Source organism: Massilia sp. 01N410 (assembly GCF_056399665.1).
Genome location: NZ_JBFTRV010000001.1, coordinates 1 through 113,413 on the forward strand (window position 1 = coordinate 1; position 113,413 = coordinate 113,413).

Here is a 113,413-nt window from a genome sequence, read left to right on the forward strand (position 1 = left end):
TACCCGGCATTCGCGCGGGAGGTCGGGATTTCGCATGAAGCCATCAACGCGAGCGCCGGCGAACGAAAGCGCGGTGCGCTGCACATCCAGAACGTGAACGCCTATCACAGCCGGATGCGCACCTGGCTGCTGCCTTTCCGCGGCGTCGCCAGCCGTTACCTGGACCACTACTTCGGCTGGCGCTGGGCGCTGGATGGCCAGCGCATTGCCAGTCCAGACGCCTTTTTGAGAGCGGCGCTCGGCAGATTCAACACTTAGCGCGAACAGCGCCTTCTAATTCGCCAGTTCCTTGCCCAGGCGCTTGCCCAGCGCCAGCAGGGTGAGCGTCGGCGGCAGGCCCCAGGGCTCGGGGATCACCGAAGCGTCGCAGACGTAGAGGCCGGGCGTGGCGGTCCGCAGCCCGGCATCGACCCGCTCGCCGATGCGCAGGCTGCCGCCCGGGTGGGCGGCGAAGTGGTGGCTGGCGAACACGTGATGGGCGCCGGCCTGTTCCAGGATGCCGCGCGCGATGGCCACGCCCTTGTCGAATTTCTCGCGATCGGCCGGCTGCAGGGTCTTGTCGACCCAGCGCCGGCCGATCCTGCCGCCGACCTGGTCGCGGATCTTGACCATGATGCCGAGGGTGCGGCGATGCGCCAGCAGGCGGTCGAGGCGTCCGGCCTGCAGGGCAAAAGCCTGGTACATGGCTTGCGGCAGGGTCAGGTCGGCCAGCGCGATGCCGTCTTCGGGCCAGCTGGCGCCGGCGGCCATCGGCACTTCGGCGCCACCGTCGATATCGTCGACGCTGCTCATCACGGCGATCACCGGGTCGCTGAAGAAGGCGGCCGGTTTCTCCAGCAAGCCTGAGGCGCGCAGCAGGCGCGGGCTGCCGATGCCGCCGGCGGCCAGCACCACGAGGCCGGCGCGCAGCTGCTGTCTTTCGCCGGCGATCGTGGCTTCCACGCCCACCGCGCGTCCATCCTCGACCAGCACCCTTTCCACCCGCGCGCGCTCGCGCAGCATGGCGCCGTGACGCCGGGCCTCGTCGACGAAATCGCGGGCCGTCCACTTGGCGCCGTAGGGGCAGCCGGTCACGCAGCGCCAGCAGCCGGTGCGGCAGGCTTGCGGGCGGATCAGCTTGTCGAGCTTGTGCCAGGGCAGGCCACGCTCCCGCGCCGCCGTCATGATGCGCGCCGCCATCGGGCCGACCAGGCTGTCGGGCAGGGGCGCCATCGGCAGCTCGGCGCGCAGCTCCGCGAGCGCCGGCGCCAGGTCGATGCCGTGGGCCGCGAACATGGCCGCAGGCGGTGGGGCCGCGGTGGCGAAATTGATGGCCGAGGTACCGCCCAGGGTGATCGCACGCACCAGCAGCGAGGCATCGCGGTGGATGAAGGCGCCCTTGCCCGGCACCGCGGCCATGGCCGCCATCTGCCCGAGCGTACCCTCGAGCGGCTCGGCGCCGCCCTGTTCCAGCATCAGTACCGAAGCCCCGTTGGCGGCGAGTTCGCGCGCCACGCTGGCGCCACCCGGACCGGTGCCGACGACGATCGCATCGAATGAAGAGCGGGGAAGGGGAGGCATGTGTCGGCTGGATGAGGGCTGGGGGCTGGGCCGGAACGGCAGACCGGCATGCTAGCACCTCTTTATACGGACGTGCACGGGGAAAGCTCGCCTGTTGTAAATACTGTAATTATATTTGGTAACATCTACTTACAATTAAGCTGATTGTTTTACATTCCCGCGCTCGCGTGGCGGGTATAGCCGTTCTAAGCTGGGAGGAGTTAACAAACATTCTCCTATGCAACCTTCTCTCACCTTCCGCCCCCTGAGCGCTCCGCTGCCCGACAAGGTCTTGCTGGCATTCCGCAAAGACGCAGGCTGGAGCAACCGCGACACTTCCGCTTCCGCCAATGCCGGCGGAATGGGCGGCCTGGTCCAGTGGGTCACGGTCGAGTCGGGAAAGAAGAGGGTTGCCATTGCCCGCCTCGAGCTGGCGCCACCGCAATTCTGTTTCGTGTCCGACCTGATCGTCCTGAACGCCCACCGCGGCCGCGGCATCGGCGAATGGCTCATGAAGCAGATCGAACAGCACTGCCTGGGTCTGGGCATTCCGCGCGTGCTGCTGCAGCCGATGGACCACAACCGCGCCTTTTACGAGAAGCTCGACTTCGTCGCCGATCCGCTGATCGCCGGTTTCCTGAAGAAGGAAATCCGGCCGCAGCGCAGGGTGCTGCCCTTCTGATTCAGCGCGACGCTACGGCAGCCTGCTTGGCCCTGGTGAAGACCGGGCCCCACAGCGGGTGGCCGTGTTCGCCGGGCGCCAGGTCGAAGGAAGGATCCAGGCGCAGCGCCCGGTCGAAGGCCTGGCGGCACAGCGAGGGCCGCGAGGTCACGCAATAGCTGAAGGCCAGGTATTTCAGCGCCGTCAGCCGCGCCGGCAACGGGCCGTTGTTGACGTCGCGCGCCGACAGGCGCCGGATCGCCCCATTGAAATCTCCCTCGTTGTACAAACGGATGCCTTCGCGCAGGCCGTTCGCTTCCTTCGGTGCGTCGGGGATGCCGTCACCGTCGCGGTCGCGCATGCGGCCGGCGCTGTCGCGCGCCGGCGGCAGTGTATCGCTGCGCTCGCGCTCCACTGTGGCCGGGGCCTTGGGCGCGGCGGCTTTCGGATGCGAAGGCGTGCGGGCCTGTTTCTGGTCGAAGATCGGGAACTCGGCGCAGCCGCCGAGCAGCATGGCGCCGGCGGTGGCGAGGACGAGGAGGTGGAGTCGCTGCTTGGTCATGGATGGATGTCTGCTCACCGGGGAGCGTCGCTGAAATCGACGGCGATCTGGCCGCTGCCGGCGCCGGTATCGACTTCGAGCACGCGGTCGTGGAAATTCGGGTTAGCGACGCGGATCGTGTGCTTGCCAGGCGTGAGCGTCAGGCGCTTGACCGGCGGGCTGACGCCGCGGTCGACGCCGTCCACGTAGACCACGCCCCAGGGCTTGATCGCCAGCTTGTAAGTGGCGGAAGCGGCAGGTCCCGCCTGCGGCTGTGCCGGTGCGGCAAGGACGCCGGGGGCGGCGGGCGCCGGCGTGAATGCGGCTGGCGGCATGGCTGCGGGCGCCGGCTCCGCGGCTTCGGCCGGCGCCGGTGCCGATGCCGTCGCATCGGAAGCCGGCGCATGCGGCTCGGCCTGCGCCAGCGGTGGCGGCGCCGAGGCCGCGTCCCGATGCGCCTGTTCGCCGGTCTGCGGCAGGGTCAGCACGATATGGTCGTAGGAGCCGGAGTCGCGCAGTTCCGCGAAGAGGGCCAGCGCGACGGCGACCAGGAAGGCGCCGCCGCCGCCGGCGAGGGCCCAGCGCTGCCAGCGCGACAGCCCGCCGAGGCGCGTAGCGCCGCCCTCGCGCATGAAGGAGGGCGGGCTGTCGTCCGGCACGGGGATGGCCGGCAGGGGCTTGCGGGCGGCCGCCGGCACATCGGCGTCGGGCTGCAAGGGCGTGATGGGCCGGAAGGGCATCGTCGCGGGCGCCGGCGCGACGGCCGGCGCGGCCGGCATCGCCGGGCCGAGCGACACGATGCCAAGGATGTGGCGCAGCTCGTCGATGCTGCGCGGGCGTTCGGCAGGATCGCTCGACATGCAGCGGTCGACCGCGGTGATCAGGGAATCGCTGTAGCCTTCCGGCGCGCGGCCTTGCAGCGGACCGGTGGGCGCCAGCTCGCGCGTGATCGCGAAGTGCACCACCCGCGCCAGCGCGGTCAGGTCGGCCGCTTCGTCCTGGACGTCGTCGAGTTCGGTGGGAATCAGCAAGGGCTCGCCGTTGTCGTGGAAGACAACGGTGTCGGGAGTGATCGCCCGGTGCGGCATGCGCATCGCGTACTGCAGTTCGAGCGACTGCAGCAGCTGGCGGAAGATCTTGCGGCACCAGACCTCGTTGACCTGCGCGGGATCGTGCTCGACGATGTCCCTGACGGTGCGGCCTTCGAGGCGCTGCTGCTCGGGTCCGATGATGAGTGTTCTGGTCATTTTGCTAACCCATATTTGTAGCAAATCATGCCAGATTTACGCGGACGATGCCCCGCGCTGCCCTCAACCGTGCGCGCCTGTTACGCCCGGTTACAACTCAGCAGTATCGGACTTCACGCATCACACTTCGCGCATTACACTTCGATAAAGCGCATCTTGAAGCTGCGGCCCTTGACAGTGCCGAACTCCGGGCCGAGCGGATTGCCGCCATTCAGGCGCGCGAAAGCGTCCTCGGCGATCCTGCGGTCCAGCGCCACGTAGCTGAAGAATTCGCCGATCTGGATCTTGCCGACCTGGTCCTTGTGGAGGCCGGCGTCGCCGGTGAGGGCGCCCAGCAGGTCGCCGGGACGCAGCTTGTCCTTCTTGCCGCCGGCAATGGCGAGCGTCATCATCGGCGCCGGACCGTCGGGGTAGGTGTCGTCGCCGAGTTCGGCCAGCGGATGCCATTCGGCATCGAGCTGCTGGTATTCCTCGATCAGCTTGACCCATTTCCTTTCGTTCGGCGCGGCGAGGGTCAGGGCTTCGCCCGATTCGCCCGCGCGTCCGGTGCGGCCGATCCGGTGCACGTGCACTTCCGGATCCTTCGAGACGTCGACGTTGATCACGGCTTCCAGGCCGGCGACGTCGATGCCGCGCGCGGCGACATCGGTGGCGCACAGCACCGCGCAGCTGCGGTTGGCGAACAGGGCCAGGGTCTCGTCGCGGTCGCGCTGCTCCATCTCGCCGTACAGCGCGCGCGCCGACCAGCCCTGCTCGCGCAGGTAGTCGGCCAGCTCGCGGCAGCGCGCCTTGGTATTGCAGAACAGGATGGCCGACGCCGGGCGGAAGTGGGCCAGCAGGCGCGCCGCCGCTTCCAGGCGGCCGTCGAAGCCGATCTCATAGAAACGCTGGGCGATGCGGACGGGTTCGTGGCGGCTCTCGACCAGCACTTCTTCCGGCTGGTTCAGGAAGCGCGCGGTGGCTTCGCGGATATCGTCCGGATAGGTGGCCGAGAACAGCAGGGTCTGGCGATGCGAGGGACAGGCGCGCACGATGGCCGCGATGTCGTCGTAGAAACCCATGTCGGTCATCCGGTCGGCTTCGTCCAGCACCAGGGTGCGCAGGCGCGCCAGGTCGAGGGTGCCCTTGCCCAGGTGATCGAGGATGCGGCCCGGGGTGCCGACCACGATGTGGGCGCCGAATTCCAGGGTCGCGATCTGCGGCCGCATCGGCACGCCGCCGGTGAGCACCACGACCTTCACGTTGCCGATCCCGCGCGCCAGCCGGCGCAGCTCGTTCGCCACCTGGTCGGCCAGCTCGCGCGTCGGGCACATCACCAGGCCCTGCACCGCGAACAGCGCCGGATTCAGCCTGAGCAGCATGCCGATGCCGAAGGCGGCGGTCTTGCCGCTGCCGGTCTTCGCCTGCGCGATCAGGTCGCGCCCGGCCAGCGCCAGCGGCAGGGTCGCGGCCTGGACCGGGGTCATGTCGTGGTAGCCGAGCTGGGTCAGGTTGGCGAGGAAGGGGGCGGCTAGCTGGAGGGAGGCGAAGGAGGTGTCGGACATAAGACCGTGGCGTGATGAGGACGAAAATTAGAACGGCAAAGTATGCACCGTCATTCCGGGCACTGCCCGAAATGGCTTCCCGCTTTCGCGGGAGCGACGTGCCAGCGTGTGCAGCTTACGCCGCCGGCTTCCAAACCGGCAAACCGGTCAGATCCAGATCCGGATCGGACTTCCAGACCGGCAGGCCGGTGGCGTCCACCTCGCCCAGGTCCATCAGCGGAATCTGTTCCTGCTTGAGCGCGGTGCGGCGGCTGCGTGGGACGGGGCGCTTGGGTTCGGGAGCAAGGGCCTCGCCCGGGCCGGCCGGCTCGAAGCCCGGCAAGTCGAAGGTGGCGTTGTCTTTCTTGTCTCTCATGCGCTGCGCTGGCCCAGAAAACAAAAGCCCGGCTCAAGAGTCGGGCTTCTGTCGTACAGTATTTGGTTGCGGGGACAGGATTTGAACCTGTGACCTTCGGGTTATGAGCCCGACGAGCTGCCAGACTGCTCCACCCCGCGTCTGAGAATGCTATTGTATCGCTTCCGGGCCAGAAGTGCAAATCCGCCACAGTGAGGTCACTTCGCGCATGCGGGCGGCCGCCAGCGGGTCGTCCGGATCGCTGGCCTTCGGATGCACGGGGCGGATGTCGTGGCGGCCCGCGACCGCCAGGCCGGCGTCCGCGATCCAGCCCAGCAGCTGCTCGCGCGAACGCAGGCCCAGGTGCTCGGCCAGGTCGGACAGGATCAGCCAGCCTTCGCCGCCTTCGAGCAGGTGCTCCTTCAGGCCCGCCAGGAAGCCGCGCAGCATGCGGCTGTCCGGATCGTAGACCGCGTACTCGATCGAGGAACTCGGCTTGCCCGGCAGCCAGGGCGGATTGCACACCACCAGCTTGGCGCGGCCCTGCGGAAACAGGTCGGCCTTCACCACCTCGACCTGGCCCTGCAGGCCCAGGCGCTCGACGTTGGCGCGCGCGCAGCCGAGCGCGCGCTCGTCCATGTCGGTCGCGATCACGCCCTGCAGGCCGCGATGCGCCAGCACCGCCGACAGCACGCCGGTACCGGCGCCGATGTCGAAGGCCAGCGTCGCACCCGCCGGCAGGGGCGCCTGCGCGACCAGCTCGACGTATTCGCCGCGCACCGGCGAGAACACGCCGTACCAGGGATGGATGCGCTCGTCGAGGGCCGGGATGAACACGCCCTTCCTGCGCCATTCGTGGGCGCCGATCACGCCCAGCAGTTCGCGCAGCGAGGCGACGAAGGCTTCACTGCCGGCGCCATAAGCTTCAAGGCAGGCCTCGACCACATCGGGCGCGCGGCGCAGCGGGATCGAATAATCGGCCTCGAAGGGAATCAGCAGCATCGCCAGGGTGCGGGCGCGCTGCAGCTGGGCCAGGCGGTGGCGGTGGAACTGTTCGGTGAGCGTCGCCGGCTTGGCGGCGGCCTTGGCGCGCGCTTTGGAGCTCTTGTTGCGGCTGCCCTTGTGCTCGATGCGGCGCACCAGCGCCTGCAGCAGCTGGCGCGCATTCTGGAAGTCGCCGCGCCACAGCAGGCCGGTGCCTTCGAGCGCCAGGCGGTAGGCGGTGTCGGCGTTCATGGTGTCGTCGGCCAGCACGACCTTCTTCGGCGCCGGCCAGCCGCTCTCCGAGCGCCACGCTGCCTGCCGCTCTTCGCCGTTTTCGATCCAGTGGATGCGTTCGTTGTTCAAGGGCGGCCGATCAGTGGTGATGGTGCCAGTGGAGTTCGTTCGACTCGACGTAGGACTTCACGGCATCCGGATTGCCGGTGGCGTGGCGCTTGATCTCGCCGCATTCGCAGATGCCCTGGTAGGGCTGGATATGCGAGCAGGCCGAGACTTTCTGCAGGGTGACCTTGACCGGCTTGGCGCATTTGGCGCACTTGAAGGTCAGGAAGCGGGCGGGTTTGGACATGATGGATTAAGGACTCGATTGTTAGCTTTGAGCACGTCGTTCCCGCCTTCGCGGGAACGACGTGCTCAGGAAAGTGGCGCATTTTAGCACCGCTCATTGCACACCTCATTGCACGGTGACTGCGCTGCTACCCCCGCCAGCCGGCCGCACCAGCACCTTGGTCGAAATCCGCTCCGTCATCTCCTGCACGTGCGAGATCACGCCCACCTTGCGGCCCTGCGATTGCAGGGTGTCCAGCGCATCCATGGCCACGCCGAGCGTATCGCTGTCCAGGCTGCCGAAGCCTTCGTCGATGAACAGCGATTCCACCTTCACCCGGTTCGACGACAGCGAGGCCAGGCCCAGCGCCAGGGCCAGCGAGACCAGGAAGGATTCGCCGCCGGACAGCGAGTTCACCGAGCGGATCTCGCCGCCCATGTCCTGGTCGCGCACCATCAGCGCCAGCGAGGGGCCGGCCTGGCTGGCGACGCGCTCCAGGCGGTAGCGGCGCGCCAGCTGGGACAGGTGGATGTTGGCGTAGCCGAGCAGGACGTCGAGCGTGAACTGCTGGGCGTAGTTGCGGAATTTCTTGCCGTCGGCCGAGCCGATCAGCTCCGCCATCCTGGCCCAGCGTTCCTCGATGGCGCGCTGGCGTTCGATCTCGGCCATCATCGACTGCGCGCGTGCGCGGCGCTGCTCGTCCTCGCGGATGCGCACCGCCAGGCCGGCGGCCGTTTCGTGGACGGCGCGGCGCTCGGCCTGCACGCCGTCGAGCAGGCGCGCCAGCGCCTCGGCATCCGGCGGGGCTTCGGCCGCATCGGGCATGGCCGCCGCGGGCAGGGCGGCCCGCTGGCCCTGGTGCTGCTCGCGCTGGCTGCGCCGCTCGGCCAGCACCGCGGCTGCCTGGCGCGCGCGGCTGTCCAGTTCGAGCAGGGCGGCGCGCTCCTGGGCGATGCGGGCGCTGCCCACCGCCAGCAGGGCGGCCAGCTGCTGTTCGTTCTCCACCGGCTCCAGTTCGGGGCTGCTGCCGGCGAAGTCCTCGATCCACTGCGCCAGGCGGGTGGCGGCATCGCTTGAAGCGCCCTGCAGGTCGGCGATGCGGCCCAAGGCCTGGGTCTGGGTGGCGCGCACCCGCGCCTCGAGCTGGGCCGCCTGCAGGCTGGCCGCCTGGCAGGCCGCCAGCGACTGGCGCGCCGCCGTCACCGCGGCGGCCAGGGACTGCTCGACATCGAGCGCCTTGCGGCCGTCGAAGAGCAGGGCGCGTTCCTGGCGGCGTTCGCGCAGTGCGGCGTCGATGCGTTCGAATTCCTGGCGCGTGGCGTCGCGCTGGCGCAGGGCTTGCGCCGCGCGTTCCTCCAGTCCCGCCTGTCCGGCGGCGAGGGTCTCGATGCCGGCGGTGAGCCGCGAGCGATGGTTCGAGCGCTCCAGCCATTCCCCGGCCTGGGCCGCACGCGCCTTGCGCCAGCCAGCCGGATCGCGGCGCCACTGGTCCTGCCAGCCGTCGCCGCAGGCCTCGCTGAATACCGGATCGAGTTCCGCCAGCAGGGCGGACAAGCTGCCGGCCGCGGCTTCGCGCCGCGCGGCCAGGCCGGCGATGTCGGCATCCAGCTTCGCCAGCTGGCCCTGGGCCTGCTGCGCCGCCGCGAGTTGCCGGGCATGCTCGGCATTGGTCTGGTCCCAGGCCTGCTGGGCGGCGTCGCGCGCCAGCCGCGCCCGGCCGAGCGCCTGGTCGCGTGCTTCCAGCACCTGGAAATCGGCGCGCAGCCGGGTCGACTGCTCGGCAAACCAGGCGCTGCGGACCGTTTCCGGCGCCTCCGCGGCCAATGCGCTGTCGCGCCATTCTTCTTCCAGCTGGGCGACGCTGGCGGCGAGGCCTTCGCGTTCGCGGCCGAGCTGCGCGATCCTGTCGCCGGCGGCCTCGAAGGCGGCGCGCTGTTCGGCCTGCAGGTTCAGGTTGTCGCGCTGCTCGCGGCGGCGCACGGCGAGTTCCTCGGACAGGTTCGCCAGCACCGCGTGCAGGCGCTCGTCCTGGTGGCGGTAGGGGTGGTCCTCGGCGCCGCAGACCGGGCAGGGATCGCCGTCGACCAGGGTCGCGCGCAGGCTCTCGACGCCGTCGGCGCAGGCCAGCTGGGCGCCCTTCAGCAGGCGCTCGGCCTGGCCCACCTGGGCGTCGAGGGCGATGCCGGATGCGCGCGCGGCGTCCAGCGCTTCCCGGGCGGCGGCGCGGGCCTGATTGGCCTGCTGCGAGCCGGCATCGAGTTCGGTCAGGCGCTGGCGGGCGCTGCCCAGCGCATTCCAGGTCTGTTCCAGCGATGCCAGGCGCTCGCGGCGCGCGTCCAGGCGGCGGCGTTCGTCGCGCAGGGCATCGGCGTTGATCGCGGCCAGTTCCTCGGCGGCCGTGCGGCGCGCGGCGTCGCGGGTGGCCAGCAGCGCGGTCGCGGCCTCGAGCGCGACGGCGGTGCGCTGGGCGGCGCCGGCGGCCTGTTCGGCACCGGCCCTGGCTTCCTGCAGCGCGGTCGCGGATTGCGCATCGAGGCGCGCGGCATCCTCGGCCTGGGCAAGGCGCTGTTCCCAGCGCGTCCACTGGCCGGCCAGGCCTTCCAGCCGGTGCTGGGCTTCGAGCCAGGCGGAGGTGTCCTGCAGGGTCTGGCGGGCGGCGGCCAGTTCCTGGGTCTTGGCCTGGCGCGCCGCTTCGGCCTTCTGCGCTTCGGCGACCGCTTCCTCATGCGCCGAGCGCGCCTTGGCGTGGGCCGGCACCAGGGTGTCCAGGGTCGCGTCCAGGGCCTTGGCGCGGTCCAGTTGCGGCGCGGCGGCGCGCTGGGCATCCTCGGCCGCTTCCAGCTTGCGTTCGGCTTCCATCTGGCCGCGCAAGGCTTCCTGCTGGGCCGTCAGCGCACGCGCCAGTTCCTGTTCGCCGGCCGCCAGCTGGGACTGGGCCTGGCGCTGCTCGTCGGCCAGGCGCGCCAGGTCGGCCATCAGCGGGCGCGCCGGCTGCACCGCGTCCAGCGTGGCCAGGCGCCGGCGCCGCTCGCCCGCCGCATCCAGCTCGGCGTTTGCGGCGGCGAGCAGGCCGTCGGCGGCGGTCTCCGCGGCTTTCAGGCGCGCCAGCTCCTGGTGCCAGCGCAGGTGTTCTTCCAGTGCGGCGCGGCGCATGTCGACGTCGGCCAGTTGCTGGCTGGCCTGGGCATGCTGCTCTTCGAGGGCTTCGCGCTCCGCGGGCGCCAGCGGGGCCTGGTCCTGCAGGCGCGAGCTCAGCCGGCGCATCGCTTCCTGTTCCTGGCGCCAGCGTTCGAAGGCGCGGCGCGAGATCTCGCCGTAGACCGTGCTGCCGGTCAGGGTCTCGAGCAGTTCGCCGCGCTCGTTCTCGTCGGTGCGCAGGAATGCCGAGAACTCGTTCTGGGCCAGCAGCACCGAGCGCGTGAACTGTTCGAAGGAGAGGCCGATGCGGCGCTCGATCTCGCCCAGCACCTCGGTCTTGGTGCCGCCGACCGGCTGCAGGTCCGGCAGGCGCTGCAGGCTCATGGCGACGGGCTGCAGGGCGCCGGCGGCGCGGTTGCGCGAACGGCGCACGCTCCAGCGCGCGCGGTAGCGGCCCTCGTCGTTGCCGACGAAGTCGACTTCGGCATAGGCTTCGGCGGTGCCGCGGCGAAGGAGTGTCCGGCGGTCCTGCACCGACAGCACGTCATCGCCGACGTCGGGCAGGAAGTTGCCGGCGCGCGGGCCCTTGATCAGGCGCGGCGTGGCGTCGTACAGGGCCAGGCAGAGGGCGTCCAGCAGGGTGCTCTTGCCGGCGCCGGTCGGGCCGCTGATCGCGAACAGGCCGCTCGATGCCAGCGGTTCCCTGTCGAAGTCGACCTCGAATTCGCCGGCCAGCGAGGCCAGGTTCTTGCCGCCGATGCGCAGGATCTTCATGCGCCCTCCAGGCCGTCGGCACCGAGCAGTTCGGCGAAGGCGGCCAGCTGGTCGGCCGGCGCATCGTCGCCGAAGCGCTGCTGCCATAGCCGCCTGAAGATGTCGTCCGGCTGCAGCTGGGCCAGCTGGTCGAGGCTGAGGGCGGCGTCGATGCCGGCGGCGGTGACGACCTTGCGGGTCGGCTCGATCTTCGCCAGGCGCACCGGCTTGCCTTCCAGTGCCGCCTCGACCTGGGCGCGCAGGCTGGGTTCGGGACCGTCCAGCAGCACGCGGACTTCCAGGTAGGGCTGTTCGTGCAGCGGAAGCTCGGGCAGGTCGAGGCCGACCAGTTCCGCGATCACCTGTTTCAGGGGCGCCGGCTGGGCCGGCACGCGCAGCAGTTCGACCGCGCGCGGCACCGGCAGCGGCACGATGTCCTTGGCCTTGCCGCCGTCGAGGTCGATGCGCAGCACCTGGTGCTGGTAGCCGATTTCGGCGAAGGAGAGCGGCAGCGGGCTGCCGCAGTAGCGCAGGTGGTCCTGCTTGCCGACCTTCTGCGCCAGGTGCAGGTGGCCCAGGGCGGCGTAGGCGATGCTGGGGTCGAACATGGACGCGGGCAGGGCTTCGGTGCCGCCGATCAGGATGCGGCGCTCGGAATCCGGCGAGGAATCGCCGCCGGTCATGTGGCAGTGGCCCATCGCCAGGATGGCCTCGCCGTTCGAACAGCGGCTGCGCGCCAGCTCATAGGCCCGCTGGTAGAGCAGGGCGATGCCGGACAGGTAGGCGTCGACGGCAGGATTGTCGCCTTCGCGCTCGGCGGCCTCGATGCGCGGCACGTCGCCCGGACGCAGGAAGGGGATCGCCACGCACCAGGCCTTGACCGCGCCATCGCGGCCGGTCAGCGGCACCACTATGCGCTCGACGTCGATGCTGCCTTCGGCATCGCGCAGCACGTGGCCGACCACCCTGGTGCCATGGGCCTCGAGCAGGGGACCGGGCGCTTCCAGGCGGCCCGGCGAATCGTGGTTGCCGGCGATGATGACGATGTCGAGCTGCGGCGACTTGGCGCGCGCCTGCTGCAGGAAGCGGTAGAGCTGGCGCTGCGAGGCGGCCGACGGGTTCGAGTTGTCGAAGATGTCGCCCGCGATCAGCAAGGCATCCACCTGCTCGGCGACGATGGTGTCGAGCAGCCAGTCGAGGAAGCGCTGGTGTTCGTAGGTCCGGTCGAAGTTGTGCAGGGTCTGGCCGAGGTGCCAGTCGGAAGTGTGCAGCAGCCGCATGGATGTCTTACAGGAAGGTGGGTGAGCCAGGGCGCTCACTATAGCGCAGACAGTGTGGCGCTGACAAAAGTTCTACGACGGATGAGCAACATGGCAATAGCTCAAATAAAATGGGCGAATGAGCGAACTTACTCTTGGCATCGGCGCCGCGCGCGCCCTACACCTCGCGGCCCAGGCCATGCTGCAGCCCCGCCGCGCCCGCGCCACCAGGGACGACGTGCTGGCCGCCATCCGCCGCATGGGCGTGCTGCAGATCGACACCATCAGCGTGGTCGCGCGCAGCCCCTATCTGGTGCTGTGGAGCCGCCTGGGCGACTACGATCCGGTCTGGCTCGAAACCTTGCTGGCCGAAGGCAAACTGTTCGAATACTGGGCCCACGAAGCCTGCTTCGTTCCGATCGAGGATTATGGCCTGTACCGCCACCGGATGCTCGACCCGCATTCGATGGGCTGGAAGTCCGGCGCGTCCTGGATGAAGGGGCATGCCGAGCAGGTCGACAGGGTACTCGAGCACATCCGCCTCAATGGCGCGACGCGGGCGGCCGACTTCGAGCGCACGGACGGCAAGAGCGGCGGCTGGTGGGAGTGGAAGCCCGAGAAGCGATCGCTGGAAGCCCTGTTCACAGCCGGCAAGGTGATGGTGGCGCGGCGCCAGAATTTCCATCGCGTCTACGACCTGGCCGAGCGCGTGCTGCCCGGCTGGGACGACAGCCGCGCGCCCGCCATCGAAGAAGTCAGGCGCGAATTCGTGCTGCGCGCGGTGAAGGCGCTGGGGCTGGCCAGGGCGGCCTGGGTCCCGGATTACCACCGCACCCGCGCGCCGCACGTGGCGCCGCAGGCGCTGGCGGACGAGGGCCTGCTGCTGCGCGCCCGCGTCGATGGCTGGAAGGATCCGGTGTTCGTGCATCCCGACCATGCGGCGCTGCTGGAGGAGGCTGCGGCGGGGCGCCTGAATCCGACCGTGACCACCTTGCTGTCGCCCTTCGACCCCATCGTCTGGGACCGCCGCCGCGCGCTGGAACTGTTCGGCTTCGACTACCGTCTCGAGTGCTACACCCCGGCGGAGAAGCGGCAGTACGGCTATTTCACGCTGCCGGTGCTGCGCCGCGGCCAGCTCATCGGGCGCATCGACGCCAAGGCGCACCGCGCGGCCGGCGTGTTCGAACTGAAATCGGTGGCGCTGGAGCCCGGCGTGCGGCCGAGCGAGCGCCTGCTGCGCGACCTGGCTGCCGCGGTGGCGCGCTGCGCACGCTGGCATGGCTGTCCGGCGGTCGAGGTGGGGCGCAGCGATCCCGACGAGGTGGCGGCGCAGCTGCGCGCGATATTTTTCTTGCCCGAGAGTATCGCTGCCTGAAGTCTTCCTGCCGTGCTGTTCAGAGGCGGGTGCCGTTTGAGCCAGATCAAACCCGCCTCCAAAACCCGTCCGTACACTAGGTGCTCTTTCAGGCCGATGAACAACGATACGGGACACCCCTTCCTGCAGGCCTGTTCAAAACATACGCCTCCCATCGAAGCTTCCTGCTCGACCTTGCCGGTCAGGCTGAGCTTTGTGTCGGCGAAAAACTGAGCGGAGACCGAATGCTGACGTCAACTTACACCCTCGTTGCCTTGTCCGTGGAGCAGACCACCGTTCGCTCGGCGCTGCAGTCGCTTGCGCGCGAGCTGCATTCCCTGCCGGACGATGACGGCATCCTCATACCCTCCCAGACGGCCCGGTTGTGCGCCGGGCTGCGCCAGGTGGTGGACGATTGCCACTGGCGCAAGCTGGACAAGTTCCTGGTGCCGGCCCTGCGCCGCGCCACCGAGGCCGCCGACGGCCTGCTGCTCGACCTCGAACAGCTCAGCCAGGCCGCCATCGACTCGCTGGCGGCGGCCGAAGGCTGCGTCGACGCCGGCGCGCGCGGTGTCGACCGCGGCGGCTTTTGCGAAGCCGTCGAGCGCTGCATCGCGGCCCTGCGCTGCCGCCTCGAGCGCGAGGAACACGAACTGTTCCCGCTGGCGCGCAGCCTGGTGCGCGGCGAGGCCTGGTTCGCGATCGCCAACCAGATGCTGGCCCACGACGCCGTCGCCCGCGAGCGTCGCGGGGAGGTCAGGCACGGACGCGGACGCGGACGGCCGGAGGCGGTGGAAGCCCGCCATCCCCTGTACGAGCCGCACGGGCATGGACACGACGGGCCGGGGCCGGAATTCGGGCGGCGCCACGCCATGCTGTCGCTGCTGCACTGAAGCCTGGCCGGGCGGCGGACCGCACGCGCCAGTCCGGTGGCGCGAGGCCATCAGGGTTTTGTTATGATGGCGATTTTGGAAGTGCGATTTCATCATGTTCGAGTTCCTATTCAAGCGGCCGGGCGACAACAAGCCCGGCGACAAGCCGGCTGGACAGGGGGCGCAACCGGAACAGGCGGCCTCCTCGGGGTCGGGCTCCAATGCGGCCCCGCAGCGCGCGCTGCAGGCCGAAAAGCTGAGCCGGATCCAGGGCGACGAGGCCGCCGCGGTGGAATTCATCCTCCAATGCGAATTTTCCGAGCTGCGCCTGGCCGCGGCCGAATTCGTCCATGGCCCCGAGTTGCTGGAGCGCGTCCATACGGCGATGCGCAATACCGACCGCCGGGTTGCCAAGCTGATGCAATCGCGCCTGGATGCCCACCGGCATCGCGAGTCGGAACGGCGGCGCGGCGAAGCGACGCTGGAGCAGGCGCGCGGACTGCTCAAGGACGAGTTGCTGACACCCAACCATGTTGCCGACCTCGACCGCAAATGGACGGTCATCGCCGCCCCGGAGCTGCAGGAAGAATTTGCCGGCGTGCGCGCCGCGCTGGCCCAGCGCCTGGAAGCCCAGGTGCAGTTGCAGCGCGCCATGATCGACCGCCTGGCCGCGCTGCGCCGGCTGCCGGGCGAGCCGCTGTCGTCGGACGAACTGGCCGCCCGCCTGGAAGCCCTGACCCGGGAGCAGGCCGAAGCCCTGCAGGCAGCCGAACATCCCTCGCTGCCGCGCAGCCTGGTGGCCGAATTCGGCCTCGAGGCCCAGAAGCTGCAGGCCAGCCTGCATGAAATCGAAGCCGGCCGGGCCGCGCTGGCGGCGCGTGAAACCTTCATTACCGAGCAGCAGGCCAGGCCGGTGACCGAACTGAACGCCGACGCGCTGCGCAAGGAATGGCATCGCCTGCCTCAACTGGCGCAGCCGGCCCACCGCGAGGCCGCGGCCGCGCTGCAGCAGCGCTTCGACGCCCTGCTGGCGAGCCTGCCGCAGCCGGAAGCGCGCAAGCCGCGCGAGCCCAAGGAATCTCCCAAACCGAAAGAAGCGAAAGAGCCGGGCCGCAGTCGTGGCGCCGATCAGCATTTCCTCGACATCATGGATGCGATGGAGGCAGCCCTGCAGCAGGGTTCGCTGGGCACGGCGGCCGAGCTCGACAAGTCGCTGAAGGAAGCGCGTGAGAAGGGCATGCGCTTGACGCCGGCCCAGTCCGACCGCCTGGCCCATGTGCGGGCCGAACTCAAGCGCTTGTCCGACTGGGCGCGCTGGGGCGGCAATGTGTCGCGCGAAGAACTGATCAAGACCGTGGAAGCCTTGCCGACGCAAAACCTGGCGATGAGCGAACTGGCGAAGAAGGTCGGCAGCATGCGCGAGCGCTGGAAAGCCCTCGACAGCCTGTCCGGCGCCGCCCCGAAAAGCCTGTGGGAGCGCTTCGACGCCGCCTGCACCGCGGCTTATGCGCCGGCGGCGGCCCACTTCCGCCACCTCGCCGACGAGCGTCACGCCAACGCCGCGCGCGGCCAGGCCCTGATCGACGAGGCGAATGCCGAGATCGGACGCCTGCAGTCCGGCGAGGCCGAGTGGAAACACGTGGCCGGCACCGTGCAGCGCCTGCGCATGGCCTGGAGCCACCTGGGCGCCATCGACCGCAAGGACAAGAAACGCCTCGACGCCCTGTTCACCGATGCCCTGAATACCCTGCAGGGACCGCTTGAAGAGCAGCGCAAGGGCGAGATGGCGACCCGCGAGGCGATCATCGAGGAAGCCGCCGCGATCGACCCGCACGACCGCCACGCGATCGACATCATGCGCGCCCTGCAGCAGCGCTGGCAGGAGCATGCGCGCACCTTGCCGCTCGAACGCAAGAGCGAGCAGGCGCTGTGGCAGCGCTTCCGCTCCGTCTGCGACGAAGTGTTCCGGCGCCGCAAGGACAGCATGCACGAGGCGGACATCGAACGCCGTGCCCACGAGGCGGCCAAGGAAGCGATCAGCGTGCGCCTGGAAGCGGCCGCCGCCGACGTCACGCCGGCCACCGCCGGCAAGCTGCTGCGCGATGCCGCGGCCGAATGGCAGGCGATCGGCCCGGTGCCGCGCGCCCATGAGGCGCGGGTCGAGAAGCGCTACCACGCGGCAGTGGCGCAGGTGCAGCAGAAGCTCGAAGCCGCCCGCCGCGCCGCCGGTGTAGCCCAGGCAGGCCAGCTGCGCGACAGGCTGCGCCTGGTGCAGGAGCTGGAACATGCCGTGGCAGGTGCGGGTGCGGCGGAGAGCGACTGGGAAGCGCGCTGGAACGCCTTGCCGCCGCTCGACGCCGATATGGAGCGCACGCTGCGCAGCCGCTTCGACGCCGCCTTGCGCGCGATGCATGAGGGGCGCGAAACCTACGGCCAGTTGCTGGAACGCAACCGCGACAAGCTGCTGCACGACCTGCTGCGCGCCGAGATCCGCGCCGGCATCGACAGCGGTGCCGAGTTCGCCCGCGAACGCCTCAAACTGCAGGTCGAGGTGCTGCAGTCCTCGCTGAAGTCCGGCCACAAGGGCGGGCAGAAAGACAGCGGCGCAGGCAGCCAGCTGCGCGAACTGGCCGCGCTGCCGGCCCTGCTCGACGCCCGCACCGCGTCGCGCATCGAACAACTGCTCCTGCGCCTGGCCCGGGAGGGCAAATGACGGCGGCGTTGTTCAACGAAGTCAGGGTACAGCGTGAAGATTTCGACCTCGGCGCGGAGGTGGCCCGCCTGCGCGCGGCCGATCCGCGCATCGGCGCCGTGGTGACTTTTGTGGGCACCGTGCGTGACCTGAACGACGGCGCCCGGGTGGCCGAGCTGGAGCTCGAACACTATCCGGAGATGACCGAACGCGCGCTGCAGGAGATCGTCGCGCAGGCGCGGGCGCGCTGGCCCCTGTACGGCGCGCTGGTCGTGCACCGCGTCGGCCCGATGCTGCCGCTGGAGCAAATCGTGCTGGTGGCGGTCAGCAGCGCCCACCGCGGCGAAGCGTTTGCCGCCTGCGAATTCATCATGGATTACCTGAAGACCGAAGCGCCGTTCTGGAAGAAGGAACAGACGCCGGAGGGTGCGCGCTGGGTCGATGCGCGCGTCAGCGACGACGCCGCCAAAGCGAAGTGGGCTGACCGATGAGCTGGGTGGCGGTTGGTCTTGGCGCCGCACTGGGCGCCTGGTTGCGGTGGGGGCTGACTATTTTCCTGGGGCAATTGCACTCACACATACAGCTTGGCACCCTGGCCGCCAACCTGTTCGGCGGCTACCTGATCGGCCTGCTGCTGGGCTTCTTCGGCAGCTATCCGGGGCTGTCGCCGGAGTGGCGGCTGTTCGCGATTACCGGCTTCCTTGGCGGCCTGACCACCTTTTCCAGCTTTTCCGGCGAGGCGATGGTGCTACTCCAGCGCGGCTACTACGGCTGGGCGCTGGCGCACTCGGCTGTGCACTTGCTGGGTTCGATTGGCTGCTGTATCGCGGGATTTGCTACCTGGCGTGCCATCGCCTGATACCGCGCGCGCAGTGCTTGCGCTCAATGTGCCTGTATTGCAATCTGGCAAAGTTAATACTTTCTTTGACCGGAGGACATCATGCACCAGCCATTACCTGCACGTCCGAGCAATACTTTCGTCGGCGCCTCATGGGGCGCGCTGATCGTGCAGAAGAACGTGCGCGACCTGGCTGCCGTCCCGGCACGACCGGAAGTCCGCATCGCCGATTGAACGCCCGCCGGCAGGGATCGGAAAAGCCGGCGTCGATGCCGGCTTTTTCGCATCTTGAAAAACCATTGCCTCATCCCTAACTTGGTTCCATTATGAATACCAACCCAACCACTAGGGGATAAGAATATGCGGCAAGACAAATTGACGACCAAGCTTCAGGAAGCGCTGGCGGATGCCCAGAGCCTGGCGGTCGGCAACGACAATCAGTACATCGAACCGGCGCACCTGCTGAGCGCCCTGTTGAACCAGGACGACGGCAGTGCGCGCTCGCTGCTGCAGCGCGCCGGCGTGAACGTCGGCGCGCTGGCGAACGCCCTGCGCGGGCTGCTGGAGCGCCTGCCGAAAGTGTCCGGCACGGGCGGCGACGTCCAGGTCGGGCGCGAACTGGTGCAGCTGCTGAACCTCGCCGACCGCGAATCGCAGAAGCGCGGCGACCAGTTCCTGTCGAGCGAAATGGTGCTGCTGGCGCTGACCGAGGACAAGTCCGACGCCGGCCGCCTGGCGCGCGAGCACGGCCTGGCGAGGAAAGCCCTCGAATCGGCGATCGCCGCCGTGCGCGGAGGCGACGCCTCGGTGAACTCGCAGGATGCCGAAGGCCAGCGTGAAGCACTGAAGAAATACACGCTCGACCTGACCGAGCGCGCCCGCCTGGGCAAGCTCGACCCGGTGATCGGCCGCGACGACGAGATCCGCCGCGCGATCCAGGTGCTGCAGCGCCGTACCAAGAACAATCCGGTGCTGATCGGCGAACCTGGCGTTGGCAAGACCGCCATCGTCGAGGGCCTGGCCCAGCGCATCGTGAACGGCGAAGTGCCGGATTCGCTGAAGGGCAAGCGCGTGCTGTCGCTCGACATGGCGGCCCTGCTGGCGGGCGCCAAGTTCCGCGGTGAATTCGAGGAACGCCTGAAGTCCGTGCTGAAGGAACTCGCGCATGACGAGGGCATGACCATCGTCTTCATCGACGAGATCCACACCATGGTCGGCGCCGGCAAGGCCGAGGGCGCGATGGATGCGGGCAATATGCTGAAGCCGGCGCTGGCGCGCGGCGAGCTGCACTGCATCGGCGCGACCACCCTGGACGAGTACCGCAAGTACGTCGAGAAGGACGCCGCGCTGGAGCGCCGCTTCCAGAAGATCATGGTCGAGGAGCCGAGCGTGGAGGCGACCATCGCCATCCTGCGCGGCCTGCAGGAAAAGTACGAGCTGCACCACAAGGTCGAGATCACCGACCCGGCGATCATCGCCGCGGCCGAGTTGTCGCACCGCTACATCACCGACCGCTTCCTGCCCGACAAGGCGATCGACCTGATCGACGAAGCCGCATCCAAGATCAAGATCGAGATCGACTCCAAGCCTGAAGTGATGGACAAGCTGGACCGCCGCCTGATTCAGCTGAAGATCGAGCGCGAAGCCGTCAAGAAGGAAACCGACGAGGCTTCGCAGCGCCGTCTCGAGCTGATCAACGACGAGATCGCCCGCCTGGAGCGCGAGTACAACGATTACGAGGAAATCCTCAAGGCCGAGAAAGCCGCGGTGCAGGGCACGACCCACATCAAGGAAGAGATCGAGCAGATCCGCCTGCAGATGGAGGAAGCCAAGCGCCAGAGCAACTGGCAGAAGGTGTCCGAGCTGCAGTACGGCCGCCTGCCCGAGCTGGAGCGCCAGCTGAAGGAAGCGGAAGCCGCCGGCGAAAAAGCCGAGGCCGATGCCGACAAGCCGCGCCTGCTGCGCACGCAAGTTGGCGCCGAGGAGATCGCGGAAGTGGTCTCGCGCGCGACCGGCATCCCGGTGGCGCGCATGATGCAGGGCGAACGCGACAAGCTGCTGCACATCGAAGAGAAGCTGCACGAGCGCGTGGTCGGCCAGGACGAGGCGATCGAAGCCGTGTCCGACGCGATCCGCCGTTCGCGCGCCGGCCTGGCCGACCCCAACCGTCCCTACGGCTCCTTCATGTTCCTGGGCCCGACCGGCGTCGGCAAGACCGAGCTGTGCAAGGCACTGGCCGCCTTCCTCTTCGATACCGAGGACTCCCTGATCCGCATCGACATGAGCGAGTTCATGGAGAAGCATTCGGTGGCCCGCCTGATCGGCGCGCCGCCGGGCTATGTCGGCTATGAAGAGGGCGGCTACCTGACCGAAGCCGTGCGCCGCAAGCCCTACAGCGTGATCCTGCTCGACGAGATCGAGAAGGCCCACCCGGACGTGTTCAACGTCCTGCTGCAGGCGCTCGACGACGGCCGCATGACCGATGGCCAGGGCCGCACGGTGGACTTCAAGAACACCGTCATCGTGATGACATCGAACCTGGGTTCGAACAAGATCCAGTCGATGGACACCGACGAGCCGGCGGTGGTCAAGCTGGCCGTGATGGCCGAGGTGCGCGGACATTTCCGCCCCGAGTTCATCAACCGGATCGACGAGATCGTGGTCTTCCACGCCCTCGACGAGAAGAACATCGGTGCGATCGCCAGGATCCAGCTGGCCGGCCTGGAACAGCGCCTCGAGAAGATGGAGATGCGCCTGGACATCAGCGAGGCCGCCCTGCAGAAGATCGCGGAAGCCGGCTTCGACCCGGTGTACGGCGCCCGTCCGCTCAAGCGCGCGATCCAGCAGCAGATCGAGAATCCGCTGTCGAAGGCGATCCTGTCCGGCCGCTTCGGGCCGAAGGACACGATCCACGTGGGCGTCAACGGCAGCGAGCTGACCTTCGGCGAGGAGCCGACGGTGGAGCTGGCCAAGTAATCTGCTGCGCAGGATGTGAAAACGCCCTGTCCGGGTAACCGGGCAGGGCGTTTTTTTGTTGGCGCTTGCACCGTCGTTCCCGCGAAGGCGGGAACCCAAGTTGACCTTAACGCCTGGTCCTGCGCCGCCGCGCCATCGCCCCCATCACCGCCAAGCCACCCAGCATCATCGCGTAGGTCTGCGGCTCCGGCACCGGCGCCAGCGGAATATTCTCCGACAGCAGGCTGCCGACCTTGCGGCCGCCATCGCCGCCGTAGAAGTTGACCTTCACGTGAGGCGAGGAAAAGTCGGTGGCGCCGCCGTTGAAAGTGAACTTGAAGACCATGTCGTCCGACAGCGCGACGCGGTCGCCCGAGAAGCACAGGCTGGCGCCGATATGGGCGCCGCCGGCGCAGCCGTTCGCGTTCAGCTCGTTGCTCGACAGCGTCCAGCTGGCCGCGCCGCCGGGGGCCGAGGTCAGGGTCACGTTGTCGAAGCGGCCGATGTCCTTCAGTTGCAGGGCGCCGATGGTGGTGGCGCTGGCCCAGTCTCCGGTGCGGTGGGCGGCGTCGATTTCGAGGGTCAGCACCTTGTCCGTCCAGGACGACGTGAAGGTGACGCCCTGGTATTCCAGCGTCCCGGCCTGCGCCGAGGCGACGGCGCCCAGCGCCAGCAGTGATGAAAGCAGCGTCTTTCGGAGCGTATTCACTTACTTTCTCCTTTGCCTTGTATCGCGGGTGCCGGCACTTCGCGTCCTGCGAACGGGCCGGCGGTACGGATGAGTCCGCCAACCCAGCGTAGGGGGAGTGGGCGATGGTCTCTGTTAATCAGCTAACTCAGCCTATGTAACAAATATATTGACGGGAAATTAAAGCCTGCAGCGGGGCGATGCTGTGCGGTTCCGGTACCTTGGCCGGCGTGGTCGACGAACCGCTGCCGGTCTGGCTGCCGCTGCCCATGTTCGACAGCGATTTTTCATGATACGAAATCCTGTTCGCGGATATGAAAATTGCACAAAAAATACAGGCTCACCAGCTTCCATTCTGAGAAATTTGTTTTCGTATCATGAAATTTAATATATAAGCGGTTGATAAATAAGGAAATAAAAATAATCCTGTGTCTTATATAAGAGTATTGGTGCTGCGCACAAGCAGGCCTAAGATATCGGTAACGAAGCTTCCTACCAACTCAGCTTTCATCATTCATCATCGGGAGAACAGCATGGCAACTCGTGAACAGCAAATCGCCGCCCTCAAGCAGGAATGGGAGACCAATCCGCGCTGGAAGCATGTGGTCCGCAATTACACGGCCGAGGACGTCGTCCGCCTGCGCGGCTCGGTGCAGATCGATCACACGCTGGCGCGCCGCGGCGCCGAGAAGCTGTGGGACCTGATCAATAACGAGCCTTACGTCAACGCCCTGGGCGCGCTGACCGGCAACCAGGCCATGCAGCAGGTGAAAGCCGGCCTGAAGGCGATCTACCTGTCCGGCTGGCAGGTGGCGGGCGATGCCAACCTGGCCGGCGAGATGTATCCGGACCAGTCGCTGTATCCGGCCAACTCGGTGCCGATGGTCGTCAAGCGCATCAATAATACCTTCCAGCGCGCCGACCAGATCCAGTGGTCGGAAGGCAAGGACGACATCGATTACTTCGCACCGATCGTGGCCGATGCCGAAGCCGGTTTCGGCGGCGTGCTGAACGCCTTCGAATTGATGAAGTCGATGATCGAGGCGGGCGCCGCCGGCGTCCACTTCGAAGACCAGCTTGCTTCTGTCAAGAAGTGCGGCCACATGGGCGGCAAGGTGCTGGTGCCGTCCCGCGAAGCCGTCGAGAAGCTGAACGCGGCCCGCCTGGCGGCCGACGTCATGGGCACCCCGACCATCCTGGTGGCCCGTACCGATGCCGAGGCGGCCGACCTGCTGACCTCCGACGTCGACGCCAACGACCAGCCTTTCTGCACCGGCGAGCGCACCGTCGAGGGCTTTTTCCGGGTCAAGCCGGGCGTCGAGCAGGCGATCTCGCGCGGCCTGGCCTATGCGCCTTACGCCGACCTGGTCTGGTGCGAAACCGGCAAGCCGGACCTGGCCTTCGCCAAGCGCTTCGCCGAGGCCATCCACGAAAAATTCCCGGGCAAGATGCTGGCCTATAACTGCTCGCCGTCCTTCAACTGGAAGAAGAACCTGGACGATGCCACCATCGCCAGGTTCCAGAATGAGCTGGGCGCGATGGGCTACAAGTTCCAGTTCATCACCCTGGCCGGCTTCCACTCGCTGAACTACGGCATGTTCAACCTGGCGCACGGCTATGCGCGCCGCGGCATGTCGGCCTTCGTCGAGTTGCAGGAAGCGGAATTCGCCGCCGCCGAGAAGGGCTTCACCGCGGTCAAGCACCAGCGCGAAGTCGGCACCGGCTACTTCGATGCCGTGACCCAGACCATCCAGCAGCACCAGAGCTCGACGACGGCCCTGCATGGCTCGACCGAGGATGAGCAGTTCTTCGACGAAAAGAAAGTCGCATAGCGTCCAACAAAAGCCCTCATGGCTTCGTTGAACGCTTTGAATTAGTTTCCTCCGTTGTTCGCGGTGGCAGCCGCAGCGCTCACAAGGCGCTGCGGTTTTTTTAATTTTGGGGCGGTGCACGCATCTAGGCGATAATGGCGGCTTTCTTGCCTCATCCTTGGAATTGCCATGTTCAGCTACCGCCACGCCTTCCACGCGGGTAACCACGCCGACGTCCTGAAACACTTCATACAGGTGCAGCTGCACCAGTACATGAACCAGAAAGACGTGGCCTATACCTATATCGACACCCATTCCGGTGCCGGCGTGTACGCGCTCGACAGTGCCCAGGCGGTGAAGAGCGGGGAATACCTGGACGGCATCGCGCGCCTGTGGGAGCGCGACGACCTGCCGCCGGCGCTGGCGGATTACGTCAACCTGGTGCGCGGGATGAACCCGAGCGGCAAGTTGCGCTACTACCCGGGTTCGCCCTATGTGGCGGAGCAGGTCGCGCGCCCCGAGGATCGCCTGCGCCTGTTCGAACTGCACCCGGCCGACACCCGCCTGCTGGTGGAAAATTTCCGCAAGCTGGAAGCGCACAAGGCGGAGCAGGGCGAGCGTGCGCGCGGCCGCCGCATCCTGATCGACCATGCCGACGGCTTCCAGGGCATGAAAGCCCTGCTGCCGCCACCTTCGCGCCGCGCATTGGTCCTGATCGACCCGCCCTATGAAGTCAAGCTCGACTACAAGCATGTGCGCGATGCGCTGGACGAAGCCCTCGGCCGTTTCCCGTCCGGCATCTACGCGGTCTGGTATCCGGTGCTGCAGCGCATGGAATCGCGCCAGTTCGCCGATCGCCTGAAGCGCCTGCCGGCCAAGGAGTGGCTGCACGTGACCCTGACCGTGGCGACGCCGGGTCCGGACGGCACCGGCATGCACAGCAGCGGCATGTTCATCCTCAATCCTCCCTACACGCTGGAAGCGACCCTGCGCGAGACCATGCCCTACCTGGTGCAGGTGCTGGGCCAGGACGGCGGCGCCACCTTCCGCATCGAGAAGGGCAACCAGGTCACGGGGACAGCCCTGGCGCGCGGCGTCGAGGCCGGTCCGCGCAAGCCGGTCGGCAATGCCCGCCGCGCCAGCCCGCTGTCGGGCGCCGGCAGCCTGCGCCTGCCGGGCCAGCCCTTCGGCGACGGGCCGCGCAAGCGCGAAGGCGGCGCGCCCGGCAAGGAGCTTGCCGGCGGTCGCCCGGCCCAGCCTGCCGAGGCGCCGGCAAAGAAACGCGTGCCCGCATTTCGCTACGCTGACCAGAACAAATCGGCCGCTCGAAGCAATAAACGTAAGCCAGGCAGCGGCAGCTAAGCGTTCGCGGCCGAGTCCCGCGCCGTAACGATTTGATACGATGTCGAAATGTAAAGACTCCGACTCTGTAGTATAGTCGAAGTGGTGCCGGGGCCCTGCCTCGGCTCCGGCTCGCATTTGCGTGCCGAAATTGATTTCAGGAGTTTTTACGATGCACGCGGATGCAACGGCAGTCACGTCCATGCCGTCCGATGAATTCTTTCTGGCGCGCCAGCCCATACTCGGGCGCGACCAGAGACTGGTTGCGTTCGAGCTGCTGTTTCGCGCCGCCCCGGAGCACGAGGACGCGCAACTGACCGATTATGCCGCCGCGACCGCCACCGTCATCGCCCACGCTTCGCAGCTGGGCATGGAACAGGTGGTGGGAGACCAGCTCGCCTTCGTCAATGTCGACGAAGTAGTGCTGAAGAGCGACTTCGTCCGCTTCCTGCCGCCTGACCGCGTGATCCTCGAGATTCTCGAAACCGTCGAGCCCAACGCCGAGGTGCTGGCGCGGGTGCGGGAGTTGAAGGAGCTCGGCTTCAAGTTCGCCCTCGACGATGTTATAGGCCATTCCGAGCAGGTTAGCAAGTTGATCGATCTCGTGGACGTGATCAAGGTCGACCTGAAAGGCATCAGCCGGGAAGAGCTGACTTGCCTGGCCAACAGCTTGCGCGATGCGCCGCAGAAATTGTTAGCCGAGAAGGTCGAGACCGTGGAGGAATTCCGCCTCTGCCTCGAGCTCGGTTTCGAATACTTCCAGGGCTATTATTTCGCGCGTCCGGCCATCCTGTCGGGCAAGAAGATTTCGCCGTCCGAACTGGTGGTGCTGCGCCTGCTCGAGCTGATCGGCTCGAATGCCGACAGCGCCGCCATCGAGGCCGCCGTCAAGCGCGATGCGCTGCTGAGCCTGAATCTGCTGCGCCTGGTGAACAGCCGTGCGGCCGGTCCCGACCGCCACATTGAATCGGTGTCCCAGGCCCTGCACCAGCTCGGCCGCAGCCAGCTGCAGCGCTGGCTGCAGATCCTGCTGTACAGCGCGCCGGACGGCCGGGTCGAACTGAATTCACCGCTGCTTCAGATGGCGACCACGCGCGGCCGCCTGCTCGAACTGATGAGCCAGACCCTGCGCCCGGACGACGTCGCCGGCGCCGAGACCGCCTTCACGGTCGGCATCATGTCCCTGATGGATGCGCTGCTGTCGCTGCCGATGGACCGCATCCTGAACCGTGTCGACGTCTCGCAGGAAGTGAGGGCGGCGCTGCTGGACCGCAGCGGCGACTATGGCGCCATGCTGAGCGTGGCCGAGGAACTGGAAGGGAAGCAATGCGGCCGCGCCTTGAAGCGCGCCATCGACAGGCTGGGCCTGTCCGTCAAGCAGATCCGCGAGATCGAGCTGGCCGCTTTCGATTGGGTGCGCGGCCTCGGCGCCGATTCACGCCAGCACTAGAGCGTCGGCAAACCCTCATGGCGGCGTTGCACCGCCTTGCCCTGAGGGCTTGTCGACGCTCTAGCTATTCATTGTCCCAGCAGCAGGAACACGGTCGGCTTCTTGTGGAAGTCCGGCCCCTTGTTCGCCGCCAGCGCGGCCTTCCATTTGGCCGCCGTCAGGGTGCGCACCGATTCGCTGGGCAGCGACAGGTCGGTCGCCACGCAGATCAGCGTGCCCGGCTGGCAGGCGCCGGCCAGGGCTTCCAGCATGGCGGCGTTGCGGTAGGGCGTTTCGATCAGCAGCTGGGTCTGTTTCTCGGCGCGCGAGCGCTGTTCCAGCTGCTGGATGCGCTTGGTGCGCTGGGCGGGTTCAAGCGGCAGGTAGCCGTTGAAGGCGAAGCTCTGGCCGTTCAGGCCGCTCGCCATCACGGCCAGCAGCAGCGAAGACGGGCCGACCAGCGGCCGCACCGTGATGCCGTGCTGGTGGGCCAGGCGGACCAGGTCCGCGCCCGGATCGGCCACCGCCGGCACCCCGGCTTCGGACACCAGGCCGGCGTCATGGCCTTCCAGCAGCGGCGCCAGCAGGGCGGCAAGGGCCGTCGGCGGCGTGTTCACGTTGAGTTCCGAGATCTTGATTTCCTGCAGGGGGCGCGCCAGCGGGTGGTCGATCGCCACCAGTTTCAGAAAGGCACGCGCCGTCTTCGCGTTCTCCGCCACGAAATATTCGAGCTTCGACGTGATGTCCTGCACCTGTTCGGGCAGGACGTGGGACAGGGCGCGGGGATTGGCTTCGGTGGGACCGAGCGTATTGGGAATCAGGTAGAGAATGCCTGGCATGGGGTTTCTTGTTATTTATTATTCGAAGAAGCGGACGCCCGCGCGGCGCAGCATGCCTGTCAGGGCGATCAGCGGGAGGCCGGTGAGGGCGGTCGGGTCGCTGCTGTCGATGCGTTCCAGCAAGGCGATGCCGAGTCCTTCGTTCTTGGCGCTGCCGGCGCAGTCATAGGGCTGCTCGATGCGCAGGTAAGCGTCGAGTTCGTGGTCGGGCAGGTCGCGGAAAGTGACGAAGACCTGCACGTTCTCGACCCGGGCCGCCTGTTCTGGCGCCAGCCGGCCATCCCACAGGCACAGGGCGGTGTGGAAGGTCACGCGGCGTCCGCGCATCTTCTGCAGCTGGGCCAGGGCGCGCGCATGGTCGCCCGGTTTGCCGATCTGTTCGCCGTCCAGCGTGGCGACCTGGTCCGAGCCGATCACCAGCGCCCCCGGATGCTTTCCGGCGATGGCGGCGGCCTTCGAGCGCGCCAGGCGCAGGGCGGTTTCCTCGGGCGCTTCGCCCGGCAGCGCCGTCTCGTCGATGTCCGGTGCGATCGCCTCGAAGGGCAGGCCCAGCCGGGACAGCAATTCGCGCCGGTAAGCGGAGCTGGAAGCGAGGATCAGGCGCACAGGATCACGGCAATGAGCGGAACTTGGTAACATGTCGGCCGGTCGAATATTCATAAGCAAAACAAATAGATAGGCCTCCCCGGCAAGCAAATCCGATGACTTGTGCGGTCATGCCGACAGGGACCTCACAAAATGCACGGATTCTTTGACTGAGCGGGAAGAAGCCTGTTATTATCGCAGGTTTTCCGGGGAAGCTTTTCCAAATGAGCGCTTTTGTCATCGACGCTTTTGAATTTTGTCGGAACAACGGCTATAAGGAAGGTGTCACGCCGGTGGCAGAGATGCCCCGCCTGGCAGCCGAGTGCACCGACCCGTCCGGCCAGATCGCCTGGGCGATCCAGGGCGGCCAGACCAGGCAGGGTTATCCGTCGATGACGCTGTCCGTCTCCGGCACCGTGCAACTGGTCTGCCAGCGCTGCCTGGCGCCGTTCGGCTACGGCATCGATTCGTCGACCATGCTGGTGCTGGGCAAGAACGACGAAGATGCGGACGAGATCGAGGAAATCCTCGACGATGAAAGCATCGATGTGATCGTCGGCAGCCATGCCTGCGATATCATGCAGTTGCTGGAAGATGAAGCCCTGCTGGCCCTGCCGCAGGCACCGAAGCATGAGGTGTGCCCCGATACCAAGCTGATGGACTCCATCAAGTCCGAAAAGGTATCGCCGTTCGCGGCACTGAAGAGCCTCAAATCAGAATAAAATAGTGGAAGTATTTGTGCCGTGGATGCCGAGAAGGTATTTGGGCGCGCAAAAAACGTGTCAAACGCGTGCAGCAGTCGAGTATGGCAGCGGTAGCAAGATGTAGGCAGCGTTAAAACATGTCGGCAATGTAGATTATTGCCGCTGGGATACTCGATGCGCATGTAATTGCAAGTCGATTGTGTTAGAATTTTAGAACTTATGTTTAGGAGTCATCATGGCAGTTCAGCAGAATAAGAAGTCCCCGTCGAAGCGCGGCATGCACCGTTCGCACGATTTCCTGGTTGCACCGAATCTGGCCGTCGAGCCGACCACCGGTGAAACCCACCTGCGTCACCACATCAGCCCGAACGGTTTCTACCGTGGTCGCAAAGTGATCAAGACCAAGAACGACGAGTAATCGGCGTCTTGCTGTTTTGTTCCATGAAAGCGGTGCAACGTATGAAGAGTGCGTGGCGCCGCTTTCTCTTTTGCGATATTGATACCGGTTGCACGTCCGCCGTGTATGCCGTCGTTTTCGATCCCGCTGAGTCCGTCCGGCATGCCGCCGCGCCAGGACACGCCGCCGCCCGACCCTGAGGCAGCGCGGTTCTTCCCGAAAAATGACAATTACAATCTCCATTGACTGCATGGGCGGCGATCACGGCCCCTCAGTTACCATTCCGGCAGCGCTCGCCTTCCTCAAGCACCAACCCGAAGCCGAACTGATCCTGGTCGGCCTGGAAGACCAGGTGCGCGCCGAACTCAAGAAACATCACGCCGACTCCAGCCCGCGCCTGAGCATCAGGCACGCCACCGAAGTGGTGGCGATGGACGATCCGATCGAAGTCGCACTGCGCCGCAAGAAGGATTCCTCGATGCGCGTGGCGATCGAGCTGGTCAAGGACGGCAAGGCCGACGTCTGCGTCTCGGCCGGCAATACCGGTGCCCTGATGGCGATCTCGCGCTACGTCCTCAAGACCATGGCCGACGTCGATCGCCCGGCGATCTGCTCGATCATGCCGAACCAGAAGGGTAGTCCGACCTATATGCTGGACCTGGGCGCCAACGTCGACTGCGAACCCCATCACCTGCACCAGTTCGCCATCATGGGCGCCGTGCTGTTCGAGGCCATGGAAGGGCGTCGTCCCAGTATCGGCCTGCTCAACGTGGGCACCGAGGAAATCAAGGGCACCGAAGCGGTCAAGGCGACCGCCGCACTGCTGCGCGCCGACCATGAGCGCGGCATCCTGAATTTCCACGGCAACGTCGAAGGCAACGACATCTTCAAGGGCACGGTCGACGTGATCGTCTGCGACGGCTTCGTCGGCAACGTGACCCTGAAGGCGGTCGAGGGCCTGTCGCGCTTCTTCAAGGCTACCTTGATGGAAACCACGATGTCCAAGCTGGGCGCGCTGCTGGCCCGCAAGTCGCTGAAGAAGCTGAACCCGGAGAGCTATAACGGCGCCGGCCTGCTGGGCCTGAAGGGCCTGGTGTTCAAGAGCCACGGCGGTGCAAATGCATTTGCTTTCGAGTGGGCAATTAAACGGGCCTATAATGCGGCTCAAAACAATGTGCAGGAACAGTTGTCGGCGATGATCACCGAGCTGATGCCACGCACTCCTGACCCGCAAGCGCCAGGCTCCACCATTCAGCAGGGCTAATAATGACTGTGTATAGCAAAATCATCGGTACCGGCAGCTATCTGCCGGCCCAGCGCGTCACCAACCACGACCTGGCCGCCCAACTGGGCGCCAAGGGCATCGAGACCTCGGACGAGTGGATCGTGTCGCGCAGCGGCATCTCGGCGCGCCACTATGCGGCCGCCGACGAAAGCGCGTCCGACCTGGGCGTGAAGGCGGCCCACAAGGCCCTCGAGGCGGCCGGTCTGACGCCCGAGCAGATCGACCTGATCATCGTTGCCACCTCGACCCCCGATTTCTACGGCAACTTCCCGAGCACGGCCTGCATCGTGCAGGACAAGCTGGGCATCCGCAACAACGGCGCCGCATTCGACGTGGCCGCCGTCTGCAGCGGCTTCGTCTACGCGCTGTCGACCGCCGACGCCTTCATCAAGGCCGGCAATGCGAAGAACGTGCTGGTGATCGGCACCGAAGTGTTCTCGCGCATCCTCGACTTCAACGACCGCGGCACCTGCGTGCTGTTCGGCGACGGCGCCGGCGCGGTGGTAATGACGGCTTCCGAAGAGCCGGGCGTGCTGGCGGTCAAGCTGCATGCCGACGGCAGCCACGGCGACATCCTGTGCGGCCCGACGAATCCGGCCAGTGCCGCGATCTCCGGCCAGAAATACCTGTACATGGATGGCCAGGCGGTGTTCAAGCTGGCCGTGACGGTGCTGGAAAAGGTCGCCAACGAGGCCCTTGAGCACGCGAAGATGCCGGCCTCGGAAATCGACTGGCTGATCCCGCACCAGGCCAACATCCGCATCATGAACGGCACCGCCAAGAAGCTCGGCCTGCCGCTTGAAAAGATGGTCGTGACCGTCAACGAACACGGCAATACCTCGGCCGCATCGATCCCGCTGGCGCTCGACCAGGCGGTGCGCGACGGCCGCATCAAGCCCGGCCACAACATCCTGATGGAAGGCGTGGGCGGCGGCTTTACCTGGGGCGCTGTCCTGGCCCGCATGTAAGCACGATAAAAACAAAGAGGAGGACTCCTTAATGAGCAAATTCGCATTCCTGTTCACGGGCCAGGGCGCCCAGGCCGTCGGCATGCTGAACGGCTTCGCCGGCAATCCGGTCGTCGAACAGACCGTCGCCGAAGCGTCGGAAGCCCTGGGCCAGGACCTCGGCAAGCTGATCGCCGAAGGCCCGAAGGAAGAACTGGACCTGACTACCAACACCCAGCCGGTGATGCTGACCGCGGCCGTGGCCGTGTACCGCGCCTGGATCGCGGCCGGCGGCCCGGTCCCGAGCGTCGTCGCCGGCCACAGCCTGGGCGAGTACTCGGCCCTGGTGGCCGCGGGCGTGATCGATTTCAAGGACGCGGTGCCGCTGGTGCGCTTCCGCGCGCAGTCGATGCAGGACGCGGTGCCGGTGGGGCAGGGCGGCATGGCCGTCATCCTCGGCCTGCAGGCCGATGTGGTGCGCGAAGTCTGCGCCGAAGCCGAAGGTGGGGCTTTAAATGCGGGTGAAGTCGTCGAAGCCGTGAACTTCAACGAGCCGACCCAGATCGTGATCGCCGGCCACACCGCCGCGGTCGAGCGCGCCTGCGACATCGCCAAGGCCAAGGGCGCCAAGCGCGCCATGAAGCTGTCGGTGTCGGCGCCTTTCCACTCCTCGCTGCTGAAGCCGGCCTCGGACCGCCTGCGCGACTACATGGCGAACCTGACTTTCCATGCGCCCCGGATCGACTTGATCAATAACGTCGACGTCGCTATCCTGCACGATCCTGCCGCGATCAAGGACGCCCTGGTGCGCCAGGCCGCCGGCGCGGTGCGCTGGGTCGAGACCATGCAGAAGATGGCGGCGGACGGCGTGACCCAGGTGATCGAGTGCGCGCCGAGCAAGACCCTGATCGGCATGGCCAAGCGCATCGACCCGGCGCTGGCCGGCGAAGCCCTGGTCGACCAGGAGTCGCTGGAGCGCGTGCTGGCAGCAATTAAGGCACAGTGAAACCACGGGGTCAGAGCCCGAATAAGAGCAATCAAAGCCAAGGATTAGCATGAATCTGCAAAACCAAGTCGCCCTCGTTACCGGCGCATCGCGCGGCATCGGCAAGGCCATCGCCCTCGAACTGGCGCGCCAGGGTGCGAAAGTGGTCGGCACCGCCACCACCGAAGCCGGCGCCGAAGCCATCACCGCCTACCTGTCCGAATTCGGCGGCAAAGGCATGGTGCTGAACGTCACCGACGCCGCCCAGTGCGCGGCCCTGATCGACGAGGTCAGCAAGAACGTCGGCAGCATCGGCATCCTGGTCAACAATGCCGGCATCACCCAGGACAACCTGGCGATGCGCATGAAGGACGAGGAGTGGGACAGCGTGATCGCCACCAACCTCACCGCCGTCGGCCGCCTGTCGCGCGCCGTGCTGCGCGGCATGATGAAGGCGAAGCAGGGCCGCATCATCAACATCACTTCGGTGGTCGCTTCGAGCGGCAATCCGGGCCAGGTGAACTACGCGGCCGCCAAGGCCGGCGTGGAAGGCATGGGCCGCGCGCTGGCGCGCGAGATCGGCAGCCGTAACATCACCGTCAACAGCGTGGCGCCGGGCTTCATCGATACCGACATGACCAAGGCCCTGGGCGAATCCCAGCACGAAGCCCTGCTGGGCCAGATTCCGCTGGGCCGCCTGGGCAGCCCGGAAGACATCGCCCACGCGGTGGCATTCCTGGCAGGTCCGCAAGCTGCTTACATCACGGGCACGACCCTGCACGTGAACGGCGGCATGTACATGAATTAAGCCAGATCTCATCTTTTAGCAGTAGTTTCAGCCGAATTAGCGTCAAACGCTGAAAATAGTTTTTCAACGCGCAAACCCTGATAAAATGCGCGCACTTTCCGAAACACATACCTAATGGAGCCATAACATGTCGGATATCGAACAACGCGTTAAAAAAATCGTCGCTGAGCAACTGGGCGTTGCCGAAGCAGACATCAAAATCGATTCCTCGTTCGTTGACGACCTCGGCGCTGATTCGCTGGACACCGTTGAACTGGTGATGGCACTGGAAGACGAATTCGAAATGGAAATCCCGGACGAGCAGGCCGAGAAGATCACCACCGTTCGTCAAGCCATCGAGTACGCACAAGCGCACGTCAAGGCCTAAGCTTTCAGTAATTCAGGAGATACGCTTGAGTTCACGCAACCGTCGTGTCGTCGTAACTGGCCTGGGTTGCATTTCCCCGATCGGTAACACCATTGCCGAAGCGTGGGAAAGCGCCCTGGCCGGAAAATCGGGTATCGGCAACATTACCCGGTTCGACGCAACGCCTTTTTCGACCCGTTTCGCGGGCGAAGTGAAGAACTTCAACGTCGAGGACTACCTGCCCGGCAAGGAAGGCCGCCATATGGATACCTTTATCCATTTCGGCATGGCCGCGGGTATCCAGGCGTTGCAGGATTCGGGTATCGAAGTCACCGAGCAGAACGCCGACCGCATCGGCGTGATGGTGGGTTCGGGCATCGGCGGTCTGCCGCTGATCGAAGCGACCAAGGAAGAGTACGACAGCCGCGGCCCGCGCCGCATCTCGCCGTTCTTCGTGCCGGCCTCGATCATCAACATGATCTCGGGCGACCTGTCGATCAAGTTCGGCCTGCGCGGCCCGAACCTGGCGATCGTCACCGCCTGCACCACCGGCCTGCACTGCATCGGCGCGGCAGCGCGCCTGATCGAGTACGGCGATGCCGACGTGATGATCGCCGGCGGTGCCGAGTCGACCGTCTCGCCGCTGGGTCTGGGCGGCTTCGCCTCGGCTCGTGCGCTGTCGTCGCGCAATGACGATCCGGCTACCGCTTCGCGTCCCTGGGACCGCGACCGCGACGGCTTCGTGCTCGGCGAGGGTGCCGGCGTGATGGTGCTCGAAGAGTACGAACACGCCAAGGCCCGCGGCGCGAAGATCTACGCGGAAGTCGTCGGCTTCGGCATGAGCGCGGATGCCAACCACATCACCGCTCCGCTCGAGGACGGCAGTGGCGCCTCGCGCTGCATGGTGTCGGCAATGAACTACGCCGGCATCAACCCGGACCAGGTGCATTACGTGAATGCGCACGGCACCTCGACCCCGGTCGGCGACGTCGCTGAAGTGAAGGGCATCAAGCGCACCTTCGGCGACCACGCCGGCAAGCTGGTGGTCAACTCGACCAAGTCGATGACCGGCCACCTGCTGGGCGGCGCCGGCGGCCTCGAGTCCGTGTTCACCGTGCTGGCGATCCACAACCAGGTTTCGCCACCGACGATCAATATCTTCAACCAGGATCCGGAATGCGACCTGGACTTCTGCGCCAACACGGCGCGCGAAATGAAGATCGATTACGCGGTGAAGAACTCCTTCGGTTTCGGCGGTACCAACGGTACCCTGGTCTTCGCCAAGGTCTGACCGACTCCATCCAGGTTGAACCAAAAAAGCCCATCTCCTGTCCAAGGAGATGGGCTTTTTGTCATCTCGGCGTTCCCATCCATCCTTAGCTGATCGCCCATGTCGATAGCGGTATCCGCCATCGTCAGGCCGTCGCGCATCCATCGATGCCTGCTGTTCGGCGCCGGCCTGTCCCTGTTCGCCGCGGCCTTCGCGGTGGGCCTGACCACGCCCGCACGCTTCCACGCCGGCATGCTGCAGGCCCTCGTGCTGGCAGCTTCCGGCGCCGTGCTGTTGCATGCCGGGTCGGGCCGGGCAAAGACGCACCGGATTGATATTTCTGGAACTGGCGAGGTGGTCCTGACGGTACAACAAGGGCTGCGCAAGCCGGCCGCAGCCCAGTTGGGCGTGGCCTTGTTGCCGGGCTCCGTCGTCTGGCCGCTGTTGATGCTGCTGCGCTTCAGGGATGAAGGTTCCCGCGTGCACGTCCTGCCGGTGTGGCGCGACAGTGTCGGGCCGGGCACTTGGCGGGCGCTGTCGGTGGCGGTGCTGGCGATCGGGCGGCGCCAATGAACTTATTGCAGCGGGCCAACTCTTAAGCAACAAGGACGTTCAGTGACAACCGAGCGCGAGTGTGATCAACTGCTGGTAGAGCGCGTCCAGGCTGGCGATCGCCGGGCGTTCGACCTGCTGGTGTCCAAATACCAGCGCCGGCTGATGCGCCTGGTGTCGCGCCTCGTGCACGATCCGGCCGAAGCGGAAGACGTGGTGCAGGAAACCTTTATCAAGGCCTTTCGCGCACTGCGCCATTTCCGCGGAGATTCCGCGTTTTATACCTGGCTGTACCGGATAGGAATTAATACGGCAAAAAATTTTCTCGTCACGCAAGGCAGGAGGGCACCGACCTCGACGGAAGCCGACGCCGAACGTGCGGAAGGATTTGACGACGCAGACAGCTTGCGAGACATTAATACACCAGAGTCCGTCCTGGCCAGCAAGCAGATCGCGTTCACGGTGAATGCCGCCATGGAGGCGCTGCCGCTGGAACTGCGGACCGCGATCGTCCTGCGCGAAATCGAAGGCTTGAGCTACGAGGAAATCTCCGAAGTGATGGCGTGTCCAATCGGTACGGTGCGTAGCCGGATATTCCGGGCGCGCGAAGTGATTGCCGAGAAATTGAGGCCCTTGCTCGATAATCCGGCTGACAAACGTCGGTAGATAGCGATGCAGCGTGGAGCGTCATGCGCTCTTGAATGAGGATCTGACTCCGACGAGATGGAACCAAGATGGACACGAACAAAAAAAACCGCGAATACATCTCCGCCCTGATGGACGGCGAAACCCCGGATGCCGACCAGGAGCTGGCCATGGCCGCGCTGGGCGGACCGGAGGGCCAGCAAGCCTGGGATACCTTCCACCGTATCGGCGACCTGCTGCGCGCCGAAGCCACGCCCGAGCTGTCGTCCGGCTTCGAGGAGAAGCTGGCGGCGCGGCTGGCGGCCGAGCCGCTGCCGACCAGGCGCGCGGCCGGCGCCGCCGAGCCCGCCGGCGGCACTGCGGTCGCCGCCCCGCGCTGAATCCCGCCGCCGCGCCCGGTCCCGCGGCGCCGGCTACGGCCCGGGCGGCGCTCGGGCCCATGAGCCCGTACCGTGGCGACAGCATTGGTATTTTGGCTTACCATTACATCAATTCAAGCCTGAACACCCATCCATCCCATGACAAGCAAAACTGGAAGCACGATCCTGTCGGCCCTCATGTTTGTGGGCGCGAGTCTGATGTTCTCTCCGGCCGTCCAGGCCGCCGCTGCCGCCGCAGCGCCCGTCGTCACCCCTCCCGTCACCGGCCTGCCCGATTTCAGCGACCTGGTCGACAAGGTCGGCCCGGCGGTGGTCAATATCCGCACCACCGAGCGCGTGCGCCTCGGCCAGGGCGGACCGGACGAGGAGATGCAGGAATTCCTGCGCCGCTTCTTCGGCGGCCAGATCCCGCCGCGCGGACGTGGCGGACGCAGCAGCCCGCAGCAGCCCCAGGAAGAGGAGGTTCAGCGCGGCGTCGGCTCCGGCTTCATCGTCTCGGACGACGGCTATGTGATGACGAATGCCCACGTGGTCGAGGGCGCGGACGAGGTCACGGTCACCCTGACCGACCGCCGCGAGTTCAAGGCCAAGGTGCTGGGCGCCGACAAGCGCAGCGACGTCGCCCTGCTGAAGGTCGATGCGCGCAACCTGCCGTCGCTGCGGATCGGCGACTCGAACCGGATCCGGGTCGGCGAATGGGTGATCGCGATCGGTTCGCCCTTCAACCTGGAGAATACCGTCACCGCCGGCATCATCTCGGCCAAGGCCCGCGATACCGGCGAGTACCTGCCGCTGATCCAGAGCGACGTCGCCGTCAATCCCGGCAACTCGGGCGGGCCGCTGATCAATATGCGCGGCGAGGTCATCGGCATCAACTCGCAGATCGCGACCCTGTCCGGCGCCTATAACGGCATCTCCTTCGCGGTGCCGATCGACGAGGTGATGCGGGTCGCGGACCAGATCAAGAAAACCGGCAAGGTCACGCGCGGACGCCTGGGCGTGCAGATCAGCGAGGTCACGCGCGACGTCGCCGAATCGCTGGGCCTGGGCCGCGCGCGCGGCGCCGAGGTCGCCATGGTCGAGCCGGGCGGTCCGGCCGAGAAGGGCGGCATCAAGGTTGGCGACATCATCCTGAAATTCAACGGCAAGGACATCGAGAAGAGTTCGGACCTGCCGCGCCAGGTCGGCGGCAGCGCGGTCGGCAGCCGCGCCACCGTCACCGTCTGGCGCCGCGGCAGCCAGATCGAGCTGCCGGTCACCATCGTCGAGCTCCAGGACGAGCAGGCGGCCAGCGCCAAGGTCCAGCCGAAAAAGAAAGCGCCGGACCAGTCGACCAATGCGCTGGGGCTGCAGGTGTCCGACCTGAGCGCGGCCCAGAAGCGCGAGCTCAAGCTCGAGTCGGGCGTGCTGGTCGACTTTGCCGACGGCCGCGCCGCCACCGCCGGCATCCAGCCGGGCGACCTGATCCTGCAGATCAATAATGCCGAGGTCGGCACCGCGGCCCAGTTCAACGGCCTGGTGGCCAAGCTGGACCCGAAGAAGCCCGTCGCCCTGCTGGTACGGCGCGACAACGCCACCAGCTACGTCGTGATCAAGCCGCGGCAGTAAGGAAACATGGCAGAGACCTTCCGCTTCACCCTCTACTCGCGCAGTTACTGTCACCTGTGCGAAGACCTGCTGAACGCCCTGCGCGCCTTCATGGCGCGCGAGGGCCTGGCCTGCAGCGTGGACGTGATCGACGTCGATGCCGATCCGGCCCTGGTCGAGCGCTTCGACGAGCTGGTGCCGGTGCTGTTCGGCGGCGATCCCGCCGGCCCCGAGATCTGCCATTACTTCCTCGACGAAGCCGCCCTGCGGCGCCACCTGGGGCTGGTGCAGGCCGCCTGACGTCCCCATATGGGGTGGCGTCGCCCCGGAAATGGGAGCCATCCCCCCAGAAACCGGGCTTTCTGACCTGAAATCCGGTAAAATGCACGGCTTGGATTCTCCGCTTGATGAAAGCGCTCGCCCGGGGACGGCAAAGAAACCCCGACGAAGCGCTTTTTTCGTATTGCCGCGCACGATTGCGTGCCGCTCTTTTTGGTCTTGAGTTTGTTAATGAAAAACATACGTAACTTTTCCATCATCGCCCACATCGATCACGGCAAATCGACGCTGGCGGACCGCATCATCCAGCTGTGCGGCGGCCTGTCGGAACGTGAGATGGACGCGCAGGTTCTCGACTCGATGGACCTGGAGCGCGAGCGCGGCATCACCATCAAGGCCCAGACCGCGGCGCTGCAGTACAAGGCGCGCGATGGCCAGACCTATAACCTGAACCTGATCGACACCCCGGGCCACGTCGACTTCTCGTATGAAGTCTCGCGCTCGCTGTCGGCCTGCGAAGGCGCGCTGCTGGTGGTCGACGCGAGCCAGGGCGTGGAAGCCCAGACCGTGGCCAACTGCTACACCGCGCTCGACCTGGGCGTGGAAGTCGTGCCGATCCTGAACAAGATCGACCTGCCGCACGCAGATCCGGACAATGCCAAGAAGGAAATCGAGGACGTGATCGGTATCGACGCGTCCGACGCCACCACCTGCTCGGCCAAGACCGGCCTGGGCGTGGAAGACGTGCTGGAAACCCTGATTGCGAAAGTGCCGCCGCCGGAAGGCGATCCGGACGCGCCGCTGCAAGCCCTGATCGTCGACTCCTGGTACGACCCGTACGTCGGCGTCGTGATGCTGGTGCGGGTGGTCAACGGCACCCTGCGTCCGAAGGAAAAGATCCTGCTGATGGCAACCGAATCGGTGAACCTGGTCGAGAACATCGGCGTGTTCACGCCGCGCTCGGTCTCGCTGCCGGAACTGTCGGCCGGCCAGGTGGGCTTCGTCATTGCCGGCATCAAGGAACTGACCGCCGCCAAGGTGGGCGACACCGTGACACACGCGGCCAAGCCGGCCCCGAGCCCGCTGCCGGGCTTCAAGGAAGTCCAGCCGCAGGTGTTCGCCGGCCTGTTCCCGGTCGAAGCCAACCAGTACGACGCGCTGCGCGACTCGCTGGAAAAGCTGAAGCTGAACGACGCCGCCCTGATGTACGAACCGGAAGTGTCGCAGGCGCTGGGCTTCGGCTTCCGCTGCGGCTTCCTGGGCCTGCTGCACATGGAAATCGTGCAGGAGCGCCTGGAGCGCGAATTCGACATGGACCTGATCACGACGGCGCCGACCGTGGTGTACGAGGTCGAGATGCGCGACGGTTCGGTCATCCGCGTCGACAATCCGTCGAAGATGCCGGAGCCGTCGAAGATCAACGAAGTGCGCGAGCCGATCGTTGACGTCAACCTCTACATGCCGCAGGAATACGTCGGTGCGGTGATGACCCTGTGTAACGGCAAGCGCGGCGTCCAGATGGACATGGCCTACCACGGCCGCCAGGTCAAGTTGCACTATGAAATCCCGATGGCCGAGATCGTGCTGGACTTCTTCGATCGCCTGAAGTCGACCTCGCGCGGCTACGCCTCGATGGACTACGAGTTCAAGGAATACCGCGCCGCCGACGTGGTCAAGGTCGACATGCTGATCAACAGCGAGAAGGTCGACGCGCTGGCCATCATCGTGCACCGTGCCAACGCGCCTTACCGCGGCCGCCAGGTGGCTGCCAAGATGCGCGAACTGATCCCGCGCCAGATGTTCGACGTGGCGATCCAGGCGGCGATCGGCGCGACCATCATCTCGCGCGAGAACGTCAAGGCCTTGCGCAAGAACGTGCTGGCCAAGTGCTACGGCGGCGACATCAGCCGCAAGAAGAAGCTGCTCGAGAAGCAGAAGGCGGGCAAGAAGCGCATGAAGCAGGTCGGCTCGGTGGAAATTCCGCAGGAAGCCTTCCTGGCCATCCTCCAGGTCGAAGACAAATAAGCACGAAAGAATAACAAACGATGAATCTGCAACCGATCCTCGGAAATTTTGCACTGATCCTGTTCGTGGCCATGGTGGTCACGGGCGTCATCTGGTTCCTCGACATCTTCGTGCTGTCCAAGCAGCGCCGGGCGAAAGCCGACGCCGCCCTGGCCGAGTACGACGCCCACCGCGCCAAGCTGACCGCCGACGGCATCAAGGTCGACAGCGGCAACCGCGCGGCGCTGGAAGCATCCATCCTGCGCCAGCCGACCTGGGTCGAGTACTCGGGCAGTTTCTTCCCGGTCATCGCCCTGGTCTTCTTCCTGCGCTCCTTCCTGTTCGAGCCCTTCAAGATCCCGTCCTCGTCGATGGTGCCGACCCTGCTGGTGGGCGACCTGATCCTGGTGAACAAGTTCGACTACGGCATCCGCCTGCCGGTGGTCAACAAGAAGATCATCGACGTCGGCAACCCGCAGCGCGGCGACGTCATGGTGTTCAAGTACCCGAAAGACATGAGCCAGGACTACATCAAGCGCGTCATCGGCGTGCCGGGTGATAAAATCACCTACGAGAACAAGCGCCTGACCGTGAACGGTGTTCCCGTCCAGTACGAACCCATGGACGACTACCTCGACGACGAGCGCCCCGTGTACCACAAGCAACTCCTGGAGAAGCTGTCGAACGCGCCGCACCGCATCCTGAACATGGAAGGGCAGCGCACGATCAACCTGGCTGCGGTCGATCCGGACTTCCCGCATCACGAAAATTGCACCTATTCCTACGATAAATTTACGTGTATCGTGCCAGAGGGAAATTATTTCATGATGGGCGATAACCGCGACAACAGCGCAGACAGCCGCTACTGGGGCTTCGTGCCGGACAAGAACATCGTCGGCAAGGCTGTGTTTGTTTGGATGAACTTCAGTAACCCGAAGCGCATCGGCGGTATCCACTGACAAGCGGGAGCGCAGATGCGACAAGCTGGAATGGGTAGGGAGGCCGGCGTATCGCTGTCCGGCCTGATCGTGGTGCTGGTGGTGCTGGGCGCCATCGCGCTGGTGGCGATGAAGGTATTCCCGGCCTGGGCCGAATACCGTTCGATCAAGAACGCCATCGTGCAGGCCAAGGCGGCCGGCAACGGCAGCCGCGAGATGCAGCAGGCATTCGAACGGAATGCGGAAATCAACAGCATCACGGCGATCTCCAGCCGTGACCTGGTGATCACCCGCGACAACGGCCAGGCGGAAGTCAGCTTCGCCTACGAGAAACGGATTCCTCTGGCCGGCAACGTCAGTCTGCTGATCGACTTTGCCGGCACCACCGACCCGAGCGGCGAGGTGGCAGCCAAGGCGGAAACCACCGCCAAGTAAAAGCCGGGCAGGGCGCGGGCATCGGTCCGGTCCGCCACCGGATGGATTGCCCGGACCTAGCATAATGAAACGACAATGAATCTTCAGTTATTGCAAACTCGCCTCGGTTACAGCTTCCGGGACCCCAGCCTGCTCCAGCAGGCGCTGACCCACCGTAGCCACAGCAGCCTGCATAACGAACGCCTCGAGTTTCTCGGAGATTCCATCCTCAACTGCGTGGTCGCCTCGGTCCTGTACGAGCGTTTCAAGGATCTGCCCGAAGGCGACCTGTCGCGCCTGCGCGCCAACCTGGTCAAGCAGCAATCGCTGTACGAGATCGCCCAGAAGATCGAACTGTCGCAATTCCTGCGCCTGGGCGAGGGCGAACTGAAGTCCGGCGGTTTCCGCCGCCCCTCGATCCTGGCCGACACCCTGGAAGCCCTGCTGGGCGCGATCTTCCTGGACAGCGGCTTCGACAGTGCGCGCGACGTGATCCGCGCCTTCTACATCCCGCTGCTGGACTCGGTCGACCCGCGTACCCTCGGCAAGGATGCCAAGACCCTGCTGCAGGAATTCCTGCAGAGTAAAAAGATTTCGCTGCCGACCTATAACGTGGTGGCGACCCATGGCGCCGCCCACAGCCAGGAATTCGAGATCGAATGCCTGGTGCCCAAGCTCGGCATACAGGTGTTCGGCCGCGGCGGCAGCCGCCGTGCCGGCGAGCAGGCGGCGGCGCGCCTTGCGCTCGAGGTCGCCGAACAGGCGGCACAGAAGAATCCCGGCGGCGCCCGCAAGAGCCGCCCGCGTTCGGCCCAGCTGAAGCTGGCCGGCATTGCCACGGACCAGAGCGCCGAGCAGGCAGCCGCCCAGGACCAGCCCCAGCATTGAACGCATCAACCAGGAAAACAGCAGCATGAACATCGAGACCACCCCAGGCGACAACCATCAGGACGGCAGCGCGCAGGGAGACATTCCAGCAGACTTCCGTTGCGGCTACATCGCCATCGTCGGCCGCCCCAACGTCGGCAAGTCGACCCTGATGAACGTGCTGATCGGCGCGAAAGTCTCGATCACTTCGCGCAAGGCCCAGACCACCCGCCACCGCATCACCGGCGTGCAGACCCGCGACGACGCCCAGTTCATCTACGTCGACACCCCGGGCTTCCAGACCCGCCACGCGAACGCGCTGAACAAGACCCTCAACAAGACCGTCTCGAACACGCTTACCGCGTCCGACGTGATCCTGTTCCTGGTCGAAGCCGGCACCTTCGGTCCGGCCGACCAGCAGGTGGTCGACCTGCTGCCGAAGAACGTGCCGGTGATCCTGGTGATCAACAAGTCCGACCGCATGAAGGACAAGGCCGAGCTGATGCCGTTCGCCGCCAAAGTGGCCGGCCTGCACGACTTCACGGCCGTGGTGCCGGTCTCGGCCAAACTCCGCTTCCAGGTCGACGCGCTGGAAAAAGAGATCAAGCGCCACCTGCCGCAGAACCCGCCGGTATTCGGCCCGGACGACATCACCGACCGCAGCGAGAAATTCCTGGCAGCCGAGATCGTCCGCGAAAAGGTGTTCCGCCTGCTGGGCGACGAACTGCCCTATACCAGCACCGTGCTGATCGAGCAATTCGAGCAGGAAGGCAATCTGCGCCGCATCTTCGCCGCCATCCTGGTCGAGCGCGACACGCACAAGTCCATGATCATCGGTAACAAGGGTGCGCGCCTGAAGGAAATCTCGACCCAGTCGCGCCTGGACATGGAAAAACTGTTCGGCGGCCCGGTCTACCTGGAAATCTGGGTCAAGGTGAAATCCGGCTGGGCCGACAACGAAGCCGGCCTGCGCGCCTACGGCTACGAGTAAAGCCTCCTCCCACCGCATGGCCGGCCAGGACGACCCGAGCAAGGACAGCCCCGAGCAGGCGCAGGAAGCCGCGGCGCCCTACGCCGTGACGCCCGTCGCGCCCTTGCCGAATCCCGTGCCGGCGCCCGCACCTGCGCCCGTATCTGCGCCCGCGCCGGTCCCGGCGCCGAAGCCCGAGCGCCGGCGCGCCCCGGCCCGCGATACCCGCGTGCTGGGCCAGCCCGGCTTCGTGCTGCACAGCTATCCCTACAAGGAAACCAGCCTCATCGTCGACATGTTCACGCGCGACCATGGGCGCATCGGCGTGGTCGCGAAGGGCGCCAAGCGGCCGCTGTCCAAGTTGCGCGGCGTGCTGCAGACCTTCCAGCCGCTGTCGATCTCCTTTTCCGGCAAGTCCGAGCTGCGCACCCTGATCGACGCCGACTGGGTCGGCGGCATGCTGCCGATCGAAAAGACCGCGCTGCTGTGCGGCTTTTACCTGAACGAGCTGCTGGTGAAGTTGCTGGCGCGCGACGATCCGCATCCGAAGCTGTTCGACCATTACGTGGCGACGCTCAACGAATTGGCGCACAATGAACCTGCGCAGATCGTCTTGCGAAAGTTCGAAAGGGCCTTACTTAAGGAGACCGGGGTCGCCGCCGACCTGACCCGCGACACCGGCACCCGCGCACGGGTCGAAGCGGGTGAGCTCTACGTGGTCGATCCCGAGCGCGGCCCGCGGGTGGCGCGGATGGGCGATACCTGGCCCGTCGTGACCGGCAAGACCCTGATCGACATGGAAAACGAACACTACGGCGATCCGCAGACGCAGGCGCAAAGCAAGCAGCTGATGCGCTTCCTGCTGGCCTACCACCTGGGTGGCGCACCTCTCAACACGCGCCAGATATTAATCGACTTGATGCAGCTTTAAGAAAAACATGAGCTTCCTGCAACCGAAAGGCCAGGTCATCGACCTCGGCGTGAACATCGACCACGTCGCCACCGTCCGCAACGCGCGTGGCACCGTCTATCCGGATCCGCTGCGCGCGGCCCTGCTGGCCGAACAGGCCGGCGCCGACCTGATCACGCTGCACCTGCGCGAGGACCGCCGCCACATCAAGGATGCCGACGTGCTGGCGATCCGCCCGCAGCTGCTGACCCGCATGAACCTCGAGGCGGCCGTCACCCAGGAGATGATCGACTTCGCCTGCCAGGTCCGTCCCCAGGACGTCTGCCTGGTGCCGGAACGGCGCGAGGAAGTCACCACCGAGGGCGGCCTGGACGTGATCCGCTACTACAAGGAAGTGGAAAGCGCCGTGAAGCAGCTGGCCGGCGAGGGCATCCGCGTCTCGCTGTTCATCGACGCCGACGAACAGCAGATCGCGGCCGCGGCGGCAGTCGGCGCGCCGGTGATCGAGCTGCACACCGGCCGCTATGCCGAAGCCGAGGACGAGGAAGAAGTGGCGCGCGAACTGGCCCGCATCAAGCTGGGCGTGCGCGCCGGCGTGATGCACGGCCTGCGCGTGAACGCCGGTCACGGCCTGCACTACACGAACGTGCAGCCGATCGCCGCCATCCCCGAGATCCACGAGCTGAACATCGGCCACGCGATCGTCGCCCACGCCGTCTTCGTCGGCTGGGAGCACGCGGTGCGCGAGATGAAGGCGATCATGGTCGATGCGCGCCTCGGCGTCGCCCTCGGCAATCCGTCGACGGAGACCTGAGCGGAGGAAGGCCCATGATCTACGGGATCGGTACCGACATCGTCCAGATCTCGCGCATCGAGGCTGCCCTCGCGCGCAACGGCGACCGCTTCGCCGCGAAGATCCTCGGACCGCAGGAAATGCTGAAATACCAAGCCCGCCGCGCGAAGAACGAAACGCGCGGGCTGCGCTTCCTGGCCACGCGCTTTTCGGCCAAGGAGGCGTTCTCGAAGGCGATCGGGCTGGGCATGCGCATGCCCATGACCTGGCGCTCGGCCCAGATGCTCAATGCGCCCAGCGGCAAGCCGGTCATCGTCTGCAGCGGGGCGCTCGAGGAATTCATGCGGGAACACCGCCTCACGGCGCAGGTGACGATCAGCGACGAAGCCGACTACGGTGTCGCCTTCGTGATCGTGACCCAGGCGCCGGAGCCAGACTCAAACAAGTAGGACTCAAGTGACCAAGGAAGTTCGCTCAAATGAGCAGCCGGATCTGCCGGCCGCTCCCGAAGTTCATGAATCTCCGGCCGCTTACGTGGCTGCCGGCGGCGCCGCCATGCCGGTCCTGCCGGCCGAGCCCGCAGAGCCGGCAGAAGCGACAAAGCGCGCCCGCGCCGCGAAGAATCGCGCCAGGGCCGAAGGCCAGCCGGAAGGATCGCCGCGCGCCCGTCCGGACGCCTGGCAGGCGATGAAGGAAGAACTCAACGCCACCATCAGCAAGGATGCGCAGGGCGGCGCCCGCCCCACGGCCGAGACCCGCGAACAGGTGCTGGCGACGGTCGCCAGGCTACCCGGCCTGCCGGGCGTGTACCGCTACTTCGACGCCGAGGACAAGGTCCTCTACGTCGGCAAGGCGCGCAACCTGAAGAACCGCGTGTCGAGCTACTTCCAGAAGAATTTGTCGAGCCCGCGCATCGCGATGATGGTCTCGCAGATCGCACGCCTGGAGACCACCGTCACGCACAGCGAGGCCGAGGCCCTGATCCTGGAAAACAACCTGATCAAGACCCTCAAGCCGCGCTACAACATCCTGTTCAGGGACGACAAGTCCTACCCCTACCTGAAGATCAGCGGCGGCGACGCCCCGCGCATGGCGTATTACCGCGGCGCGCTGGACAAGAAGAACCAGTACTTCGGGCCCTTCCCGAGCGCCTGGGCGGTCAAGGAATCGATGCAGCTGCTGCAGAAGGTGTTCAAGCTGCGCACCTGCGAGGACAGCGTCTTCCACAACCGCACGCGGCCCTGCCTGCTACACCAGATCGGCCGCTGCAGCGGCCCCTGCGTCGATTTGATCGCGCCCGAGGATTACCGCCGCGACGTCGACAATGCCGCCAAGTTCCTGCGCGGCCGCCAGACCGAGGTGCTGGAAGACCTGAACGCGAAGATGCTGGCCTTTGCCGAGGACCTGAAGTTCGAGCAGGCGGCAGCGGTGCGCAACCAGATCCAGGCGCTGTCGAAGGTGCTGCACGCCCAGAGCATGGAGACCACCGGCGACGCCGACGTCGACATCATCGCGGTGGTGGTGCAGGGCGGCCGCGCCTGCGTCAACCTGGCGATGGTGCGCGGCGGCCGCCACCTCGGCGACCGCGCCTACTTCCCGACCCAGGTCGGCGAAGCGCTGGAAGAGAGTTCGATCGAGATCGAGGTGCTGGCCGCCTTCCTGGCCCAGCACTACGGCGACAAGTTCATCCCCGGCACCTTCATCCTCAACACCTTCTTCGACATGCCGGAGCTGATCAATGCGCTGACCGAGCAGTGCGGCCACCGCATCAACCTGGTGTTCCAGCCCCAGGGGCAGCGCCGCCAGTGGCTGGAGCTCGCGCAGAAGAACGCCGAGATCTCGCTGGCGCGCCTGCTGTCCGAACAAGGCTCGCAGCAGGCCCGCACGCGCGCGCTGGCCGAGGTGCTGGGACTCGAGGCCGAGGAACTGGATACCCTGCGCATCGAGTGCTTCGACATCAGCCACACGGCCGGCGAGGCGACCCAGGCATCCTGCGTGGTCTTCCACCATCACCAGATGCAGAACGGCGAATACCGGCGCTACAACATCAACGACATCACGCCCGGCGACGATTACGCCGCCATGCGCCAGGTGCTGATGCGGCGCTACGAGAAGGTCGCGGGCGGCGACGGCGTGATGCCGGACATCGCCCTGATCGACGGCGGCAAGGGCCAGGTCGAGATGGCGCGCCAGGTATTCTCCGAACTGGGCCTGGACGTCAGCAGCATCGTCGGCGTGGCGAAAGGGGAGGGCCGCCGGGTCGGCCTCGAGACCCTGATCTTCGCCGACGGCCGCGCCCCGCAGGAGTTGGGTAAAGAGTCGGCGGCGCTGATGCTGGTCGCGATGATCCGCGACGAGGCCCACCGCTTCGCCATCACCGGCATGCGCGCCAAGCGCGCCAAGGCCCGCCAGGCGTCGCGCCTGGAAGAGATCGAAGGCATCGGCGCCAAGCGCCGCCAGAAGCTGCTGGCCCGCTTCGGCGGCCTGCGCGGCGTGATCGACGCCAGCGTCGAGGATCTGATGTCGGTGGAGGGGATCTCGAGTACTTTGGCGGAAGAGATTTACCGGCAGTTGCATTAAGCCTTCCGCCGTCGTTCCCGTACGGATGAGTTGAACTGGTTCAAAAGGCAAGAGCCATGTAGACTAGCGGCGCCATCCCACAGAATGCGTTTTATGCCTTTCAACATCCCGATTCTCCTGACCTGGTTACGCGTCGCACTCATCCCGCTGGTCGTCGGCGTCTACTTCCTGCCCACGCACTGGCTGCCCGTCGCCGAGCGCAACCTGGCCGCGACCCTGGTCTTCATCGTCGCCGCCATCACCGACTGGTTCGACGGTTACCTGGCCCGGCGCTGGAACCAGACCTCGGCCTTCGGCGCCTTCCTCGACCCGGTCGCGGACAAGCTGATGGTGGCCGGCGCGCTGCTGGTGCTGGTGGAGCTGGGCCGGGTCAACGCCATCATCGCCTTCATCATCATCGGCCGCGAGATTACCATCTCGGCGCTGCGCGAATGGATGGCCGAGATCGGCGCCCGCAAGTCGGTAGCCGTCAGCTCGCTCGGCAAGATCAAGACCGCGGCCCAGATGGTCGCGATCCCGCTGCTGCTGTTCCACGATCCGCTGCTCGTCAGCTACGACACCCATCTGGCCGGCCAGATCCTGCTGTGGATCGCGGGCGTACTGACGGTCTGGTCGATGTTCTACTATCTGCGCCGCGCCTGGCCGCTGATCAAGGAAAAATCGGGCGCCGTATAAGATTTCTACTGAGCCATCCTTGACACATAGCTCAGCATCTCTATAATGCCTGCCTGTTGCGAGACATTGCAGCAAACGAAACGAAGCGGGAGTAGCTCAGTTGGTAGAGCGCAACCTTGCCAAGGTTGAGGTCGAGAGTTCGAGACTCTTCTCCCGCTCCAAAGTTTGCTAGCGTAGAATGCAATAAGTTATAATCGTAGTTTCCAGCGACGCGGGAGTAGCTCAGTTGGTAGAGCGCAACCTTGCCAAGGTTGAGGTCGAGAGTTCGAGACTCTTCTCCCGCTCCAGTTCAAGCTGGGGCAGCGACAGGCAGTACCAGGCAGTAAGTAAGACTCCAATGCGGGAGTAGCTCAGTTGGTAGAGCGCAACCTTGCCAAGGTTGAGGTCGAGAGTTCGAGACTCTTCTCCCGCTCCAAAAGGCTTACCGTAATAATCGTGATGAACTCCTAAGCGGGAGTAGCTCAGTTGGTAGAGCGCAACCTTGCCAAGGTTGAGGTCGAGAGTTCGAGACTCTTCTCCCGCTCCAGTGATGTCGTCCGGTGCAGTAAACAACTCCTAAGCGGGAGTAGCTCAGTTGGTAGAGCGCAACCTTGCCAAGGTTGAGGTCGAGAGTTCGAGACTCTTCTCCCGCTCCAGATTCAGGGAAGTCCTGCTTCCCGTGCTGATGTGGTTAGATAACCCGCCATGCCAGCATCGTCAAGTCTCCTCGGGCGAGGTAGCAAAGCGGTTATGCAGCGGCCTGCAAAGCCGTCTAGACGGGTTCGACTCCCGTCCTCGCCTCCAAATAATAAACGTGAGGGCCTCATTTGAGGCCCTCTATGTTTTTACGTGTCTAATCTTCGGTAAATTAAATTCAGCATTAACGTGATTGCATTCCGAACTTATTGTTAGCGGCCTAGCAGGCCGCTACAGAGGACGTGAAAGGCTATCGTAGTCCGTTTGCATAGGTCAGAAATGCCTACCGGAGTGGGGAGTGCACAGAGCGTGAGCGCCTGTCTACTGAAGTCGTGGCGCCCCGGTTAGCGAAACCACTCCGTGGTGCCCAGTCAAGCGCGCCACGCCCTGCCAGACGTCCTGACGCGGTTCGATGGACATGGCCTGCACCATGTGGTCCAGTCGTCAGGCCGCTCTTGTTCTTGAAAGTGCACCGGATGGCTAGTCAGCTGCCGGGCAGGGTGCCGAATGGAGCGCCGGTGATCGCGGCGGGCCCGGTCGCGGCGTCCACCGGGCCAGCCGCGAGTGGACTAGCGCCGGCGGCGTACGCGGCGGCTGGCGAACAATCCCACCAGCGAGCTGCCGAACAAGCCCAGCGTTGCCGGTTCCGGCACCGTGAAATCGTCCATTACCCACTGCGTGCCGCTGCTGTTGTAGATGACGAGCGTGTCGATGCCCGTCCAGTTCAAGCCGATCCACTGAGGTGTCAGCGTGTCCAGCGTGTACGCGCCGCTGCCGAGTACCAGCTCGCCATTCCGGTAACCCTCAAAGGAGATTTCCTGGTCCACATAGGCGGACGTGAAATCGGCGCCGGCGAACGTGAACGCCTTGCCATCGGCCGTCGAAATCGTGGCCGTCAAGCCATACCAGTTATACGCGGCGTTCGTGGGCGACACCACGCCTGTCTCGAAGCCCGTACCCGGCGCGGCGTCGCTGCGGATGGTCCCCATGTTGGTCCAGTTGAAGCCGGCGTAGCCGCTGTCCAGGGCCTGCGTCGGGTCGCCCGGCAAATCGTCGAAGTTGATGACGCCAGCCGACGCGGTGGAGCACGCGAATGCCGCGAGCAGGGCGATGATATATTTGTTCATATTGGATCCTTTCGGTGCTTCAATGCGCCAGACCGGCCACTTGGGCGTCCGTCAAGGCCGTGTTATAGATGCGTAGCTCGTCCATCGAGCCCTTGTATGGGGTGTCCCAGTAGTTCACGCCCAGCGCGAACGCGGCCGTCGTGCTCGTGAACACGTTCGGGAAGCCCGTGCCGGAGAAACGTTTCACGCCATTGACGTAGACATTCACGGCACCGTTGTTGACAGTGAAGGCCAGGTGCGACCACTGGTTGACGGGGATGTTCATGCCGAGGCCCGCGTCATACCAGGCGGAACCGGACCATAGCATCGTGGCGCCATTCACATAGGGATGCCCCATCGGCAGCAGGCTGATCCAGGAATCCGTCGTGCGCGCGCCGAAGAAGGTGGGTGTGTACGCCGTCAACTGGGCGGGCTTGAGCCACACGGAGACCGTGTAGTTGTTCGAGGAAATCAGACCGTTCGGCAGGCGCACGCCCGTCGCGCCGTTGAACACGGCCGCGCTGCCGCGTACGCCAGTCTCGTAGGACAGGCTGCCACCGGCGACGTCGATCTTGTTGCCGATGACGGCGCCGGCAGCGAACCCGCCGTTCGAATCTGTCAGGTTGCCATCGAACGCGTAGTAGGCGACCAGGCCGCCCAACTTTGTCACCGTGACCGTGAAGGCTTTCGTCAGCACCGCCGTGCCCTTGGCGATGCGCGCCGTCAGGGAGACGTTGACGGCACCGGTGCCTGGCGTGGTCACGACCCCCGTGTTGCTGACGATGGCCGGATTCGACGACGTCCAGCTGATCGTCGCGCCCCGTGCGGCTATCGTGGGCAGCGTCAGGTTGCCGGTGACGGCCGTCGTGGCGCCCAGGCTCAACTCATTGTAGATCGCCGCCACGATTGCCGCGTCGGTGCGCGGGAGCAGGCGGCTGCCGAAGATCGCGATGCCTTCGCGCGAGGACGCGCTGAACGTCATCACATAGCTCTTCGACGTCTCGTCCCATTGGCTCAGCAAATAGCCCTTGTAAGTCGACGCGCCGGGCAGGCTGATCTCGACCTGATTGCTTCCGACGATGCGCCAAGTGCCGGACACGGCGCCCGTGATCGTGCCATTGCTGTTCAGCGTGATGATTTGCGACTTCTTGACCGCGGCCGTAATGTCCTTGCCGTGGTTGACGTACATGTAGTCGCCCACGACAAATTCGCTACGCACCGCGCTCAGCGTTTCGTTGGCGTAGCGATAAGGCGCGACGACGGGCCAGCCGTCCGCATTCATGAACATCTGGTGCACGCGTACCTCGTGCTGCTCGCCCCGTTCCGGGAAACGCGTGTGGAACACGAGGAAGTGCTTGCCTGTCGCCGGATCGTACCAGGCGGAATTGTGGCCTGCGGAGACATAGCCGGTGCCGATACCGGTGCCGGCTTCACCCAGAAGGCGCTGGAACAGGAAGTTCCCCATCAGTTTGACGCCGTATGGGGCCACCGAGGCGTCGTCGAACAAGGGTTTGCTGGCGTCCGCCTTCACGTTCGCCATGTCGTATCCCTGCGCATCGACATACGGACCGTCCGGGTTCGTGGAACGCGCCACGCGCATGTTGTAGCCGCCCGTGGAATCCAGGCCGCCGAAGGACGTGAACAGGAAATAGTAAGCCGTGGCCGGGCTGTACATGATGTACGCGCCTTCGATACGTGCATGGTTGCCGCCCATTAGGCGCTTGCCATAGCCCTGGTTCGGGTAAGGCATGCCCGTGCGGGGGTCCATCTGCATGATGAAGATGCCGCCCGAGTAGGAGCCGTAGACCATCCAGAGCTTGCCGGCATTGTCGTAGAAGACGCTGGGGTCGACCGTATTCGGGTGTTTATAAGCGTCGTACACGGTGCCGTCCGGGCTCGGCAGCCCCCACATGCCGGACTTCAGGATAATGCCCTTGTTGACGTAAGGCCCCTCGACGTTGTTCGCGACGGCCAAGCCAAGCGCGGAACGGGGCGCGTCGCCCTGGCAGGCGTCGTAGTACATGTAGTACTTGCCGTCGGCCAGCTGGCGCACGTCTGGCGCCCACAAGTCCTTCGTGTTCGCCCAGGAAAAAGCTTCCGCCAGCTCCGTGAACACGTTTCTGGAACCATTCAGGAACAAGGAATTGGTGGCGGTAACGCCATCCGTCATCTGCGTCCATTTCAGCAAGTCCGGCGATTTTGCGGACGCCAGGTGCGAGCCGAATACGTAATAGGTATTGCCGACCTTGATTTCCGCCGGATCGTGCACTGAAGCGTTCTGGAAAGTGGGCAGTGTAAAGCCGGCCTGGGCGCCGGCGCCGGCGGCGATGAAACAGGATGCGCATAGCGTTCCCATTCTCGCAAAAGATAGAAGTGGTTTCACGGGATATCTCCTCCTTGGTTTTATGTGAGACAGGGAATGGGATTAAAAAATAAAAGTCTTTGGCGATGCTTGCGATCGTCTATCCCATCCATATCTATTTCGCAGCATGCGGCATTTTCCGGTGATTTGCAACCGGGTGGAAGTGCGGCTAAGTATTTGATTTGGAGGTAAATTCCGGCTATTTCATTTTGGAAATATGTGCGATTCCAAAAATTTCGAAATGGACGATCAAATAAAAAATTTCGATATCGATGGATTGGTCGGCAATAAGATTTTTTTGTTTAAAATAGATTTTCAAAGCAAAAAGAATATCGCGGCGCTCCAGTGCCTGTTACAAAATTCTTTTGGAATAAGTGGCGAAGTGAACTGATTGGAAGATTATGGCCAGCGGATGCTCGGTATTTATCGTCTTACAGTCATGCTGTCGGTACCGATAGGCACTAGTGAAATGAAAAGGGCGTTGCCGGTGCGAACCGAGCAACGCCCTGTCTGGCCAGCGGGGTCTTCTCGACCGTCGGGGGCTTACATCTTCCAGTGCAAGGCAGCCGAGACCGAACGTCCGATCTGGACCGTACCGAAATTACTCACTTGCGCGTTACCCGCATTGCCGAAGTGGTAGTACTGCTGCTGCATTTCGTTGGTCAAATTGACGCCACTGATATCGACCGACATGTTGTCGTTGATTTTGTAGGAGACTTGCATGTCCACGCTTTTTTCCGGATGACGCCAGATACCAATCGGATTGGCAAACAGGGCGGCTTCGTTGGCGGCCAGGAAGCCGGAACGCCAGACCTGGGACAAGCGCATGCTGATCGGGCCCCTTTCGTAAGCCAGGGTGGCGTTGTAGGAGCTGTTGGACACGCCGAAGAACGGTGTCTCGAGCTGCGAGACGATGACGCCGGCATCATTGGCGTCGGGCACGTTCTGCGACGAGGTGAGTCGCGTATAGCTGCCCTGGAATCCCAGACCTTCCAGCAGGGCCGGCAGCCCCTTCGGGAAGTAGATGAAGCCGAGCTCGGCGCCCTTGATCATGCCGTTGGAGGCGTTGACCGGCGAGTTGATGACGTAGTCGTAGCCGTTCGTATGGTCGCCGCCCGATGTCGAGTTGCGGAAGGGGTCGTTCGCCGGATCGACGTGCACCCTGTGGCGCAAGCCCACGACCAGGCCGTCGATCTTGCGCTTGAACACAGTGCCGTAGAGTGCGCTGTCCTTCTGGAAATACCACTCAGCTGTCAGGTCGAAATTCTTGGAATGCGTCGGTTTCAGGTCCGGATTGCCACCACTGCCTGAGCCATACCCCACCCTCGAAACGTCGTCACCGAGCTGCAAGACAGGATTCAGATCGCCAAAGTTCGGGCGGCGCAGGGTTTCACCATAATTGAAGCGCAGCACGACGTCCTTGGATGGGTCGTAAATCAGGGTCATGCTGGGCAGGAGCTTGCTCGCCGACTTGCTGGCACTGGACGGCGTGACGGCCTTGGTGGTGGCATCAACCTTATAGAAGGTCATGTCGGTATTGACCTTGACGTAGCGCACACCGAAATTGCCGCGCAGGCGATGGCCAAACAGTTCGTTTTGGGTATTCCCCATCAGGAAGAGGTTGGTCGTCTTTTCATCGATCTCGAACGTCTTCTGCAGGCTTAATTTGTCCGTCGTCAGGAAGTTCGGATCGACCGAGTTAAAGAGCGTGCGCCAGTCGTCGATATGGTCGCGAATGTAGTAGGCATTGGGCTCCACCCATGAGCGCGGAACGTCCGAAATGGCCGTGCCGAAGTTCGCGTTGGTGGAGGAATACGCCGGGCCCAAGGAGGCGAGGTTGCGGTTCAAGGTGCCCGATTGCGTCCGGTTGGCCTCCGACGCCTTGCGGTCGTCGAAGCGTACGCCGAAGTGAATCGTGTCCAGCACCCCCCAGTTGGCATCGAAGATGCCCGACAGGTTGGCCGTCGCGGCGCTGCCCTTGTTGCGGTTGGCGTTATCGTAAAACTGCGCGACATTCCACTTGGCCGGGTTGGCCAGGTCGGCATCGTCGTTGAAATGGAACGCTGTGTTGTTGCTGCCGTCATTGAATTTGACGTTGATGGACGGCGCAACGCGATCGATCCGGGTGGCTGTGAATTCCGAGTGATAGGTGCTGGTCTGGTACGACAGGTCACCGTCCAGCTTCAGGCGGTCGCCAAGGTTCCACTTGCCGTTCAGGGCATAAACGTAGGAATCGGTTGCCGACGTGGTGTAGTCGCCGCTGTTGAAGCCATAGACGTTATTGACGGTACGGCTCTTGATGACGTTCGTTCCTGGGAAGGTCGTAATCGTCCCCGCAGGGTTGCTGCCGAGATCACCCCACCAGTCAACGAAGCTGAACAGCAGCCGGTTGAAGGACTTGTCACGATAACCGTTGTACATCGATTCGAAGGTGTAGACCGAATCGCTGTTCGGTTTCCACTGCAAGGCGATATTCGCGGCAGGACGCTTCCGCTCCCCCTCAACGTCGCTCTGGAAGACGGCGTCACGCGCCAGGTAATAAGGATAAGCTTTGCCGCCGAAATTCAGCGTTGAACCCGCCGCCATCGGCAAGCCGGTATGGGTACCAGCCGTCCAGATACTGTTGTCGAAGATGCGCTGCAAGGGCGTGTAACCAGCGGGATCTTCGGCGGCATTGGGGCTGGCAAACGGCACCATGGCGCCTGGCGTCACGCTTTCATTGCGGTAGTTCGTCCTGGTAGCCGACAGATTGACCAGGGCACCGAATTCGCCGGCGCCGGTGTCCCAGCGGTTGCTGAACAGGCCGCTGAGCTGCGGGTTCGCCTTTTTCGCGGGATCGAGATAGGTTTCACGTGCCGAAAGCGACACTTTCGAACCCTTGAAATCGAAGGGCCGCAGGGACTTGACGTCGATCTGGCCTGCAATTCCCGTGTCCAGCTGGCTGGCGTCGCGCGTCTTGTAGACGTCGATCTGGCGAACCAGGGTCGAGGGGATGTCCTGAAGCGCGACCTGCGTGCCGGACGCGGTAAAGATATTGCGGCCATTCCAGGTAGTTTGGACGTCGGGCAGACCGCGGATGGACAGGGTGCCGACTTCGCCGCCGGCGCGGTTGGTGACCTGGATGCCCGTCACGCGCTGGAGCGCTTCGACAACATTGTTATCGGGCAGCTTGCCGATGTCTTCAGCAACAACCGATTCCACGACCTGGTCGCTGGTGCGCTTGATCGCCAGGCTCTTGATCAGCGATGCCTTGACGCCTGTGACGACCACGGTCGAGGTTTCAGTCGGCTCCGTCGTTTCGGCGGCCGCTTGCGCCCACACCGAGGCGCTGCTGAGCAGGCCGGCGCTCATCAGCGCAGTCACGCTCAGCTTCAAGGCCAAAGGACGTGCAGATTCTTGCGATTTCATACGTCTCCTGTGTTTCTAGTTATAGGAAATTTTCTTCTCAAACTTGCATTGCTCTTAAACCATGGTAGAGATCCTGTGATAATCAGACTAATGATTTTTTATGGATTTGCCATATCGGTTTCGATATCAAGATGATCTTTTTGGCAACAAAACTTCGGGCGGACTTGCGTGCCATACACTGGAGCGAAAGCCACTTTGGCAGAGGGAAACAGCATCCGGATGATGGGAAGACGGGGGCGATCGGCAGTCTCACCTTCGTTACTCAAGCTCGTACACGCTTTGGACTGACTATGCGGTGAGAGTTATGGAAACGGTATCGCTTGGTCAAAAAAAATTATTGGTTGAATCAAGCATGGTTTCTTACCATGGCGATTTCCTCGACAACGCTGACGGCGATGACCATGATTCGATTCCTACACGTGACGGCTTCTCTACTGTTCGCCGTGATTGCGCCAGTCATGGCGTCGCCGGATTTTCTCAATCCTCTCGTAAGGCAACGCGCCGATCCTCAGGTGACGCTCGACGCCGACGGCTATTACTACTTTACGGCCACCGTGCCCGAGTACGATCGCATCGAACTGCGCCGTGCGCATGCCCTGGACGAGCTTGGGGCGGCGCAGGCGAAAGTCGTGTGGCGCCGGCATGCCTCGGGGCCGATGAGCGCAAATATCTGGGCGCCCGAGCTGCACCGGATCGACGGGAAATGGTTTCTTTACTTTACTGCGGGCCGTGCCGACGCACCGTTCGACGTCCGTCTCTACGTGCTCGAGAATGCTGCTGCCGATCCGCTCGAAGGTGAATGGATCGAGCGCGGGCAATTGAAGACAGGGTGGGAATCGTTCGCGCTGGACGCGACGACTTTCGCGTTGAAAGGCCAACGCTACCTGGCATGGGCGCAACGCCCGCCATCCGCGGAAAAACATATGACGGCGATTTACATCGCCAGGATGGACACGCCGGTGTCGATTACCGGCCCGGCAGTCCTGCTCACGACGCCAGAGTATGCGTGGGAGAAGGTGAAGTTCGACGTCAACGAAGCCCCGGCTGTCCTGGTAAAGAATGGCCGTGTGTTCATGACCTATTCCGCCAGCGCGACCGATGCAAACTACGCCATGGGCATGCTCGCGGCGCAAGCCGGTGCCAACTTGCTGGATGCCGCCTCGTGGACCAAGTCGCCGGTACCGGTGTTTGCCAGCAGCGCCACAAATAGCCAGTATGGCCCGGGGCATAATTCGTTCACGACCTCCGTCGATGGCAAGACAGATATCCTGGTCTACCACGCCCGCAACTACCGGGATATCGTGGGCGACCCTTTGTTCGATCCTAACCGCCATACCCGCGCCCAGGCGATCTCGTGGCGACAGGATGGCACCCCAGATCTGGGCGTTCCGGTCGCCGACACGATTCCGCAAGCTATCCGATGATCCGCAGTCCCTTGATCGACGAACGGGACGGCTCACCACTATTCAGGACCGTTGTCACGCGCGACATACAAAAAACGATATCGAAGTCGCCTGAATTTTGATTGGAATAGTCTCGCTCTTGCTCTTAAGATGCCGTTGTGCATGCGAATATAGCCATGCCGGATCAAAGTAAAAAACCATAACAAAGACTTGGAGACATATGGAGCGCACAGCATCGGGCCGGCGTACGGTCAATCCTTTTGGTGTCCTCGTCGGCAGTCATCCCCCAGTTGCCGCGTGAGCTGCGCCGCTACCACCGCTGTCTGAAGGAAGTCCGCATGCAAACCCAAACCCAGAAACTCTCCACCCTCGAAAAAGTGGGCTTCGGCGCCGGTGACATGGCGCTCAACGTGGTGATCTCGTCGATGATGCTGATCATCACCTTCTTCTACACCGACATCTACGGTCTCAAGACGACCGACCTGGCGCTGCTGTTCGTCATCGTCAAGGTGATCGGCGGGTTCTCCGACATGGTCGTCGGCCAGATGACCGACAGCTTCCTGACGCGCTGGGGACGCTACCGTCCATGGCTGCTGCTGCTCGCCGTGCCCTATGGCGTGTCCGTGTTCATGGTGTTTTCCACGCCTGGCTGGAGCTATGACGCCAAGCTGGTCTGGGCGTATTCGACCTACATCCTGATGACCCTGATGACCTCGGGCGTGGGCGTGGCCTATATCTCGCTGCCCAGCGCCCTGACCGCCGATCCGCAGGAGCGCCTGTCGGCCAACGGCTACCGCCTGTTCCTGGCCAAGGTCGGGGCCTTCATGGTGACCATCGTGGTCCCGATCCTGTCGCAACGCTGGGGCAACGGCAACCCGGCCGCCGGCTACCAGGCGGCGATGGCGCTGATGGCGGTGCTGGGCGCGGTCCTGTTCCTGTTCTGCTTTTTCACGACCCGGGAGCGCGTGGTGTACAAGGTCGCGCGCCAGCCCTTGGGTGAGCAGGTCGCCGTGCTGCTGAAGAACGACCAGTGGCTGTACCTGGCCGGGGCCTGCGTGACGGGCACGATCGGCTACGTCATCCGCGGCTCGGTGGCCGTCTACTACGCCAAGTACTACCTGCATGGCGACACGGGCATCGTCTCGGCCTTCATGTCGACCGGCGTGGCTGCGGCGATCATCGCGATGGTCATCTCGACCTGGGTCACCAAGGTCTATTGCAAGGTCAAGCTGTTCCGCTACACGCAGCTGGTGGTGGCCGTGATCTCGGTGATGATCTACTTTCTCGTCAAGCCCGGCGATACGCTGCTCGCCTTTGCGCTGTACTTCGCGCTGTCCCTGATCGTCGACCTGCACGCGCCGGTATTCTGGTCGGCGATCGCCGAGACCATCGACTACGGCCAGCTCAAGACTGGAAAACGCGTCTCCGGTTTCGCCTTCGGCGGCATCTCGGTTTGCCAGAAGGCCGGCATGGCCGTCGCCGGCGGCATGGTCGGTGTGCTGCTCAGCTATTTCGATTACCAGCCGAACCAGGAGCAGAGCCAGCTTGCGCTGCATGGCATCGCGCTGATGCTGTCGGTAATCCCGGGCTTCTTCCACTTCCTGATGGGGGCGCTGATGTTCAAGTACCGCATCAGCGACGCCTACTACGACAGCGTCAAGGAAAACCTGCACGCCGGCGGCGTCGCGGCCGGATGATTTTTGAAAGTGAACATGGAAACCGTACTGAAACCGCTGATCGAACAACGCGCCGACCCCTACATCTACAAGCACACGGACGGCTTTTACTATTTCACCGCCTCGGTCCCGCAATACGACCGCATCGAACTGCGCCGCGCCAGCACCATCGAAGGCCTGGCCGCGGCACCGACGGTCGACGCCTGGATCAAGCCGGACACCGGCCCGTACAGCGAATTGATCTGGGCGCCCGAGCTGCACTTCAATATGGGCGCCTGGTACGTCTACTTCGCGGCCGCGCCGAGCCGCGAGATCAAGGACAAGCTGTTCCAGCACCGGATGTACGCAATCCGCAATACCAATGCGAACCCGCTGGAAGGCGCGTGGGACTTCATGGGCCAGGTAGATACCGGCATCGACAGCTTCTGCCTGGACGCGACCACCTTCACGCACAAGGGCGAGCTGTACTACCTGTGGGCGCAGAAGGACAGGGCGATCGAGGGGAATTCGAACCTCTACATCGCGAAGATGAAGACGCCGTGGCAGATCGAGGGCCGGCCGGTGCTGCTGTCGAAGCCGGAGTTCGACTGGGAGATCCGCGGCTTCTGGGTCAATGAAGGCCCCTCGGTGCTGCGCCGGAACGGCAGGATCTTCATCTCCTACTCGGCCAGCGCGACCGACGAGAATTACGCCATGGGCCTGCTGTACGCGGACGAAAACGCCGACCTGCTCGACCCGGCGTCCTGGACCAAGACGAAAGAGCCGGTATTCCAGACCTGCTACGAGCACGGCATCTACGGCCCGGGGCACAACAGTTTTACCTGTGCCGAAGACGGCGACGCCGTCATGCTGGTCTACCACGCGCGCACCTACACCGAGATCGTAGGCGATCCGCTGTGGAATCCGGACCGCCACACTTTCGTCAAGCGCCTGCGCTGGGACGAAAGCGGCATGCCGGTGTTCGGCCGCCCATCCATCGCCTGACGCCGGACCGGACGTGCACACCCATATCACACAGGCGCCCTTCGGCACGCTGCCGGACGGCGCCCAGGTCAGCGAATTCACGATCGCGAACAGCCGCGGCATGCTTGTGAAGATCCTGGACTTTGGCGGAATCATCCGCGAAATCCAGGCGCCCGACCGCAACGGCCAGTTCGCGGACGTCGTGCTCGGCTTCGACACGCTCGAGCCTTATCTGCGGGACAGCCCGTACTTCGGCGCCCTGATCGGCCGCTACGGCAACCGCATCGGCAAGGGCCGCTTCGCCATCGACGGCAAGGCTTACCAGCTGGCCGTGAACGACGGCGACAATCACCTGCACGGCGGCGCCCCCGGTTTCGACAAGCTGCTGTGGGCCGCCGCCATCGAAGGCGATGCGCTGGTCCTGCGCTACCGGAGCCCGGACGGCGAGCAGGGCTACCCCGGTAACCTGGATGCCACCGTCAGCTACAGCCTGAGCGACGACAACGAGATCGTGATGCGCTTCCACGCCGTCACGGACAAGCCGACGCCCGTCAACCTGACCCAGCACAGCTATTTCAACCTGCGCGGCACCGGCCAGGAAGAGGGCGACATCCTGCAGCACGAGATGCTCATCGACGCCGACCGCTTCGTGTCCATCGATGCCGGCTCGATTCCGCTGGGGCCTCTGGTGCCCGTCACCGGCACGCCTTTCGACTTCCGCCAGCCGCGTCCGATCGGCGAGCGCATCGGCCAGCCGGACAAGCAGCTGCGCCACGGCAGCGGTTATGATCACTGCTGGGTGCTGAACGCGGGCGCCGTTGAGGAAGGCGAACAGCGCCGCGCGGTGCGGGTGCGCGAGCCCGAGAGCGGACGCGTGCTGGAGCTGATCACGCAGGAGCCGGGCGTGCAGTTCTACAGCGGGAACTTCCTCGACGGCTCGCTGACGGGGAAGGGCGGCCGCCCCTACGCCTTCCGCAGCGGCTTCTGCATCGAACCGCAGCACTTTCCGGACTCGCCCAACCAGCCCGCCTATCCGACGACGATCCTGCGGCCGGGCGAGATCTATGCGACCGAGTCCCGCTTCAAATTTTTAGTGGAAAAACAGGAACGATGATGGAATTGGTGGTGGACGGCCGGCACGTGCTGGGCGAGGGAATCATCTGGAACGAGCGCACGGGGCGGCTCCTGTGGACCGACATCGAAAGCAGCGAGCTGTGGTCGTACGATCCGGCCGGCGGCACGCTGGAACGCTGGCCGCTGCCCGAGCGCCTGTGTTCGATGGCGCTGACGCAGGATGACGGGCGCCTGCTGCTGGCGCTGGCCTCCGGCCTGGCCTTCTTCGACCTGCGCATGGGCGAGCTGACACGCATCTGCGATGTCGAGGCGCACCTTCCCACCACCCGCCTGAACGACGGCCGCGTGGACCGCCAGGGCCGCTTCGTGTTCGGCGCCTTCAACCAGGCCAACGATCCTAAGCGGCCGATCGGCGGTTTCTACCGCCTGAACCGCGACCTCTCGCTGGAGCGCCTGCCCCTGGGCGGCGTTGCCATCGCCAACAGCATCTGTTTCAGCCTCGACGGCCGCACCATGTATTACTGCGATTCGGGCACGGGCGAGATCCGCTGTTGCGACTACGACCCCGGCGATGCCGGCGGCGCCGCCAACCTGCGCGTGTTCGCCCCCAGCGATGCCGCGCCGGGCGATCCGGACGGTTCCACCATCGATGCCGAGGGCTATCTGTGGAATGCGCGCTGGGGCGGCGGCCAGGTGGTGCGCTTCGCGCCCGACGGCCGCGTCGACCGCGTGCTGCCGCTGCCGGCGCCGCAGCCGACCTGCCTGGCCTTCGGCGGCCCCGGCCTCGATGTGCTGTATGTGAGCTCGGCCACCCAGAACATGCCGGCGGACGCGCTGGCGGCGGCGCCCGCGTCGGGCGGCGTGTTCGCGCATCCGCTGGACGTGCGCGGCCTGCCGGAGCAGCGCTTCGGCTGAGCGATATAGATATCTAAAACGATATCGATAAGCGCTTAAAATTGATTGGAAAGTTATCTGGCAGCACCTTAGACTTTCTTCCATCGCTGAGCAAGAACAAAACGACGGAGGAGAGACCACATGTCCGATACGAAAAAGAAGCCCACGCTGCGTTCCGCCGCGTGGTTCGGTACCCAGGACAAGAACGGCTTCATGTACCGGAGCTGGATGAAGAACCAGGGTATCCCCGACCACGAATTCCAGGGCAAGCCGATCATCGGCATCTGCAACACCTGGTCCGAGCTCACCCCCTGCAATGCCCACTTCCGCAAGCTGGCGGAACACGTCAAGCGCGGCATCCTGGAAGCCGGCGGCTTTCCGGTCGAATTCCCGGTGTTCTCGAACGGCGAATCTAACCTGCGCCCGACCGCCATGCTGACCCGTAACCTGGCCAGCATGGACGTCGAAGAATCCATCCGCGGCAACCCGATGGACGGCGTGGTCCTGCTGGTCGGCTGCGACAAGACCACGCCGGCGCTGCTGATGGGCGCGGCCAGCGTCGACATCCCGACCATCGTCGTCACCGGCGGCCCGATGTTGAACGGTAAGCTGAACGGCAAGGACATCGGCTCCGGCACCGCCGTCTGGCAGCTGCACGAGCAGGCCAAAGGCGGGCAGATCACGATGCACGACTTCCTCGCCGCCGAAGCCGGCCACTCGCGCTCGGCCGGCACCTGCAATACCATGGGCACTGCGTCGACGATGGCCTGCATGGCCGAAGCCCTCGGCACCTCGCTGCCGCACAACGCCGCGATTCCGGCGGTGGACGCGCGCCGCTACGTGCTGGCCCACATGTCCGGCATCCGGATCGTCGAGATGGTCAACGAAGACCTGAAGCTGTCGAAGATCCTGAAGCGCGAGAATTTCGAGAACGCGATCCGCGTGAACGCCGCGATCGGCGGTTCGACCAATGCGGTGATCCACCTGAAGGCCATCGCCGGCCGCGTCGGCGTGCCGCTCGAGCTGGAGGACTGGACCGCGATCGGCAAGGGTACCCCCACCATCGTCGACCTGCTGCCTTCGGGCCGCTACCTGATGGAAGAGTTCTATTACGCCGGCGGCCTGCCGGGCGCGATCCGCCGCCTGGGCGAGGGCAAGCTGCTGCCGCACCCGGACGCGCTCACCGTCAACGGCAAGTCGCTGTGGGAGAACTGCGTCGACGCGCCGATCTACAACGACGAGGTAATCCGCAAGCTCGACACGCCGCTGATCGACGACGGCGGCATCTGCATCCTGCGCGGCAACCTGGCGCCGCGCGGCGCCGTGCTCAAACCCTCGGCCGCATCGCCGCACCTGATGCAGCACCGCGGCCGCGCCGTCGTGTTCGAGGATTTCGACCATTACAAGCAGCGCATCGTCGACCCCGACCTGGATGTGGACGAGAACTCGATCCTGCTGATGAAGAACTGCGGCCCGAAAGGTTATCCGGGCATGGCGGAAGTCGGCAATATGGGCCTGCCGCCGAAACTGCTGGCGCGCGGCATCACCGACATGGTGCGCATCTCGGACGCCCGCATGAGCGGCACCGCCTACGGCACCGTGGTGCTGCACGTGGCGCCGGAGGCAATGGCCGGCGGTCCGCTGGGCATCGTCAAGGATGGCGACATCATCGAGCTCGATTGCGCCAACGGCCGCCTGCACCTTGACGTGCCGGACGAGGAAATCGCTGCCCGCCTGGCAGACCGCGCCGAGAACCAGAAGGCGCCGCCGCGCACCGGGTATCAAGGTCTTTATCTCGACCACGTGCTGCAGGCGGATGAGGGTTGCGACTTCGACTTCCTGGTCGGCTGCCGCGGGTCGGCGGTGCCCAAGCATTCCCATTAATTCCGGCGACACGGAGACAACATGCTGCTGATCCAATACACCACCGCCGCCGGCGCACGCCGCGTCGGCATCCTGAACGACGACATCGTCACCCCGATCCAGGGCTTCGCCTCGACCCTGGAACTGGCCAAGGCGGCCATCGCCCGCGGCCACGGCCTGGCGGCGCTGGCGGCCACCTCCACCGGCAACGACGCCGACTCCTTCGAAACCATCCTCGCCGAAGGGCGCCTTCTGGCGCCGATCGATCACCCGGACGCCGCCCACTGCTATGTGACCGGCACCGGCCTGACCCACTTGGGCAGCGCGGACACCCGCGACGCCATGCACAAGAAGATCGGCGGCGACGTCGAATCGCTGTCGGACAGCATGAAGATGTTCCGCATGGGCGTCGAAGGCGGCAAGCCGGAAGCCGGTAGCGCGGGCGTGCAGCCGGAATGGTTCTACAAGGGCGACGGGACGATCGTGCGCGCCGGCGGCCAGGCACTGGAAATGCCGGACTTCTCGCTGGACGGTGGCGAAGAGCCGGAGATCGCCGGCCTGTATGTGATCGGCGAGGATGGCCAGCCCTGGCGCGTCGGCTTCGCGCTGGGTAATGAATTCTCCGACCACGTGACCGAGCGCCAGAACTACCTCTACCTGGCGCACTCGAAGCTGCGCAACTGCGGCCTCGGCCCGGCCCTGCTGATCGGCGAGCTGCCGGAGCACGTCGCCGGCGTCTCGCGCATCGTCGATACGGACGGCCAGGTGCGCTGGGAAAAGGCGTTCGTCTCCGGCGAACGCAACATGTCGCACACCATCGCCAACCTCGAACACCACCACTTCAAGTACGGGCTGTTCAAGCGCCCCGGAGACGTCCACATCCATTTCTTCGGCACTGCGACGCTGAGCTTCGCCGACAGCGTGCAGGTGCGCGCCGGCGAGACCTTCGAGATCGCCTCGCCCCAGTTCGGCCCGGCGCTGCGCAACACGCTCGCCGTCCACGAAACCGAGTTTGCGAAAGTGAAGACCCTATGACCAACACGATTACCGGGCACGCCCTGATCGGCGGCCAGCCCGAACTCGGCGCAGGCGGCTCCTTCAAGGCCTGGAACCCGTCCCTGCGCGATCACCTGGAGCCGGCCTTCCACATGGTCGACCGCGAGCAGATCGACCGCGCCTGCAGCCTCGCCAGCGCCGCCTTCGACACCTTCCGCGCGACCTCCGACGACCAGCGCGCCGGCTTCCTCGACGCGGTGGCCGAGCAGATCCTGGCGCTGGGCGACGAGTTGGTTGAACGCGCGATCCAGGAAACCGGCCTGCCGCGCGGCCGCATCGAAGGCGAGCGCGGACGCACCGTCGGCCAGCTGCGGCTGTTCGCCTCCCTGCTGCGTGAAGGCTCGTGGCAGGACCCGCGCATCGACCCGGCGCTGCCGCTGCGCACGCCACCGCGCGCCGACCTGCGCAGCCGCCTGATCGGCGTCGGCCCGGTGGCCGTGTTCGCGGCCTCCAACTTCCCGCTGGCCTTTTCGGTGGCCGGCGGCGACACCGCGTCCGCCTTCGCTGCCGGCTGTCCGGTGGTGCTGAAGGCCCACTCGGCCCACCCCGGCACCTCGGAGCTGGTGGCGCGCGCCGTCGTCAGGGCGGTCGAGCAGTGCGGCCTGCCGGCCGGCGTGTTCGCGCTGCTGACCGGTACCGGCAACGGCATCGGTCAGGCCCTGGTCGCGCACCCGGCCATCCAGGCGGTCGGCTTCACCGGTTCGCGTTCCGGCGGCACCGCGCTGATGTCGGTGGCGGCACAGCGTCCGCAGCCGATCCCGGTGTATGCGGAAATGAGCAGCATCAATCCGGTCTTTCTGCTGCCGCAGGCGCTGGCATCGCGCGCCGAACAAATCGGCCAGGACTTCGCCGCCTCGCTGGTGCTGGGCGTCGGCCAGTTCTGCACCAACCCCGGCCTGGTGCTGGCGATCGAAGGCGAGGGCCTCGAGCAGTTCTGCGCCGCCGCCACCGCCGCGCTCAACAAGACGCAGCCGGCCACCATGCTCTCGGCCGGCATCGCGTCGAGCTACCGCCGCGGCGTCGAGGCGCTCGGCGCCCACGCCTCGGTGATGACTCTGCTGCGCCTGGAACACGAAGAGCACCAGGGCCACGCGGCGCTGTTCCGCGTGTCTAGCAGCGACTTCCTTGCGCGCCAGGAACTGCATGAAGAAGTATTCGGCCCGGCTTCGCTGTTGGTCGTGTGCCGCGACATCGAGGACATGCGCGGCGTGGCCGAGCGTCTGGAAGGCCAGCTGACCGCGGCCCTGCACATGGTCGACGGCACGGACGACGTCGAGGCAGCGCGTACGCTGCTGCCGACGCTGGAGCGCAAGGCCGGCCGCATCCTGGCCAACGGCTTCGGCACCGGCGTCGAAGTGGCGCACGCAATGGTGCACGGCGGTCCCTTCCCGGCGACCGCCGACGGCCGCAGTACGTCGGTCGGCACCGCCGCGATCTACCGCTTCCTGCGCCCGGTGTGCTACCAGAACCTGCCGCAATCCTTGCTGCCGGAGGTGCTGCGGGACGATAATCCGCGTGAGATCTGGCGCCGTATCGACGGCGCGATCGGTAAAGGCATGGAGAAGGTATGAGCAAGTTGGCGAAGTACGGAAGCCTGGAAGGGAAGCGTGTATTCGTGACGGGCGGCGGCAGCGGTATCGGCGAAGCGATCGTGGCCGCCTTCGTGGAGCAGGGCGCGGCGGTGGCCTTCGTCGACATCGTGCGCGACCCGAGCGAAGCCCTGGTGGCGCGCCTGTCCGCCGCGCTGCAGCCGGGCCAGACGGCGCCGGTGTTCCGCTACTGCGACATCACCGACATCGCGGCGCTGCAACAGGCCATGGCCGAGCTGGCGTCCGTGCTGGGCGACTTCGACGTGATCGTCAACAACGCCGCCAACGACCAGCGCCACCAGATCGGCGACGTGAGCGTCGGCTACTACGACGAACGCATCGCCATCAACCAGCGCCCGATGTTCTTCACTGTGCAGGCGGCGCTGGAGGGCATGAAGCGCCGCGGCGGCGGCTCGGTGATCAACTTCAGCTCGATGTCCTTCCATGCCAAGAACCCGGGCTATCCGATCTACGCCGCCACCAAGGCCGCCGTGACCGGCCTGACCCGCTGCCTGGCACGGGACCTCGGGCCTTTCAACATCCGCGTGAATACCGTGACGCCGGGCTGGGTGATGACCCAGCGCCAGATCGAGCTGTGGCTGGACGAGAACGGCGAAGCCGAGATCCGCCGCGCGCAGTGCCTGCCGGGAAAGCTGATGTCCGAAGATATTGCTGCCATGGTGCTGTTCCTGGCGGCGGACGACAGCAGGATGTGCACGGCACAGGATTTTGTGGTGGATGCCGGGTGGACCTGAGCTTCCCGCAGTCCGACCTGTCGTTTCCGCAGCCCTAACTGTCGTTCCCGCGAAAGCGGGAACCCATACGCCGCGTGCATCGAGGCTCAGCATGGGTTCCCGCCTGCGTGGGAACGACGGAAAAGAGAGTGCCATGACCAAACTGCTCCCAGCCGTTCTTGCCCTTGCGGTCCATGCCGCATTCGCAGCTCCTCTCCAGAGCCCCGACCGCCACATCAGCGTCGAGGTCCGCATCACCCCATCGCAAACCCTGGAATACAGGATCCGGCGCGACGGCCAGCCTGTCATCCTGCCGTCGCGCCTGGGCCTGCAGCTCGCCGGCGCCGACCTGGCGAACAGCTTGACGCTGACCGCCACATCACCGGTCAAGCCCATCGCCGAAGACTACGAACTCGTCACCGGCAAGAAGCGCCGCATCCGCTACCGCGCCAACGAACAGGTGCTCACGGTCCGCAACGCGAAGGGGCAGGCGATGGACCTTGTCCTCCGGGCCTCGAACGACGGCGTCGCCTTCCGCTACCTGGTGCGTGCGCCGGGCCGCCTGCAGTTCCTGAGCGAAGCCACCAGCTATCGCTTCGACAAGGCAGCGAAAGCCTGGCTGCAGCCGATGTCGATCGCCCAGACCGGTTGGATGAACACCAATCCGTCCTACGAAGAACACTACATGCGCGAGATCGCGGTCGGAACGAAGGCGCCGACCGCCGCCGGCTGGGTCTTCCCGGCGCTGTTCAAAACCGGCGACACCTGGGTCGCGCTGACCGAAGCGAACATGGACGGCAGCTGGCACGCTTCGCGCCTCCAATCCGATTCCGCAGGCGGCGAGTACCGGCTCGGCACGCCGATGGCGCCCGAAGTCTTCACCGGCGGCGCCTTGCTGGCCGAAAGCAGCGGCCAGCTGACATCGCCCTGGCGCGTGATCGCGCTGGGCAGCCTGGCGGCCGTGAGCGAATCGACGCTCGGCACCGACCTCGCCGCGCCGGCCATCGCCTTCGACAAGGCGAAGGTCGTGCCCGGGCACGCGTCGTGGAGCTGGGCGTTGCTGAAGGACGATGCCACCGTCTTCGAGGTGCAGAAGAAGTTCATCGACTACGCCGCCGACATGCGCTGGAACTACACCCTGGTCGACGCCGACTGGGACCGCAAGATCGGCTACGAAAAGATGCGCGAGCTGGCGGCCTATGCGGCGTCGAAAGGCATCGGCCTGCTGGCCTGGTACAACTCTTCCGGCGGCTGGAACAAGACCGAGTACTCGCCGAAGGGCAAGCTGCTGTCCCATGCGCAGCGCGTCGCGGAATTCGATCGCCTCGCGAAGATGGGCGTAAAAGGCGTGAAGATCGACTTCTTCGCCGGTGACGGCAAGTCGATGATCGCCTATTACACGGCGATCCTGCAGGATGCCGCGGCCGCCGGCTTGCTGGTCAACTTCCACGGCGCGACGCTGCCGCGCGGCTGGGCGCGCACGTATCCGAACCTGATGACCGCCGAAGCGGTGCGCGGCCTCGAATACACGACCTTCACCCAGGAAGACCAGGACGCCGTAGTGCGCCACGCGGCCATGCTCCCTTTCGCGCGCAATCTGTTCGATCCGATGGACTTCACGCCGATGGTGTTCGGCGACATCCCGAAGATCCGCCGCGCCACCCGCAATGGCTTCGAGCTGGCGGAGTCGGTGCTGTTCCTGTCCGGGATCCAGCACTTTGCCGAGACGCCGGAAGGCATGGCCGGCGCGCCTGCCTATGTGAAAAGCTTCCTGCAGACGCTGCCGCGCGGCTGGGACGAGGTCAGGTTCGTGGCCGGCTACCCGGGCCGCCACGCCGTCATCGCCAGGAAGAGCGGCGACGCCTGGTACGTGGCCGGCATCAACGCCGACGACGTCGATCTCCCGCTCGATCTCGACCTCGGCTTCCTGGCCGGCAGAGAAGGGCAGCTCATCACGGATGGCGCCGGCGAACGCGAATTCACGCAAGCCACGCTCAGCGGCGGCCGGCAGCAGCTCACGATCAAGGCGCACGGCGGTTTCGTCGCCGTATTCAAATAATCAATCAATAAAATGGAGACCCGCATGAACCGCTTCAAACTCACGATCCTCGCGCTCGGCATCCTCGCCGCCATCCCCGCCTTTGCGCAGGTGAGCCTGACCGTCGACACGTCACGGCCCGGCGCCGTCATCAACAAGAATGTCTACGGTCAGTTTGCCGAGCACCTGGGCACCGGCATTTACGAGGGCTTGTGGGTCGGGCCGGAATCGAAGATCCCGAATACCAAGGGCTGGCGCAAGGACGTGGTCGGCGCGCTGAAGGACCTGCACGTGCCGCTGGTGCGCTGGCCGGGCGGCTGCTTCGCCGACGAGTACCACTGGAAGGACGGCATCGGCCCGCGCGGCAAGCGCCCGGTGAAGGTGAACACCAACTGGGGCGGCGTCCCCGAGAACAATGCGGTCGGCACGCACGAGTTCTTCGACCTGGTCGAGCTGCTGGGCGCGGACGCCTACGTCAACGGCAACCTGGGCACGGGCACGCCGCAGGAAATGGCTGAGTGGGTCGAATACATGACCTCGGAGGGCAAGTCCAGCCTGGCCGAGCTGCGCGCGAAGAACGGCCATCCGCAGCCCTTCAAGGTCGCCTATTTCGCCATCGGTAACGAAGCCTGGGGCTGCGGCGGCAACATGAAGCCGGAGTACTACGCCAGCCTGTACAAGCACTACAAGACCTTCCTGAAGGCGCCGCCGAACGTGCTCCCGAAATTCATCGCCAGCGGCGGCAACGACAACGACAGCAGCTGGACCGAAACCCTCAGCCGCGAAGCCGCCCATGGCACCGACGGCATCAGCTTCCATTACTACACGCTGCCTACCGATAAATGGGAGAAGAAGGGCGCCGCCACCGGCTTCCCGGAAAGCGAATGGTTCTCGACCATGTCGAACACCCTGCGCATCGACGAGCATATCAAGCGCAACGTCGCGATCCTCGACAAGAACGATCCGCAGAAGAAGATCGGCTTCTACGTCGACGAATGGGGCACCTGGTACGACGTCGAGCCGGGCACCAACCCTGGCTTCCTGTTCCAGCGTAATACCCTGCGCGATGCGGTGGTCGCTGCGCTCAACTTCAACATCTTCCACGCGCACGCGGACCGCGTCCGCATGACGAACATCGCGCAGATGGTCAACGTGCTGCAGGCAATGATCATCACCGACAAGGACAAGATGCTGCTGACACCGACCTACTACGCCTACAAGATGTACGTGCCCTTCCAGGACGCGACCTCGCTGCCGGTTACCCTGGCCAACAACACGACCTACGGCGCGAACGGCAAGGGCGTGCCCGGCATCAGCGCTTCGGCCGCCCGCGCCAGGGATGGCAAGGTATATGTCGCGCTGGTCAACACCAACCCGCATGAGGCGACCGACGTGAGCCTGGATCTGCCGGGCCAGGCCATCGGCGCCGTCCGCGGCCAGGTCCTGACGGCCGACGCGATGGACGCCCACAACACCTTCGACAAGCCCCAGGCCATCAAACCGGCGCCGTTCAGCGCGCAGGCCGCTGGCGGCAAGCTGACCGTCAAGGTGCCGCCCAAGGCGGTGATGGTGTTCGCGGTGGAGGGCTGATCAATGACCCAAGCGTCGATACGCGCCTTCTGTCTGGCCGCGGCCGCGCTGTGGGGTACTGCGAACGCCGCCCAAGTCAGCGTCCACGACCCGGTCATGGCGAAAGAAGGCAACAAGTACTACCTGTTCAGCACCGGCCCCGGCATCACCTTCTACAGCTCGGCCGACATGCAGAACTGGAAGCCGGAAGGCCGCATCTTCCCGGGCCAGCCCAGCTGGGCTAAAAAGGCGGCGCCCACCTTCGACGACCACATATGGGCGCCGGACATCCAGTACCACAACGGGCGCTACCTTCTGTACTACTCGGTGTCCGGCTTCGGCAAGAACACCTCGGGCATTGGCGTGACCAGCAACGCCACGCTCGACCCGCGCGCGCCCAACTACCGCTGGGAAGACCAGGGCATGGTCCTGCAATCGGTGCCGGGCCGCGACCTGTGGAACGCGATCGACCCCAACGTCGCCGAAGACGGCAAGGGCAACGGCTGGATGGCCTTCGGCTCCTTCTGGAGCGGCATCAAGCTGGTCAAGCTGGATTCGAGCTGGACGAAACTCGCCGAACCGCAGGAGTGGCGCACCATCGCCCGCCGCGAGCGCCCGGCTTTCACGCCGGACGAGCAAGCCGGCGCGGCGCAGATCGAAGGACCCTTCATCTTCAGGAAGGACGGCTGGTACTACCTGTTCGTGTCCTGGGGCCTGTGCTGCCAGGGACCGAAGAGCACCTATCACGTGGTGGTGGGGCGCGCGAAGGACATCGGCGGCCCCTACCTCGACCGCCAGGGCAAGGACATGGCCTTGGGCGGCGGTTCGCTGGTCATCGAAGGCGACAAGGACTGGAAAGCGCTGGGCCATAACAGCGCATACACCTTCGATGGCAAGGACTGGCTGGTGCTGCACGCCTACGAGACGGCGGACAAATACAGGCAGAAGCTGAAGGTGCTGGAGATGAAGTGGGACAAGGAGGGTTGGCCGGTCGTCGATCCCGCAGACTTGAACCGCTATGTGAGCAAACAACTCCCATGAGACTGAAACGGATCGCAGCGCTGCTGCTGGTAATCGGCGCTGCATCCGCGGACGCCGCCGAGCTGTTCCCGTTGCGCGACGTGCGCCTGGGCCCCGGTCCCTTCCTCGATGCGCAGACGACGGACCTGCACTACCTGATGGCGATGGAGCCCGACCGCCTGCTGGCGCCCTTTCTGCGCGAGGCCGGCCTGGCCCAGAAGCAGCCCAGCTACGGCAACTGGGAATCCACGGGCCTGGACGGCCACATGGGCGGCCACTACCTGTCCGCGCTCGCCTTGATGTTCGCGTCGACCGGCGACCCCGAGGTGAAGCGACGCCTCGACTACTTCGTCGCCGAACTGAAGCGCGCCCAGCAGGCCAACGGCGACGGCTACCTGGGCGGTATCCCCGGCGGCCGCGCCGCGTGGCGCGACGTCGCCGCCGGTAAGCTCCACGCCGACAACTTCTCGGTCAACGGCAAGTGGGTCCCTTGGTACAACCTGCACAAGATCTACGCCGGCCTGCGCGACGCCTGGCGCTACGGCGGCAGCGAGGATGCGCGCGCGATGCTGATCGAGCTGTCCGACTGGGCGCTGCGCCTGACCAGCCATCTCGGCGACGAGCAGATGCAATCCATGCTGAAGAGCGAGCATGGCGGCATGAACGAGGTGCTGGCCGACGTCTACCAGATGACCGGACAGCGCAAGTACCTGGACCTGGCGCTGAAGTTCTCGCACCAGGCCATCCTGCAGCCGCTGGAGAAGGGCGAAGACAGGCTCACCGGGCTGCATGCGAATACGCAGATCCCGAAGGTGATCGGCTTCAAGCGCATCGCCGACCTGTCCGGCGACAAGAACCTGGAGCGCGCCGCCGAGTTTTTCTGGCAGACCGTGGTCGAGCACCGCACGGTCGCCATCGGCGGCAACAGCGTCAAGGAGCACTTCCACGACGATAAAGACTTCAGCCCGATGATCGACGAGGTCGAGGGGCCGGAGACCTGCAACACCTACAACATGCTGAAGCTTAGCGAGATGCTGTTCGCGTCGAGCGAGAAGGCGCAGTATGCGGACTATTACGAGCGCGCGCTGTACAACCACATCCTCGGTTCACAGCGTCCGGGCACGGGCGGCTTCGTCTACTTCACGCCGATGCGCCCGAATCACTACCGCGTGTACTCGCAGGTGGACCAGGCGATGTGGTGCTGCGTCGGCTCGGGCATCGAAAGCCATGCCAAGTACGGCGAGTTCATCTATGCGCACGACGCCGATGTTCTGTTCGTGAACCTGTTCATTCCCTCGACGCTGCAGTGGCACGAGAAAGGCGTGCGGATCGTGCAGGCCAACCGCTTCCCGGACCGGGCGGGCACGCACATCAGCGTCGACGGCGACGCGCATTTCACGATGAAGATCCGCTATCCGGCCTGGGTGGCGCCGGGCAAGCTGGCCTTGCGCCTGAACGGCCGCCCAATCAAGGTGTCGGGCAAGCCGGGCGAGTACGTCAGCATCGATCGTGCCTGGCACAAGGGCGACCGCGTCGACGTGAGCCTGCCGATGGCCACCCACCTCGAGCAGATGCCGGACAAATCGAACTATTACGCGGTCATGCATGGCCCCATCGTGCTGGCAGCGAAGACGAATCCCTTTTCGACCGAGCACCTGAACTTCCTGGCCGACGATTCGCGCATGGGCCACATCGCGTCAGGCCAGGTCTGCCCGCTGGAGTCGGCGCCGACTTTTGTCTCCGACCGCAAGGACTTCATGCGGCGCTTCAAGCCGGTGAAGGGCAAGCCGCTGACCTTCACCGCGCCGGGCCTGGTGCAGGGAGGGGCGGGTTCCTCGACCGAGTTCATTCCTTTTTTCCGGCTACACAACTCACGCTATATGATTTACTGGCAGCAGTCGACGCCGGGCGACTTCGCACGCATGCGGGCCGAGACCGCGGCCAGGGAAGCCGAGCGACTGGCGCTGGATGCGCGGACCATCGACCAGGTAGCGCCGGGCGAACAGCAGCCGGAGTCGGATCACTTTTTCGAAGGTGAAGGGACGGCTGCGGATGTCAATTCCGGACGCCACTGGCGCCATGCGACGAAGTGGTTCAGCTACCGCTTGAACGATCCGAAGGGGGAGGCCAGGGCGCTCAGGCTGACCTTCGCGCGCGTGGACGGCGGAAGGCGTTTTGATATCGTGGTGAATGGAGAGCGGATTGCCGAGGTCGAGCTGCCTGGCGACGCAACAGAGGAGTTCTACACCCGCGACTATGCGCTGCCAGCCGGCGCGCTGCAAAAGCGAAGCGGCACGCTGGAGGTGAAGTTTCTCGCGAAAGAGGGATCGGTGGCCGGCGGACTGTATGGCCTGAAGCTGCTGCGCTGATTCAGCTGCCGATACACATTATGGTATCAATAATGCCAAAAAAGTGATTGGATGAGCATCCCTCATCCGTCATACTATAAACACACAATAATACCGGAGACAAGTATGCCCCTCCCAACCCGCAGGACCTTCCTGGCCGCGGTCGCAGCCGCCGCATGCGCCGTTACGCTCCCGGCAAGCGCCGCCAAACCTCTCACGATCGGCTTCTCCCAGGTCGGCGCCGAGAGCGAATGGCGCACCGCGAACACCGCCTCGATCAAGGATGCCGCCAGACAGGCCGGCGTAAACCTGAAATTCGCCGACGCCCAGCAGCAGCAGCAGAACCAGGTCAAGGCGATCCGCTCCTTCATTGCCCAGCGTGTGGACGTGATCGCGTTTTCGCCGGTGGTCGAAACCGGCTGGGAGACCGTGCTGCGCGAGGCAAAGAACGCGAAGATTCCCGTTATCCTGACCGACCGTGCGGTCAAGGTCAGCGATCCGTCGCTGTACGTCAGCTTCATCGGCTCCGACTTCGTGGAAGAGGGCCGCCGCGCCGGGCGCTGGCTGCTGGACTACGCGAAGAAGAATGGCGACAAGCCGCTCGACATCGTCGAGCTGCAGGGCACTGTCGGCTCGGCGCCGGCCACCGACCGCAAGACCGGTTTTGCCGAAGCCATCGCCGCTAATCCGAAGCTCAAGATCATCCGCTCGCAGACCGGCGACTTCACCCGGGCCAAGGGCAAGGAAGTGATGGAAGCCTTCCTCAAGTCCGAGGGAAAGAAGATCAATGTGCTGTTCGCGCACAACGACGACATGGCGATCGGCGCCATCCAGGCCATCGAGGAAGCGGGCCTGAAGCCGGGCAAGGATATCGTCATTGTGTCGATCGACGGCGTACGCGGCGCTTTCGAGGCCATGAAGCAGGGCAAGCTCAACGTGACCGTCGAGTGCAATCCGCTGCTGGGCCCGACCCTGATGCAGACCGCGCAGAGCGTGGCGGCCGGCAAGCCGGTCCCGAAGCGCATCACCGTCGAGGAAGGCGTGTTCCCGGCCGAGGTCGCGGCCAAGGTATTCCCGACCCGAAAGTACTGAGCCGGCCATGGTCGACGCTCAAAGGCCGGTGCTCGAAGTCTCCGGCATCCACAAGCAGTTCCCCGGGGTGAAGGCGCTGCTTGACGCCGGCCTGCGCCTGTATCCGGGCGAAGTTCACACGCTGATGGGCCAGAACGGCGCCGGCAAGTCCACGCTGATCAAGGTGCTCACCGGCGTCTACCAGCCCGACGGCGGCAGTATCGTGCTGAACGGACAGGCGATCCGTCCGCGCTCCACCCAGCATGCGCAGGACCTGGGCATCAGCACGGTCTACCAGGAAGTGAACCTGTGCCCGAACCTGTCGGTCGCGGAGAACATCTTCATCGGGCGCTATCCGCGCCGCCTGGGAATGGTCGACTGGCGGAGCATGCGCCGCCGGGCGTCCGAGCTCCTGAAGCGCCTGCAGATCGACGTCGACGTCAGCAAGGCGCTGGCCGACTATCCGCTTGCGATCCAGCAGATGGTCGCGATCGCGCGCGCGCTGCTCGTCGAGTCGCATGTGCTGATCCTCGACGAACCAACCTCCAGCCTCGACGAGGCCGAGGTGCAGACCCTGTTCGGGGTGCTGCGCCGCCTGCGCGAGGAGGGAATGGCGATCCTGTTCGTTACCCATTTCCTCGACCAGACCTATGCGATTTCGGACCGCATTACGGTGATGCGCAACGGCGAGCGTGAAGGCGAGTACACCTGTGCCGAACTGTCGCGGCTCGCGCTCGTGAACAAGATGATCGGCGCACCGGCCGAAGCCCAGGAAGCGGGCGCGAAGGAGCAGGCGAACGGGCAGGCCGAACGCGGGCAGGTATTCCTGCGCGCCCGCGCAATCGCACGCAAGGGCGTGCTGGCGCCGGTCGATCTGGAGCTGCACCGCGGCGAGCTGCTGGGCCTTGCCGGCCTGCTCGGCTCGGGCCGAACCGAGACCGCGCGTCTCCTGTTCGGCGCCGACAGGGCGGACAGCGGCGGCCTCGAAGTCGATGGCAGGCCGGTCCGCTTTTCCAACCCGCGCGACGCCATCGCACAAGGTATCGGCTTCTGTTCCGAAGACCGCAAGCACGAGGGCGCGATCCTGCCGCTGTCGGTGAGGGAGAACCTGATCCTGGCACTGCAGGCGCGCCAGGGAGTCTGGCGCGCTATTCCACTGAAGCGCCAGCAGCAGTTGGCCACGGACTACGTCAAGTGGCTGGGCATCAAGACCGCCAGTATCGAGACGCCGATCGGATCGCTCTCGGGCGGCAACCAGCAGAAGGTGCTGCTGGCACGCTGGCTGGCCACTGAGCCGGGGCTCCTCATTCTCGACGAACCGACACGCGGCATCGATGTGCGCGCCAAGCAGGAAATCATGGATTACGTCAGCAAGTTGTGCCGCAAGGGCATGTCCATCCTCTTCATCTCGTCCGAGCTGCCGGAAGTGCTGCGTGTCTCGGACCGCATGGTGGTCATGCGCGACCGCAAGGCCTGTGGCGAGTACCGGCGCGGTGAGCTCGACGAAAGCTCGGTGCTGCGCGTGATTGCGGGGGAGGGCGCATGAACGCACGCGTGGATCCTAACCCGGCCAAGCCGACGGCGGCGCCCATGGCAACCATGACGACCATGCTGCTCCAGCATCCGCTGCTGCGTCCCCTCGCCGCGCTGCTGGTGCTGCTGGTCCTGGATGCAGCCCTGGTGCCGGGCTTCTTCCGTCTCGAAATGAAGGACGGTCACCTGTACGGTGCACTGGTCGACATCCTGAACCGTGCCGCGCCGCTGATGCTGGCGGCGCTCGGCATGACGCTGGTGATCGCCACTCGCGGCATCGACATCTCGGTGGGCGCCGTGGTCGCGCTGTCCGGTACCGTCGCGGCGATGCTGATCGGCGGCGCGACCGGCGACGCGCCGATGGGCATGGCGCTGGCGGCGAGCCTTGGCGTGGCCCTGCTGTGCGGTTTGTGGAATGGCGTGCTGGTGGCCGGCATCAAGCTGCAGCCCATCGTCGCGACGCTGATCCTGATGGTGGCAGGGCGGGGGCTGGCACAGCTGCTGACCGACGGCCAGATCGTCACGGTCTACTACAAGCCCTTCTACTTCCTGGGCAGCGGCTACCTGGCCGGCCTGCCGTTCTCGCTGTTCGTGGTGGCCGCCGTGTTCGGGGTGACGATGGTCCTGATGAAGAAGACCGCGCTCGGCCTGTTCATCCAGGCGGTCGGCATCAACCCGGTGGCGGCGCGCCTGGCGGGCCTGCGCACCGCAACGCTGATCATCTTCGTGTACGTGTTCTGCAGCGCCTGCGCCGGGCTGGCGGGGATGCTGATCACCTCGAACATCAAGAGCGCGGACGCCAACAATGCCGGCCTGCTGCTGGAGCTCGATGCGATCCTGGCCGTCACCCTCGGCGGCACCTCGCTCGCCGGCGGCAAGTTCAGCCTGATGGGCAGCATGATCGGCGCACTGATCATTCAGACCCTCACCTACACGATCTACTCGCTGGGCGTGCCGCCCGAGGTGAACATGGTCGTCAAATCCATCGTCGTGTTCGTGGTATGCATCTCGCAGTCGGGCGAATTCAAGCAACTGATCAAACGGAGGCCAGCGTGAGTACCTTGGCAAATGGCGCGCGCGGCATCTCGAGCGCGCCCTGGTTCACCTCGATGGTGACGGTGGTCCTGCTGGTTGCCATGCTGGGCGCCGGCGGCGCGGTCTATCCGGGCTTCCTGTCGCTGCAGGTGATCTTCAACCTGCTGATCGATAACGCCTTCCTGCTGGTGCTGGCGATCGGCATGGGCTTCGTGATCCTGTCCGGCGGTATCGACCTGTCGATCGGCTCGGTGCTGGCCCTGTCGACCATGGTCGCGGCCTGGCTGCTGCAGACGGCGCACTGGCACCCGGTGCCGGTAATCGCCGCCGTGCTGCTGATGGGCGCCTGTTTCGGGGCCGCGCAGGGCCTGCTGATCCATCTGTTCAAGCTGCAGCCTTTCATCGTGACGCTGGCCGGCATGTTCCTGGCGCGCGGGCTGTGTTACCTGATCAGCATCGAGTCGATCACCATCGATCAGCCTTTCTTCGTCGCGCTTTCCCAGACCCAGATTCCGATCCTGGGCGGCTTCCTCTCGCCAGGCGCCATCATCGCGCTGGTGGTGCTGCTGCTGGCGATCTGGCTGGCCCACTTCACGGCTTTCGGCCGGGCCGTGTATGCGGTCGGCGGCAACGAGCAGTCGGCTGCGATGATGGGGCTGAACGTGGGCGCTACCCGTATCGCCGTGTATGCCCTGAGCGGCTTCTGCGCGGCGCTGGGTGGTTTGCTGTTCGCGTTCTACATGTTGTCCGGCTACGGCCTGCACGGGCAGGGGATCGAGCTGGATGCGATCGCGGCGGTGGTCATCGGCGGGACCTTGCTCACCGGCGGCTACGGCTACATCGTCGGCGCGCTGTCGGGCGTGCTGGTGCTGGGCGCCATCCAGACTCTGATCGCCTTCGACGGCACGCTCAGTTCCTGGTGGACCAAAATCGTGATCGGCGCGCTGCTGTTCATCTTCTGCGTGGTGCAGAGGGTCATGGGCGGGCGCGCCGAATAATCGAATCAATCGGAGACCTTATGTTGAAACATGCCTTGCCGGCCGTCCTGCTGGCCGTTACCGCGCTCGCCCAGGCCGCCAACCCCATCACCAGCAAGATCTACACTGCCGACCCGGCCGCCCTGGTCGATAATGGCCGCGTCTACCTTTACGTCGGCCATGACGAAGCGAAGGAGGACGGCAAGGACTACCTGATGAACGAATGGCGCGTCTTCTCCAGCTGCGACATGCAGCACTGGACCGCGCATCCGAACCCGGTGCCGTACACGATCTTCCAGTGGGCCGGCCGCGATGCCTGGGCCAGCGACATCGCCAAGCGCAACGGCAAGTACTACCTCTACACCACGGTCGACCACAAGACCATTCCCGGCAAGGCGATCGGCGTGGCGGTCTCGAACAGCCCGACCGGACCCTTCGTCGACGCGCGCGGCTCGGCCCTGGTCACGAACGACATGACCCACGAGACCCCGATATCCTGGGACGACATCGACCCCGCCGTCTTCATCGACGACGACGGCCAGGCTTACCTGTACTGGGGGAATACGGTGATGAAGTATGCGAAGCTGAAACCGAACATGATCGAGCTGGACGGTCCGATCCATACCGTGGGCCTGGAAGCGTTTACCGAGGCGTCCTATCTGCACAAGCACGCCGGCAAGTACTACCTCTCGTATTCGCGCAAGTTTCCGGAAGAGACGGTCTACATGACCGGCCCCAGCGCCACCGGTCCGTGGTCCTTCGGCGGCCTGATCATGGAGCAGAACAGCAACGTCAAGACCATTCACCAGGCGATCGTCGATTTCAACGGCAAGTCCTATATCTTCTACCACAACGGCAAGCTCCCGGGCGGCGGCGAGTTCCGCCGTTCGGTCGCGGTCGAGGAGCTGCACTATGGTCCGGACGGGAAGATCCTGCCGGTGGCGCAGACGACGCAGGGTCCGGCGGCCAATCCTTCGGCGTCGTGCAAGTGATGCAGAATCCGGTAAAGTATGGCCAAAAGCAATATCCATAATGATATGATGTATTGATGGATACGCCCAACCCGAACTGGTTCCTCAAGGCGCGCCTCAAGACGCGCCAGCTCCTGCTGCTGATCGCGCTCGACGACTATCGCAACATCCACCGCGCGGCCGACGAACTGCACATGACCCAGCCCGCCGCCTCCAAGCAGATCAAGGACCTGGAGGAGATGCTGGACGTAAGGCTGTTCGAGCGCCTGCCGCGCGGGATGGAGCCGACCATCTACGGCGAGACGATGATCCGCCATGCCCGCATGGCCCTCACCAGCCTGGCGCTGGCGCACGACGACATCGTGACCCTGAAAGCCGGCCTGACGGGCCAGGCGGAAGTGGGCGTGATCATGACCCCGGCGATGGCCCTGCTGCCGCGCGCCATCGCGCGGGTGAAGGAAGAAGCGCCGCTGCTGCGCATCGGCGTGCAGCTGGAGGCCAGCAACGTCCTGCTCGACAAGCTCCAGCACGGCACCCTGGACTTCATGATCGGCCGCATCTTCGACACCATCGATACGACCGGCCTGATCTACGAGGAGCTCACCGAGGAGCCGGCCTGCGCGGTCGTGCGCCCCGGCCATCCGCTGCTGCTGGAGAACCGCGAGCTCACGCTGAAGGACATCGCGCCGCTGCCCTGGATCCTGCCGCCGAACGGCAGCATCCTGCGCTACCGCTTCGACATGATGTTCCGCCGCGCGGGGTTGGAGCCGCCGGCCAACGTGGTCGACACCACGGCCATGCTGGTCATCACCGCGCTGCTGCAGCAGACCGATTCGCTGCACGTGATGCCGCTCGAAGTGGCGCAGTACTACGCCTCGCTGAACGTGATGCGCATTCTCCCTATCGAACTGCCTTGCAAGATGGATGCCTTCGGCATCATTCGGCAGCGCGATCACTTGCTGTCGCCGGGCGCCGACTTGCTGCTGCGCGCGGTGAGGGCGGCGGCTGCGGAGATCTACTGAAGCTCTGCTTTTCAGCGTGTCGGCACGATGCCGGATTCGCCGGCAGTGCATTGAGGCGGACGAGGCGTGGCGCGTGTATGCACGGATAGCACTGTCGGGGCCGTGCAAATCGTTATCAGATTGCAATTTAACCAATTAGCTCGGATAAGCATATCGGTGGTCAGAAGCCCGTTGTTGACTTCATGGTGCCGACCGGGAGGTACTGAGTCGCGATCTAGGCAATAGAGTAGAGCGCTGATCACGACCATCGGGATTCACGGTCAAGATCGTGTCGTCCACGGCTCCGGCCAGGTACGCCCGTGATGGCGATTACATGTTCGGGTAATTCGGCCCGCCGCCACCCTCCGGCGTGACCCAGACGATGTTCTGGGTCGGATCCTTGATGTCGCAGGTCTTGCAGTGCACGCAGTTCTGCGCATTGATCTGCAGGCGGTCCTTGCCCTCGTCCGTCTTCACGAATTCGTAGACCCCCGCCGGGCAGTAGCGCTGTTCCGGACCGGCGTACTTGGCCAGGTTGATCTCGACCGGCACGTTCGGGTTTTTCAGGGTCAGGTGCACCGGCTGGTCTTCCGCGTGGTTGGTGTTCGAGATGAACACCGAGGACAGGCGATCAAAAGTCAGCTTGCCGTCCGGCTTCGGATACACGATGGGCTTGAAGCTCGATGCCGGGCGCAGGCATTCGTGGTCGGCGTGCTGGTGGTGCAGGGTCCACGGCGCCTTGCCCTTGAACAGGATCTGGTCGATGCCGGTCATGATGGTGCCCAGGACCAGGCCCTTGCTCATCCACGGCTTGAAGTTGCGCGCCACGTGCAGTTCCTCGTGCAGCCAGGACTGCTCGAAGGCGGCCGGGTAGCTCGCCAGCTCGTCGTTCTGGCGGCCTTCACCCAGTGCCGCGAAGGCGGCGTCGGCTGCCAGCATGCCGGTCTTGATCGCGGCGTGGCTGCCCTTGATGCGGCTGACGTTCAGGAAGCCGGCATCGTCGCCGACCAGCGCGCCGCCCGGGAACACGGTCTTCGGCAGCGACTGCAGGCCGCCGGCGGTGATCGCGCGGGCGCCGTAGGAGATGCGCTTGCCGCCTTCGAAGAAGTGGCGGATCTCCGGGTGGGTTTTATAACGCTGGAATTCCTCGTAGGGCGACAAATACGGGTTCTGGTAGGCCAGGCCGACCACGAAGCCGACCGCGACCTGGTTGTTCTCCAGGTGGTACAGGAAGGAGCCGCCGTAGGTATCGGAGGGCAGCGGCCAGCCGGCCGTGTGGATCACCAGGCCGGGCTTGTGCCTGGCCGGGTCGATCTCCCACAGTTCCTTGATGCCGATGCCGTAGGTCTGCGGGTCCTTGCCCTGGTCCAGGCTGTACCTGGCGATCAGCTGTTTGCCGAGGTGGCCGCGCGAGCCTTCCGCGAACAGCGTGTACTTGGCGTGCAGTTCCATGCCCAGCTGGAAATCCGGACCCGGTTCGCCGTCGCGCTTGACGCCCATATTGCCGGTGGCGACGCCCTTCACGGCGCCGTCGTCGTCGTACAGGATCTCGGCGGCCGGGAAGCCGGGAAAGATCTCGACGCCCAGCGCTTCCGCCTGCTGGCCCAGCCAGCGCACCACATTGCCCAGCGAGATCACGTAGTTGCCGTGGTTGGTCAGCGCCTTCGGCACCATGAACGACGGGGTCGCGTAGGACTTGGTCTCGGTCAGGAACAGCACGCGGTCTTCAAGGACGGCGGTGTTCAACGGTGCGCCCAGTTCTTTCCAGTTCGGGAACAGTTCGTTCAGCGCGCGCGGATCCATCACCGCGCCCGACAGGATGTGCGCGCCCAGCTCACCGCCTTTCTCGAGCACGCAGACCGAGACCTCGCGGCCCTGTTCCGAAGCCAGCTGCTTCAGGCGGATCGCGCTTGACAAGCCGGCCGGGCCGCCGCCGACGATGACGACGTCGTATTCCATCGCTTCGCGCGGACCGTATCCTTGCTCCAGCTTCATGTCAGCATCCAGGCCAGTCATCTTGTTCTCTCCTCATGCTGGTCATTGCGCATCGGGCTGCGCTTCGGGGCGGGCGTGCGCAAACGCCTCCAGGGCCTCACAGCGGGCCCCGATTGCAACGACGGTCGGGTACGGCGTCAGGTCGCAATCGAAACGCCGTGCGTTGTAGAGCTGCGGTATCAGGCAGCAATCCGCCATGGTTGGCGTATCGCCATGGCAGAACAGGCCAGTGTCGCGGCTTCGCACCAGCTGCTTCTCCAGAGCGGCCAGGCCCAGCGCAACCCAGTGACGGTACCAGGCCTGCTTCTGCCCGTCCGTGATGCCCAGCTCCGTGCTCAGGTAGTTCAGCACACGCAGGTTGTTGAGCGGGTGGGTGTCACAGGCGATCGCCTGCGACAAGGCGCGCACGCGGGCGCGGCCGCGCGCATCCGCGGGCAGCAGCGGAATCCCCTGGTGCGTGTCGTCCAGGTATTCGATGATGGCCAGCGATTGCGGCAGCACCAGGCCATCGTCCTCGAGCACGGGCAGCAGGTGGCCGGGATTCAGGGTATCGAACTCCGGGCGGAACTGCTCGCCGCCGTTCTTCGAAAGATGCACATACGCCTGATCGGCATGCAGGCCCTTCAGGTTCATGGCGATGCGAACCCGGTAGGACGCGGAACTTCGATAATAGGTATGCAGTTTCATCTTAGACGACCTCGACCGAAATCGGGGTCAGGCCGTCGACCGTGCCAAGCAGGCGTTGGCCGGACCGCACCGCGCCCACGCCTTCCGGCGTGCCGGTCATGATCAGGTCGCCCGGACGCAGTTCGAACAGGGTCGAAAGTTGGGCGATGGTTTCGCTGACGTTCCAGATCAGCTTCGCGAGGTCGCTGCTCTGTACCGTCACGCCGTCGACGCTCAGGGCGATGGCGCCGGCGTCGAGCAGGCCGCAGTCGGCGATACGGGTGATCGGGCCGATCGGTGCGGAATAGTCGAAGGCCTTGCCGATTTCCCACGGACGGCCTTGCTCGCGCATGCGCATCTGCAAGTCGCGCCGCGTCATGTCCAGGCCGACGGCATAGCCGAAGATGTGGGCGGCGGCGTCCTCGGGGGCGATGTCGCGCCCCTGCTTGCCGATCGCGACCACCAGTTCGATCTCGTAGTGATAATTTTCGGTGCGCGGCGGATAGGGCAGCGTGATGCTTGCTCCGGCCGGCACCGGCACGATCGACTCGGCGTCGTTCGGTTTGCAGAAGAAGAAGGGCGGCTCGCGATCGGGATCGAAGCCCATTTCGCGGGCGTGAGCGGCATAGTTGCGGCCGACGCAGTAGACGCGGCGTACCGGAAAGCGGGCAGTGCTGCCGTTGACCGGCAGACCGACGATGGGCTGGGCAGGGATGACGAATTGAGCGTTCATGGTATGTCGTTCCAGATGATGATTATTCGGAAAGGAATTCTTCGCGCAGCTGGCCGATCGCTTCAAGCACCGGGCGGTCGGAGAAACTGAACAGCACCGCGTCCTCGGCGGCCTCGAGGGTCAAGGGAGACCAGGACGGCACGACGAAGGTGTCGCGCGGCGCGAACTCGAAACGGCGTCCGCCGATGATGGCCGCGCCGTGGCCTTCGACGACGCTGTAGACGGTGCCGTCGGTGCTGCGGTGGGGCAGTCCCCGGAAGCCGGCCGGCAGCAGCTGCATGCACGCGCCGATGGTCGGCATCGGTGCGCCGCCGGTGAGCGGATTCACGTAGCGTAGCTTGACGCCGACCCAGGCATCGATCTCCTGCTGGCGGCGCAGCGTCTCGAGCGCCTCGCGCGAGCGCTCGTAGGGATAGTTGAAGATCGGCGAGCTGGTACCGGCGTGCAGCTGGCGTACCGGCGCCATGTTGTGGCCATAGGCCGCGTAGCTGCGTCCCTGCGGGCGGGCGATCGGCTGGCTGGCGGCGTCGCCGTTTTCGGCGAAGCCGCCGTTGAAGAAACGCGTCAACGGGATGTCCAGGCCGTCGAGCCAGACGACCGGTTCGCTGACGCCGTCGATCCCCGGATTGCCGTGGTCGTGCCAGGTCCAGGATGGCGTGAGGATGAAATCGCCCGGGTGCATCATGGTGCGCTCGCCGTCCACCGCCGTGTAGGCACCCTTGCCTTCGACGATGAAGCGCAGCGCCGACTGGGTGTGGCGGTGGGCGGGGGCGATCTCACCGGGCAGGATCAGCTGCAGGCCCGCGTACAGCGAGTTGGTGATCGAAGCGCTGCCGGCCAGGGCGGGATTTTCGAGCACCAGAACGCGGCGCACGGCTTCCTCGGCCGTAATCACCTCGCCGGCCCGGGTCAGGTGTGGCAGGATGTCCTGGTAGCGCCACAGGGCGGCCTCGTAGGCGGGCGTGGGCTGGCGCGGTACCAGCGTATGCAACGACTCCCACAACGGCGACAGGTTCAGTGCCCCCATCTCCCGGTAGAGGGTACGGCGGGCTTCGATCAGATCGTGGTTCATGTTCATTCTCCTTGCGTTCTCAAGCGTCGGCAGCCAGGCAGGCGGCGGCGTTCCAGTCGTACAGCCAGGCCAGGGCATCGTAGAAGCCGGCGTCGCTGCGGCCTTTCCACAGGTCGTTGCGGACCAGACGTTCGACGCCGGCGGCGTGATACAGGCGACCCATTTCACGTACCGACAGCACCACGCGGGCGGTGCGGGCAATCCGGGAACGCTGGTACAGCGCGAACGCGGCCTCCATGTCGTAATCGCAGCGGCGTACCGCCGCACCGAGGGTGACCGCGTCCTCGAGCGCCATGCAGGCGCCCTGGGCGAGGTATTGCATCATCGGGTGGGCGGCGTCGCCGAGCAGCGTGACGCGGCCGCGCGTCCAGTTGTCGACCGGATCGCGGTCGGCGGTGCTCCAGCGGCGCCAGCTGGACGGCAGGTGGAGCAGCTTGCGCGGCAGCTCGGCGATGCCGGTGAAGTAGGACAGTACCTCTTCCTTGCTGCCGTCGGTCACGCCCCACGACTCCTGTTCGCGGCTGTGGAAGGTGACGACGAGGTTGTACTGCTCGCCGCCACGCAGCGGGTAATGCACCAGGTGGCAGTTCGGTCCGGCCCAGACGACAGGAGCGTTCATGCGCAGCTCCTCCGGCATGGCGGCGACCGGCACCACCGCGCGGTAGACCACATGCCCGGAGACGCGGACACCGTCGCCGAGCACCGTTTCGCGGGCCACCGACTTCACGCCATCGCAGCCGACCAGGAAGTCGGCGTGATAGCGGCGACCGTTGCTGTCGGTGACGGCCACCCCGCGCTCGTCCTGGTCGATCGACGTGACCTGACAGGATGTCACCAGTTCGATGCGCGGATTGCCGCTCACCTGCGCCAGGATGGCGGCATGGATGTCGGCGCGGTGGATGACCGCGTAGGGATTGCCGAAGCGGGCGCGAAAGGCTGCGCCGACGTCGAAACTCGCGACCACGCCGCAGTCGACCGCATCCATCATCACCAGGCGCTCGGTGAACACCGCGCGCTGGCGCACCAGTTCGCCGGCGCCGAGCGCATCGAGAGCGGCAAACGCATTCGGGCCGAGCTGCAGGCCAGCGCCGATCTCGCCCAGTTCGGCAGCCTGTTCCAGCACGGTGACGTGCAGGCCGAGCTGCGCGAGCGACAAGGCCGCCGCGATGCCGCCGATGCCGGCGCCAGCGACGATCACCGACGGTAATGCTGAGTCAGTGGGAAGCATGAAGAGTCTCCTTTTCTATGTAGGAATCGAGCGAGTGTGCCGATTCATGGTTATTTGAGAAACTGATGAAGCCTGATGAAGAGAATCCGGAAATTAAATAATGTTGTCGACACGGACCTGAGCCCCGGGTTGCCGGGATCTTCGACGGGAGAGACAGGATCGCAAGGTGGCCCGGCGGCTGCCGGCGAAAGCTAGCCGGCCAGGAGCTTGGTCAAGGTGCCGCGCGCCACCTCGGCCGCCGCCGTTACCAGTGGATTGCCCGGCTGCTGCGCCGGCAGCACCATGCACAGCGTGGTTTCAAGGGCCGGTTGTTCGATCTTCTGCCAGGACAGCATGGGCAGTCCCGCGCCTCGCCCGACCAGGCGCGGCATGATCGAATAGCCCATGCCCTGCGCCACCAGCTCCATGGTCGAGTAGGATGCGTCGACCTGCAGCGTGACGTTCACGCCCAATCCCAGGCGTGCGGCGGCCGACTCGACCGCCACCCGCACCGAGTGATTCCCGTGCGGGAGGATCAGCGGCAGCCTGGCGACCTCGGACAGCGTGACCTGGCCGTCGTCGGCGCCAACCGCAGCGGCGCCGATCAGGTACAGGGGTTCCGTGACGATCGGCGTGATCTTGATGTTCGGCGATGCCGCCGGGTTGTAGAGCAGGGCGAAATCGAGTTGGCCCAGCAGCACCGCATCGTACAGCGCGCCGGACAGGCCTTCGACGACGCTGATCGCGGCGCGCGGGAACAGCGCCGCCAGTTCCGGCAGCAGCGCCGGGATGCCGGCCCGTCCGATGCTCGGCGCCATGCCGATCGCGAGCTGGCCGGAGAAGGCCGACTCCGAGTCGCGCAGCGCGATGGCGGCCGAATCCATCAGGTGGAGCACGCCGCGTGCATACTCGAGGAACTTCTTGCCTGCTTCGGTCAGCAGGACGCCGCGCCCGTGCCGGTAGAACAGGCTGGCGCGCAGCTCGACTTCGAGCGCGCGAACCTGGCGGCTGAGGGTCGACTGACCGATGTCGAGCAGGTCGGCGGCCTTGATGTAGCTGCCGGTTTCAGCGATGCGCACGAAGTGGCGGATCTGGGAAATCTCCATATTGGCTCAGCAATCCAGGCAGGTGTCGTTCAGGCAGGCAGCCGCACCGGGCGGCCGTGTTCGCGGCGTGCCGCGATCGTCTTTTCCAGGCGCGCCGCCGAGTGCTGCAGGCGCGCCAGCCATTGCCGGATCTGGCCGAGGTCCGCCGCCGGCGGCAAGGCGCTCAGCCGAAGCACCAGCAAGACTTGCCCGGCGGCGTCGCGCACCGGCACCGACAGGTGGCGCACGTCATAGCGCGCGCCGTCCAGCAATTCGGCGGGCTCGTGCAGGCCGGCGCGTGCCTTGGCCGCCGCCAGCAGGCGCCGCTCCTGGCCCGGCGTGCGGTGCGGGTTCGAGTACAGCGCCACCATCTCGTCCAGGTTTTCGTCGTCGCCCGCACCGTGCAGCGCGATCGACCAGCCGCGGCTGCGCACCCGTTCCAGCTGGGCCAGCGCATCGTCGATCGTCTCCTGGTCCGGGCGGCCAAGCCGCTTCAGCCATTCGGCGTCGCCCGGCGCCCCCGGACTGCCGACGAACAGCGGCCCCAACGGGGGTGCGCACGGCACCCGGAAGCCGAGCCGGCTGCGCAGGCGGAAGTGGGGCGACTGGTTTTCCACCGCCACGTAGACGACGTCGCCGCCGACCGCCGCGATGATGCTGCATTCGGCGTTCAGCTCCGTGGCCACGGCTTCCATCTCGTCGCGGCCGATCTCGGCCAGCTGCACCGCCTCGATGGTTTCGCGCTCGGCCGCCGCCACCAGCGGTCCCGGCGAGAAGCGTCCATAGCCGCGCTGGAAGAACAGCAGCGGCGCCGTATCCCGTTCCAGCTGCATGTCGAGCACGCCGCCCAGCACGATGTAATGGTCGCCGACCTCGGTCACGCTCGCGTAGTCGCAGTCGATCCAGGCGACGACGCCGTCGAGGACCGGATTGCCGGCGGGGCTGGGGTGCCATGCCAGGCCGGCGAACTTGTCTTCGGCCGGCGAGGCGAAATGCTGGCACACCGCTTCCTGGTCGGCCGCGAGGATGTTCACGCAGAAGGTCGGGGAGCCGCGCATGCGGGCGAAGGTGCGCGACGTCTTCATCGGCAGGTAGCCGATCAGCGGAGGAACCAGGGAGACCGAGGTGAAGCTGCCGATCACCATGCCGGCCGGGATGCCGTGGTCGTCGATGCAAGTGACGATGGCGACGCCGGTCGGATAGCTGCCGAGCACCTCGCGGAAGCGGGCGCCGTCGATTTGCCTTGCTGGGGTAGTGGCTTGCATATGTGTCTCGCTGTCTCTTCGTGGATGATTTTCGGGCGCCGCAAGGAAGCAGGAACGGGCCGCATTTTTTCTGATTATAACGTTCTAGAATAATTATTCAAGAAATTTAAAAGACGCGCGGTGCCTGCCTGTCCCGGCTCCCGACCGATGCAAATTCCGCATAGTAGCCTTGAAGGTATTCGACTTGTATGGCCAGGACGCAGGGCTAACAATGCCTGACGTTGACCGCCGAGAAACGCGGGTCAGGCAACCTGGAGACAAGTAGAACCATGGACAGATTGAAAGACAAAGTCGCCATCGTGTTTGGCGCGGGACCGAACATCGGTGGCACCATCGCTCATTTCCTGGCGCGGGAAGGCGCCAGCGTCTGCGTCACCGACGTGAAGGAAGATGCGGCCGCAGCGACGGCCGGCTTCATTCGCGAGCGCGGCTGGGAAGCGATGGGCCTGGCAGGCGACGCGCGCAAGGATGCCGACGTCAGGCGCATTGTCGAGGCGACCGTCGAACGCTACGGCCGCCTCGACATCGTGGTGAACATGGCCGGGCGGGTGCATTGGGACGACGTGCTGGGCATGCAGCTCGACGACTGGGAGGACTCGGTGGCGAGCTTCGCTACCGCCGGCCTGCTCGCGACCCAGCACGGCGCCGGCGCCATGCTGGACTGCGGGGCGCCGGGCAGCATCATCCATGTGATGTCGACCGCGGCCCATTTCGGCGAGGCCGACGGCGCCGCCTACTGCGCGGCCAAGGCGGCGCTGCTGAACTTCGCGCGTTCCGCGGCGATGGACCTGGCCCACCATGGCATCCGCGTGAATACCGTCACCCCCTGTTCGATGGAGCACCAGCTCTGGACCACGATGCGCGACGAGATGTTCGACCCGGACTGGCAGCCGCCGTCGCGGCGCGGCTTCTATTCGCGCCAGGAATACCTGGACCAGCTGCCGCTGCGCCGCTTCCCGCGCGCCGCCGACCTGGCCTGGGCCACGGTCTTCCTGGCGTCGGACGAATCGTCCTGCATGACCGGGGCAGACCTGGCGGTCGATGCCGGCCTGCGCCACAAGTACCCGACCTGGACCCCGGGCAAGCACGACCCGCGCGACATCAAGGACTACGCGCGCGCGACCCGCGTGACCCGCTACGGCGAAGAGCAGGAACTCCTGACCGAGCTGCTCGGCGAGCCGATCGACCGTTCCCAATAATCCACACGGAGACCCACATGGAGACTATCCAGGACCAGCGGCGCGAAGAGCGCGCCCAACAATTCAAGCAGCTCACCGAGTGCAGCCGCTGCAAGCCGATGGGGCGCCTGCTGCGCAAGTTCTGGCAGCCGGTCGCGCTGGCCGGGGACGTGGCGCCGGGCGGCGCCATTCCCCTGCTGATCATGGGCGAGGAACTGACGCTGTACCGCGGCGAAAGCGGCGCCCTGCACCTGGTGGGTGGGCGCTGCGCGCACCGCCGCACGCTGCTGCATACCGGCTGGGTGGTGGGCGAGGAGATCCGCTGCATCTATCACGGCTGGCAGTTCGATGGCAAGGGCGCCTGCGTCAACCGTCCCGCCGAAGCCAACACCGGCATGCCGCGCACCCGCATCCCGGCCTATCCCGTGCAGGAATACATGGGCCTGGTCTTCGCCTACCTGGGCGAGGGCGAGGCGCCGGCATTCGACCTGCCGCGCAAGCTCCTGCTCGAACGCGAGGGGACCCTGTTCGCGAACGGCCGCGAACGCTGGGACAACAACTGGTTCCAGCAGGTCGAGAACTCGCTCGACGCGGTCCACGTCAGCTTCGTGCACATGGCGCTGACGGTCGGCCCCTTCGGCAAGGCCGTGACCGGCGCGATTCCCGAGCTCTCGTACGAGGAAACCTCGTCGGGCATCCGCCAGACCGCCCGCCGCTCGGAGAACAACGTGCGCGTCAGCGACTGGACCTTCCCCAACAACAACCACGTCACCGTGCCCGGGCTGACCCCGGACGATCCCTGGATCGACGTGTTCGTGTGGATGATCCCGAACGACGAGCTGAACACGACCCGCTTCATGATCTACGGCCAGCAGCCCGGCGCCAGCGAGGAAGCGCGCACGCGCTTCAGGGACTACTTCGCGAAGTACGGCAAGTACGACCCGGCCGAGCACCACGATGAACTGTTCGCCTCGCGCGAGTGGAAGAATCCGGAAGACAGCTTCGTCGGCCTGACCGCCGCCCAGGACTATCTGTCGATCCGCGGCCAGGCCCGGATCACCGCGCGTGAGGACGAGATCCTCGGCCGTTCCGACCTCGGCATCGTCACCCTGCGCAAGCTGTTCTTCCGCGAGCTGGAGCTGCAGGAGACGGGCCAGCCGACCAAGGCCTGGCGCGCGCTGCACGACGCCGCGCCGCTGCCGAAGCAGCCTGGCCAGGAAGCTGCGGCCTGAATCGACCCTTCATCTCGTCCACGCACATTTATGCTCGATCTGACCCCCTACGACTCGCTCCCCGAGGAGCTGCTGCAATTTCGCGACTCGATCCGCCGTTTCGTCGACCGCGAACTGATCCCACTCGAACATGCCCTCGGCGCGAATGGCATGCTGCCGCCCGAACAGGCGGCCGCCCTGCGCGAGCGCGCGCGGCAGGCCGGCTTCTGGCTGATGGACGTGCCCGAAGAATTCGGCGGCCAGGGCCTGCCCCTGCTGGCGCTGGCCGTGTTCTGGGAGGAGGTCGGACGCAGCACCGTCGCCTCCTGGGTGCGCGATCATGGCCTGTTCGGGCCGATGGTCGGCCCGATCCTCCTCGGCCTGAACGAGGACCAGCGCACCCGCTACCTGCAACCGGTGCTCGACGGGACCAAGCGCTCCTGCTTCGCCCAGACCGAACCCGACGCCGGCTCGGACCCATCGATGATGCGCACGCGCGCCGTGCGCACCGCGACCGGCTACCGGCTCAACGGCGTCAAGCGCTACATCACGCGCGCCGCGGTGGCCGATTTCGCCATCGTCATGGCGGTCACCGATCCGGACAAGGGCGCGCGCGGCGGCGTCTCCTGCTTCATCGTCGACCTCGACGCCCCGGGCGTGAAGGTGGCGGGGTCGGAAAAAACCCTGATGGGCGACGCGCCGAGCGAGATCAGCTTCGAGGATGTCGATGTCCCGTTCGCGAACCTGGTCGGCGAGGAAGGCCGCGGCTTCGCGCTGGCGCAGGGCTATATCAATTACGGACGGGTGCGCCAGGGCGCGCACGCCTGCGGCGCCGCCGAGCGCTGCCTGGCGCTGACCGCGGAGTACGCCCACCAGCGCAAGACCTTCGGCCAGGTGCTGGCCGAACGCCAGGGCGTGCAGTGGATGCTCGCCGACGCCTTCACCGAGGTGTATTGCACCCGCCTGCTGGTGTACGACGCGGCGCGCAAGACCGACGCCGGCCTGGAAGCGCGCATGGAAACCTTCATGATCAAGACCTTCGGCGTGGAGGCGGGCTGGCGCATCGTCGACACCTGCATGCAGCTGCACGGCGGCATGGGGCTGACCGAGGACACGCCGATCGAGCGCTTCTGGCGCGACCTGCGCAGCTACCGCATTACCGAGGGGCCGACCGAGGTGCTGCGCACCACGCTCGCGCGCCAGATCCTGAAACACTACAGCTGATAACCGGGAGCCACGCATGAATCACGCCCTCGAAGGCATCCTGGTGATCGAACTCGGTACGGTCCTGACCGCGCCGCTGGCCGGCATGATGCTGGCCGACCTCGGCGCGCGCGTCATCAAGGTCGAGCACCCGAACGGCGGCGACCCGTTCCGCCGCCACGCCGGCAAGTTGTACAGCCCGCATTTCGCCTCCTACAACCGCAACAAGGAAAGCATCCAGCTCGACCTCCATGGCGAGGCCGGCCGGGCCGACCTGCTGGCCCTGCTGGCCCGCGCCGACGTGCTGCTGGAAAACTACCGGCCGGGCGTGATGGCCCGCCTCGGCCTGACTGAAGAGAAACTCGCGCAAATCAATCCGCGCCTGGTCTGGTGCTCGATCACCGGCTTCGGGACCGAGGGGCCGTACCGCGACCGGCCCTGCTATGACGCGGTGGCGCTCGGCCTCTCCGGCCTGGCCAGCCTGATGCTCGATCCGGCGCAGCCGTCGATGAACGGCCCCACCATCTCCGACAACGTCACCGGCATGTATGCCGCCTACGGCATGCTCGGCGCGCTGATGCAGCGCCATCGTACCGGCAAGGGTGCGCGCGTCGAGGTCAACATGCTGGAGGCCTCGATCGCCTTTTCGCCCGAGGGCTTCGCGCAGTACACCCGGCTCGGCGCCGTTCCGATGCCGCAGACGCGGGTGGCGATCTCGCAATCGCACGCCTTCCCCTGCGCGGACGGCGGACTGGTGGCGGTGCACCTGTCGTCGGTGGAGAAATTCTGGCAAGCCTTCGTCGCCGTCATCGAACGGCCCGACCTGCTGGAGGATAGCCGGTTCGGGACGCCGGAACTGCGCACCCGTCATTACGCCGCGCTGAACCAGGAAGTGGCGCAGACCTTCCGCACCCGTACGCGGGCGCAGTGGTGCGAGCGCCTGGCCGGCAGCGACGTGCCGTTCGCCCCCGTGAACACCATCCCGGAAGTGATGCAAGACCCCCAGGTGCGGCAGGCCGGCACCTTTTACGAAACCGCGCACCCGGAGCACGGCGCCATGATCGGCATTCACCGTCCGCTGACCATCGACGGCCGGCGCGGCCCCACCAGCCGGCCGGCGCCGGTCCTCGGCGAACACGATGCCGCGATCCGCGCCGAGTTCGGCCTCCCCATTTCAAAGGGCACACCATGAACCATCAAGAGATCGGCGACATCGCCGCCCTGCTGCGCACGGCTGAAGAGCAGGGCCTTCCCTGCGCACCGCTGCGCGAGCGTATCCTCGCCGCCGCCGGCGAGCAGGATCCGGTCGCCTGCGCCTACGCGGTGCAGCAACATAACGTGCAGCGCCGCGTCGCCTCCGGCGCACGCGTGGTAGGACGCAAGATCGGTCTGACTTCCAGCGCCGTGCAGAAGCAGCTCGGCGTCGATTCACCCGACTTCGGCATGCTGTTCGCCGACATGGCGTTCGGCGACGGCGAGGAAATACCGCTGTCTCGCACCCTGCAGCCGAAGGTCGAGGCCGAGATCGCGCTGGTGCTGGAGCGCGACCTCACGCACGAGCGCCATACTTTCGCCGACCTGGTTTCCGCCACCGCCTACGCGCTGCCGGCCATCGAGGTGGTCGGCAGCCGCATCGAGAACTGGAACATCAGGCTGCTCGACACGGTGGCCGACAACGCATCCTCCGGCGTGTTCGTGCTGGGTTCGCGGCCGGTCAGGCTGGAGCGCCTCGACCTGGTCAATTGCGCGATGACGATGGAGCGGCACGGCGACACCGTGTCCAGCGGCAGCGGCGCGGCCTGCCTGGCCAATCCGCTCAACGCGGCAGTCTGGCTGGCCGACATGATGGTGCGGGTCGGCACCCCGCTGCGCGCCGGCGACGTGCTGCTGACCGGGGCGCTCGGCCCGATGGCGGCGGTGGCGCCGGGCGACCGCTTCGTCGCGCGCATCGACGGCCTGGGCGAACTGCGCGCCGTATTCGGACAATGACAAAGGAGTCCAGCATGACCCAACAGAAAAAACGGCGGGTGGCCATCATCGGTCCGGGCAATATCGGCACCGACCTGATGATCAAGATCCTCCGCCATGGCAAGCATATCGAGATGGGGGCCATGGTCGGCATCGACCCGGCTTCCGACGGCCTGGCGCGCGCCGCGCGCATGGGCGTGGCGGTGACCCATGAAGGCGTGGAGGGGCTGGCGCGGCTGCCGGTGTTCGACGAGATCGACATCGTGTTCGACGCCACCTCGGCCGGTGCCCATGTCAGGAACGACGCCTTCCTGCGCAAGCTGCGCCCGTCGCTGCGCATGGTCGACCTGACCCCGGCCGCGATCGGCCCGTACTGCATCCCGGTGGTCAACGGCGACCGGCATGCCGACGCGCCGAACCTCAACATGGTCACCTGCGGCGGCCAGGCGACGATCCCGATGGTGGCCGCGGTGGCGCGGGTCGCCCCGGTGCATTACGCGGAGATCGTCGCCTCGATCGCCAGCAAGTCGGCGGGTCCGGGCACGCGCGCGAATATCGACGAATTCACCGAGACCACCTCGCGCGCGATCGTCGAGGTCGGCGGCGCGCGGGCGGGCAAGGCGATCATCATCATGAACCCGGCCGAGCCGCCGCTGATCATGCGCGATACCGTGTATTGCCTGGCCGCGCTCGATGCCGACCAGGATGCGATCCGCGCTTCGGTGCGTGCGATGGCAGCCGACGTGGCGTCCTATGTGCCCGGCTACCGCCTCAAGCAGGAGGTGCAGTTCGAGCGCTTCGGTCCGGAAAATCCGCCAAACCTGCCGGAGCTCGGCCGCCAGGCCGGACTGAAGGTGTCGATCTTCCTCGAAGTGGAAGGCGCCGCCCATTACCTGCCGGCCTATGCGGGCAATCTCGACATCATGACCAGCGCCGCGATGGCGACCGCCGAACGCATCGCGGCCGGCATGTCCGCCGCGGCGCTGGCCGCATGAGGCTTTGACGGAGACAAGCATGTTCAATCACGAGAAGAAAATCTACGTTTCTGACGTTACCCTGCGCGACGGCATGCACGCCGTGCGCCACCAATATTCGCTGGAGCAGGCGGTGCGCATCGCCCGCGCCCTGGATGCGGCAAAAGTCGATTCGATCGAGGTCGCGCACGGCGACGGCCTGCGCGGCTCGAGCTTCAACTACGGTTTCGGCGCGCATACCGATCTCGAATGGATCGAGGCGGTCGCCGGCAGCATGTCGCACGCGAAGGTCGCAACCCTGCTGTTGCCCGGCATCGGCACCATCCACGACCTGAAGAACGCCTACGACGCCGGCGCGCGCATCGTGCGCGTGGCCACCCACTGCACCGAGGCGGACATCTCGCGCCAGCACATCGAGTATGCCCGCGAACTCGGCATGGACACGGTGGGCTTCCTGATGATGAGCCACATGAACACCCCGGCGGGCCTGGCGCAGCAGGCCAGGCTGATGGAAAGCTACGGCGCGCAATGCGTGTACGTGGTGGATTCGGGCGGCGCCATGAATATGTACGACATCGCCGAGCGCTTCAAGGCCTTCAAGGACGTGCTGAAACCGGAAACCCAGACCGGCATGCACGCCCACCACAACCTGAGCCTGGGCGTCGCCAATTCGCTGGTGGCGCTGGAACACGGCTGCGACCGTATCGACGCCAGCCTGACCGGCATGGGCGCGGGCGCCGGCAACGCCCCGCTGGAGGTGTTCATCGCGGCCGCCGACCGCATGGGCCTGAAGCACGGCTGCGACGTCAAGATGCTGATCGACGCCGCCGAAGACATCGTGCGTCCGCTGCAGGAGCGTCCGGTGCGGGTCGACCGCGAGACCCTGGCACTTGGCTATGCCGGCGTGTATTCGAGCTTCCTGCGCCATGCCGAGGCGGCGTCGGCCAAGTACGGCATCCCGGCCTTCGACATCCTCGTCGAGCTGGGGCGGCGCCGCATGGTCGGCGGCCAGGAAGACATGATCGTCGACGTCGCGCTCGACATGTCGAAGCAGCGCGCGCCGGCCGCTGCCTGAAACCCGGATGCAAAAAACGTATAGCAGCCATGCACAGTTTCAGGTTGCAATATGTGATGCATATGTAGAGAATTCTAGAACAGAACTTCCAGAGCGTAAATCTGGTAAATATAAATACGGAGACAATCTCATGCCGCATGCGCCAATCAGCCACCGCGGGAAACGCCCGGCCAGCCTTATCCGGCTCGCGCCGCGCGCGTTTCCGATTCCCGGCAGTCTTCCCGACGCCGCTCTTACCGGAGCGCGCTGACCATCTTCGTCCGCACTGCGCAACCAGCCCGCGTGAGACGGGCCGCGACAGTCGAGCAGCACCAAACCGATCGGGCGGTATCCGCGAGGTCCGATCGTAGTCCGGCAGAAGGGCTGCACTCAGGCCCATACATAATAAGAATGGAGACACAATGAAGAAGTCAGTAGCGGGCCTGGCAGCGTTATGCGCGTCGGCCATGTCGTTTGCCCAGGTTCTCGAACGAGTTCCGGAGGCGCAGTCCAGCAGCGTGAAAATATATGGCGTGGCCGATATCGCGCTCGCCCAGTACCGGACCTCGGGCCAGTCGAAGACCGCGATGCACCCCGGCGGCTCGGGTTCGCGCCTCGGCTTCCTGGTCGGGGAAGACCTTGGCCAAGGCTGGGCGCTGAATGCCCGCCTCGAGGCCGGCATCAATCTCGATACCGGTACCTCGTCCTCCACCAACGGCGTGGCGAACCGCGTGTTCAGCCGCCAGGCCTATGTCGAGCTGGCGAACCGTGATTTCGGCGCGCTGCGCCTCGGCCGCCAGGAAGGCCCGATCTACGCTTTCTTCCCGACCTACGATCCGATGCTGCTGCCGGCGATGGATGCCTGGGGCGTGGTGACGACCCTCGGCTTCCCGGCCCCCGGCGTCGCATCCGGAAATGGAACATCGTCCGGCTTCCTGATCAATCCGACCGGGCGCACGGAGAACACGATCGGCTATATCTCGCCGCGCCTGGCCGGCGTGCAGGGCAAACTGTCGTACAGCCTCGCCGAGGGGGCGGCCACCCAGCCGAGCCTGGTCGAAGCGGGCGTCGACTACGTGGCCGGCCCGCTGCAGGTCGGCGTGCTGTACGTGAGGGCGGGCACCACCCCCGGCAGCGCGACCGTCCGGGCCACCGATTCGAACACCGAGATCGCGATCGGCGCCAAATACCAGGCCGGCCCGGTCCAGCCATACTTCACGTATATCCGGCGCGAGAAGACCGATCCGACCCGTGCCGCCGGCGGCGGCGTCCTGAACGACAGGGAGGAAACCGTCAAGCTGGTCGGCGTGACGATCCCGGTCTCGGCGCGCGGGGCCGTGCGCATGACGTATGGCCGCTATGCGAGCGGCACCGCCGGCGGCGACGCATCGAACTATGGCGTGGCCTACACCTACGAGGTCAACCCGAGGCTGATGCTGATGGCCGCCGTGACCCACCTGTCGCAGGACAGCGCGGCGCGCTACCCCGTGTTCCAGAGTCCCCGCCCCGATGCGGGCAAGTCGGTCGACGCCGTGACGACCGGCCTGACCTGGCGCTTCTGATCGATGTCATTTTTTTTCAACCTGAGGGGTAGTGAAATGTCCAACAAGTCGGCCTGGTACTACATCGTTCACTGGCTGCGCCTGTATTTCGGCGCCCACCTGCTGTTTTCCGGCATCCGCTATGCGGCCACCGCCTATGTGCCCGAAATTCCCGGCGTCGGCGGCGAATGGGTGCAGGCGAACGCCAACATCTACCTGTACCAGGCGATCAAGTATCTCGAGATCGTCACCGGTGCCATGATCTTCTTCAACCGCTTTACGCTGCTCGGCCTGATCCTCGAGTTCCCGACCACGGTGAACATCTTCTGGCTCAACACCTTCATCGTCGCCACGCCGCGCCAGTTGTTCACGGGGCCGCAGGAACTGTTCATGAACGGCGTCCTGCTGCTGGCCTACAGCGGCTGGATCTATGCGGCGGTGAAGCCGCGACTCGAGCCGCTGTGGCTGTGGGACGGCGAGCGTGCGTACAAGCCGGTCATCGGCACCCGGATCGCCGACCGCCAGGACACGCGCGATCTCCAATTCAAGAGCGAGGTGAACTGATGGACAGGAATAAATGGATCGCCGTTGCAGTCTGCATCGGCCTGACGGCTGCCGCTTATATCGGATCGACCGGCCTGTTCTACGCCGACTTCCGCCCGATCCGCAACTACGACCTGGTCGGTTTTGCCGGTTCCTGGGGCGGCCTGGTCTGGATGCTGATCCGCGACCGCAAGCGCCAGGGCTGAGCAAGGAGACGATCATGGAAACGAGCCGTAGAAAATTCGTGAAACTGTCGGCACTGATGGCATCAAGCTGGGCTGTGCCGGCCTGGGCGCTTGGCGATGCGGGCGCGCCGCAGGCAGGGCCGGGTGCCGCCCAGGTGCCGGACGCCGTCTACACGCTGGTCGACTATTGCCTGACTACCCGCTACGAGGCCTTGCCGGCGGACGTCGTTGCCGCCACCAGGACCCAGATCCTGGACACGGTGGCGGTTGCGCTGCCGGCGCTGGGCGCGGATGGGATCCGGCAGCTGCATGACTGGAGCCGTGAGACGGGCGGCAAGGGGGAAAGCCTGGTGCTCGGGACCAGGGAGCGCATGCCGGCCGAGAAGGCGGCGCGCCTGAATGCCTCGATGGCGGCGGCCCTGGAGTTCGACGATACCTACGAACCCGCGCTGATGCATGCCTCCTGCGTCACGATTCCGGTGGCGCTGGCGGTGGCCGATTTCGCCGGCCGCGTCAGCGGCAGGGAGCTCATCGCCGCGGTCGCCACCGGCACCGATGCGGCCTGCCGGCTGTCGCGCGCCGGCTCGCCCGGGATCTCGCCCTTCATCGTCGGCTGGGATCCGACCCCGATGTATGGCTTCCTGTCCGCCACCCTGGTGGCCGGCCGCCTGATGGGTCTGACGCGCGAACAGTTGGTGGCCGCCATCGGCCTGGCTTACCACCAGGTCTCGGGCAACGCCCAGGCCAGCATCGACGGCACCCATGCCAAGCGCCTGGGCGCCGGCTTCGCCGCCTACGGTGGCATCGTGTCGGCGCGCCTGGCGAAGCACGGCGTCATCGGCTCCGACCACGTGCTGCAGGGCGTCAAGGGCTTGTTCAGGCAATACCACGCCGGCAAGTATTCCGAGGAAGCCTTGCTCGGCGGCCTGGGCACCCGCTTCGCCGGTCTCGACATCGCGCCGAAACCCTATCCGTGCTGCAGGGGCGGCCACGTGGCGATCGACGGCGCCCTCGACCTGGTCAAGGCCAACGACATCAAGGCGGCCGACGTCGAAGGCGTGACGATCTACAGCCCGCCGGCCGAGATGATGCTGCTCGGCGCGCCGCTGGACAGGAAGCAGAATCCGAAGACCATCGTCGAAGCCCAGTTCAGCAACCCATGGATGGTGGCGGCGGCGATCCAGGACCGGGCGGTCGGCCTGCGCCATTTCAGCGACGCGGCCCTGCAGCGTGCCGACCTGCGCGCGCTGGCCAGGCGCATCGTCACCGTCGAAGACAAGACTTTGGTGCGGCCGGACGGCGGACCGGGCTTCGTGCGGCTGGAGCTGAGGACGCGCGACGGCAAGACCTATGACAAGCTGGTCAAGTTTGCCAAGGGCGACCCGAAGAACCCGATGACGCCGCAGGAGTACCGGAACAAGTTCTTCGAGTGCAGCGACGCGGCGGGCATGCCGCGCCCCCGGGCCGAGCGCCTGATGGCGCGCATCATGAAGCTGGAAGCGGAACCCGACGTGGCGGCCTTGAACGCCGCGATGTCGGTTGCTTAGGCGCGGGCAAAGTTCGCATTGTATGCAAGGTGGGTATATATGATAATGGCCCGAAGCAATTTCACGGACAGGACAATGCTGAGCACACTCTTCGAGCGCGTCGCTGGCCTGGTCCGCCCGGCGTGGCGGCATCTCTCCAACGCGCCGCCGGCATCCCTGGCTCGTCTCGTTCCGGCGCTGCTCGGCGCCTGCGTGCTGGCGCCCGGTCCCGCGCTCGCGGAACCGCCGGCGGCGCGCGAACTGGATATCGCCGACTATCGCGCCTACCTGCCCGAGGATCATCCGGTCCGCCAGGGCATGCGCAGGTTCGCGCAACTGGTCGAGGTGGAGAGCGGGGGCGGCCTGCGCGTGCGCCCGCGCAGCGACGCCTTGCCCGGCTCGCCCGCGAAACAGATCGCGGCCTTCCAGGCCGGCGCCCCCGGCGCACCGGCCCTGATGCTGGTGGCAGGCACCGGGCTGGCGTCGGTGGCGCAGGAGTTCGAGGTGCTCGACCTGCCTTTCCTGGTGCGCGACGGGCAGCAGGCCGACGCCTTGCTCGACGGCCCGTTCGGCGATGTCCTGCTGTCGCGCGTGGCCCCGGCGGGCCTGGTCGGGCTGGCATGGTGGGAAAACGGTTTTCGCCAGATCACGAGTTCAGGCGCCCCGATCCGCCGGGCCGACGACCTGCGGGGCCTGCGCTTCCGGGTGATCGGTGAACCGGTCTTCATCGATACCATGCGGGCCATGGGTGCCGACCCGGTACCGCTGCCGTTCGGGGAGCTGTACCAGGCCCTGAAGACGCGGCGTGTCGACGCGCAGGATAATTTCATCTCCCAGATCCTGGCCGGCCGCCTGCATGAAGTGCAGTCCTCGCTAACCCTCACCAATCATTCCTATGGCCCGCTGGTCATGGTGGCGAATGCCGGCACGTGGAACAGCCTGCGCCCCGACCAGCGGCGCGTCCTCCAGGCGGCCGCGATCGAGGCCGGACGGTTCCAGCGGCGCCTGGTGCGCGACGAAGCCATCCAGGCGCGCGCACGGCTCGCGGAGCAGGGCATGGCCGTCAACGAACTGGCGCCGGCCGAACTGGCGAAACTGCGCGCCCTGACTGCACCCGTGCGCGCCCGCTATCTTGAGCGGCAAGGGAGCGCGTTGTGGCAGCTCTACCAGGCGCATGCCGCCGAACGATGACGACACCATAAAAAAATTTTTAGACAGGAGACACTCTGAATGATCAGCGATAAAAGACTGAACAACATATCGGTCGCGCTGGGCCTGCTGCTGACTGCTTACGTGGCGCAGGACCTGCATTTCAATCCGCGCTGGTATGGCGACAACGGCCCCGGCGTCGGCAAGCTGCCGCGCGACATCGTCGCCGGCTACATGAACACCGCCTACGGAAGAGGCCAGGTCGCCGAGGCGGCCAGGCTGTACTACACGAGGAAGACGATCGACGTCACCCCGGACGCTCCCTACCGCAGCGACTCCTCGCCGCTGAAATCCACCGTGCGCGAGGTGGTCGCCGAAGGCCTCAACGTCGCCGTCCACCATTGCGTCGAAGGCGATGGCGGCGCGCGGGAAGTGGTCGACATGTTCCGCACCTGGAACGGGCGCATCCTGTGGCGCAAGACCATCGCCCAGCCCGTGAACGGCCCGTCGTGCGCCGCCAGCGAGCTGGCAAGGCCCGTCGATCTGGGACTGAAGCCCGTATCGGGCTGAGGTGCCGGAACCTCGCCCGAGCCGGGAAGGGCGCCCGGCCACAACAACCGCAATGGAGACAAGCATCATGGCAGTGACAACCCGTGCCGTCGCAGGCACCACCAACAAACTCGATATCTGGTTCATCGGCAAGCTCGTGCTGATCTTTTTCCGCATCATGCTCGGTGCCTGGATGATCGTCAGCGGCAGCAGCCACCTGCTGACCGTGTTCGGCTTTGCGCCGATCTTTCCCCAGCCGCTGGGCAACCTGCACCCATCGAACGTGATGCTGGTGGCGCTGCTCGAAGTCGGCCTGTTCGACCTCGTCAAGACGGTCGAGCTGGTCGTCGGGCTGTGCCTGGTGTTCAACGTCTTCGTGCCGCTGGCGCTGGCCGCCGCGCTGCCGGTGTCGTACATGGTGTTCCACAACTCGATCGCGCTGAACATGCGCTATGACCGCATCTTCAGCACCTATATGGCGGTCTGGTGCCTGTACATGAACGTGATCCTGCTGCTCGCCTATATCCGCTACTACCTGCCGATGCTCAGGATGCGGGCGCCGATGGGCACGCTGGAGGATTTCCGGATGCTCCCATCCATCTTCCGCGACCCGGACCAGGAACCGGGCAAGTCCGGACACTGAGCGCAGGCCGGCGTCCTCTCCAACTTTCGATCACTTCATTTGCGGATTCAATATGGCTGACCATTCCAACCCGGCCGAGATGGCCAAGAGCCGGCGGCGCGCCGTCGTCGCCAGCTACCTCGGCACGACGCTCGAGTATTACGACTTCCTCCTGTACGGCGTCGCCGCGGCGCTGGTATTCCCCCACATCTTTTTCGTCAGCCTCAACCCCATGCTCGGCACGATGTCGGCCTTTGCCACGCTGGCGGCCGGCTATTTCGCGCGCCCCCTGGGCGCGGTCGTGTTCGGGCACTACGGCGACCGGCTGGGACGCAAGAAGATCCTCATGATCACCCTGATGATGATGGGCGGCTCGAGCGTCCTGATCGGGCTCTTGCCGAGCTTCCAGCAGATCGGCATCATGGCGCCGGTCCTGCTCGTGGCACTGCGCCTGGTCCAGGGCTTCGCCATCGGCGGCGAATGGGGCGGTGCGACCCTGATGTCGATGGAACACGCCAAGCCCAGGGGACGCGGGCTGGCGGTATCGATCGTGGCCTCGGGAGGCCCGAGCGGCGCCCTGCTGGGCACGATGGTGATGATGCTGTTTTCCAAGCTGCCGAACCAGGACTTCCTGAGCTGGGGCTGGCGCGTGCCTTTCCTGCTCAGCGCACTGCTGCTGGTACTGGGCGTCGTGATCCGGATGGGTGTCGAGGAGACCCCTGAATTCGAAGAGGCGCGCAAGAAGCGCCTGGCGTCCGGCAAGAAGGTGAGCGTGCTGCCGGTCGTGACGGTGTTCCGCCACAATCGCCTGCAGGTGCTGTCCGGCGTGATCGGCGGCCTGGCGCCGCTGGCCTTCGCCACCTTCGGCGCGGCTTTCCTGCTGAATTACTCGGTCACCGTGGGGCACAGCCGCACGGATTCCCTGCTCGCGATGACCATCGCCAACTTCATCCACATCTTTACGATGCCCTGTTTCGGCGCGCTGTCCGACCGCCTCGGCCGCCGTCCGCTCCTGATCACCGGCGCGATCCTCGGCGCGGTGCTGACCTGGCCGATCTTCCTGCTGGTGAATCACGGCAGCCTTGGCGCCCTGATCCTCGCGCTGGTGCTCGCACTGCCGCTGATCCAGGCGATGCTGGGCGGCCCCGTGAATACCTGGATGGGCGAGAAGTTCGCCGCCGACGTGCGCTACAGCGGCATCGCGGTGACCTTCCAGATCGCCTCGACCCTGGGCTCCGGCCTGTCGCCGATGATCGCCTCGGGCCTGCTGGCCATGCGCGGCGGCACCGATCCGGTACTGGTCGCCGTCTTCTTCGGCGGCCTGTGCGTGGTCAGCGCGATCGCGTATTACTTCAGCGCCGAGCGTTTCGACCAGGAGCTGCCGGTGTATACCGCCGGCACCGACGAAGCGGAAGCCGCTGCGCGCGCCGAGGCGCCGGGCGGGGCGGGCAAGGCCGGGGTGCGCTGAGTCTTCCGCTGGCGTCTTTCGGGGGCCTGCTGCGTTCGTGCAGTGGGCCCTTTGTTCATTGGGCGCCGCGTGCTTGTTCGGAGGGCAGCAAGCTCATAAACTGGTTGATGTCGGGTGCCCCCGATCGGCCAGAGGCGGACGATGACGATCGTCGCCGGCATCGGGAAATAGAGGACTACAACAAACGATGAGAAAACTCATTAGGCTGTTAATAGCGCTAGTCGCTGCTGGGAGCGGAGCTTTGTTAGGCGTGTTTATCGCAGGCGCTTTTGTCAGCGCCACATACTCGTGCACGTCACAACCCAGCGACCCTTGTGACGCTGGCGCCATGGTGGGACTCGGCCTCACGCTGATTCTCAGTCCTGCCTTGGGCTTGATGTGTGGTGGTCTTGCTTTCTGGGCATGGGGACGTCGTCGAATCACGGCACAACATCGCGGAGAGCCGCTTAGGTAGGTCCGCTTGGGTGGGTTGCGCCCGGTCGTGACACTGTATGACTTTTGCGCCGTATAACGCCCTGCTGTCGTGAGCCGAACGGCCGGGTTTGGCCATGAGCGGCTGCCAGATGGTCGAGCTTCGACCAGCCGACGGGTGTCAGGTAGCGGAAATGAATGAAGATATGGTGAGCCAAGCCCAACCGCACGAGGTCGAGCGGTATCCCGGCTCACTGGCAGCCGGCAGCTGATGCATGATCGGGCAGCGCCGCTCCAGGGCGGGAGCAGGACCGCGGCACACGACCGGCAGGGAGACAGAGGAAGTGACAGGCCGCCGGCGGCAGCGCCGGCGGCAGCGCTTACAGGTCGAGCACCAGGCGCTCGCCTTTCGCCCGCGAGCAGCACACCATCATCGACTTGTTGCCGGCGCGCTGGGCCGGCGTGAGCACCTCGTCGCGGTGGTCCACTTCACCTTCCAGCACGGCCACTTCGCAGCAGCCGCAGATGCCGGCTTCGCAGGACGAGTCGATGGCGACGCCGTTGCTGGTGAGGACTTGCAGCAGCGTCGACCCGGTCGGCACGCGCAGCTCGATCCCGCTGCGCGCCAGGGCGACGACGAAGCCGCCGCCATCCGTGGCAAGCGGCTGCGAAGCGCCGAAACGTTCCAGGTGGACCGTCTCCGGCGCGCGTCCGGCCGCCGCGGCTTCGTAGGCGGCCAGCATCGGTCCCGGGCCGCAGCAATAAAAATGCGTGTCCGCCGGCGCCGCGGCGACGATGGCGCCCATGTCCAGCACGGCATTCGCTTCGTCGTCGAGGTGCAGGCGCACGCGCTCGCCGAAACGCGCCAGTTCGGGCAGGAAGGCCAGGTCGGCGCGCGAGCGGCTGGCGTACCACAGCTCGAACGGGGCGCCGGTCCGTTCGAGGCGCTCGGCCATGCACAGGATCGGCGTGATGCCGATCCCGCCGGCGATCAGCACCGTGTACGTGGCCTGTTCCTCCAGCGGAAAGTGGTTGCGCGGCTGGGACAGCTCGAGGAGGGTACCGACCCGCAGCTGCTCGTGCATGTAGCGCGAGCCGCCGCGGCTGTTCGGGTCGCGCTTGACGCCGACCAGGTAGCGATCGGGCGCCTCGCCGGCGTGCAGCAGCGAGTACGAGCGGGTGATGCCGTTGGCCAGGTGAACGTCGACGTGGGCGCCGGGCGTGACGGCGGGAAGCCGTCCGCCTTCCGGGCGCACGAATTCGTAGACCAGGATGTCGCGGGTCGCGTAGGCGATCGACTGCAGGCGCACCTGGAGCCGGGCCTGGCCGCCGGCGGACGCGAGGGGAATGGGCGCGGCCGTCATGTCAGCCCCCGGCAGCGCGCACGGCCACCGTCATGGCGCCGATGCCTGCGATCTCGCATTGCATCACGTCCCCCGGCAGGACCCGGCCGACGCCGGCGCAGGTGCCGCTCATGATGATGTCGCCGGGGTGCAGGGTGTAGTAACTGGAGGCCCAGGCGATCTGCTCGGCGATCCCGATGATCATCTCGGCCGTGCTGGCTTGCTGGCGGACCTCGCCATTGACGCGCAGGCGGATGTCGAGCGCCTGCGCATCGGCGATGTCGTCGGCCGTGACCAGCCACGGACCGAGCACCGAGTAGCTGTCGACCGACTTGCGCAGCGAGCGGTCTTCCGGACCGCGCACCGTCATGTCGAGCGCGATCGCGTAGCCGGCCACGCAGGACATGGCCTCGGCCGGCGAAACCTTGGCGGCGGTCCTGCCGATCACGACTCCGAGTTCCAGCTCATGGTGCGAGAGACGCTCCGGGAAGCGCAGGGCCACGCCTTGGCCCGGGCCGACCAGGCTGCTGGCCGCCTTCAGGAACAGTCCCTGTTCGCGGATGTCGCCCTTGTAGCGGTCGGTGAAGGTGGCCTGGTCGGCCTTTGCCTCGGCCACGTGGTCGGCGTAGTTGACCGGCACGCCGATGATCTTGCCCGGGTTGGCCACCGGGCTCAGGAAGCGCGCTTCCTCCACCGGGATCGATGCGGCGGAGGGCAGCAGCAGGTCGATGGCGGCGCGCACGGTGTCGAGGTGGGCGGTCAGGAGATCGCCGGGTGCGGCGGGATAGCGCGCAGGCGGCAGCGCTTCCAGTGCGGCGCTGACGTCATGGACTCTGCCGCCGACGACGGCGCCCAGCTGTTGATGGTTGTACCAGCAGATTTTCATGGTGATGCTCTTTCGGGTGGAACGTTTCAGGGAGCGGACTGGATTTCTTCGGTCAGCACGCCGAGGCGGCGCAGGACGTCGGCGTCGGAGACGACGAACAGGCGCGCCTCGCCCTCGGCGCGGTGCGAGACCCAGTGGTGTTGCGGCAGCGTGAAGGTGTCGCGCGGTCCCCAGGCGATGACCTGGTCGCCGATCCGGGTTTCGCCATGGCCTTCGACCACGGTGCACACCAGGTTGGCATTGGTGCGTGCCGGCAGCGTGCGCAGGCCGGCGTCCAGTTGCAGCATCGCGGTATCGAGCAGGGGCATCGCGCCGCCGCCGGTCAGCGGATTTACATAGCGCACGCGGCGGGCGCCGTCGGGCGAGGGCGGCGCATGGCGCAGGGCGCGCACCGCGTCCGCATATGGGTAGCGGAACACCGGCGAGTGGTCGCGCCGGCCGCCGATCGCGACCGGCACGATGCCGGGCGAGGCGAAGGCGGCGTCCGGCATGGTCGTGGGCGCGTCGGTCACGGGGCCGGGCTGGAACACGATCGTGCCGAGGTGCTGGTGCAGCGGCACGTCCAGCACGTCGAGCCAGACCACCGCTTCCTTGCCGTCATGCCGGTGCTCGTGCCAGCACATGCCCGGCGTGAGTACCAGGTCGCCGAATTCCATCGCACATTCCTTGCCGTCGACCAGGGTGACCGCGCCCGAACCTTCGAGCAGGAAGCGCAGCGCATTCATGGTGTGGCGGTGTGGGCGCGCGGTCTCGCCGGGCAGCAGGCACTGCAGGGCGGCGAGCACGCTGCCGCAGGTGTATTCGTCCGCTGGCGACGCCGAGTGCGGGCTGAGCATCTGCAGCACGCGGCGCTGGACCGCGGCCGGCGAGGTTTCGCGGAAGGCCAGTTCGACCAGCGGGCGGGTCTCTTCCCAGCGCCAGATGTGGGCGGCGGCCGGCGGTGGCGGCGGCTTGTGGGCGTTCGGGCTGTTCCACAGCGGCGCGAGTTGGGCGGCGTGCCAGCGCGCGTAGGGATCGGATTGGGGCTGGTTCATGGCATGGCCTTACAGTTTGAAGGATTCGAAGGTACCCGGATGGAACAGGTCCTCGGGCGTCACGCGGCGCGAGGACAGGCCCTGCCGGTGGTGGTGGTCGAAGAACTTGTCCAGCACGTGGCGGTTGCCGTCGATGCCATAGGACCAGAAGTCCTCGCCCATCAGGTCGCGCGCTTCCTTCAGGCGTTCTTCGGCGAAGGGCAGGGTGATCTTGGTGGCCGAGGTGTCGCTCAGGTGCTCCAGGGCCAGCTGCTTCGACTGGTTGAAGGCCTTGAACACCGCGCCTGGCAGCCAGGGGTGCTTGTCCGCCAGTTCGCGCCGGACGCCGAGGATGTGCATGATCGGGAAGATGCGGGTACGGCGGTAGTAATCCTTGGCGGCGGCGACCGGGTCGGGGTACAGCCAGCCGATGTTGGGGGTGCCCGGCGCCACGTCCGGCGGACGCGGTGCGACATAGGCGTCGATCTCGCCCTTGGCCAGCAGGCTGGAGATCGTCTCGCCTTCGGGCGCGTCTTCCAGCCTGACGTCGTCCGGCAGCGCCAGCCTGATTTTTTCCGGCCGGCCCGCGTGCGAAATGCCGCCGCGCACCCAGGTCACGTCCGCGGGGGCGATGCCGTGGTCGTCCTGCAGGAAGGAGCGGACCCAGACATTGGCGGTCAGCTGGTATTCGGGCAGGCCGATGCGGCAGCCGCGCAGGTCTTCCGGGCGGTTGATGCGGTCGGTGCGCACGTAGATGGCCGTGTGGCGGAAGGCACGCGACAGGAATACCGGCACGCCGACGTAGGGCAGGGTGCCGGCGGCAGCCTTGACGGTGGAACTGGAGAGCGACAGTTCGCAGATGTCGAATTCCTCGGCGCGGAAAGCGCGGAAGAAGATCTCTTCCGGCGACAGCGTCATGAAGACGGGATCGACGCCGTCGATCTGGACGGCACCATCGATCAGGGGGCGGCAGCGGTCATAGTTACCGATGGCCACGGAGAGCTGCAGTTTGTTCATGTGTTTCCTTGACGGGTTGTCCGGTGGCGCGCAGCGCCGGTGGGTGGCACTATTTTTTGTGATGGTGGCAAGCGGAGCAACGCGAAAACCTTCATTTCAGCTATGCTGCCGCGGCATGAATGCGCATACCCCGCATGAATGCTGGCCCGCGCCGGCCAGGCCCCGGGACCGTGTGACGGTACGCCTTGCCCCGCCGTGGATTTTCTTGCAATATCCCGTATTACCATTGTTATCCCTCTCAGCCGAGCGTCCAAGCAACCATGTCCACGATTACGAACCGCCCCCGCCGATCCGGCGAACATCGCACCAGCGCCGCCTCGCGCGAACGCATCCTCGACGCAGCCTTCGAGGTCATCTGCGACGAGGGCTACAGCGGCGCCACCATGGCCAAGGTCGCGAAGAAAGCGGAGCTGCCGGTGGGTAGCGTCTACTGGCATTTCGAGAACAAGGACCTGCTGCTGGCCGCGCTGATCGAGACCAGTTTCGAGCGCTGGCACAGCCAGATCGCGTCGACCCTCCAGCCCCTGCCGGGCGAGACCTTCGAGCAGCATATCGAGCGCATCTTCGAACCAGCCGAAGAGGGCCGGCAATACGATGCGGCCGACTTCTGGCGCCTGGGCGTTATCCTGAGCGTGGAGAAATCGGTGCGCGAACAGGTCGCGCGCGAGCGCTTCCTCAAGATCCGGCAATTGCAGCGCGCGGAGTTCGCTTCCTGGTGGCGCAAGATCCTTCCCCGCGAGCTGCTCGATCACGATGCCGACCTGCCCGAACGCCTCAGCGGTTTCACCCTGGCCCTGCAGGACGGGAATGCGATCGCAGGCGCCTCGGGAGAGTCGATCAAGGCCTTCCGCCCCATGCTCGCCTCGAGCCTGGTGCACCTGGTAGCGAAGGCAATGGCCGAACTGGCCGCCGCGCCCGCGCGCAAGAGCCGCAAGTCCTCGCTGGCCAAGGCCTGATTCTCCGGCGCGCCATCCGGCGCGCGCACTGCTCACTCCTCCCGGAGGCGCGTCCAGCGCCTCCCGCCCCGCCTGTTCCAGACGCTGAACCGTGACCGTGCTTTACCTGACGGTGCCGACTTCCGACGCAAAAATAATATATTGATTCTAGAACGTATATTCAGCTAATATATTTTGACCACTCCGGCACAGACTTTCGTGCCAGGGAGTAGGGCAACCAAAATTGATGCGAATGGAGGAAGACGTGGCGATCGTGACCGAAGAAAGTACAAGCAAGCGAATCAAGACCAGAAACTGGGACATCCACTACCACGAGGCGGGCGAGGGTCATCCCCTGGTCCTGGTGCACGGCGGCGGGCCGGGCGCCTCCGCCTGGAGCAACTACAACCCCAACATCGCCACGCTCGCCAGGAAGTACCGCGTGCTGGCAGTGGACCTGCCCGGCTGGGGCAAGTCGCAGGCGGTCACCTACGACCGGCGCGACAACAGCGGCGCCCTGGCCGAGTTTCTCGAAGCCCTCGGCATCTCCCAGGCCGCCTTCGTCGGCAACTCGATGGGCGGCTCGTCCTGCATACGCCTGGCGTATGAACGGCCGGAGCTGGTCTCGCACCTGATCACGATGGGGTCCTCGGCCGGCGTGCCGGGCATCTTCGATCCGGCCGGCCTGAGCGAAGGCGTGAAGGCGCTGGAAGCGGCCTATTTCAATCCGTCCATCGAGACCATGCGCAAGTTCGTCGAAGGCATGGCCTTCGACACCCGCCACGTCACCGATGACTTGCTGGCCGAGCGCGTCAAGGCGACCCTGGCACGTCCGGACCATATCGAAGGCTGGAAGAGCGGCCACGGCAAGCCGATGGTCAGGCTCGACCCGCAGCGCGTGGCCACGATCACGGCGCCGACCCTGCTGATGCACGGGCGCGACGACCGTACGGTCCACTTCAATTCGGCGCTGACGCTGGCCCGCGCCATCCCCAACTCGCGCGCCTACATCGTCAACCGCTGCGGCCACTGGGTCCAGCTCGAACACACCGACGAATTCAACCGCGTGATCGATTCCTTCATCGAAGGCAACCCGGCCGCCGCGAAACCGGCAGCCTGACGGGAGACACGGGATGATCAAGTCGCTTGCTTATCTTGGCGTGCATTCCCCCGACTACAAAGAGTGGGAAAGCTTCGGTCCCGAAGTGCTGGGACTGCAGCTTGCCGGACACGGTCCGGACGGGGCGGTCCGCCTGCGGCTCGACGAAGCCGCCCACCGCATCACGATCCACCCGGGCGAGCGCAATGCGATCGCGTATATCGGCTGGAGTCTCAAGGACGAGGCCGATGCGAAGGCCATCGCCGGCCGCGTGGTGGCCCATGGCCTCGAAGTGACGCGTTCGCGTCCCGACGAAGACGCGCAGCGGAAGGTCGAGGGCTTCTACTGGTTCGAGGATCCGTCCGGCTTTCGCCATGAGCTGAGCTGGGGGCAATACCATACGGTCGCTCCCTTCCATCCCGGCCGGGCGGTCACGGGTTTCCGCACCGCCGAGCAGGGCCTGGGACATGTGGTGCTGGCCGTCGCCGACCTCGAGGAAGGCGACCGCTTCTACCGCGAGGTGCTGGGCTTCCACCAGTCCGACATCGTCCGCGACGGCCCGCTGGAAGCGCATTTCTATCACATCAACGGTCGCCACCATTCGCTGGCGATCAGCAGCCTGCCAACCCGCGACGTGGCCTTCCTGCACCTGATGATCGAGGTGAACTCCCTGGACGACGTCGGCGCCGCGCACGACATCTGCGAGCAGCGCGGGATCCCGATCACGACCACCCTGGGCCGGCACAGCAACGACCACATGATTTCGTTCTACATGTACACGCCGTCCGGTTTCCGCCTCGAGTATGGCTGGGGCGGCCTGGACGTCGACCACGACCTCTGGGTCCCGCGAACCTACGACAAGCCCAGCAGCTGGGGACACCACCGGCAGCACAAGGAGTTGACCGCGTTGATGAGCGACCCGGGATCGCGCTGACGGGACCATCAGGCAAGCCCCAATTCCGGCCGCGCATGCTGCCGGACATTTCACAACAATATTGAGACACATCGTCAAAGAGGAGTGCAATATGCATCCGGTACGAGAAACTATCATTGGCAACATCGATCGCTTCGTCAACGAAGAGCTACCGAGCAACGAACTGGGCCGTGTAACGGACGAAGGCGCGGCGCTGATCCGCGACAGCGGCCTGGTGCGCATGCTCCAGCCCAGGGAATATGGCGGCTTCGAGGCCGACCCGCGCGAGTTCTACCTCACCGTGATGGAACTGGCGTCGCGCGCCTCGTCGCTGGGCTGGGTCGGCTCGGTGGTGGGTGTGCATCCCTTCCAGTTCGGCCAGGGCGACCCGCGCATGCAGGAAGAAGTGTGGGGACAGGACCACGATACCTGGACCGCCTCGCCCTATGCTCCGATGGGCAGGGCGCGGCGCGTCGATGGCGGCTACATCCTGAGCGGACAATGGCCATTTTCTTCGGGGACGGATCACTGCAAGTGGGCGGTGCTCGGCGGACTCGCGGAAAGCGGGAACGGCCCGGCGGGAGAATTCACCGTCCTGACCCACTTCGTGCTGCCGCGCGCCGACTACGAGATCCTGCAGGATTCCTGGAACGTGATGGGCCTGGCCGGCACCGGCAGCAAGGACGTGCTGGTGAAGGAAGTCTTCGTGCCCGAGTATCGCACCTACAATGTGCAGGACTTGAACGATTGCGTGTACGCCACGCGCAACCGTCCCGACGTGCCCTTGTACCAGCTGCCTTTCGACCTGTTCTTCCCGGGCGCGATCTCGGCCGCCACGATGGGCATCGCCGCCGGGGTGGTGAACCACTTCGCCGACTACACGGGCGGGCGCGTCCGGATGGGTGTCAAGCAGACCCAGAATCCTTACCACATGGCCTCGCTCGGCGCCGCCCTGGCCGATATCGACGCCTCGCGCCAGCACGTGGTGAACGAGATCGGTGAGATCTACAAGTTCGTCCTGGCCGGCGGCAAGGTGACCAGGGAGATGAAGTACAAGGCCCGCGTGAACCAGGTGCGCGCCGTGCGCCGCGCGGCAGAGGCCGCCGCCGAGGTGTTCAAGCACGCCGGCGGCAATGCAAGCCGCCTCGGCAACCCGATCCAGCGCACCTGGCGCGACCTGTCGGTGGCGATGGGCCACGCCTGCAACGTCGATGATCCGGTCTACGCGGCCTATGCCGGCTCGCTGTACGGCTTGCCGATTCCGCGCGGGGTGGTGATTTGAAGCCCGGCTGAAGGGAGGGCGCCACGCCGCCGGACGCGTGGCGCCGGGCTTACCGGCCGACCGTCCTGGAGCCGCCGCCCTTGTGGCGGCCAGAACGGATGTCTTTGATCATGCAGAGCAGGGTCAGCAGGCAGGCAAAAACAGGCGGTCCCCAATCGTAGATGCGCAAGGGCCGGGATCCCATCGTCGTGGAAAAACCGATGACCACCACGGTCCAGACGACAGTCACTGCGATCAGGACGGCAAAATCTCTGCGGTTTACTTCATTATTCATGGCATGCATCCTTTGCTGGCGAAAATCGATGTCTATCGGGACCACAGGAAACGCGGCTTGGCCTTGATACGCAGGAGTCCTGCATAGCTTTTGCCATAAGAAAAAATGAGCAGTCCGCACAGCAGGAGTTCCTGCGTGCCCGTAAACAGTTGCCGCGGGTGGGGAGAAATGAAGAGATTCAGGTACGCGATCTGGAAAGCGATGCCGGCCATGACCGCCAGCGCGAGCGGGGTCAGGATATCGAACAGCAGCATCGATCCGAGGACGATTTCCAGGTATTTGATGAAGGGATAAAAACCGATGTTGTTCATTTCGGTCAGATAAGGCCCGACCGCCCCGGCCTTGCTGAAATCGGGAATCACGCCGAATACGGCA

At 65.5% G+C, this 113,413-nt stretch carries 100 protein-coding genes, 7 tRNA genes and 1 pseudogene (1 of these 108 cut by a window edge); 79 read left to right on the forward strand and 29 right to left on the reverse strand.

The annotated features are described in order from the left end of the window. A pseudogene (locus AC1DOP_RS00005) lies at positions 1-258 on the forward strand (hypothetical protein); the annotation flags it as partial. 15 nt (positions 259-273) lie between these two features. Here the strand turns inward: AC1DOP_RS00005 and AC1DOP_RS00010 are convergent. Then, positions 274-1,560 carry an FAD-dependent oxidoreductase gene (locus AC1DOP_RS00010; protein WP_477248956.1) on the reverse strand — a complete coding sequence of 429 codons (1,287 nt, stop codon included), beginning with the start codon at positions 1,558-1,560 and terminating at the stop codon, positions 274-276. 217 nt (positions 1,561-1,777) lie between these two features. Here AC1DOP_RS00010 and AC1DOP_RS00015 point away from each other — a divergent pair, with 217 nt between their 5' ends. Continuing rightward, positions 1,778-2,221 carry a GNAT family N-acetyltransferase gene (locus AC1DOP_RS00015; RefSeq protein ID WP_442124650.1) on the forward strand — a complete coding sequence of 148 codons (444 nt, stop codon included), beginning with the start codon at positions 1,778-1,780 and terminating at the stop codon, positions 2,219-2,221. A gap of 1 nt (position 2,222) precedes the next feature. On the opposite strand, the gene AC1DOP_RS00020 is transcribed toward AC1DOP_RS00015, so the two are convergent. The 9 genes from AC1DOP_RS00020 to AC1DOP_RS00060 form a co-directional block, all read right to left on the reverse strand. Continuing rightward, positions 2,223-2,762, reverse strand: coding sequence for a TssQ family T6SS-associated lipoprotein (locus tag AC1DOP_RS00020; protein WP_477248959.1), 540 nt, complete (start codon positions 2,760-2,762; stop codon positions 2,223-2,225). A 14-nt stretch (positions 2,763-2,776) separates the two neighbouring features. Beyond that, positions 2,777-3,988 carry a serine/threonine-protein kinase gene (locus AC1DOP_RS00025; protein ID WP_442124652.1) on the reverse strand — a complete coding sequence of 404 codons (1,212 nt, stop codon included), beginning with the start codon at positions 3,986-3,988 and terminating at the stop codon, positions 2,777-2,779. A 134-nt stretch (positions 3,989-4,122) separates the two neighbouring features. Further along, positions 4,123-5,532, reverse strand: a complete 1,410-nt coding sequence (dbpA, locus tag AC1DOP_RS00030) for an ATP-dependent RNA helicase DbpA (RefSeq protein WP_442124653.1) — start codon at positions 5,530-5,532, stop codon at positions 4,123-4,125. A 115-nt stretch (positions 5,533-5,647) separates the two neighbouring features. Then, positions 5,648-5,887 (reverse strand): hypothetical protein, encoded by a 240-nt coding sequence (locus tag AC1DOP_RS00035; RefSeq protein ID WP_442124654.1) that lies wholly within the window; start codon positions 5,885-5,887, stop codon positions 5,648-5,650. Positions 5,888-5,950: 63 nt separating this feature from the next. Further along, positions 5,951-6,027: transfer RNA gene (locus AC1DOP_RS00040), tRNA-Met, on the reverse strand. 10 nt (positions 6,028-6,037) lie between these two features. Beyond that, complete coding sequence (locus AC1DOP_RS00045; protein ID WP_442124655.1) at positions 6,038-7,213, reverse strand: methyltransferase; 1,176 nt, start codon at positions 7,211-7,213, stop codon at positions 6,038-6,040. Positions 7,214-7,223: 10 nt separating this feature from the next. Beyond that, entirely contained in the window at positions 7,224-7,436 is a 213-nt protein-coding gene (locus AC1DOP_RS00050) for a hypothetical protein (RefSeq protein WP_198119358.1), read from the reverse strand. Between the two features lie 105 nt (positions 7,437-7,541). Next, positions 7,542-11,327: an AAA family ATPase gene (locus tag AC1DOP_RS00055; protein ID WP_477248963.1), complete on the reverse strand. Its 3,786-nt coding sequence runs from the start codon at positions 11,325-11,327 to the stop codon at positions 7,542-7,544. Next, positions 11,324-12,586 carry an exonuclease SbcCD subunit D C-terminal domain-containing protein gene (locus AC1DOP_RS00060; RefSeq protein WP_477248965.1) on the reverse strand — a complete coding sequence of 421 codons (1,263 nt, stop codon included), beginning with the start codon at positions 12,584-12,586 and terminating at the stop codon, positions 11,324-11,326. Before AC1DOP_RS00060 ends, AC1DOP_RS00055 begins: the two co-directional genes overlap by 4 nt. Before the next feature lie 118 nt (positions 12,587-12,704). Here AC1DOP_RS00060 and AC1DOP_RS00065 point away from each other — a divergent pair, with 118 nt between their 5' ends. The 7 genes from AC1DOP_RS00065 to clpB all read left to right on the forward strand — a co-directional run bounded on the left by AC1DOP_RS00065 (position 12,705) and on the right by clpB (position 21,297). Further along, positions 12,705-13,940 (forward strand): winged helix-turn-helix domain-containing protein, encoded by a 1,236-nt coding sequence (locus tag AC1DOP_RS00065; protein WP_442124658.1) that lies wholly within the window; start codon positions 12,705-12,707, stop codon positions 13,938-13,940. A 224-nt stretch (positions 13,941-14,164) separates the two neighbouring features. Continuing rightward, on the forward strand, positions 14,165-14,812 hold the full coding sequence (locus tag AC1DOP_RS00070) for a hemerythrin domain-containing protein (protein ID WP_442124659.1): 648 nt from the start codon (positions 14,165-14,167) through the stop codon (positions 14,810-14,812). A gap of 94 nt (positions 14,813-14,906) precedes the next feature. Further along, complete coding sequence (locus tag AC1DOP_RS00075) at positions 14,907-17,504, forward strand: DUF349 domain-containing protein (protein WP_477248967.1); 2,598 nt, start codon at positions 14,907-14,909, stop codon at positions 17,502-17,504. Beyond that, entirely contained in the window at positions 17,501-17,974 is a 474-nt protein-coding gene (gene moaE / locus AC1DOP_RS00080) for a molybdopterin synthase catalytic subunit MoaE (protein ID WP_477248969.1), read from the forward strand. The genes AC1DOP_RS00075 and moaE overlap by 4 nt, the downstream gene beginning before the upstream one ends. Further along, positions 17,971-18,342 carry a fluoride efflux transporter CrcB gene (gene crcB / locus AC1DOP_RS00085; RefSeq protein WP_477248971.1) on the forward strand — a complete coding sequence of 124 codons (372 nt, stop codon included), beginning with the start codon at positions 17,971-17,973 and terminating at the stop codon, positions 18,340-18,342. Before moaE ends, crcB begins: the two co-directional genes overlap by 4 nt. 81 nt (positions 18,343-18,423) lie before the next feature. Beyond that, positions 18,424-18,555 (forward strand): hypothetical protein, encoded by a 132-nt coding sequence (locus AC1DOP_RS00090; RefSeq protein WP_477248973.1) that lies wholly within the window; start codon positions 18,424-18,426, stop codon positions 18,553-18,555. Between the two features lie 126 nt (positions 18,556-18,681). Then, positions 18,682-21,297: an ATP-dependent chaperone ClpB gene (gene clpB / locus AC1DOP_RS00095; protein ID WP_442124664.1), complete on the forward strand. Its 2,616-nt coding sequence runs from the start codon at positions 18,682-18,684 to the stop codon at positions 21,295-21,297. Between the two features lie 106 nt (positions 21,298-21,403). Here clpB and AC1DOP_RS00100 read toward each other — a convergent pair whose 3' ends face one another. Continuing rightward, positions 21,404-21,985 carry a PEP-CTERM sorting domain-containing protein gene (locus AC1DOP_RS00100; protein ID WP_477248975.1) on the reverse strand — a complete coding sequence of 194 codons (582 nt, stop codon included), beginning with the start codon at positions 21,983-21,985 and terminating at the stop codon, positions 21,404-21,406. Between the two features lie 512 nt (positions 21,986-22,497). On the opposite strand from AC1DOP_RS00100, the gene aceA reads away from it, so the two are divergent. From aceA to AC1DOP_RS00115, 3 genes are all read left to right on the forward strand, one after another. Then, positions 22,498-23,796 carry an isocitrate lyase gene (gene aceA, locus AC1DOP_RS00105; protein WP_477248977.1) on the forward strand — a complete coding sequence of 433 codons (1,299 nt, stop codon included), beginning with the start codon at positions 22,498-22,500 and terminating at the stop codon, positions 23,794-23,796. Positions 23,797-23,964: 168 nt separating this feature from the next. After that, the gene (locus AC1DOP_RS00110; protein ID WP_442124667.1) at positions 23,965-25,137 is read left to right on the forward strand and encodes a 23S rRNA (adenine(2030)-N(6))-methyltransferase RlmJ; all 1,173 of its coding nucleotides are present in this window, start codon (positions 23,965-23,967) and stop codon (positions 25,135-25,137) included. A 151-nt stretch (positions 25,138-25,288) separates the two neighbouring features. After that, positions 25,289-26,566 (forward strand): EAL and HDOD domain-containing protein, encoded by a 1,278-nt coding sequence (locus AC1DOP_RS00115; RefSeq protein ID WP_442124668.1) that lies wholly within the window; start codon positions 25,289-25,291, stop codon positions 26,564-26,566. A gap of 68 nt (positions 26,567-26,634) precedes the next feature. Here the strand turns inward: AC1DOP_RS00115 and AC1DOP_RS00120 are convergent, their stop codons facing one another. Beyond that, positions 26,635-27,384, reverse strand: coding sequence for an SAM-dependent methyltransferase (locus AC1DOP_RS00120; RefSeq protein WP_442124669.1), 750 nt, complete (start codon positions 27,382-27,384; stop codon positions 26,635-26,637). 18 nt (positions 27,385-27,402) lie between these two features. Next, positions 27,403-28,023, reverse strand: a complete 621-nt coding sequence (locus AC1DOP_RS00125) for a Maf-like protein (RefSeq protein WP_477248980.1) — start codon at positions 28,021-28,023, stop codon at positions 27,403-27,405. Between the two features lie 170 nt (positions 28,024-28,193). Between AC1DOP_RS00125 and AC1DOP_RS00130 the strand changes: the two genes are divergently transcribed. From AC1DOP_RS00130 to AC1DOP_RS00270, 29 genes are all read left to right on the forward strand, one after another. Further along, positions 28,194-28,691: a YceD family protein gene (locus AC1DOP_RS00130; protein ID WP_442124671.1), complete on the forward strand. Its 498-nt coding sequence runs from the start codon at positions 28,194-28,196 to the stop codon at positions 28,689-28,691. A gap of 217 nt (positions 28,692-28,908) precedes the next feature. Then, positions 28,909-29,091 carry a 50S ribosomal protein L32 gene (gene rpmF, locus AC1DOP_RS00135; RefSeq protein WP_036168414.1) on the forward strand — a complete coding sequence of 61 codons (183 nt, stop codon included), beginning with the start codon at positions 28,909-28,911 and terminating at the stop codon, positions 29,089-29,091. 202 nt (positions 29,092-29,293) lie between these two features. Next, on the forward strand, positions 29,294-30,334 hold the full coding sequence (plsX, locus tag AC1DOP_RS00140) for a phosphate acyltransferase PlsX (RefSeq protein WP_442124672.1): 1,041 nt from the start codon (positions 29,294-29,296) through the stop codon (positions 30,332-30,334). 2 nt (positions 30,335-30,336) lie between these two features. After that, on the forward strand, positions 30,337-31,323 hold the full coding sequence (locus AC1DOP_RS00145) for a beta-ketoacyl-ACP synthase III (RefSeq protein ID WP_477248983.1): 987 nt from the start codon (positions 30,337-30,339) through the stop codon (positions 31,321-31,323). Between the two features lie 31 nt (positions 31,324-31,354). After that, complete coding sequence (fabD, locus tag AC1DOP_RS00150) at positions 31,355-32,308, forward strand: ACP S-malonyltransferase (RefSeq protein ID WP_442124674.1); 954 nt, start codon at positions 31,355-31,357, stop codon at positions 32,306-32,308. 49 nt (positions 32,309-32,357) lie between these two features. Continuing rightward, positions 32,358-33,095 carry a 3-oxoacyl-ACP reductase FabG gene (gene fabG / locus AC1DOP_RS00155; RefSeq protein WP_477248986.1) on the forward strand — a complete coding sequence of 246 codons (738 nt, stop codon included), beginning with the start codon at positions 32,358-32,360 and terminating at the stop codon, positions 33,093-33,095. 127 nt (positions 33,096-33,222) lie between these two features. Then, the gene (acpP, locus tag AC1DOP_RS00160; RefSeq protein ID WP_036168404.1) at positions 33,223-33,462 is read left to right on the forward strand and encodes an acyl carrier protein; all 240 of its coding nucleotides are present in this window, start codon (positions 33,223-33,225) and stop codon (positions 33,460-33,462) included. Positions 33,463-33,487: 25 nt separating this feature from the next. Next, a complete protein-coding gene (gene fabF, locus AC1DOP_RS00165; protein ID WP_442124676.1) occupies positions 33,488-34,732 on the forward strand; it encodes a beta-ketoacyl-ACP synthase II in 1,245 nt (414 codons plus the stop codon). Between the two features lie 99 nt (positions 34,733-34,831). Then, positions 34,832-35,284 (forward strand): protein YgfX, encoded by a 453-nt coding sequence (locus AC1DOP_RS00170; RefSeq protein ID WP_477248989.1) that lies wholly within the window; start codon positions 34,832-34,834, stop codon positions 35,282-35,284. A 42-nt stretch (positions 35,285-35,326) separates the two neighbouring features. Further along, positions 35,327-35,929 (forward strand): RNA polymerase sigma factor RpoE, encoded by a 603-nt coding sequence (gene rpoE, locus AC1DOP_RS00175; protein WP_442124678.1) that lies wholly within the window; start codon positions 35,327-35,329, stop codon positions 35,927-35,929. 68 nt (positions 35,930-35,997) lie between these two features. Continuing rightward, complete coding sequence (locus AC1DOP_RS00180) at positions 35,998-36,288, forward strand: sigma-E factor negative regulatory protein (RefSeq protein WP_477248991.1); 291 nt, start codon at positions 35,998-36,000, stop codon at positions 36,286-36,288. Positions 36,289-36,426: 138 nt separating this feature from the next. Further along, complete coding sequence (locus AC1DOP_RS00185) at positions 36,427-37,896, forward strand: DegQ family serine endoprotease (RefSeq protein WP_477248993.1); 1,470 nt, start codon at positions 36,427-36,429, stop codon at positions 37,894-37,896. A gap of 6 nt (positions 37,897-37,902) precedes the next feature. Beyond that, a complete protein-coding gene (locus AC1DOP_RS00190; protein WP_442121541.1) occupies positions 37,903-38,175 on the forward strand; it encodes a glutaredoxin family protein in 273 nt (90 codons plus the stop codon). A 210-nt stretch (positions 38,176-38,385) separates the two neighbouring features. Beyond that, positions 38,386-40,179, forward strand: a complete 1,794-nt coding sequence (lepA, locus tag AC1DOP_RS00195; protein ID WP_442121542.1) for a translation elongation factor 4 — start codon at positions 38,386-38,388, stop codon at positions 40,177-40,179. 20 nt (positions 40,180-40,199) lie between these two features. Continuing rightward, positions 40,200-41,117, forward strand: a complete 918-nt coding sequence (lepB, locus tag AC1DOP_RS00200) for a signal peptidase I (protein WP_442121543.1) — start codon at positions 40,200-40,202, stop codon at positions 41,115-41,117. Between the two features lie 15 nt (positions 41,118-41,132). Further along, on the forward strand, positions 41,133-41,531 hold the full coding sequence (locus AC1DOP_RS00205) for a DUF4845 domain-containing protein (protein WP_442121544.1): 399 nt from the start codon (positions 41,133-41,135) through the stop codon (positions 41,529-41,531). A 75-nt stretch (positions 41,532-41,606) separates the two neighbouring features. Then, positions 41,607-42,398: a ribonuclease III gene (gene rnc / locus AC1DOP_RS00210; protein WP_442121545.1), complete on the forward strand. Its 792-nt coding sequence runs from the start codon at positions 41,607-41,609 to the stop codon at positions 42,396-42,398. A gap of 25 nt (positions 42,399-42,423) precedes the next feature. Then, positions 42,424-43,368: a GTPase Era gene (era, locus tag AC1DOP_RS00215; RefSeq protein ID WP_442121546.1), complete on the forward strand. Its 945-nt coding sequence runs from the start codon at positions 42,424-42,426 to the stop codon at positions 43,366-43,368. A 16-nt stretch (positions 43,369-43,384) separates the two neighbouring features. Next, positions 43,385-44,278 (forward strand): DNA repair protein RecO, encoded by an 894-nt coding sequence (gene recO, locus AC1DOP_RS00220; RefSeq protein WP_477248996.1) that lies wholly within the window; start codon positions 43,385-43,387, stop codon positions 44,276-44,278. 7 nt (positions 44,279-44,285) lie between these two features. After that, positions 44,286-45,071: a pyridoxine 5'-phosphate synthase gene (pdxJ, locus tag AC1DOP_RS00225; protein WP_477248998.1), complete on the forward strand. Its 786-nt coding sequence runs from the start codon at positions 44,286-44,288 to the stop codon at positions 45,069-45,071. 14 nt (positions 45,072-45,085) lie between these two features. Then, entirely contained in the window at positions 45,086-45,499 is a 414-nt protein-coding gene (acpS, locus tag AC1DOP_RS00230) for a holo-ACP synthase (protein WP_442121549.1), read from the forward strand. A 7-nt stretch (positions 45,500-45,506) separates the two neighbouring features. Beyond that, the gene (gene uvrC / locus AC1DOP_RS00235) at positions 45,507-47,630 is read left to right on the forward strand and encodes an excinuclease ABC subunit UvrC (protein WP_477249001.1); all 2,124 of its coding nucleotides are present in this window, start codon (positions 45,507-45,509) and stop codon (positions 47,628-47,630) included. Positions 47,631-47,723: 93 nt separating this feature from the next. Then, on the forward strand, positions 47,724-48,305 hold the full coding sequence (gene pgsA / locus AC1DOP_RS00240; protein ID WP_477249003.1) for a CDP-diacylglycerol--glycerol-3-phosphate 3-phosphatidyltransferase: 582 nt from the start codon (positions 47,724-47,726) through the stop codon (positions 48,303-48,305). A gap of 85 nt (positions 48,306-48,390) precedes the next feature. Continuing rightward, a tRNA-Gly gene (locus tag AC1DOP_RS00245) sits at positions 48,391-48,466 on the forward strand. Positions 48,467-48,516: 50 nt separating this feature from the next. Beyond that, a tRNA-Gly gene (locus tag AC1DOP_RS00250) sits at positions 48,517-48,592 on the forward strand. A 52-nt stretch (positions 48,593-48,644) separates the two neighbouring features. Further along, positions 48,645-48,720 (forward strand) — tRNA-Gly (locus tag AC1DOP_RS00255). 35 nt (positions 48,721-48,755) lie between these two features. After that, positions 48,756-48,831 (forward strand) — tRNA-Gly (locus AC1DOP_RS00260). Positions 48,832-48,864: 33 nt separating this feature from the next. Further along, a tRNA-Gly gene (locus AC1DOP_RS00265) sits at positions 48,865-48,940 on the forward strand. 74 nt (positions 48,941-49,014) lie between these two features. After that, positions 49,015-49,088: transfer RNA gene (locus tag AC1DOP_RS00270), tRNA-Cys, on the forward strand. A 461-nt stretch (positions 49,089-49,549) separates the two neighbouring features. On the opposite strand, the gene AC1DOP_RS00275 is transcribed toward AC1DOP_RS00270, so the two are convergent. The 3 genes from AC1DOP_RS00275 to AC1DOP_RS00285 all read right to left on the reverse strand — a co-directional run bounded on the left by AC1DOP_RS00275 (position 49,550) and on the right by AC1DOP_RS00285 (position 55,856). After that, positions 49,550-50,107, reverse strand: a complete 558-nt coding sequence (locus AC1DOP_RS00275; RefSeq protein WP_477249005.1) for a PEP-CTERM sorting domain-containing protein — start codon at positions 50,105-50,107, stop codon at positions 49,550-49,552. Positions 50,108-50,126: 19 nt separating this feature from the next. After that, complete coding sequence (locus AC1DOP_RS00280) at positions 50,127-52,469, reverse strand: LamG-like jellyroll fold domain-containing protein (protein WP_477249007.1); 2,343 nt, start codon at positions 52,467-52,469, stop codon at positions 50,127-50,129. 522 nt (positions 52,470-52,991) lie between these two features. After that, positions 52,992-55,856, reverse strand: coding sequence for a TonB-dependent receptor (locus AC1DOP_RS00285; protein WP_477249009.1), 2,865 nt, complete (start codon positions 55,854-55,856; stop codon positions 52,992-52,994). A gap of 320 nt (positions 55,857-56,176) precedes the next feature. Between AC1DOP_RS00285 and AC1DOP_RS00290 the strand changes: the two genes are divergently transcribed. From AC1DOP_RS00290 to AC1DOP_RS00380, 19 genes are all read left to right on the forward strand, one after another. Next, on the forward strand, positions 56,177-57,280 hold the full coding sequence (locus AC1DOP_RS00290; RefSeq protein ID WP_477249011.1) for a glycoside hydrolase family 43 protein: 1,104 nt from the start codon (positions 56,177-56,179) through the stop codon (positions 57,278-57,280). Between the two features lie 317 nt (positions 57,281-57,597). Then, positions 57,598-58,956 carry an MFS transporter gene (locus AC1DOP_RS00295; RefSeq protein ID WP_477249013.1) on the forward strand — a complete coding sequence of 453 codons (1,359 nt, stop codon included), beginning with the start codon at positions 57,598-57,600 and terminating at the stop codon, positions 58,954-58,956. A 15-nt stretch (positions 58,957-58,971) separates the two neighbouring features. Then, entirely contained in the window at positions 58,972-59,919 is a 948-nt protein-coding gene (locus tag AC1DOP_RS00300; protein WP_477249015.1) for a glycoside hydrolase family 43 protein, read from the forward strand. Positions 59,920-59,932: 13 nt separating this feature from the next. Continuing rightward, positions 59,933-61,012: an aldose epimerase family protein gene (locus AC1DOP_RS00305; protein ID WP_477249017.1), complete on the forward strand. Its 1,080-nt coding sequence runs from the start codon at positions 59,933-59,935 to the stop codon at positions 61,010-61,012. Beyond that, a complete protein-coding gene (locus tag AC1DOP_RS00310; protein WP_477249019.1) occupies positions 61,009-61,887 on the forward strand; it encodes an SMP-30/gluconolactonase/LRE family protein in 879 nt (292 codons plus the stop codon). The genes AC1DOP_RS00305 and AC1DOP_RS00310 overlap by 4 nt, the downstream gene beginning before the upstream one ends. Before the next feature lie 120 nt (positions 61,888-62,007). Then, entirely contained in the window at positions 62,008-63,750 is a 1,743-nt protein-coding gene (locus AC1DOP_RS00315; RefSeq protein WP_477249021.1) for an IlvD/Edd family dehydratase, read from the forward strand. Positions 63,751-63,771: 21 nt separating this feature from the next. Next, positions 63,772-64,764 carry an AraD1 family protein gene (araD1, locus tag AC1DOP_RS00320; RefSeq protein WP_477249023.1) on the forward strand — a complete coding sequence of 331 codons (993 nt, stop codon included), beginning with the start codon at positions 63,772-63,774 and terminating at the stop codon, positions 64,762-64,764. Then, the gene (locus AC1DOP_RS00325) at positions 64,761-66,356 is read left to right on the forward strand and encodes an aldehyde dehydrogenase (NADP(+)) (protein ID WP_477249025.1); all 1,596 of its coding nucleotides are present in this window, start codon (positions 64,761-64,763) and stop codon (positions 66,354-66,356) included. The genes araD1 and AC1DOP_RS00325 overlap by 4 nt, the downstream gene beginning before the upstream one ends. Then, entirely contained in the window at positions 66,353-67,129 is a 777-nt protein-coding gene (locus tag AC1DOP_RS00330) for an SDR family NAD(P)-dependent oxidoreductase (protein ID WP_477249027.1), read from the forward strand. Before AC1DOP_RS00325 ends, AC1DOP_RS00330 begins: the two co-directional genes overlap by 4 nt. Positions 67,130-67,262: 133 nt before the next feature. Further along, the gene (locus AC1DOP_RS00335; RefSeq protein ID WP_477249029.1) at positions 67,263-69,167 is read left to right on the forward strand and encodes a glycoside hydrolase family 97 protein; all 1,905 of its coding nucleotides are present in this window, start codon (positions 67,263-67,265) and stop codon (positions 69,165-69,167) included. Positions 69,168-69,191: 24 nt separating this feature from the next. Beyond that, positions 69,192-70,736, forward strand: coding sequence for an alpha-N-arabinofuranosidase (locus AC1DOP_RS00340; RefSeq protein WP_477249031.1), 1,545 nt, complete (start codon positions 69,192-69,194; stop codon positions 70,734-70,736). A gap of 3 nt (positions 70,737-70,739) precedes the next feature. Then, positions 70,740-71,756, forward strand: a complete 1,017-nt coding sequence (locus AC1DOP_RS00345; RefSeq protein WP_477249033.1) for a family 43 glycosylhydrolase — start codon at positions 70,740-70,742, stop codon at positions 71,754-71,756. Continuing rightward, complete coding sequence (locus AC1DOP_RS00350) at positions 71,753-74,104, forward strand: beta-L-arabinofuranosidase domain-containing protein (protein ID WP_477249035.1); 2,352 nt, start codon at positions 71,753-71,755, stop codon at positions 74,102-74,104. Before AC1DOP_RS00345 ends, AC1DOP_RS00350 begins: the two co-directional genes overlap by 4 nt. Positions 74,105-74,209: 105 nt before the next feature. After that, on the forward strand, positions 74,210-75,175 hold the full coding sequence (locus AC1DOP_RS00355) for an ABC transporter substrate-binding protein (RefSeq protein WP_477249036.1): 966 nt from the start codon (positions 74,210-74,212) through the stop codon (positions 75,173-75,175). A gap of 7 nt (positions 75,176-75,182) precedes the next feature. Continuing rightward, positions 75,183-76,700 (forward strand): sugar ABC transporter ATP-binding protein, encoded by a 1,518-nt coding sequence (locus AC1DOP_RS00360; RefSeq protein WP_477249037.1) that lies wholly within the window; start codon positions 75,183-75,185, stop codon positions 76,698-76,700. 44 nt (positions 76,701-76,744) lie between these two features. Then, on the forward strand, positions 76,745-77,743 hold the full coding sequence (locus AC1DOP_RS00365) for an ABC transporter permease (RefSeq protein ID WP_477249618.1): 999 nt from the start codon (positions 76,745-76,747) through the stop codon (positions 77,741-77,743). Positions 77,744-77,796: 53 nt separating this feature from the next. Continuing rightward, positions 77,797-78,720 (forward strand): galactofuranose ABC transporter, permease protein YjfF, encoded by a 924-nt coding sequence (gene yjfF, locus AC1DOP_RS00370; protein WP_477249620.1) that lies wholly within the window; start codon positions 77,797-77,799, stop codon positions 78,718-78,720. A gap of 20 nt (positions 78,721-78,740) precedes the next feature. Beyond that, positions 78,741-79,691 carry a glycoside hydrolase family 43 protein gene (locus AC1DOP_RS00375; protein WP_477249038.1) on the forward strand — a complete coding sequence of 317 codons (951 nt, stop codon included), beginning with the start codon at positions 78,741-78,743 and terminating at the stop codon, positions 79,689-79,691. Between the two features lie 56 nt (positions 79,692-79,747). Continuing rightward, entirely contained in the window at positions 79,748-80,692 is a 945-nt protein-coding gene (locus AC1DOP_RS00380) for a LysR family transcriptional regulator (protein WP_477249040.1), read from the forward strand. A 309-nt stretch (positions 80,693-81,001) separates the two neighbouring features. Here the strand turns inward: AC1DOP_RS00380 and AC1DOP_RS00385 are convergent, their stop codons facing one another. The 7 genes from AC1DOP_RS00385 to AC1DOP_RS00415 all read right to left on the reverse strand — a co-directional run bounded on the left by AC1DOP_RS00385 (position 81,002) and on the right by AC1DOP_RS00415 (position 88,694). After that, on the reverse strand, positions 81,002-82,630 hold the full coding sequence (locus AC1DOP_RS00385) for an electron transfer flavoprotein-ubiquinone oxidoreductase (protein ID WP_477249622.1): 1,629 nt from the start codon (positions 82,628-82,630) through the stop codon (positions 81,002-81,004). Positions 82,631-82,708: 78 nt separating this feature from the next. Then, positions 82,709-83,353: a maleylacetoacetate isomerase gene (maiA, locus tag AC1DOP_RS00390; protein WP_477249042.1), complete on the reverse strand. Its 645-nt coding sequence runs from the start codon at positions 83,351-83,353 to the stop codon at positions 82,709-82,711. Position 83,354: 1 nt separating this feature from the next. Beyond that, positions 83,355-84,065 carry a fumarylacetoacetate hydrolase family protein gene (locus AC1DOP_RS00395; RefSeq protein ID WP_477249044.1) on the reverse strand — a complete coding sequence of 237 codons (711 nt, stop codon included), beginning with the start codon at positions 84,063-84,065 and terminating at the stop codon, positions 83,355-83,357. A 22-nt stretch (positions 84,066-84,087) separates the two neighbouring features. Next, the gene (gene gtdA, locus AC1DOP_RS00400; RefSeq protein WP_477249046.1) at positions 84,088-85,137 is read right to left on the reverse strand and encodes a gentisate 1,2-dioxygenase; all 1,050 of its coding nucleotides are present in this window, start codon (positions 85,135-85,137) and stop codon (positions 84,088-84,090) included. 19 nt (positions 85,138-85,156) lie between these two features. After that, positions 85,157-86,365 (reverse strand): 3-hydroxybenzoate 6-monooxygenase, encoded by a 1,209-nt coding sequence (locus AC1DOP_RS00405; protein ID WP_477249048.1) that lies wholly within the window; start codon positions 86,363-86,365, stop codon positions 85,157-85,159. A gap of 191 nt (positions 86,366-86,556) precedes the next feature. Then, complete coding sequence (locus AC1DOP_RS00410) at positions 86,557-87,450, reverse strand: LysR family transcriptional regulator (RefSeq protein ID WP_477249049.1); 894 nt, start codon at positions 87,448-87,450, stop codon at positions 86,557-86,559. 29 nt (positions 87,451-87,479) lie between these two features. Further along, on the reverse strand, positions 87,480-88,694 hold the full coding sequence (locus AC1DOP_RS00415) for a flavin reductase (protein ID WP_477249051.1): 1,215 nt from the start codon (positions 88,692-88,694) through the stop codon (positions 87,480-87,482). 269 nt (positions 88,695-88,963) lie between these two features. On the opposite strand from AC1DOP_RS00415, the gene AC1DOP_RS00420 reads away from it, so the two are divergent. The 15 genes from AC1DOP_RS00420 (at position 88,964) to AC1DOP_RS00490 (ending at position 103,865) form a co-directional block, all read left to right on the forward strand. Then, positions 88,964-89,893, forward strand: coding sequence for an SDR family NAD(P)-dependent oxidoreductase (locus tag AC1DOP_RS00420; RefSeq protein WP_477249053.1), 930 nt, complete (start codon positions 88,964-88,966; stop codon positions 89,891-89,893). A gap of 17 nt (positions 89,894-89,910) precedes the next feature. Beyond that, complete coding sequence (locus tag AC1DOP_RS00425; RefSeq protein WP_477249055.1) at positions 89,911-91,104, forward strand: Rieske 2Fe-2S domain-containing protein; 1,194 nt, start codon at positions 89,911-89,913, stop codon at positions 91,102-91,104. A gap of 30 nt (positions 91,105-91,134) precedes the next feature. Beyond that, the gene (locus AC1DOP_RS00430; protein ID WP_477249057.1) at positions 91,135-92,307 is read left to right on the forward strand and encodes an acyl-CoA dehydrogenase family protein; all 1,173 of its coding nucleotides are present in this window, start codon (positions 91,135-91,137) and stop codon (positions 92,305-92,307) included. Positions 92,308-92,323: 16 nt separating this feature from the next. Further along, entirely contained in the window at positions 92,324-93,478 is a 1,155-nt protein-coding gene (locus AC1DOP_RS00435) for a CaiB/BaiF CoA transferase family protein (protein WP_477249059.1), read from the forward strand. Then, the gene (gene mhpD / locus AC1DOP_RS00440; protein ID WP_477249061.1) at positions 93,475-94,275 is read left to right on the forward strand and encodes a 2-keto-4-pentenoate hydratase; all 801 of its coding nucleotides are present in this window, start codon (positions 93,475-93,477) and stop codon (positions 94,273-94,275) included. The genes AC1DOP_RS00435 and mhpD overlap by 4 nt, the downstream gene beginning before the upstream one ends. Before the next feature lie 14 nt (positions 94,276-94,289). Continuing rightward, entirely contained in the window at positions 94,290-95,249 is a 960-nt protein-coding gene (locus AC1DOP_RS00445; protein ID WP_477249063.1) for an acetaldehyde dehydrogenase (acetylating), read from the forward strand. 19 nt (positions 95,250-95,268) lie between these two features. Then, on the forward strand, positions 95,269-96,303 hold the full coding sequence (gene dmpG, locus AC1DOP_RS00450; protein WP_477249065.1) for a 4-hydroxy-2-oxovalerate aldolase: 1,035 nt from the start codon (positions 95,269-95,271) through the stop codon (positions 96,301-96,303). A gap of 401 nt (positions 96,304-96,704) precedes the next feature. Next, complete coding sequence (locus tag AC1DOP_RS00455) at positions 96,705-97,844, forward strand: porin (RefSeq protein ID WP_477249067.1); 1,140 nt, start codon at positions 96,705-96,707, stop codon at positions 97,842-97,844. Positions 97,845-97,880: 36 nt separating this feature from the next. Then, positions 97,881-98,387 carry a hypothetical protein gene (locus AC1DOP_RS00460; RefSeq protein ID WP_477249069.1) on the forward strand — a complete coding sequence of 169 codons (507 nt, stop codon included), beginning with the start codon at positions 97,881-97,883 and terminating at the stop codon, positions 98,385-98,387. Next, positions 98,387-98,572 carry a hypothetical protein gene (locus AC1DOP_RS00465; RefSeq protein ID WP_477249071.1) on the forward strand — a complete coding sequence of 62 codons (186 nt, stop codon included), beginning with the start codon at positions 98,387-98,389 and terminating at the stop codon, positions 98,570-98,572. Before AC1DOP_RS00460 ends, AC1DOP_RS00465 begins: the two co-directional genes overlap by 1 nt. A 14-nt stretch (positions 98,573-98,586) precedes the next feature. Continuing rightward, positions 98,587-100,098 (forward strand): MmgE/PrpD family protein, encoded by a 1,512-nt coding sequence (locus AC1DOP_RS00470; protein WP_477249073.1) that lies wholly within the window; start codon positions 98,587-98,589, stop codon positions 100,096-100,098. Positions 100,099-100,173: 75 nt separating this feature from the next. Beyond that, on the forward strand, positions 100,174-101,268 hold the full coding sequence (locus AC1DOP_RS00475) for a DctP family TRAP transporter solute-binding subunit (protein WP_477249075.1): 1,095 nt from the start codon (positions 100,174-100,176) through the stop codon (positions 101,266-101,268). 39 nt (positions 101,269-101,307) lie between these two features. Next, complete coding sequence (locus tag AC1DOP_RS00480) at positions 101,308-101,796, forward strand: hypothetical protein (protein ID WP_477249077.1); 489 nt, start codon at positions 101,308-101,310, stop codon at positions 101,794-101,796. 67 nt (positions 101,797-101,863) lie between these two features. After that, positions 101,864-102,418, forward strand: coding sequence for a DoxX family protein (locus AC1DOP_RS00485; protein ID WP_477249079.1), 555 nt, complete (start codon positions 101,864-101,866; stop codon positions 102,416-102,418). A gap of 52 nt (positions 102,419-102,470) precedes the next feature. Beyond that, positions 102,471-103,865: an MFS transporter gene (locus AC1DOP_RS00490; RefSeq protein WP_477249081.1), complete on the forward strand. Its 1,395-nt coding sequence runs from the start codon at positions 102,471-102,473 to the stop codon at positions 103,863-103,865. A 791-nt stretch (positions 103,866-104,656) separates the two neighbouring features. Here AC1DOP_RS00490 and AC1DOP_RS00495 read toward each other — a convergent pair. Genes AC1DOP_RS00495 through AC1DOP_RS00510 form a run of 4 tightly spaced genes read right to left on the reverse strand, consistent with a single transcriptional unit; the run spans position 104,657 to position 108,535 of the window. Then, positions 104,657-105,640 (reverse strand): PDR/VanB family oxidoreductase, encoded by a 984-nt coding sequence (locus AC1DOP_RS00495; RefSeq protein WP_477249083.1) that lies wholly within the window; start codon positions 105,638-105,640, stop codon positions 104,657-104,659. A gap of 1 nt (position 105,641) precedes the next feature. Beyond that, positions 105,642-106,505, reverse strand: coding sequence for a fumarylacetoacetate hydrolase family protein (locus tag AC1DOP_RS00500; protein ID WP_477249085.1), 864 nt, complete (start codon positions 106,503-106,505; stop codon positions 105,642-105,644). A 26-nt stretch (positions 106,506-106,531) separates the two neighbouring features. Then, positions 106,532-107,539, reverse strand: coding sequence for a cupin domain-containing protein (locus AC1DOP_RS00505; RefSeq protein ID WP_477249088.1), 1,008 nt, complete (start codon positions 107,537-107,539; stop codon positions 106,532-106,534). Positions 107,540-107,548: 9 nt separating this feature from the next. Next, positions 107,549-108,535 carry a substrate-binding domain-containing protein gene (locus AC1DOP_RS00510; protein WP_477249090.1) on the reverse strand — a complete coding sequence of 329 codons (987 nt, stop codon included), beginning with the start codon at positions 108,533-108,535 and terminating at the stop codon, positions 107,549-107,551. Positions 108,536-108,795: 260 nt separating this feature from the next. Between AC1DOP_RS00510 and AC1DOP_RS00515 the strand changes: the two genes are divergently transcribed. From AC1DOP_RS00515 to AC1DOP_RS00530, 4 genes are all read left to right on the forward strand, one after another. Beyond that, positions 108,796-109,491, forward strand: coding sequence for a TetR/AcrR family transcriptional regulator (locus AC1DOP_RS00515; RefSeq protein WP_477249092.1), 696 nt, complete (start codon positions 108,796-108,798; stop codon positions 109,489-109,491). 244 nt (positions 109,492-109,735) lie between these two features. Next, on the forward strand, positions 109,736-110,590 hold the full coding sequence (locus AC1DOP_RS00520; protein WP_477249094.1) for an alpha/beta fold hydrolase: 855 nt from the start codon (positions 109,736-109,738) through the stop codon (positions 110,588-110,590). A gap of 13 nt (positions 110,591-110,603) precedes the next feature. Beyond that, complete coding sequence (locus AC1DOP_RS00525) at positions 110,604-111,503, forward strand: VOC family protein (protein WP_477249096.1); 900 nt, start codon at positions 110,604-110,606, stop codon at positions 111,501-111,503. A gap of 91 nt (positions 111,504-111,594) precedes the next feature. Next, the gene (locus AC1DOP_RS00530) at positions 111,595-112,764 is read left to right on the forward strand and encodes an acyl-CoA dehydrogenase family protein (protein WP_477249098.1); all 1,170 of its coding nucleotides are present in this window, start codon (positions 111,595-111,597) and stop codon (positions 112,762-112,764) included. A gap of 49 nt (positions 112,765-112,813) precedes the next feature. Here the strand turns inward: AC1DOP_RS00530 and AC1DOP_RS00535 are convergent, their stop codons facing one another. Beyond that, positions 112,814-113,038, reverse strand: coding sequence for a hypothetical protein (locus AC1DOP_RS00535; RefSeq protein ID WP_477249100.1), 225 nt, complete (start codon positions 113,036-113,038; stop codon positions 112,814-112,816). A 32-nt stretch (positions 113,039-113,070) separates the two neighbouring features. Then, positions 113,071-113,413, reverse strand: the 3' portion of a protein-coding gene (locus tag AC1DOP_RS00540) for a hypothetical protein (RefSeq protein ID WP_477249624.1). It continues 53 nt past the right edge of the window; 343 of the gene's 396 nt are visible here — the last part of the coding sequence; its start codon lies off the right edge, out of view; it ends in the stop codon at positions 113,071-113,073.

What these genes read in the sequence shown, in the direction of transcription:
- AC1DOP_RS00435 (WP_477249059.1), top strand. Translation starts at nt 92,324, where the DNA reads ATGAATCACGCCCTCGAAGGCATCCTGGTGATCGAACTCGGTACGGTC.
- AC1DOP_RS00050 (WP_198119358.1), bottom strand. Translation starts at nt 7,436, where the DNA reads ATGTCCAAACCCGCCCGCTTCCTGACCTTCAAGTGCGCCAAATGCGCC.
- AC1DOP_RS00190 (WP_442121541.1), top strand. Translation starts at nt 37,903, where the DNA reads ATGGCAGAGACCTTCCGCTTCACCCTCTACTCGCGCAGTTACTGTCAC.
- AC1DOP_RS00020 (WP_477248959.1), bottom strand. Translation starts at nt 2,762, where the DNA reads ATGACCAAGCAGCGACTCCACCTCCTCGTCCTCGCCACCGCCGGCGCC.
- AC1DOP_RS00485 (WP_477249079.1), top strand. Translation starts at nt 101,864, where the DNA reads ATGGCAGTGACAACCCGTGCCGTCGCAGGCACCACCAACAAACTCGAT.
- AC1DOP_RS00410 (WP_477249049.1), bottom strand. Translation starts at nt 87,450, where the DNA reads ATGGAGATTTCCCAGATCCGCCACTTCGTGCGCATCGCTGAAACCGGC.
- acpP (WP_036168404.1), top strand. Translation starts at nt 33,223, where the DNA reads ATGTCGGATATCGAACAACGCGTTAAAAAAATCGTCGCTGAGCAACTG.
- AC1DOP_RS00505 (WP_477249088.1), bottom strand. Translation starts at nt 107,539, where the DNA reads ATGAACCAGCCCCAATCCGATCCCTACGCGCGCTGGCACGCCGCCCAA.
- plsX (WP_442124672.1), top strand. Translation starts at nt 29,294, where the DNA reads ATGACAATTACAATCTCCATTGACTGCATGGGCGGCGATCACGGCCCC.
- AC1DOP_RS00125 (WP_477248980.1), bottom strand. Translation starts at nt 28,023, where the DNA reads ATGTTACCAAGTTCCGCTCATTGCCGTGATCCTGTGCGCCTGATCCTC.
- acpS (WP_442121549.1), top strand. Translation starts at nt 45,086, where the DNA reads ATGATCTACGGGATCGGTACCGACATCGTCCAGATCTCGCGCATCGAG.
- AC1DOP_RS00510 (WP_477249090.1), bottom strand. Translation starts at nt 108,535, where the DNA reads ATGAACAAACTGCAGCTCTCCGTGGCCATCGGTAACTATGACCGCTGC.
- AC1DOP_RS00115 (WP_442124668.1), top strand. Translation starts at nt 25,289, where the DNA reads ATGCACGCGGATGCAACGGCAGTCACGTCCATGCCGTCCGATGAATTC.
- mhpD (WP_477249061.1), top strand. Translation starts at nt 93,475, where the DNA reads ATGAACCATCAAGAGATCGGCGACATCGCCGCCCTGCTGCGCACGGCT.
- AC1DOP_RS00055 (WP_477248963.1), bottom strand. Translation starts at nt 11,327, where the DNA reads ATGAAGATCCTGCGCATCGGCGGCAAGAACCTGGCCTCGCTGGCCGGC.
- AC1DOP_RS00500 (WP_477249085.1), bottom strand. Translation starts at nt 106,505, where the DNA reads ATGAAAATCTGCTGGTACAACCATCAACAGCTGGGCGCCGTCGTCGGC.
- AC1DOP_RS00490 (WP_477249081.1), top strand. Translation starts at nt 102,471, where the DNA reads ATGGCTGACCATTCCAACCCGGCCGAGATGGCCAAGAGCCGGCGGCGC.
- AC1DOP_RS00455 (WP_477249067.1), top strand. Translation starts at nt 96,705, where the DNA reads ATGAAGAAGTCAGTAGCGGGCCTGGCAGCGTTATGCGCGTCGGCCATG.
- AC1DOP_RS00385 (WP_477249622.1), bottom strand. Translation starts at nt 82,630, where the DNA reads ATGGAATACGACGTCGTCATCGTCGGCGGCGGCCCGGCCGGCTTGTCA.
- moaE (WP_477248969.1), top strand. Translation starts at nt 17,501, where the DNA reads ATGACGGCGGCGTTGTTCAACGAAGTCAGGGTACAGCGTGAAGATTTC.
- AC1DOP_RS00185 (WP_477248993.1), top strand. Translation starts at nt 36,427, where the DNA reads ATGACAAGCAAAACTGGAAGCACGATCCTGTCGGCCCTCATGTTTGTG.
- recO (WP_477248996.1), top strand. Translation starts at nt 43,385, where the DNA reads ATGGCCGGCCAGGACGACCCGAGCAAGGACAGCCCCGAGCAGGCGCAG.
- AC1DOP_RS00070 (WP_442124659.1), top strand. Translation starts at nt 14,165, where the DNA reads ATGCTGACGTCAACTTACACCCTCGTTGCCTTGTCCGTGGAGCAGACC.
- AC1DOP_RS00355 (WP_477249036.1), top strand. Translation starts at nt 74,210, where the DNA reads ATGCCCCTCCCAACCCGCAGGACCTTCCTGGCCGCGGTCGCAGCCGCC.
- AC1DOP_RS00025 (WP_442124652.1), bottom strand. Translation starts at nt 3,988, where the DNA reads ATGACCAGAACACTCATCATCGGACCCGAGCAGCAGCGCCTCGAAGGC.
- AC1DOP_RS00035 (WP_442124654.1), bottom strand. Translation starts at nt 5,887, where the DNA reads ATGAGAGACAAGAAAGACAACGCCACCTTCGACTTGCCGGGCTTCGAG.
- AC1DOP_RS00120 (WP_442124669.1), bottom strand. Translation starts at nt 27,384, where the DNA reads ATGCCAGGCATTCTCTACCTGATTCCCAATACGCTCGGTCCCACCGAA.
- clpB (WP_442124664.1), top strand. Translation starts at nt 18,682, where the DNA reads ATGCGGCAAGACAAATTGACGACCAAGCTTCAGGAAGCGCTGGCGGAT.
- lepA (WP_442121542.1), top strand. Translation starts at nt 38,386, where the DNA reads ATGAAAAACATACGTAACTTTTCCATCATCGCCCACATCGATCACGGC.
- lepB (WP_442121543.1), top strand. Translation starts at nt 40,200, where the DNA reads ATGAATCTGCAACCGATCCTCGGAAATTTTGCACTGATCCTGTTCGTG.
- AC1DOP_RS00495 (WP_477249083.1), bottom strand. Translation starts at nt 105,640, where the DNA reads ATGACGGCCGCGCCCATTCCCCTCGCGTCCGCCGGCGGCCAGGCCCGG.
- AC1DOP_RS00530 (WP_477249098.1), top strand. Translation starts at nt 111,595, where the DNA reads ATGCATCCGGTACGAGAAACTATCATTGGCAACATCGATCGCTTCGTC.
- AC1DOP_RS00130 (WP_442124671.1), top strand. Translation starts at nt 28,194, where the DNA reads ATGAGCGCTTTTGTCATCGACGCTTTTGAATTTTGTCGGAACAACGGC.
- AC1DOP_RS00430 (WP_477249057.1), top strand. Translation starts at nt 91,135, where the DNA reads ATGCTCGATCTGACCCCCTACGACTCGCTCCCCGAGGAGCTGCTGCAA.
- AC1DOP_RS00465 (WP_477249071.1), top strand. Translation starts at nt 98,387, where the DNA reads ATGGACAGGAATAAATGGATCGCCGTTGCAGTCTGCATCGGCCTGACG.
- AC1DOP_RS00145 (WP_477248983.1), top strand. Translation starts at nt 30,337, where the DNA reads ATGACTGTGTATAGCAAAATCATCGGTACCGGCAGCTATCTGCCGGCC.
- AC1DOP_RS00010 (WP_477248956.1), bottom strand. Translation starts at nt 1,560, where the DNA reads ATGCCTCCCCTTCCCCGCTCTTCATTCGATGCGATCGTCGTCGGCACC.
- AC1DOP_RS00110 (WP_442124667.1), top strand. Translation starts at nt 23,965, where the DNA reads ATGTTCAGCTACCGCCACGCCTTCCACGCGGGTAACCACGCCGACGTC.
- pdxJ (WP_477248998.1), top strand. Translation starts at nt 44,286, where the DNA reads ATGAGCTTCCTGCAACCGAAAGGCCAGGTCATCGACCTCGGCGTGAAC.
- AC1DOP_RS00340 (WP_477249031.1), top strand. Translation starts at nt 69,192, where the DNA reads ATGAACCGCTTCAAACTCACGATCCTCGCGCTCGGCATCCTCGCCGCC.
- AC1DOP_RS00330 (WP_477249027.1), top strand. Translation starts at nt 66,353, where the DNA reads ATGAGCAAGTTGGCGAAGTACGGAAGCCTGGAAGGGAAGCGTGTATTC.
- AC1DOP_RS00380 (WP_477249040.1), top strand. Translation starts at nt 79,748, where the DNA reads ATGGATACGCCCAACCCGAACTGGTTCCTCAAGGCGCGCCTCAAGACG.
- AC1DOP_RS00060 (WP_477248965.1), bottom strand. Translation starts at nt 12,586, where the DNA reads ATGCGGCTGCTGCACACTTCCGACTGGCACCTCGGCCAGACCCTGCAC.
- AC1DOP_RS00205 (WP_442121544.1), top strand. Translation starts at nt 41,133, where the DNA reads ATGCGACAAGCTGGAATGGGTAGGGAGGCCGGCGTATCGCTGTCCGGC.
- dmpG (WP_477249065.1), top strand. Translation starts at nt 95,269, where the DNA reads ATGTTCAATCACGAGAAGAAAATCTACGTTTCTGACGTTACCCTGCGC.
- crcB (WP_477248971.1), top strand. Translation starts at nt 17,971, where the DNA reads ATGAGCTGGGTGGCGGTTGGTCTTGGCGCCGCACTGGGCGCCTGGTTG.
- AC1DOP_RS00515 (WP_477249092.1), top strand. Translation starts at nt 108,796, where the DNA reads ATGTCCACGATTACGAACCGCCCCCGCCGATCCGGCGAACATCGCACC.
- AC1DOP_RS00470 (WP_477249073.1), top strand. Translation starts at nt 98,587, where the DNA reads ATGGAAACGAGCCGTAGAAAATTCGTGAAACTGTCGGCACTGATGGCA.
- rpmF (WP_036168414.1), top strand. Translation starts at nt 28,909, where the DNA reads ATGGCAGTTCAGCAGAATAAGAAGTCCCCGTCGAAGCGCGGCATGCAC.
- AC1DOP_RS00350 (WP_477249035.1), top strand. Translation starts at nt 71,753, where the DNA reads ATGAGACTGAAACGGATCGCAGCGCTGCTGCTGGTAATCGGCGCTGCA.
- AC1DOP_RS00170 (WP_477248989.1), top strand. Translation starts at nt 34,832, where the DNA reads ATGTCGATAGCGGTATCCGCCATCGTCAGGCCGTCGCGCATCCATCGA.
- araD1 (WP_477249023.1), top strand. Translation starts at nt 63,772, where the DNA reads ATGCTGCTGATCCAATACACCACCGCCGCCGGCGCACGCCGCGTCGGC.
- AC1DOP_RS00405 (WP_477249048.1), bottom strand. Translation starts at nt 86,365, where the DNA reads ATGCTTCCCACTGACTCAGCATTACCGTCGGTGATCGTCGCTGGCGCC.
- AC1DOP_RS00065 (WP_442124658.1), top strand. Translation starts at nt 12,705, where the DNA reads ATGAGCGAACTTACTCTTGGCATCGGCGCCGCGCGCGCCCTACACCTC.
- AC1DOP_RS00420 (WP_477249053.1), top strand. Translation starts at nt 88,964, where the DNA reads ATGGACAGATTGAAAGACAAAGTCGCCATCGTGTTTGGCGCGGGACCG.
- AC1DOP_RS00365 (WP_477249618.1), top strand. Translation starts at nt 76,745, where the DNA reads ATGGCAACCATGACGACCATGCTGCTCCAGCATCCGCTGCTGCGTCCC.
- AC1DOP_RS00075 (WP_477248967.1), top strand. Translation starts at nt 14,907, where the DNA reads ATGTTCGAGTTCCTATTCAAGCGGCCGGGCGACAACAAGCCCGGCGAC.
- AC1DOP_RS00525 (WP_477249096.1), top strand. Translation starts at nt 110,604, where the DNA reads ATGATCAAGTCGCTTGCTTATCTTGGCGTGCATTCCCCCGACTACAAA.
- dbpA (WP_442124653.1), bottom strand. Translation starts at nt 5,532, where the DNA reads ATGTCCGACACCTCCTTCGCCTCCCTCCAGCTAGCCGCCCCCTTCCTC.
- AC1DOP_RS00535 (WP_477249100.1), bottom strand. Translation starts at nt 113,038, where the DNA reads ATGAATAATGAAGTAAACCGCAGAGATTTTGCCGTCCTGATCGCAGTG.
- AC1DOP_RS00090 (WP_477248973.1), top strand. Translation starts at nt 18,424, where the DNA reads ATGCACCAGCCATTACCTGCACGTCCGAGCAATACTTTCGTCGGCGCC.
- AC1DOP_RS00180 (WP_477248991.1), top strand. Translation starts at nt 35,998, where the DNA reads ATGGACACGAACAAAAAAAACCGCGAATACATCTCCGCCCTGATGGAC.
- AC1DOP_RS00425 (WP_477249055.1), top strand. Translation starts at nt 89,911, where the DNA reads ATGGAGACTATCCAGGACCAGCGGCGCGAAGAGCGCGCCCAACAATTC.
- rnc (WP_442121545.1), top strand. Translation starts at nt 41,607, where the DNA reads ATGAATCTTCAGTTATTGCAAACTCGCCTCGGTTACAGCTTCCGGGAC.
- AC1DOP_RS00285 (WP_477249009.1), bottom strand. Translation starts at nt 55,856, where the DNA reads ATGAAATCGCAAGAATCTGCACGTCCTTTGGCCTTGAAGCTGAGCGTG.
- pgsA (WP_477249003.1), top strand. Translation starts at nt 47,724, where the DNA reads ATGCCTTTCAACATCCCGATTCTCCTGACCTGGTTACGCGTCGCACTC.
- aceA (WP_477248977.1), top strand. Translation starts at nt 22,498, where the DNA reads ATGGCAACTCGTGAACAGCAAATCGCCGCCCTCAAGCAGGAATGGGAG.
- AC1DOP_RS00325 (WP_477249025.1), top strand. Translation starts at nt 64,761, where the DNA reads ATGACCAACACGATTACCGGGCACGCCCTGATCGGCGGCCAGCCCGAA.
- AC1DOP_RS00460 (WP_477249069.1), top strand. Translation starts at nt 97,881, where the DNA reads ATGTCCAACAAGTCGGCCTGGTACTACATCGTTCACTGGCTGCGCCTG.
- AC1DOP_RS00310 (WP_477249019.1), top strand. Translation starts at nt 61,009, where the DNA reads ATGATGGAATTGGTGGTGGACGGCCGGCACGTGCTGGGCGAGGGAATC.
- AC1DOP_RS00300 (WP_477249015.1), top strand. Translation starts at nt 58,972, where the DNA reads ATGGAAACCGTACTGAAACCGCTGATCGAACAACGCGCCGACCCCTAC.
- gtdA (WP_477249046.1), bottom strand. Translation starts at nt 85,137, where the DNA reads ATGAACCACGATCTGATCGAAGCCCGCCGTACCCTCTACCGGGAGATG.
- AC1DOP_RS00395 (WP_477249044.1), bottom strand. Translation starts at nt 84,065, where the DNA reads ATGAACGCTCAATTCGTCATCCCTGCCCAGCCCATCGTCGGTCTGCCG.
- maiA (WP_477249042.1), bottom strand. Translation starts at nt 83,353, where the DNA reads ATGAAACTGCATACCTATTATCGAAGTTCCGCGTCCTACCGGGTTCGC.
- AC1DOP_RS00335 (WP_477249029.1), top strand. Translation starts at nt 67,263, where the DNA reads ATGACCAAACTGCTCCCAGCCGTTCTTGCCCTTGCGGTCCATGCCGCA.
- fabG (WP_477248986.1), top strand. Translation starts at nt 32,358, where the DNA reads ATGAATCTGCAAAACCAAGTCGCCCTCGTTACCGGCGCATCGCGCGGC.
- fabD (WP_442124674.1), top strand. Translation starts at nt 31,355, where the DNA reads ATGAGCAAATTCGCATTCCTGTTCACGGGCCAGGGCGCCCAGGCCGTC.
- AC1DOP_RS00475 (WP_477249075.1), top strand. Translation starts at nt 100,174, where the DNA reads ATGCTGAGCACACTCTTCGAGCGCGTCGCTGGCCTGGTCCGCCCGGCG.
- AC1DOP_RS00295 (WP_477249013.1), top strand. Translation starts at nt 57,598, where the DNA reads ATGCAAACCCAAACCCAGAAACTCTCCACCCTCGAAAAAGTGGGCTTC.
- AC1DOP_RS00345 (WP_477249033.1), top strand. Translation starts at nt 70,740, where the DNA reads ATGACCCAAGCGTCGATACGCGCCTTCTGTCTGGCCGCGGCCGCGCTG.
- AC1DOP_RS00015 (WP_442124650.1), top strand. Translation starts at nt 1,778, where the DNA reads ATGCAACCTTCTCTCACCTTCCGCCCCCTGAGCGCTCCGCTGCCCGAC.
- AC1DOP_RS00375 (WP_477249038.1), top strand. Translation starts at nt 78,741, where the DNA reads ATGTTGAAACATGCCTTGCCGGCCGTCCTGCTGGCCGTTACCGCGCTC.
- yjfF (WP_477249620.1), top strand. Translation starts at nt 77,797, where the DNA reads ATGGTGACGGTGGTCCTGCTGGTTGCCATGCTGGGCGCCGGCGGCGCG.
- AC1DOP_RS00480 (WP_477249077.1), top strand. Translation starts at nt 101,308, where the DNA reads ATGATCAGCGATAAAAGACTGAACAACATATCGGTCGCGCTGGGCCTG.
- AC1DOP_RS00360 (WP_477249037.1), top strand. Translation starts at nt 75,183, where the DNA reads ATGGTCGACGCTCAAAGGCCGGTGCTCGAAGTCTCCGGCATCCACAAG.
- AC1DOP_RS00315 (WP_477249021.1), top strand. Translation starts at nt 62,008, where the DNA reads ATGTCCGATACGAAAAAGAAGCCCACGCTGCGTTCCGCCGCGTGGTTC.
- AC1DOP_RS00415 (WP_477249051.1), bottom strand. Translation starts at nt 88,694, where the DNA reads ATGCAAGCCACTACCCCAGCAAGGCAAATCGACGGCGCCCGCTTCCGC.
- AC1DOP_RS00275 (WP_477249005.1), bottom strand. Translation starts at nt 50,107, where the DNA reads ATGAACAAATATATCATCGCCCTGCTCGCGGCATTCGCGTGCTCCACC.
- era (WP_442121546.1), top strand. Translation starts at nt 42,424, where the DNA reads ATGAACATCGAGACCACCCCAGGCGACAACCATCAGGACGGCAGCGCG.
- AC1DOP_RS00445 (WP_477249063.1), top strand. Translation starts at nt 94,290, where the DNA reads ATGACCCAACAGAAAAAACGGCGGGTGGCCATCATCGGTCCGGGCAAT.